Here is an 89,268-nt window from a genome sequence, read left to right on the forward strand (position 1 = left end):
GAGCATTCGATTAAATTGGTCGGCCAAATGCTCAAACTCGTCGTTTGTCCGAATCTCTAGCCGCTGTCTGGAATTGCCCATCGCGATAGCTGTCGAAGCCTTGGCGACCTTTTCGATATTTTGCAGCACGATCCTCCGGAGCAGCAGCACCATCAATATAACGCTTGCCGCCAGCGCAAGCAGCGAAATGACAATGGAACGCAAGACGCTTTCGCGGAAGTCGACCAACATATTTTCTTTCGGAATAATCATCTCAAAATACCATTTGTAATCGTTAATCGGTATCGAATAGAAGAGCTGCATAACCGTTTCCGAATTGCTCGGGTCATCGGTATACAGCATCAACTCTTCCTTATCCCTTAAGTCGCCCGGGGCTGCTCCGTTCGGCCATTGCTCGTACGGCTTTGCGGCCAGCTCCGGCTTCAGGCTGTTTACTATATAATTGTTGCTCTCCGTAATAATATTCGCATAGCCGCCCAGCGGCTTTAAGCGCTCTACCCCCCGCTGTACGGTTGCAAGGGAAATATCAGCTCCAATAATGCCTAAAAACTCGCCGTTGTCGTCTAGAATCGGATAAACAAGCGAAGTCATCATAATGGACTGGCCATCAATCTCGTAAGTGTACGGCTCTAGTAAAGTAAACCGCTTCGTTTGCTTAGGAATTTGGTAGTAGTCGCCTATGCCCGCTTCCTCATAATGCTTTAAAGGTTCAATCTGAATCATGCCGCTATTCGTGCGTACAACATAAGGAAGAAAGCGGCCCGTTTCGTCGTCATAACTGCCGTCGCTGCGATGGCTCGTGTCTTCTCCGTCGAAAGCATCCGGTTCCCAAAGGGTAAATGCGCCTAACAAATATGTATTTTTGTGAACGATATCCTCCAGCAACTTTACCGTACGTTCCCGGGTTTGAACGCCGTCGGCTCGCATTTGGAGCGTCGTCGACCGCATCGTTTCGAGCATTGACAGCGTTTGATTCATCGATTGCGTAAAATGCCCAATATAACTTATGGACTGCTTCTGTGCAAGAAGTTCGCCTTGCTTAATGCTTGCGTCGTACAGCTTCATGAAATGAACCGTCATCAGGGAAGCGAAAGAGAGAAGCATAAGCGCTCCCAATGCTGTTATTACCTTTTGTGCGATACTAAGCTTAATCGACCTCAATTGTAACTCTTCCTCCCTTGCCACTTGCGCAATCGAAATCGACGAATTTTGCCAAAAAATGATATGGTCCTAGTATACTTGACAAATTAAGTAGAACACAATCCAAAAATGTCCTTTAAATTGGGAACTATATGGATATTAATCGACATTTTCCGCGTAAAAATGAATAGATTGTCCTTCTATTTCCCTCCATTATCACTATTCCTTCCGTTCGGCTTGCTTTGTTTTTCCCACTCTTTTCCTCGGAAAATTTTCGTGTGAATGCCGTTCATCATACTTCCGAACTAGTTACCATACTTTTTTTTAGCCAAACAAATTTTTTGTTTGTTTTTTAATGTTGTTCGGTGTACCATGTAGGTAGGAATTGAATTTTTTTGAGGGGGCTACTTTTTTTGGAGTCGATTGAACAAGAGCTTCCTTTTCTGAAGGAAATGGCAAAAGGCATTACGGCGCAATTCGGCGATAACTGCGAGGTTGTCGTCCACGACTGGTCTCGCCCCTACGACAGCACTATTGTTTGGATCGAGAATGGGCATGTAACCGGACGAAAAGTCGGGGATCCGGGAACCAATCTCGGCCTCGAAATTATGCGGGGCACAACCGAAGGAGACAATCGCCATAATTACGTGACGCAAACGAAGGAAGGGCGGCTGCTGCGCTCGACCTCGATGTACGTCAAGAACAAAGAAGGCAAAATCATCGGAGCCGTCTGCATCAATTTTGATATTACGGAGCTAACAATCGCCGAGAAGACGCTGCAATCCTTAACGGCCAGCGGCTTGCAGCCGGTACGCGAATCATTCGTAACAAACGTCGGCGATTTGCTCGATACACTTATTCAGGAAGCGCAAGAGCTTATCGGCCTCCCTCCTTCCCATATGTTGAAGGAAGACAAAGTGAGAATGATTCAACTGCTGGACCAGAAGGGCGCTTTTCTTATTAAAAAAGCGGGAGAGAAGATTTGCCAGTACCTCGGCATTTCGAAGTATACGCTCTACAGCTATTTGGACGAGTCCAAATCGACAGCCGGGGAAGCGGCGGGAGAGGCAGGAGCCAACGAATGAGCAATCACGAGAATAACGGAAACGGCGGCATTTCCGCAGCATCAAGCGGGTTGCCAGAGACGCCTTGCATCATCATTAATGGCGCAAAGGTCGCTGGCAACATTGCGGGCATGGCGGAAGCGGCGGCACGCAGCGGCGTTAAGCTTCGCCCTCACGCGAAGACGCATAAGCTTCCCGAGGTTGCGGCCAAGCAAATCGCCGCAGGAGCCGACGGGATCACCGTCGCGAAGCTCTCCGAGGCTGAAGTGATGGCGGACAGCGGTATCGATAATATTTTTATCGCTTATCCGATCGTCAGTCCGGCCAAGCTGGAGCGTGCCGTTCGGTTGGCAAGCCGCGGCGTTCGTCTGATTTTAGCCGTCGACAGCCTCGAGGGGGCGATGCTTCTATCGCAAGCGGCAGCAGCGGGCGGCATGGAGCTGGAAGCGCGCCTGGAGATCGATACCGGCCTGCACCGCACCGGGGTTTTGCCGCAGGATGCGGCCGAGCTCGCATTGAAGATCGACGCGATGGACGGCATACGCTTAAGTGGTATTTTCACCTATCGGGGAGCCATGCTGGACGGTAAATCGACGCTGGATATCCGGGCAGCCGGGCACGAAGAAGGACGTATGATGGCGGAAGCCGCCCGCGCTTTGCGTGATGCCGGACTGGACATCGCCGATGTCAGCGTCGGCTCGACGCCGACCGCCGCCTACGCGGCCGAGATCGACGGCGTTACGGAAATTCGACCCGGCACCTACATCTATCAGGACCGGATGCAGGTCGGATTCGGCGTTTGCGCGTTTGACGACTGCGCCGGAGCCGTATGGGTGACGGTCGTCAGCCGACCGTCGGCCGAGCTGATCGTCGTGGACGGCGGCAGCAAAACGTTCGCAACCGACGTACAGCCGAACAATCCGCCGCTCCACTTGCGCGGATTCGGACATATTATCGGCGATGAGCACGCTGTGCTGGAACGGATGAACGAAGAGCACGGCATGATTCGCATCGCAGCTGATTCCGCTTACCGGGTCGGCGATCGAATCGCGATCATCCCGAACCATATTTGCAGCACGGTCAATCTTCATAATTTCGTCTACTGGGAAGAGTCCGACGGACTACTCCGGAAGACGCCAATCGCCGCCCGCGGCATGCTGGAATAGCCGCAAGCTTTTCCTGTTAGACAACTAAGCGGAATCATTCGGGTTATTAGGAGAAGGAGGATTTACATCATGCTCGATCTACTACTGAAAAACGGCAAAATCGTTGACGGAAGCGGCAACCCTTGGTTCGGCGGCGACGTGGGCGTGAAGGACGGCGTTATCGTGGCCGTCGGCTCTGTCGATCTCGAAGCGCGTCAAGTGATCGATGTCGGACGACAAATTATTTCTCCCGGCTTCATCGACGGCCACTGCCACTCCGACCTGATGATCATCGACCATCCGCACAGCGAGATCAAGCTTCAGCAAGGGGTAACGACCGAGGTTGTCGGCAACTGCGGGCTTGCACCCGCTCCTCTCGTGCGCAGCCGTGCCGACATGCTGGCGACCTACGTCCAGCCGGTTCTCGGCGATACGACTTGGGAATGGCCTTGGGAAACGGTTGGCCAGTATATGGATTATGTCGGCCGCTCCAATCCGTCCGAGCATATCGCCACCTATGTCGCTCACGGCGCCCTGCGCATTGCCGTTATGGGCTTCGAGAATCGCCCGGCCACAAAGCCGGAAATCGAGAAAATGAAGTCTTTGCTTGAAGAAGGGCTGCGGGCCGGCGCAATTGGACTGTCGATCGGACTGCTGTACGCTCCAGGCAGCTATACGTCCAGGGAAGAGCTGGCCGAGCTGTGCAGCGTGCTGCCGAAATATAACGGCCTGCTGGCTACCCATATTCGCGGCGAAGGCAATAACCTGCTCCCTTCCGTCGCGGAAGTGATCTGGATTGCCGAGAAGACCGGCATTTCGCTGCATATCAGCCACTTGAAAGCGGCCGGGCGTGCGAACTGGGGCAAAGCGCTCGACGCGCTGGAGCTGGTTGAAGACGCCAGAGCGCGCGGCATGGACGTCACCGTCGACGTCTACCCATATTCCGCCGGTTCGACGACGCTGACGACAGTGCTGCCGCCTTGGGTGCTTGAGGGCGGTATCGAGAGGACGCTTGAGGCTTTCCGCGACAAGTCGTTGCGGGAACGGATCAAAGAAGAGCTCAGCCACGAGCAGGACAGCTGGGATAATCTCGTCTGCTCGACAGGCTGGCAAAGCGTTATTATTTCATCCGTGCAGACGGAAACGAATCGCGGGCTGGAAGGAATGTCGATTGCCGAAGCCGCCGAGCTTCGCGGACAGCATCCGGTCGATTGCATGATGGATCTGCTGCTCGAGGAGGACGGACAAATCGCCATCGTCTACTTCCATATGTCGGACGATGACGTGAAGCAGGTCATTGCGTACGAGAAATCGCTAATTGCCTCCGACAGCTTGAACTGTGAGACGGGCAAGCCCCATCCTCGCACGTACGGCACGTTCCCGCGCGTTTTCGCCAAATATGTTCGCCAAGACAAAGTGCTGTCGCTGGAGCAGGCGGTGCGCAAGCTGACCTCCTTCCCCGTGCAGCGGTTCAAGCTTGGCAAACGCGGCTTGATCGTGCCGGGCTACATTGCGGATCTGACCGTATTTAACATGGATACGATTCAAGATACCGCAACGTTCGAAAGTCCGCGCCAATATCCGACGGGCATCTCGCATGTCGTTGTCGGCGGGCAGCTAACGCTGGACCAAGGGACGCATACGCATAAGCGCGAAGGCCAGTTAATTCGCGCTCAGCATTGCTGTCATATGTAATTGGCATTGCGGCTGCTTCAACAACATCAAATCGCTTTAATTTGCCAAAACGGCACAAAACTAACGAAATTATTGGAGGAATTTAACGATGTCTCAAATCGAAAAACGTCTCGCTGAGCTTGGCATTACGCTTCCAGAAACAACCGCACCGAAATTTTCTTACATTCCGGTTAACCAAACTGGCAATCTGATCTACACGTCCGGCTTCGACTGCCGCATTAACGGCATATTGATGTACGAAGGCAAGGTCGGTTCGGACCTGACGATCGAGCAAGGCCAAGAAGCAGCTCGCCAAGTTGTCATTAACTTGCTGGCAGCTATGAAAGCTTATCTCGGCGACCTCGACCGCGTTGTCAAAATCGTTAAAATTCTCGGATTCGTCAACAGCGCGCCAGGCTTCGGCGATCAGCCATACGTAATGAACGGCGCTTCCGATCTGCTGATCTCCGTATTCGGCGAGAACGGCCGTCACGCCCGCTCCGCGATCGGCACGAGCGACCTGCCTTTCCACACGCCAGTCGAAATCGAGCTGATTGCGGAAATCCGCGACTAGTTAGGGCTGAAGCTGCCTCATAGGGCTGAAGCTGCCTCATAGGGCGAAGTCTCTCACGAACTTGTTGTCGCTCTTTTAGGGAAGTAAAGTAGTGGAGCTTCGAGCTTGTCACTGTTCCCTGAGCGAAATTGTGAGGCTATCATAGCTTGTCACTGCTCCCTTAGTGATATAGTAAAGGCTCTTATAGCTTGTCACTGCTCCCTTAGGAAATAGTGAATATTCTCATAGCTTATCGCTCACTTAGGAAATAACTGCTAAAACGCAGTTATTTCTCCCGATATCGGTCATGAATAAGGAAATAACGTCCAAAAGGACGTTATTTCCTTGAGGTCAAGCGCTAGAGCAGGCTCAAAGCGAGTAATAAATGCAAAAACGCAGTTATTACTCGCTGGTCGGCCTTTAACTGGACAAATAACTGCAATATTGCAGTTATTCTTCAACGGCAGCTTTGAAATGAAAAATCCCGACAGCTCGCTCTGCCGGGATTTTTTCTATGGAATGCTTTCAGCCAGCTGCATTGCCTGCGGCTGCTGAATTACGCCTTGCTTCCTTTTTGTTTTGGCGCTTGCTGCTGCTGCGGTTCCGTTGGCTGTTTTTGCTGCTGCTGCGGATTTTCCGGCGCTCCTTCCCGGCTTTCCTTTTCTTTACGAAGCTTGCGCAGCTCGTCCAGCAGTTGATCCGCCGACTTGCCTTCCGTCTGAATGCCATGCTCCTTCGCCACTCTCCGTAAATGCTCCAGACGTTTTGCTTGGTGCTCTTTCTTGAAAGCTTCCCATTTTGCCGCGTCTTTCGCTTTAGCTGCTTGCAGCTCCGTCTTTAACTGCTCGGCCGTTTTGCCTTCTGTGCTAATACCAAAGTACTTTGCCATGTAACGGAGCTTCGCCAAACGATGCTCTTCAATTTGGCTCGCCGATGGCGGCTGGCCTTTATGATGATCGTGCCCATGCTGCCATCCTTCTTCTGCATGGGAGTGAGCGCTGCCGTCATTTTCCTCCGGGGAAAGCTGCTCTGGCGTCTGCGCGTAGACTGGCAATGCCATTAACCAAACCGCTGCGGCAAGCGCCGCGACGAATCCTTTTACTTTCATCCTTTTTGCCACAACCCTTCTATTCGTTCTGGATACCGGAGCTTGGCCCGGATCCTTCTGGATTATTTTTCCCATCCATGCGAGCGAATAGACATGTGTTTCGAAATCAAGCAAACGGCTTCGTCTACTCTAGACGCTTTAGCCGCTCTAACAGCTCCTCCTTCGAGAAATGTTCCCCGATGAAAACAGCTACGTCATTCACATCTCCTTGCGGTGTAATGCGCATAAAGTCGCTTTCCCGGTAAGCGTACTGAAACAAGAAGCGGCTCGCCGTATCCGTGAACGTGACGATCCCTTTTGCCCGGTATATGTTTTCCGGAAGGTCCCGCAGCAGCGCCTCGAACGCCTCGCTATCAACTGGTCCGTTCAAATAGTGAGTCAAAACCATCACATGCTCATGCGAGTGGTGGTGATGAGAATGCTGATGACCAGCGTCATGACTACGATGCGAGTCCTGATCGCGATGATTCTCTTGATCGTGGTCATGGTCATGGTCATGGTCATGGTCATGGTCATGATCGTGGTCGTGGTCATGACTGGAATGATGCTCGTGACTGGCATTATGCTTTTGGTGCTGATTGTGCAACTGACCGACATCTTGTTCGTTTGCTGCTTCAAGCCCCAGCCCGTTCAAATCGTCGACTTCACAGCGAACGGTCGCTTTTATCGGCGCATGGCTGTTCAGCTCTCGCAATAGCTGCTGAGCCTCGACCAGTTCCTCCGCTTCCAGCTTATCCGACTTATTCAGAAGCAAGCGGGTCGCGCAACGAATCTGCTCCTGCATTAATTTAAATGTGCGGCCTTTGCCGTTGCGGCTTCGGCTAAGCAGCTCCGGCCCGTCGACTACCGTAATGATTGAGCGCAGTTCGATCCGAGCGTACATGGACGTTTCCGTAACCCCATCAATGATCTCAAGAGGATTGGCGGCTCCCGTTGACTCGATAATGATGACGTCCGGCTGATGCTCGTCGATTAGCGCTACGAGCTCCATGCTCAGGTCGGCGCGAATCGTACAGCAAATGCAGCCGCTCAGCATTTCCGACATCGGCACCTCTCCGTCCACAAGCTGGCCGTCCAGATTGATATCTCCCAGCTCGTTCATAATGACGGCGGCCTTCAGTCCTTGCGCTTTATAATGATCGAGCATTTTCGTCAGCAGCGTCGTTTTCCCGCTTCCGAGAAAGCCCGATAGTAAATGAATCGGAATCAGATGATCTTTTTTCGGCATGACCGTTATCCCCTTTCTAGAAAAGCTATGCGTCATGCTTCATTATATCGCAATCTTGCAAGGAAAAAAGAGCCGACGAACGGAGAGAGGTTAGTTTGTGTTAATAGGGAACTTTTACCTATCTATTTACGTCTGAAAGAAAATTGGAAGCTTAATAAAGGGGGCAATCGGTCATCTCATGATCATTTGGATAAATGGCGCTTTCGGATCAGGAAAAACGACAACGGCCTACGAGCTGCAGCGAAGAATCTCGGGCTCCACTGTGTACGATCCCGAGAAAATAGGCTTTTTTCTAATGAAAAACATACCGCCTTCCATTGCAAAGGACGATTTTCAGCATTATTCAATTTGGCGTGAAATGAACTATACTGCTTTAAAATATTGGTATGAGGAATTCAACGGGACGATCATCGTACCAATGACGATTGTAGACCCTATATATTTCGATGAAATCATAGGCAAGCTGCGTCGCGATGGAGTTGCGATCCACCATTTTGCGTTGTGCGCTTCGAAAGAGGTGTTGCTCAAACGATTACGGAGTCGCGGTCAAGGCCGGACAAGCTGGGCTGCTCTACAAATCGAACGCTGTGTGGAATCATTATCGAGCGAGATTTTCACAAGCCACCTCGATACGGACAAGCTGACGACGCAAGAAGTCGTTGAACTGATCGGCGCTCAACTGGATATCCCTCTCTTACCTGACAATAGAAGCAATCTGCGCAGGAGATGGGACCGGTTGATCACGAAGATCAAGCATATTCGTTAATCTTTTGCCGGCTTTTGCATGCGATGAAGGATAGTCAGTATTCGGTAAAGTACTAATTAATAGGGCCGTCAACCTCGCTTGATCAGCGAAATTGACGGCCCTTCTCTTATTCTGAAACAAGCTTATAGTAGCGTTTCGGCTCATCGAACGATTCGAATAGCCCGTTCTTCCCGTTGAATTTGATCCCGTTCCCGCTCCATGCCTCTGCTGCCTCGTTTACTGAATCGCTCTCCACTACTTGACCATCGATTTTATTGTAAATCATCAAGTCAACCGACGGCGATCCGTTGTAAGCCAGAATTTCACGGCGGCCGTCGCCGTCCAAGTCAGCAATCTCCAGCAGTCGATCGCTGAATAGAATGACTTCCCAGCTGCCATCTATGTCTTTTAGAAAGTAATTCACCGAGCAGGCTGCGCCGCAATAACCGATCGCCCAATAAAGCTGCTCATCGAACACTTCCGTTTCGTTCAAATCAATCACATTCAAATATGTATCGCTGCCGAATGTGCCAAATTCCTTTACCGTATTCCCGTCTCGCTGACCGAGATACATCTCGTCCGTTTCTTCGTCTTTTTTGGCAAACACGATCAGTCCATTCGGCCATTCTTTCTTCTTCGTCAACGCAGAGTAGGCTATGGAAGACGATGGATTCGGCTGGGCCACTTCATGATAGGTTAACGAAAACATCTTCGCGATTTCAGTCCGAGGTTGCGGCCTCTCCCTTTCGAGCGGCTCTTGTCTATATTGCTCTTTCTTCTGCTCAATTGGCTCTTGTCTGTACTGCTCTTTCTCCTGCCTTCCCTGTTCAATAAGTGCAATTGCTTCCTCAGCCCTCTCTATAATTGAGCAGCCGGTAAGAAGCAGACTGAACGATAATGCACAAATAATGATCTTATGCGTATGTCTCAAGCTTATGCCCCCTTCTCTCTGTAAAGGTAAGTACTCCCTTGATAGAAAAAGGTTGCGGAGGGAAAAACAGCAAGCTAATGAAACAAATCCCCCAGCGCGGCGGGCGCTGGAGGATTCGTTTCATCTATATCAGATTGTTACGGCTTCGCCTCGTGCTGACTAGCTGGCTAGGCAAGTAATCACCAGCACAAAGAGCGGCTAATGATAACTAGCAGGATAAAGAGGACGAGAATGACGCCGACGCTTGTGAAAGCGCCGCCCACGTGTCCGCCGCCGCATCCCGGACCGTATCCGGCGTTACCTACTCCATAGCTCATTTATTCATCTCCTTCGCAAAGAAAGATAAGAAGGGGATTTCACCCTGTACCTAACCGACTGTTCGCCGCTGCGACCGTTCCGCTGCCATCGGAACGCCTTGCAGGACTGCTGTCGTTACGGTACATTTGCATCTTATGTGAATCCACCTAATACCGTATAGGCCATGAACAAAAATGTGCTCATGCGTAGGTCGCCGTTCCAGTTGTACAGCATGTTACGCCCGACTATGCTCTAGCGGAAACCCGTTGACCCAATATTTCCGCAAATGCAGTCAGTCCAATCAAGTCTGTCTCGTCGAACCGCGCAAAGGAAGGACTATCAATATCGAGCACTCCTAGAATGCCGCCATCCTTCAGAAAAATCGGAATGACAAGCTCCGAGTTCGAAGCGCTGTCGCAAGCGATATGTCCCGGAAATTGATGGACGTCATCGACTAGCACGGCTTCCCGTCTGCTTACAGCGGTTCCGCATACTCCTTTATCAACGGTGATTCTTGTGCAAGCCGGTTTTCCTTGGAACGGACCGAGCACAAGCTCCTCGCCCTCCAGCAAATAAAAGCCGACCCAGTTGATGTCTTCCAAAAACTGTCCCAACAGTGCGGAAGCGTTCGCCAGATTGGCTAACAGGCTCGGCTCGTCAGCGATTAAACTATCCAGCTGTTTGAGCAGCAGCTCATAGCTTTGCTCTCTCGTACCCGTATATAGCGATTGCTCGAACATGTTACAAGCACCTCTTTTCTTTTTCTTTTACTTCTATTTCAATAGGATGGTATCCAAGCCTGTTCACTATTTCCGAATATGATATAGCGTGTCGTTCTCATAGAAAGGGGAATATCATGCCTAAAAACAAAACGGCCGCTTCCTCCGCAAGAAAAGTCCGACGCCGCTCTATATCGCCGTCTCGTCGGCCGGCAGTTCAGCAGCGCAAGCGTTTCAAGCCTACCGTACGTATTTTGGCGTTTGCGGATGATGTGTTCGACTTGACCAATCAAGCAAGAATTGCGGCCGGACTGCGACCTCTTCAAAAGCTGCTGGTAACAACGCAGCTTCCGAACGGCAGCAGTGTTACGGTTGACCAATTAAGCGAAATCGCAACGCTTAAAGCTCGGGATATGCGGGATCAGGGATATTTTGCGCACACTTCCCCGACCTACGGCAGCCCTGGCGAAATGCTGGATACCTTCGGCGTTGCTTGGACGGCTTATGGCGAAAATATCGCTGCGGGCCAATTGACGCCGGAGGCAGTTATGAACGCTTGGTTGAACAGCCCTGGACACCGGGCCAATATTTTAAACCCGAACTTTACGTATTTGGGCGTCGGCTACGTGCCCGGCAACAGCGACAGCGAGTATCGGACCTACTGGACACAGCTCTTCGTTCGGCTATAATCGCTTCAATTGCTCCGTGCGATTCCCGAATGCTGGCCGACGTATGACGTGTGGGAACAATCGATCGAGCAGGTAAGCCGCCGCAATGCCAGCCGCGTATCGTACAAGATCGACGCTAACAAACCCTTTCCCCAAAATCAAACCGCCGATGAGCGTAGACCGCAAATGATTGATCCAATCCGCTTGATACAGCTGGCTGAACTCAATTGCGAAGGAGAATGCGACTGCTGATAAAGCCGCAGCTCCAAGTCTCCCGCGTGGCTGAAGAAATCGGAAGCCGAAGTATATCATCGCCGCCCATAAAGCGTCTCCAAAGTGATGAACGACAAACGCTGGCAACCGATCGGAGAAAATGCGGCTGCTCAGCCCCAGAATAATCGCAGCAAGCAAGGCCGCCAAGTAACCGATTCGTTCTATTATCGGTCTAGCAGGCATATGGACCATCGCCCCTTCGGTTTTCTAATGAAAAAGGAAGCTTCCCTGCGCATCGGATGCACGGGGAAGCTTCTTTGCTTGTGTTGGACGTGCTAAGTCAATTTCACCAGGCTGTAATTTTTTTTGCCCTTGCGGATGATGATGAAGCGTCCGCCGATAGCATGGCCAGACGTTACTTCCAGCTCCAAATCGGTTACTTTTTCACCGTTCATCGACAGAGCGCCCTTCGTAATATCCTCTCGCGCTTGGCGTTTGGACGGCTCAATGCCGAGATCGACGAGCCAGTCGACGATGTTTTTCGATTCCTTGGTCGCTTCGAACGTTGGCATTTCTTTGAAGCCTTGCTCGATTTCGTCAGCCGTCAGCGATTTAATATCGCCGCTGAATAGCGCCGCCGTAATCCGTTTCGCCTGCTCCAGCATTTCATCGCCGTGCACGAACCGCGTCATTTCCTCAGCCAGCGTTTTTTGCGCTTCGCGCTTATGCGGCTCGGTTTTCACCTTTTCATCCAGCTCTGCGATTTGCTCTTGATTCAGGAACGTAAAGTACTTCAAATATTTAACGACATCGCGGTCGTCCGTATTCGCCCAGAATTGATAGAATTCGAACGGTGTCGTTTTGTTTGGATCGAGCCATACGGCTCCGCCCGCCGTTTTGCCGAACTTCGTCCCGTCCGCCTTCAGCATAAGCGGAATGGTTAGGGCGAAAGCTTTCGCTTCCGTTCCTTCTTTTTTACGAATCAGATCGAGACCGCTCGTAATATTGCCCCATTGGTCGGAACCGCCGACTTGAAGCTGTACGTCTTCGTGACGGTAGAGGTGCAGGTAATCGAGCGATTGAAGAATTTGGTACGAAAACTCCGTGAAGGAAATGCCCGTTTCCAGTCTGCTCGCCACAACATCTTTCGCCAGCATGGTGTTAATGCTGAAGTTTTTGCCGTAGTCGCGCAGAAACTCAATCACGTTGATTTTATGCGTCCAATCGTAGTTGTTCACCATCCGGACTTGATTGTCGCCCTCAGTCATGAAGAGCTTCTTCATTTGCGCGCTGAGTGCATCAACGTTTGCCTGTATTTGCTCCATCGTTTGCAGTGAACGTTCCGTTTGGCGTCCGCTCGGATCGCCGATCGTTCCGGTCGCGCCGCCGATCAGAATAACCGGACGATGGCCGGCAAGCTGGAATCTTTTCAATACGATAAATGGAATCAAATGCCCAATATGCATGCTATCGCCCGTCGGGTCGACGCCGCAGTAGAGCGATATCGATTTTTGTTCGGTCAATTCACGCAAGCCTTCCGAGTCAGACTGCTGATTAATGGCGTCGCGCCATTCGAGTTCGTCAATGATGTTCATTTTCGTTGGACAGCTCCTTGTATAAGGGGTTTTTAGTACGTTTCGACAATTGATATGGCGTGTCGTTGAAAACAAAAAATCGCCCCTTGTCTAACTTGTAGACATAGGGACGATTATATAACCGTGTTACCACCCAGATTGCACCAATGACATCTCACGCCGCATAAAGCACGCGCTGTCATTGTTGCCGCTCATTGGCGAGATATCGTTCGCCTTGCCGCCCGGCATTACCCGGGATACTCGAGAGATGTAATTCGCAGCGGTCATATGTGCCGGGTCTCATCGACCCCCGGCTTTCTGAGACAGGGATGAGGCTGCTACTGGGCTCTTTCAACGTATGCCATGTATAAGATTACAGTCATTATAGGGGTGTAAAATCGGAAAGTCAATGGAACGATGAAAAATACACCATAAATACTTGTGCTGAATTTGTAAAACCTAAGTCCCGGGGAAATAACTTAAAGGAGTGACAATGACCATGAAAAAATTAGCCATTATTGCTATGTCGGCATGCTTGTCCCTTACGGTATTCGCAGCATCTGCTTCTGCGGCAACCGCTACTACAACTACTGCTGTAACTAAAAAAGCCGAGCACCATCACAAAGTGCATGCCAAACATCACAAAGCAAAAGCGCACAAGCTGCATGCGAAATCGACTTCAAAAGTACACAAACTTAGCACGAAGGAGCATAAGCTTCGCGCCAAAGCATTGCCTAAATCGGGATACGGCGGCGTAAGCGAGTAACTTGGAAGGAGGAATAGGCTTCTTTTGCCTATTCCTCCTCTCAGTAAAGGATGGAATAACATGACCAAATATTTCAAGACGCTTTCCTTGCTGCTGCTTATACTATTGACCGCTTGCACATCCGGACAAGCAAGCAAACCGAACGTGCTTCATACTCCAGAAGCGCAAATCAGCCCTCTCCCAAATATACCTACACAAATCCCGGCTCAATCACAATCAACAAACAAGACAGCCGTTCCTTTTGCGCCTAAGAATCATTATATATTGCCCGGCAAAATTATTCCCAATACGCTCTGGATTCCTTCCGTTTCGATTAAAGCGCCTATCGAACCGGTAAAACTGCTGGAAAACGGACAAATGGGCGTACCGGAGTCCAGCGAGGTGGCTGGGTTATTCATCGAAGGCGTACTGCCTGGCGAGGAAGGAAACGCGCTTATTGCAGGACATGTCGATAATTATACAGGCCCTGCTATTTTTTATCCGCTTAAAAGACTTAAGCCCGGCCATCCCATTATTCTATCTGATGAAAATGGAAAATATCTCGTTTATATGGTCGATGCAGTCGAATCCTACTTAACCGCTGAAGCTCCGCTCGATCGCATTTTTGGAGATACAGACAAGGAGCGACTAAATATAATCACTTGCGCCGGAAAATACGATCGCAAAAAGAAAGAGCATGAAAAAAGGCTTGTGGTGTATGCCCACATGCTGAAATAAAAATGGGGTCCCTAATGAAGCCCTCAACCTTTAGTTGTCTTCTGAAAAGTACTTCTTCACCAGAAACTTTTCATACGTTATAGCAAAGATCACGAAAGCAGTTAAGGGTATGAACACATATATTCCCCAATGCTTATGCTCATGTAATATAGGCTGTGTTATCACGATATACAAAGTAGAAAATAGAATACCCGCAACCGTATAATAGATCCCTTTGTGAACTTTTGATACCCGTTTTTTCCTTATCCAAATCACTAAAAAGTTAATCAGATATAATCCTACAAATAAAAAATGTGAGTACAGCATTAAAAATGTAAAGTATTCAGAAGTTCTAATACCCATTGGAGGCTCGCTAATAGGTTTAGAAACACTAAACATGATGGTTTCCAAAGTAATGAGATACAACGTCAAGAAGACGTGCAAGCCTGTGAAGGGGAGAAAACCCGTTCCTTTTTCTTCAGAATTGCGCATAAACAACCTCCCTCCTTTAAACGCGCCCTCTATCGCTTTGGCATTGTTTGTAGCATGCGCTAACTCTAAAACGAACAACGCATCAAGAAAGTTACTAAATTGACTGTAAGTTGTAATGCAATTGTGGCCCTATTTCAGTTTCAACCGCCATTGTCTGCAGCATTCCATTTTAATAATAAAAGCCGGGGATGTATGTGCCCACGGCTTGTTTTGATGATGGTAGTCGAAACTATCGAAATTGCACTGACGCTTATTACCTCATTTGAAACGTGTTTTGAAGGTTTTTTGTCAGTACTATTCACTTATTAACTCAAGCTATAAACCTCATTCTTCTCAAACAGCCTCCGCACCTGATCTGCCATATATTGTGGAGGGTGTGGCATCTTATTGCGAATCCACCATTCCAAAATTCCGACGAAAGCCGAAGACATGAATTGGGCATTGAGCTCTTTATCGATGCCTGAGTTTACATCCTGTTTATCCTGCTTTACCTTCAAGCCAGCCGAAATAAACTCCAGCATGCGATCCCGGAACAAAGTGCTTCTATGGTTGGAGAACATGGCTGAGAAGAATAGGTAGTTATCTCCCACATACTCAATTACAGTCATCAAATCCTGTTCTACCACCATTACTTCCGGAGGCAGGTCATGCGAACTGCAAAAGGAAATCAACTTCCCCAAATGATCCTCAATACACTTATCCAACAAATCGTATTTATCAATATAATGCAAATAAATTGTCCCACGATTAACATTGGCCCGCTCTGCGATATCATTTATGGTAATTTGTTCAAGTTCTTTTTCAGTAAAAAGCTCCAGGAACGCCCGATTTATAGCTTCCTTCGTTCTGAGAATCCGTCTATCAATCTTTTTTTCCATCTCCATTTGCAATCCGTCCCCCGTTAATCAACACTTTCACCCCATCTGTTGCATATCGGACGAAAGCGCAAGTATTAGCGATTGAATTGATGAACCATCCCTATATAATATTAATCAACGGCCGTTAAATAATCAACAATTGTTCAATATCATGCACTAATTCAATTTAATCATTCATTTCTAGGGAGAGATGACAGATGGACCATACAAAAGGCAAAGTTGTGGTTATTACAGGAGCATCAAGCGGGATTGGAGAGGCTGCGGCCAGATTGCTTGCTGAAAAGGGAGCCAAGCTCGTGCTGGCAGCAAGAAGGGAAGAGCGGCTGCAAGCTGTTGTAAGTGAGATCAAGCAGGCAGGCGGAGAGGCGTCTTATATCAAGGCTGACGTCGTTTCTGCTGAAGATTTGCAGCAGGTAGCGCAGTTTGCTTTAAGGCAATACGGCCGGATTGATGTACTTGTGAACAATGCAGGTATTATGCCGGTTTCAAAACTGAGTGAGCTGCGAGTCAAAGATTGGGATCAAATGATGGAGGTTAATGTTAAAGGTGTGCTGAATGGAATCGCAGCGGTACTTCCGGTTATGCGTGAACAATTAAGCGGTCATATCATTAACGTTTCGTCAGTAATGGGTTATGAAGTGAGTCCAACATCAGCTGTATACAGTGCTACGAAGTTTGCGGTGCGTGCAATTCTGGAGGGGCTCCGCAAGGAAGAATCTGCAGCCTCCCGTATTCGAACAACAGTTATCGCACCTGGAATGACAGAAACGGAGCTATTCAACACTGTAACAAGCCCTGAGGTCAAAGAAATGGCGAAACACTTTGACGCTATGGCCATTTCCCCATACAGTATTGCAAGAGCTATCGCCTATGCGATTAATGAGCCTGAGGACACTTCAGTCAATGAAATCATCATTAGACCAACGCTTCAGCCATAATATAGTGAAAAAAAGCTCGCCTTCCTCGTGATAGCATGAGGAAGGCGAGCTTCATTTATGCAATACTCATTCCGTCTTTTATACCTTTTGAGACAGACAGCCCCATTGCTTTTTATGAAGGATTGAAGTTCTGCAACCCGAATCCGTACGGGAATAGCGGATTGCCGAAGTTCGTCGGCACAGGCTGATTGTTTTTAATATAATTACGGATTTGGGTCCGCTCCGCCTCAGTCGCACCAAGGTCGTAAGGCAGATCCCACTTCTCCAGTTGGTTCGATACGGCATCCGTTCCGACTTGATCAACAGAACGCGGCAATTGGAATGGCAGCTTGCCCGTTGGCAAATAATCTCCGAACAGCAATTGCGCTGTTGCTAATCCACCGCCGTTGCCAGGCCGATACAGCAGGACGATCGCCGAGCATTTGTCCACAATATTGGTCAACACGTACGGCCTCGGTGTAACGATGGCACAGATGACCGGTATGTTACGGTTGTAAAATTTGTCGATCACTGCGACTTGATCGGCAGGCAGCGTTGGATTTTTATCCGGCCACTCCGTGCCGTGAGTATAGCTCTTCTCACCTATGACCACAACTGCGGCCTTTGCTTGCGGCGCATCGTTCAACGCAACATTAACGTTCGCTCCCGCCCGATCCTTGATGCCCTGGAAGTAGGACTTGGCGGCAGGATTGTCGTGATAAATCGACTGCCAGACGACGTTGGAGATATTGTCCGTCGCCATGTCATCACTTAATGCACGCGGACCGGCAACAATAATCGTTTCACCATTGTTTGGCTTGAGCGGCAGGACGCCGTTGTTCTTGAGCAATGTGAGCGATTGGCGTGCCGCTTCATTCACAATGTTGTTGCTCTCTGCACTATGCCAGATTGTCGTTGGATAATCTGGATCCCCATACGGGTTCTCAAACATTCCGAGACGGAATTTAAGATCAAGCACTCTCCTCGCAGCTTCGTTGAGTCGCGGCAAACCGACGGCGGCAATCAAGGTATTGAAGTCAGTGCCAGAGGCGACTGCTCCGCCCATAACGTCGCTTCCCGCCCCGATGCTCTTAATCGAAATATCGGTAGCCGCTGCCAGCCAGTCTGTCATGACGACGCCCTTGAATCCAATCACATTGCGCAAATAATCAAGCGTTGGCTTGCTCGTTCCCGCTCCATTGCCATCCGGATCAAGGAATGGCGCCCCGCCGTAACCTGGCATGACCGTAGCCATATTAGCGTCCATCGCAGCATACCATGGCTTCATATGCCACTTAATCGTCGTTTCATCGTACACGATCGACTGCTCCCCGCCAGCGCCTTGACTCGGCCAGTGCTTGACGGTAATCAGCATCGATTTAGGATTCACTTCCGGTCCGCCCTGCATCCCTGCGATCAATGCGCGTAGCATCGCTGCAGAATAATCGGCGTTCTCGCCCGTTCCTTCTTGGAAACGAGGATAAAGGACCTTCGTATTCACTTCTGCCAGCGGAGACAGCGTACCGGTAAAGCCCCATGCCTTCTGTTCCCGGCGCTGAAGATCGCCAACCTGCCATGTTAAAGCCAAATTACGGGTAGCTGCCATTCCAAGCTCGGTCGGGAATACCGTCTTCCAACCGTGAATCTTATCACCGGTGAACGCAATTGGAATCCCGAGGCGAGAGGTGGCAGCCACTTTCTTCTGCGCGTCTGTAATGAAATTGGTCGTCCCGTAAGAGAACACGAAACCAGCCATCTCATTTATTCCATCAATCGACTCTGGCGAGAAGAAGAGCTGATTAATCTTCTCTTCGTTTGTCATACGCGACATCAAATCTTCGACCCGCGTTGCGATCGGATTATGCCAATCTTCATAGGGCTCGATTGTTCCATTCTTGTTCAAATCCCGGCTGCCGTTTACAATTTGAATGCCATCGCTAACTTGCTCGATATAAGGTAAATAAACGCTGAACTGTCCAATGTTGGACTGGCTCCGCTTGCCTGTACCGTCCACGGCGATGACATACCACTTATACGTCCAGCGATCGACGAGGGATGGCGAAACGTATGCCGTACTAGTCGTTTCGCCAACCTTCGTATAACGATCCAATAAATTGCCTGAGGCGTTCCAATCATAATCATTACGCGTCACATTCACCCAGACTTCGTACTTGACGGTACCTGCTTTTGCTTCCCAAGTCAGCTGAGGCGTCCGGGTCGTCGTCACCATCTGTTCGTTCGTCGGCGAAAGCACGCGGAAATCGGAAATGGTATACGTTGCAGTAGACACGATTGAATCGGTCATATCTGCCTTGATGGCAATCGCTTTGAGCGTTGTTGTTGCCGCAATATTGATAGCGCCATTATACGTTGCCGATTGGGCGGTTGGCGTCGAGCCGTCCGTCGTATACTTGATTGTCGCGCCCGCCGTCGCGCTCGTCAACGTCACGTTCTGAGCTGTCGTGTATGCTCCGCCCGCAGGTGTGAACGTCGGTGCAGCAACCTGCGGAGGCAATGGCGTCGGTTGTCCGTACACTTCGAATTCCAATAAAGAATAGCCAAAGCCTGTGTTGCGGACTGTACCGTAAACCCTTACGTATCTGCCTCTAGTTGGTGTAATATTAATGCTTTCAATGCCGCCTGTTCCGTTATTCTGCGTGTATACGTCACTCCAGTCCCTCTCGTTGTTTGACAGTTGAATTTTGTAGGACTTGGCGCTCGCAGCCTCCCAGTTCAACTTTACGCCGTCGATAGCGTAAACGGCACCCAGATCGACGTAAATCCATTGCGGATCTTCAAATTTCGATTCCCACCGCGTACCAACGTTGCCGTCTGTCGCTTGCTCCGCCTTATTCCCATTAATAAAACTCGATGCGAAGGTCGGTTTGAAGTACGCCAAATTCACAGCCGTTTGACCTATCGTATACGAAGCGGAAGCAACGGCTGAATTCGCAAGCCCGGCTTTGATCGCGATCGCTTTGACCGTCGTTGTGACAGCAACGTTGATCGGACCCGTGTATGTGGCAGACGCGGCGGTCGGCGTTGAACCGTCCGTTGTATACTTGATAACGGCTCCTTCCGTCGAGCTCGTGATCGTTACGCTCTGCGCCGATGTGTAGGTACCTGCCGCAGGTGCGAATACAGGCGTTGCCGCGGCGACCGGATCGGTAATATCAACGGTGATCGCCATGTTCGGCTGTACAGTAAACGTCAGTGGATTGCCTTGGATCGGGTTGCCATTTGGCGTGGTTGCCTTGAACAGCACCTGCTTCTGCTCAACCATGTAGTTAACGCCAATCGTCACCGTCGTGCCGACATTATATCGAAGCGAGTGGTTGACCGTAGTATTCTGCGTCTTCAGCGTCGTTTTCTGATCCAGATCAGCCTGCGCTAATCCCATCTCCAAATACTGCGCGTAAGGGCCTGTTACCGGAATTGTCACCGCTACAGGCGATGCATTAATGGTATAGACGGCTGTCGATATCGACGAATCGGCCATGCCTGCCTTCGTCGATATCGCCTTGACTGTCGTGCTCGTCGCAACAGTAATCGGACCAACGTACACGGCAGATGCCGCTGTAGGTGTCGAGCCATCCGTCGTATACTTGATCGCCGCTCCTGGTGTCGCGCTCGCGATCGTCACCTCTTGCGCCGTCAAATAAGTCCCTGTCCCCGGGGTGAACGTTGGTGCGGCTGCTTGTTGCTGCGAGGTACCCGTTCCGTAAACCTCAAAGTCCCATAACGAATAGCCGTATGCCGTTGCCCTCTGCGTGCCGTATATGCGAACATAACGGGCATTCGTCTCATTGAAAGATACATCGTCCACGCCGCCGTCGCCTGTCGTCGTCGAATAAACATCTGTCCAGCTTGATTCGTTGGACGATACTTGAATTTGATATGATTTCGCATAAGCCGTCTCCCAGTTGAGCTTCACCCGGTTGACGGCTTGGACTGCGCCAAGATCGACGGCAATCCATTGTGGATCTGAGAATTCCGACGACCACCGCGTTTCGCTATTGCCGTCGACGGCTCCTGCCCCGACAAATGGCCCTTCAGACGACAATACCGTTACCGGTTTGTTCAGGGCTAAGTTCGTCGCAACGGGCGCGCTCGCTCGCGTGATATTCAGCCAACTGAAGTTCCAGCCATTCGTCACCGCATACACCCGAAGCGTCTGACTGCCCGCCGTCAGATTGACGCTAGCGGCGACTGTCTGCCAGTTCTGAAAACCTCCCGTATTCGGCACATTAACGGTAGCGAGCACCGTGCCGCTTGTCTGAAGTTGTAATTGTGTATTTTCATAAGGGCTCGCTACCCGTAGCTCTACGTTATACGTTCCGGTAGTTGGAACATTAATCACATAGTCCATCCAATCGTTCCCGTCGATATATGCGATATTCATACCGCCTTCGCTGCAAACTTCCGTCGTAACACCGCTCATAGCGGAATAGCTATCCGCATTGATCTTGCCTGGATCGCCTGGCGCCGCGATCACCGGCGGCAAGGAGACAAACAGACTTGCGAGCAATGAAAGAATGAGCAGGCGGGTTACACCCTTTTTAAACATATGCCATCCTCCTATTCGATTTTTTCCGAGAGGCCGCTTCAGCCATGCCCTGCCTACATGCTTGCCTCAGCACAGCGAAGTCGGCCTCCGGTTTAATTACCAGCCTACCGTAATGATCAGTGCTGCCGGATTGTTATGCTCCAGATAAGCCGCTTGGTTATTCACATCGTCGTAGCAGAATCCGTAAGATAAGCCGTCGATGCTGTGGTCATGCCAAAATTTCGCATAGAAGTTGCTCACAGCAGATTTATAATAATAGCTTGGGTCGTTCCAGTGAGCCGGGTCCTCGAATACGCCCCTGTTGAGCGCCGCACAATCTTGCGGATCGGATGCTGCGCCGATACCTAACAGCACTTCCTGCGTTGTCGGCTTAGGCCCCGGCTTATTCCAGACACTTTCAATGTAACTGTCGAAGTAGTTCGCATAAGGTCCTCCCTCTTTAAAACCGCCCTTAGCCGGCGCTAAAATGCGATATAGCGCTTGAACAAGCGTCTTAAATTCCGCAGGAACTTCATTTAAATATGCAGCGAATAGCGCGGCGCGTGTCTCTGTCTCCCCAACGGTCCGGTCAAAACCGTCATGGGTGATAAGTCTATGTGTGATTGGGAATCCAAAGGCGTCGACGCGGGTTGTATTGCCATGATAGCCGCCGGCATCTAACGTGAATTCAACAAAGTCCCAATAGATGTCGTTGTTCGGATCCGTAGCATTGTTCACATCCGGACCTGCATAGCCGTCACTGTACAATTTGATGTACATTGGCGAACCGATGCTCAGGAACATCCGCCCGGACGAAATCGCAGGTGTCGATACGATCGGCACGTCACTTAACTTGTGGTAGATGTTCGCATAGTTCTGGCCATTCTTCGTCAGATGACCAGGCGCATCGTTCAGTGCGGTTGACGTCGGAACCAGATCGCCTTCTGCATTTAGGTAGCTCATCTTGTTATTGGAATCAAGACCCAGCACAGCCCAATAGATTTGATCATCCCCGAAGTTGCCCCTCGTGCCGTTTTGAATCTGGAAGTCCATGACACCTTTACCGGCTGAAATTTTATAGGTCGCGCTGGCTATCTCGGAATCGGCCACTCCAGCTTTTATCGCGATCGCTTTCACTGTTGTTGTAGAAGCGACGTGAATCGCCCCCGTATAAGTCGGCGAAGCCGCTATTGGCGTCGAACCATTCGTTGTATACTTGATCGTTGCGCCTGCGGTTGTCGTTTCCAATGTGACATTCTGCGCTGTTGAGTAAGTCCCGCCTACAGGCGTGAATGTTGGTGTCGCCGCTTGTGGCGCCGGCGTACCTGCGGTGAACTGGAGCCAATTGAGATTAAAGCCGCCTGACGCGGCGAACAAGGTCAACGTTTGGTTGCCTGCACTCAAATTCAATGTACCTGTGACCGTCTTCCAGCTTTGCCAGCCTCCCGTCGCAGGTACCGTTGTCGTCGTCAAAACCGCTGCCCCGTTCTTCAGTTGAATTTGCCCTCCGCCGTTCGGGCTGGCCACGCGGTATTGTACGGTGTAGGCTCCCGCTGTCGCTACGTTTACGTTATAGCTAAGCGAATCTCCGTTATCGATCCAGCCGACGTTCAATCCGCCTTCAGAAGAATTCTCCGTTTGAATGCCCGACATAGCATCATAATTCTCCGCTTCGATCTTTCCAGGGATCGCCTTGCCCGTCGGAAGGTTGATCACATACGACGCGGTTGTCACTGCTGAATCGGCCATACCGGATTTTATCGCGATCGCCTTGAGTGTAACGCTCGCTGCAACGTTAATCGGCGCCGTGTACGTAGGTGATGAAGCTGCCGGTGTCGAGCCGTCCGTCGTATACTTGATCGTCGCACCCGCCGTCGCGCTCGCAATCGCCACATTCTGCGGCGTTGCGTATGTCCCCTCCGCCAATGTAAATGTCGGGGCAGCAACTTGCTGCTGCGGCGCGATTGACGTGATGCTCAGCCAGTCAAAATTCCAGCCGTTCGTCAATCCGTATACCCGCAACGTCTGATTTCCCGCTGTCAAAGGGACAGAAGCGGCAACCGTCTGCCAATTCTGCCATCCGCCCGTATTCGGAATCTCGACGGTCGCGAGAGCGTCCGTTCCTTTGCGAAGCTGCAGCATTGTACCCGCATACGGGCTGGATACCCGAAACTCCACCTTGTAAGTATCTGTCCTCGGAATGTTAACTGTATAATCCATCCAATCACCATTGTCGATATAGCCTACATTTAGTCCGCCCTCCGAGCTTACTTCCGTTTGTATACCGCTCATCGCGGAAAAATTCTCCGCCTCGATCCTGCCCGGATCGCCGGGTGCGGCTGAAACGGAGGCGGTCGCCAGCAAGCTGACGAACAAAGTAAAAATAAGAAGGAGCGAATTCCCTTTTTTAAAGCCCATTAATGATCCATCCTCTCATTTTTTTTGATAGCGCTTTCATAACAATGCTTATCATCTTCCTCTCAAATTCATCATCTCCTTTCAAAGATGCCGCCTTGCGCCACGTGTAGCACGACCTCATGCCCTTCTGTCTTCATCACCTCCTAGCTCCTTTCAGATTTAATGTCATTTTATGGATTCTTTTATCACATTTAATATAGCACGATCTGAAAAGATAACTATGTAGCATTTTTTAGATTCTATTCGTCATTTTTATTCATTTTTAGGCTCAAAACTGAAATCAGTGCTTGACTGTAAGTGAGGGGGAAGCGCTGCGGGCCAGAGGGTTCTTCCGATCGCCATTAAAGCCAGATTCCTTCATTTTATTGATGTTTCGGTAGGAATCTTGCTTTAAAAGCGACCACTATCGTTTCTCCAGAATCCCTCTGCCCCTTCGCTGCTCTCTCTTATTCCGTCATGTACTGATTTTAAGGTTGATCCCATTTTTAATATTTTGGGATAAATGAATTCACAACAAAAAAAAAGACTACCTCCTTAAAATTAAGGAAGTAGTCTGTATTTTAGAAATTAGTTTTTTATGTCACTATTTCTCAAATGTAAGGTTTCAAACCTTACATCATGCCGCCCATACCGCCCATGCCGCCCATATCAGGCATGCCAGCGCCAGCGCCCTTAGGCTCTGGTTTGTCGGCAACAACCGCTTCGGTTGTCAGGAACATAGCCGCTACGGAAGCCGCATTTTGCAGTGCGGAACGCGTAACTTTAGCTGGGTCGACGATGCCCGCTTCGAACATGTTTACCCATTCGCCGGAAGCAGCGTTGTAGCCGATGCCGACTTTTTCGTTTTTCAGGCGCTCAACGATAACGGAACCCTCTTGGCCAGCATTCGCAGCGATTGTGCGAATCGGCTCTTCCAGGGAGCGCAATACGATGTTGATGCCCGTTTGCTCGTCGCCGTCTGCTGTAACAGACGCAACTGCATTGTATACGTTGATCAGAGCCGTGCCGCCGCCGGATACGATGCCTTCTTCCACTGCTGCGCGAGTGGAGTTCAAAGCGTCTTCGATGCGGAGCTTGCGCTCTTTCAGTTCAGTTTCAGTAGCCGCGCCGACTTTGATTACCGCTACGCCGCCAGCCAGTTTAGCCAGGCGCTCTTGCAGTTTTTCTTTGTCGAAGTCGGAAGTTGTTTCTTCCAGTTGAGCGCGGATTTGGTTCACGCGAGCCACGATGTCGGAAGCTTCGCCGCTGCCGTCAACGATGATCGTGTTTTCTTTCGTTACGCGCACTTGGCGAGCGGAGCCCAGTTGGTCAACGGTTGCCGATTTCAGCTCAAGGCCGAGCTCTTCCGTGATCACTTGGCCGCCTGTCAGAGCAGCGATATCTTGCAGCATTGCTTTACGGCGGTCGCCGAAGCCAGGAGCTTTAACGCCTACGCAAGTGAATGTGCCGCGCAGTTTGTTCACAACGAGCGTAGCTTGCGCTTCGCCTTCGATATCTTCGGCGATGATCAGAAGCTGTTTGCCCGATTGAACGACTTTCTCGAGAACCGGCAGGATCTCTTGAATGTTCGATACTTTTTTATCCGTGATCAGGATGTATGGATTGTCGAGGACAGCTTCCATTTTATCCGTGTCGGTAATCATGTAAGGAGAAACGTAGCCGCGGTCGAACTGCATGCCTTCAACCACTTCCAGCTCCGTAACGAAGCCTTTCGATTCTTCAACTGTAATAACGCCGTCGTTGCCGACTTTCTCCATCGCTTCTGCGATCAGTTGGCCTACTTCCTCGTCAGCAGCGGAGATCGAAGCGACTTGCGCGATCGATTGCTTGCCTTCGATTGGCTTCGCGATTGTTTTCAGCTCTTCTACAGCCGCTTTAACCGCTTTTTCGATACCTTTGCGGATACCCATCGGGTTAGCGCCAGCCGTTACGTTTTTCAGACCTTCGCGAATCATCGCTTGAGCCAGAACGGTAGCCGTCGTTGTGCCGTCGCCCGCAACGTCGTTCGTTTTGGTCGCTACTTCTTTAACAAGCTGCGCGCCCATGTTTTCGAATGCATCTTCGAGTTCGATTTCTTTCGCGATCGACACGCCGTCGTTCGTGATCAGCGGGCTGCCGAATTTTTTCTCCAATACAACGTTGCGGCCTTTAGGGCCGAGCGTTACTTTAACCGCATTTGCAAGCGCGTCAACCCCGCGAAGCATCGAGCGGCGAGCGTCTTCACTAAATTTAATGTCCTTTGCCATTACCGGTTACCTCCCAGAAATATAATAATGTATGTTTGGTCTGTCCATATATCCCGCAAAAGGGCTTATCCAAAGATCGCGTGAATGTCGCTTTCCTTCATAATCAAATACTCTTTACCATCATATTTGATTTCCGTTCCCGCATATTTGGAGAAAAGAACGCGGTCGCCTTCCTTTACTTCCAAAGCGACGCGAACGCCGTCTTTCAGCGTACCGCTGCCAACGGCAACGACTTTGCCTTCTTGCGGTTTTTCTTTAGCCGAATCCGGCAGCACGATGCCGCTGGCAGTTGTTTCTTCTTTTGCGATCGGTTCGATCAATACGCGTTCACCCAAAGGTTTGATCATTGAAAATAGCCTCCTTAAAAAAATTGTCGCTTATTGTTTTTTATTAGCACTCGTAAGCATGAAGTGCTAACAACCATTTTTATCATACTTTTTTTCGGACATAATTTCAAGTGCCTCGGCTCAATTTACAGCAACTTAAACGCCCGCTGCGCCTTAGAGCAAGCTTCGGATAAAATCGCCGCCGATACAGGCCGTTTAGGCCGGCCTCGAACACTTTAACCAGTATAGCCCTGAGAAAATAATCCTATAAGGAGGCTGCTTTAAATTTTCCTGCTAGTCTTGAACCGTAACAATGAACTCGGTCGTAAAGTGATACTTCTGCTGCTCGTCCCCCTCTTCCGTGTAAAAATCGGTCCATCCCTGCACCCGATACTTCCCTTTCGGAAAGCCGTCCCCTGCCAGGAACGTTTTTATAAAATCTTTATGCGGGTCGTTCTCGCTGTACCCTCCTGACTTCTTGAACGGAAAAACGTTCCATTCATTCTGCTTCAGAATCGAGCTTTTAAGCGGCACGGGCATAACTGCTTCTGTCTCGATCCCTCTTGTCAGCTCCTCCACAACAGGCATCGCAACTGGCTCCATGCCGTGATAAATTTTAATTGTTTTTTCCGGACCATCGTATTTGAGCAGCGCTCTCATCTTGATCTTCTCGCCCGGCTTATAGACGTTCTTCTCGGACTCGATCCGCAAAATGAAATCGCCTTCCCTCTTCTCTTCAGATAAGGCCTTCTCTTGCTCATCCGACATGTCCGGCGCCGGAGTAACCGACGCTACAAAATCGTTATCCGAGCTGCTGCAGCCTCCAAGCATAATCGCCGCTGCGATCAATAGCTTCGCCCCAGCCATTCGTCTTCTCATTGTTTTTCCCCGCTTCCTGCCCCTTTTCGGTTATTGACGTTTATTACCCTCATCTAGTTACATATTCAGGAAATATAAAACGGCGCCCCGTACGAGTACGAGACGCCGTTAAGCTTCTTCTATTCTACGCTTCCGAAGCGCCAAGGCCACCTAAAATAAACGAGGTTAGATCTTCGGCCAATTGTTCAGCAGTCCCTTCCCCTTCATCCGTAATGGCACGCCAGTATTCCGATTGACGGTGGAAAAGCAGCGCTCCGACAACCGACATAAACGCTGTATCCAGCGATCGATAATGGAATAGACCTTGATTCCTTCCTTCTTCGACCCAACGTCGCAATAAGAACCACATCGGCATGACATACTCGCGAATCTTCTGAATGCGAGCCGAATTCGTAATGATCTCCTGCTGGATTATCCGAATCAGTTCTGGATCGTTATGACGGAAAAGCGTGATTTCACGAATAGCAAGCTTCACGCCTTCCAAAGGCTCCATATTCTGATCAATTGAAGCAATCAAGTCATTCGGGAAAAAAACTTGAAACAGCTCGCCGAACATATTTTCTTTGCCGCCAAAGTAATAAGAGACGAGAGCGACGTTCGCGCCGGCCGCTTCGCAAATTTGGCGAACGCTGGTACCGTCGAATCCCTGCTCCGCAAAAAGCTTTTTCGCGGCCAGCAATATACGCATCTTAATGTCATTATCGGGTGTTTGCATGACCGTCGATTGAGCCTCCAATAATAAGATGAATTATTGTTGTTTGGCAAGCGCGCCGACAGGCTGTGCCGTTCTTTGGCGTTTAACCGCGACGGCAATAGCGCTGACGACTAGGCCAACAACTGTAAACAGAAGCAAGACAGCGATATCTTTTCCCATTCCCGGACCGCCGAATAACAGGTTCATACCGCCTTCAACCGCGTAGGTCGCAGGCAGCAGATCGCCCAGACGAACGAAGAAGCCGGATAAAAGCTCGCGAGGAACGATTGCTCCAGAAGTCACAAGCTGCGAGGACAGCAAAATAATATTGAAGAGCATTCCCGCCATTCCGAACCAATATAAAAACATTTGCGAAATAAACATAAACGTAACTAACGTCACGAAGAGGAATAGCCACAAGTTCAGGAAGCCTTGCTCCATTTGTCCCCCGAAGGCCGCAATGAGTGATACGCCGACCAGCGACACGAAAACGGCAGAAACAATATTTATTACGCTTCTGGCGGCAAAACGGTTCCATCTTGTTGTGCTGCCCGAGACACCCATTGCCGACTGCTCCAGGTTCATGCCCATAATCATCGCGCCGACGTAGGATGCGAGTACCATCATCATCGGCACCATCTGATTATTCATGCCGCTGACGACGTTCGACGATTGAATATCAGCCTTTACTCGTTCGGAAAGCCCTTGAGCCACAGCAGATGCCTGTTCGGCCGGCAATTGCGCCGCCACCTGGCCAAGCGTCTGTTGGATGCCCGCAGCTACAGCCTGTTTGTTGACCTCTGCGGTTACTTGGTTTGCCACGCTGCTCATCATGCTTTTTATTAGGGCCGGATTCGACTCGTTTAAGAAGTATTGCACAGAGGCATGCCCCTCAGGCGAAGAAGCCTTCTGCGTAAAATCGGCCGGCAAATAAATGACCATCTGCAGCTCGCGTTCATTTAATTGCACCTTAGCTTCCTCTAACGAATTCATTTGCGACATTGAAAATGGCAGTTCCTTCTCCAACTTGGGCGCGATTTGCTGACCAAACTGCTGATCCTCGTTCACAATCGCAATCTTTAAATGATCGATTCGGTCTGTCACGCCGTTATATCCCGTCATCCATACGACAGAGAAAATAATCTGAAACATAAGGGCCGTTACAATACCGACAATCGTTGTCGGCCGTTTAAAGAAGGCTTTCAAAGTAGATTTCATTCAAGCTCCCACTCCTTGTTTATATACGTTAAACAAATGTTTAAAACGATTGTTTAAATCATACGAGATGAACTTCTATTTTGTCAACCATATGCTTTAAAGCAAAAAGAAAGATCGCCTCTTTTACTCGAATGATACTCGAGTAAGGAGACGATCTTATTGTTCGTTTGATTCGCGGCAGCTGTCGCTTGTCGGTTCCGAACCGATCCAGCGAGCGGACCATTCATAAATGTTATCGAATAACGGAGACAGCGCTTGTCCTTTCTCCGTCAGCGAATATTCGATTCGAACCGGTATTTCCGGGTAAACGCTGCGTAAGACCAGCCCTTCCGCTTCCAGCTCCTTCAAGCGCTCGGATAACACCTTGCCGCTTAAATTCGGAATCGCATTCTCAATATGGGCGAATCGGAGAGGACCCGGCAGCAGCGTGAACACGATTAACGCCGTCCAGCGCTTGCTCAGTAATTCTAACGCCTTCTCGAAATGCGAGCATAGCTCCATATCATGTTCCGGCATTGGCATCACCTCTTAGTTGTACATTATACCCGCTGCCGAATGTGTTCTCAAGTTACAAAAGGAAAACAAAACACTTGACGATATTAGGTGATATGAATAAACTAAATTACATAAAGTAAGTAGATGAGTTGAAGTAACAAAAAAAGGAGAGGTAATCATGAATCTTACGTTATGGATTTTGCAAGCTCTGTTGGCCGCTATGTTCTTAATGGGAGGTGTAACGAAACTCACTGCTAAGCCGAAAGCCGATCAGCCTTATTCCAGCGGGTTGCAGCGCTTTATCGGCATCGCGGAGGTGCTGGGCGCCGTAGGTTTGATTTTACCAGGCGCGTTAGACATCGCGCCTGTCTTGACTGGCATCGCCGCGATTGGCATCGCCGTTATCATGGTGCTTGCAGCCATTTTCCATGCGAAGCGCAATGAGAATAAGGCTATCATCATGAACGTTGTTCTGCTGTTGATTGCTTTGTTCGTCGCTGTCGGCCGTTTCGTTATCGCACCCTTCTAAATGAAAAAGAAGCAGGTCCCCTGTATTTTTAATCCTACAGGGGGCCTGCTTTTGTTTTAAGCATCTATTTCTTCATCCAAATCTTGATTTCGCTCGGCTGCTGCAAGCTGCTTGCGATACACAGCGCCGGATAGAAACACGCTAAACTCGTACAGCAAAATAAGCGGTATCGCGACCGTTATATCGGAGATGAAATCAGGCGGCGTGACGATGACGCCGATAAAGATCATGATGAAATACGCCAACCTTCTCATTTTCCGCAAACGAATCGGGTTCAACACCTTGATCGCCGTCAAAAACATAATGACGAGCGGAAGCTCGAAGAGCAGCGAGATCGGGATCAAAATATTGAACATAAACGTGAAGTATTGGGTTATGCCGATCGTTTCCTCCAAATTCAAACTCGCCGATACGCTTCTCGTAAAATGAAAAGCAAGCGGGAACACAACGAAATAGGAGAAAGCAAGGCCTACCAAAAACATTAGCAGTGCAAAAGGAACATATTTCAAAGCGGCGCGCTGCTCATTTTTCTTCAACGCCGGTTTCACGAACGCCCACAGCTGGTATGCGGTGAACGGAATCGCCAGTATCAACGCAATAATAAACGCAAACTTCATGTACATCCCGATGCCGTCCCAAAGTGAGAACGCGTGCAGCGGCATCGTTTTGGCGGGCTCTTGCGCCATTAAATAATCGTAAGCCGGTCCGGCGGCGATTAGACCCAACACTAAGCCGATCACAATGACGATTAATATGTATATGATCCGCTTCCGTAGCTCGCCCAAATGCTCCAGTATAGGCATCAGGCCTTCTTCGCGGATGCGTTCTCTGTCGAAGGAAGTTCCGCTTCGCGACGACGATTCCATCTGCCTAGCCTCCTTTTCAACAAAAAAGCGGGCCCGGTGATTAGTCCGGAAGCCGCTTATTATTGGACTCGTTATTTGACGGGCTTACGTCGACCCGTTGGTTGTTGTCTTTCGCTTTCTGATCGTTGTCGTCCATTAAATCTTTCGCACCGGCTTTAAATTCTCTAAGCGTCCGTCCAAAAGCTCGTCCCAATTCAGGCAGCTTATTCGGTCCAAACAGCAGCAAGGCAACCAATACGAGCAAAATAATTCCCGTAGCACCAATGCCTCCCATATTTCATCCACCTTTCAAAAAATAGTGTATATCAAAATACTCAGCTACGTGAGAAGCCCTCCGTAACCCATGCTGACGATATCGTCCTTCACAATCGTCTGACCTGCTAATATACGGGGCAGCAACGCGTCGAATGATGTATACGGATCATGCATAACACAGCCCGGCAGTCCTAGTATCGGCACATTGTGCAAGTACCCCATCAGCAGCATTGACCCCGGCAGCATCGGCGTACCGTAGCTGACAATAGCGGCTCCCGCTTCTTTGATCGCACCTGGTGTGCGGTCGTCGGGATCTACCGACATACCGCCAGTTACCAATATCATATCATATTGCCGCTCTAGCAAATAGTGGATTTCCTTGACAATTATTTGACGGTCGTCGGGTACGAACCGTTGTTCCGCGATTTCCGAACCGAACGCCTCCACTTTTGCGCGAACGGCCGGACCGAACCGGTCTTGAATACGTCCAGAAAATACTTCTCCGCCGGTCGTCAGCAAACCAATGCGATGCTTGCGGAATGGCAGCACCCGTATCGGCGCTTCTCCACCGTGGCTCTCGCGGTACGTCTCCGCCGCCAGCTCGACCGCTTTGATTGCCTTCTTCGATACGACAAGCGGTATGACCCGCGTAGCCGCTACGGCTTTGCCGGGCTGCATCACTTTATGCGCAGGAACTGTCGCCAGCGCAATTTCTCCCATGCTGTTGATCGCATCGACAACCTCCCTGGCTACTGATGCAATTCCGAGACCGGTCGATTTCATCGCGACCTTTCCTTCATGCGGCTCAGTCAGTTCGATACCGCTGCCGTACAAAGCTTTCGCCATCCGCATTGCTGCGTCATCCTCGTGCAAATCCTCTTCTCCGAGCCGTAGAACGTAAATATGCTCTTTGCCAATGTCGAGCAACCGCGGAATATCTGCCTCGGTAACGACATGTCCTTTTTTAAAAAGACGGCCTTTGAACTGTCCCGGCAAAATTTGCGTCAAGTCGTGGGCAAGCCGCAGACCGATCGCCTGACGGACCGGCACCTCTTTCAACTCGGTAATGCCACTCATTCCTCATGCTCTCCATAACTGCCCGATACGATCTCAAGCGCATGCGGAAGCTGATCCATGATCGCCATCAAGCCTTCGTGCACGCCCTTTGGGCTGCCCGGCAAATTAATGATCAGCGATTGTCCGCGGATACCGCAGACGCCTCGCGACAGCATCGCTCTTCTTGTTTTCAACAATGCGCCCATCCGCATCGCCTCAGCAATGCCCGGTACGATGCGATCGACCACCTTCAGCGTCGCTTCCGGCGTAACATCTCGCGGCGCTAATCCCGTTCCGCCGGTCGTCAGCACCAGATTAGCTTGGTAATACTCCGTCATTTCAATAAGGGCAGCCATAATTTCATCCTGTTCATCGGGTACGATCCGGTAATCGACGATTTCCCCGCCAAGCTCTTCTTCCACCAATTCGCGAATTACTTGCGCGCTCGTATCCTCTCTTTCACCGCGGGAGCCCTTATCGCTTGCCGTCAATATCGCAACTTTCCACTGAGTCATCGTCATCCTCCTATCCCAGCTTTCCTATGATCGTATGAGGGCTGTCTATTTGTCTATTTATTCTTTACTTATCGATCCGGTAGTCGCCGCTTTTACCCCCGTTTTTGGCGAGGAGCTGCGTTGGACCGATCGACATATCCTTTTGCAGCGCCTTGCACATGTCGTACACCGTTAAGGCTGCGGCCGAGACAGCCGTTAAGGCTTCCATCTCCACCCCGGTTTTACCAGTCGTTTTCACTGTTGCTTCTATATAAAGCTCGTCCGTACCATTGTCCTCGAACCGAACGTCGATTCCAGTCAACGGAAGCGGGTGGCACATTGGAATCCAATCTGATGTTTTCTTCGCCGCCATTACAGCAGCGACCTGCGCGACAGAGAGCACATCGCCCTTACCGATCTTTCCTTCTTTTATACGGGACAAAGTGTCTGCTTCCATTCGAACTGTCGTAGCAGCCGTTGCGCTCCTGGCCGTAACCGCCTTATCACTAATATCGACCATTCGCGCTCTTCCTTGCTCGTTGAAATGCGTCAGATCCATTAGCAGTCGCCTCCCTTCCCCGCAACGTTCGGAGTGCCGTCGAACATCAGCATCCCGTTTTCTGTCACGAGACCGTCCATCCGCTGATCATGCGGCTGCATTGGAATAAGCTCTTCAAGCTGTATCCCATACGCTGCTCCAATCCATAACGTCTCCTTGCCGTTTCCCTGCTGCATGCGGTTTAGCCTCTCAGCGAAGCGATCATAATAACCGCCGCCATAGCCCATTCGTCCGCCGTATTGGTCAAAGGAAAGTCCGGGTGCAACTACAACGCTAGGAGCAAAAGCGATCGACAACGGCGGACATTTCTGCAGATCGGGCTCTAAAATACCGTATGCTCCCTCGGTTAAATCCGACCAGTTCCCAATTTGGTGCAAGGACATCGAATGATCCCTCATATCGCTTCTCGGCATAATAACGGCGATGCCCGATTGCCAAGCCCAATCAGCGACAGACTTAATATCAAGCTCACCTCGGAAAGGCGCATAGCACATCAGCGATTCGACTTCTCGATTTGAAAGCCAATTGATCAAATGGCGGCATGCGGCCTCCGAATACGCCTTCCTATCCTCCGCTGACAGCGAATCCCGCTTTTCTTTCATCCGTCGGCGAAACGCATGCTTATCCGCGAATGCCTGAATCTGTTCTTCCTTCATAACCGCAACCCGCTCTGCCTTCCCGTTTGTTCCTCTATGTTACTTGTAGTTTACCATTGTTATGCAACTTTCGCCAATGCCGGCGTCGGTTTGTGGTAATATAGAATGAAACGGCAACCGACATCGTTTGCTTGCCATTATTTGTTGGAGGTATCGTATGCTGCTTCAAGTTTCAAACCTGAATAAAAGCTATGGCATTGACGTCATCTTGTCCAATATAACGCTGCAAGTGCTCGAACGCGACCGGATCGGCCTCGTCGGCGTAAACGGCGCAGGCAAATCGACGCTGCTGAAAATGATCGCCGGCGAACTCAGCTATGACTCCGGCGTTATTCATAAAGCAAAAGAAACGAAAATCGGCTATCTCGCCCAAAACAGCGGCCTGCAATCGGATCGCACCATTATGGAAGAAATGCGCGCCGTGTTCTCTCATTTAATTGAAGCCGAGACCGAACTGCGGGATCTCGAAATGCAAATTGCCGATCCGGCTCTTCACGACAATCCGAAACGATACGAAGAAGTGCTCGATCGCTATTCGAAACGTTCCGATTGGTTCCGCGAGCAAGGCGGCTTTGAAATCAATACTCGAATCAATAGTGTGCTTCATGGCATGGGCTTCGGCTCCTTTTCGCCGGACACGGTCATTTCGACGCTCAGCGGAGGGCAGAAAACGCGTTTGGCGCTGGCCCGCATTTTGCTGCAATCGCCCGATTTGCTTATGCTGGACGAGCCGACCAACTACTTGGACATCCCTACCCTGACCTGGCTCGAGAACTATTTACGCAGCTATTCCGGGGCCATTCTCGTCGTATCTCATGACCGCTATTTTCTGGACGCGCTCGCAACTACGATTATCGAGGTCGAACGGCATGCGGCCAGAAGGTACACCGGCAACTACAGCCGTTATATCGAGCTGAAAGCAGCCGAATACGAAGCGAATCTGAAGCTGTATGAAAAGCAACAGGATGAAATCGCAAAGATGGAACAATTTATTCAACGCAACATCGTTCGCGCTTCGACAACGAAACGGGCACAAAGCCGCCGTAAAGCGCTAGATCGAATGGAGATGGTCGACAGGCCGCAGGGCGATTTGAAAAAAGCGAGCTTTATGTTCGAGATTGAGCGCCAAACCGGCAAAGACGTGCTTGATGCGAATGAGCTTGCCATGCGCTTCGACGAGCCATCCGGCAAACTGCTATTCGAGCACGTATCCTTCAAGCTCCAACGCGGAGAAACGATCGCCTTAATCGGCCCGAACGGTATCGGCAAGTCAACGCTCCTGAAAGTACTTGTCGGCGAACGCCATCCTTCCGGCGGCACGGTCAAATGGGGGGCGAACGTCAAGCTTGGCTACTACGATCAGGAACAAACGGGACTTAATCCGAGCAATACGGTACTGGAGGAAGTTTGGAAGTCCTATTCGCATATGGAGGAAGCCCGCATCCGTACCGTTCTCGGCAACTTTTTGTTTAGCGGCGAGGATGTGTTGAAAAAGATTTCGTCCTTAAGCGGCGGCGAGAAAGCCCGCGTATCGTTGGCCAAGTTGATGCTGCTTCAAGCCAATGTGCTCATTCTCGACGAACCGACCAACCATTTGGACCTCTTTAGTAAAGAAGTGCTCGAAAGCGCGCTGCTCGACTACGAAGGCACCTTGCTCTTCATTTCCCATGACCGTTATTTCCTAAATAAAATGGCCGAGCGAATCGTCGAGTTGACGCCTAACGGCACCGAACATTTCCTAGGAAATTATGACGATATGATCGAGAAAAAGAATGAGCTCGAAGAAGCCCGTTTGGAAGCTGCCGCGAAGCTTGTCTCCGCTGGTAAGACGCAATCCGCAGAAGCGCCTACTACTTACGAGAAGGATAAGCAAGCGAAGCGTGACGAAAGATCTCGTCAACGAAAGCTTGAGCAAACGGAACAGCTCATTTCAACGCTGGAGGAAGAAATAGCCGCTTTCGAAGTGCAATTGACTGACCCTGCCGTTTTCAACGATTATATGCGAATCCAAGAGATACAAGCAGAAATAGAGAAAAGACGTGCTTCCCTCGCAAGCGCCTATGAAGAATGGGAGCAGTTGAGTGAATAGCCGAATAGCGTGATAAGAAGACCGGGCATCGTCGCATGCCTGGTCTTTTTTTTGGCTCAAAACCGCAGGAGCTGCGGGTCAGAGGGTTCTTCCGATCGCCATTAGAAATCAACCCTATCCTTGCTTAAAATCAGGCTCCCCTTACATGATCACTTTTCATAAATAAAAAAAAAAGATGCTTACGCCGATGAAAACGTAAGCATTGAGAGGGAAACCATCGTTTGGGACTTGCTTGCGCAAGCCGTTTCCGGCTGCGTTGGGATACGAATCGCAGGCGCCGATATTGGATTAGTCCATCCATTGCCTACGCTATCCTATATTAGTAAAAATCAATAATCAAAATAGATATTGATTCTATACTCAAGGGGTAAATTGCTCAAGCCGGATTAATCCGAGCCTCTTCGCCTCCACGATCGCTTCGGAGCGGGAACGCACGCTAAGCTTCTCGAAGATGCGGGTTAAGTTATATTCGACCGTTCTTTGACTCATATGAAGCTTGGCCGCGATATCTTTATTGCTGTTGCCATTTGCTACTTCCTGCAAAATATCCTGATCCCTTTCATTGATCGATACCTCTTCAATCGCCTTTTCCGCACGTGTAATTTTCACCTCGTTGCGTCGAAGCTGCTTCAGCAATGAAATCGGAATAACTGCCTCTCCGCGCAAAGCGCAGCGAATCGTATTATGAAGTTGCTCGCGGGATACCGTTTTGGAGATAAACCCCGATACGCCGCATTCAATAAGCAAATTGTAATGACTGCTAATCTCATACCCCGTATAGATCAGAACTCGCCGATCGGGATCTTGTAGAATAAGCCGTTTCGTTAATTCCAAGCCGCTAATGCCAGGCATGTTCAGGTCGCATAAAATGATGTCAAACGGTTCATTATTTACCGTCTCCAGAGCCTCCATTGCAGAGAGCACGACCGTAACCTTCATTTCGGCGTCCTGCTCGATCATCGTCTTCGTTCCTTCGCCGACTGAAGGATGGTCATCAACTAATAAGATACGAATCACGCAATAGGCCCCTTTCCCTGCCGGCTGTCATCGTCTCCGGCAAACGAATGACGACTTCTAGGCCGTTTCCGCGCTTAGAACTAAAGATGACATCACCTTCAAGGCTAGCTACTCGTTCCTTGATGCCTGACAGTCCCATATGCTCAAACGACGCTTTCATATAGTCGACATCCATGCCTATACCGTCATCCTGATAACGGAAGTAGATTTCAACCTTGCGCTGCTCAAGCTCCAGCGTAACCTGTTTCGCTTGCGAGTGCTTGGCCGCGTTGCGAAGCAGCTCTTGTACGATCCGATAGATCGCCGTAATCTGCTCCTCGTTTAATTCTCTTTCAAATACCTTCGGACGGAAATCGATCGCGAAATTATCTCTCATTTGCGAGTGCTCCACAATGGATTCGACCGCTTCGACGACGCCCATTTCCTTTAACAAAGGAGGACGCAGCTCATTGCAGGTTTCGCGAATTTGATGAATAACGTCGAGCAAACCTTCCTTGATCTCTTCCAGTTCCTGATCCAGCTTATCCGAAAGCGGGTGGTCCATCATAATTGATTCCAGCTTGCGGTACCAAAGCAATTGATCCTGCAGAGCGGAATCATGCAAATCAGCAGCCAGCTTGCGGCGTTCGTTCTCCGATAAGCAGAACAGCAGCCTTAACACCCAAGGGGATGTCGTTTGCTCTTTGCGAACCTCCGATTCCAAATCCTCGATCAATCCTTCGATCAAGTACAAGTTCTCGAACACAATACTGGCGTAATTGGCCATTGTCTTCAGCCACCGCAGCTCGTCCGAATTGAAGCGGGTATGATTGCTCTTCGAACCGATCCAAACGACGTGATAGCGGGAACGCTGTCTTCCAATGACAAGTCCGAGGCCGTGAGGAAGCTCGACCATCTCGCCAACCTTAAACGTGTCGACCACTTGCAGGAGGAAAATCGCCGTGCCTTGTTCCTCCAACGTAGTACCGATCGGTGTAACAACCGCGTCCGTCGGATCAATTAATAAAAAGTCGATTCGATTGACCGGAAGCAGCTCGTTTAATTCTTGTCGCAACACGGCTTCCAGATCAGCTCTCTTCATCACGCGAGCGATTTTACGAGAAAACCGGTCCAGACTATCTTGGTAGCTATACATCGCCTTGAACAGCCTTGGCCTAAACTTATGGTCAATCTGTTCCTTCAAATACAAGAGCAGCGTAATCGACGCATAGACGAGCACGAACACTTGCAGGAACATAATCCAGTTGATGCTGGATTGACTCTTCATAATAGCGGCCACGCCCAGCGCGACGATAATCGACGGGATTAGGGCCAGCGACGTATAGTACTTGAATCTCGTTAAAATAAAATCGATGTCGAACAATTGGTTAGACATCAGCAAGTAGAAATAAACAACCGGCAATACAAATAAGAACGGCGCGGTAAAAGCGGCCGGCAATACTTGCGAGCTGCCGAAAAACAACGGAAGCACGTTCATCAGCGTGAAAGGTGTGAACGCAACGATATGAGACGTTAGCGTAATCTTGAACAACGAGTTCAGTTTCGTACGCCTATGATACAAATACCGTTTGACCAACAATACGATGCAAAGGAAGTTGCCCGCCAGCAAAGTACCGTAGTACACCATCCGAATATAGATGAATACTTCGCTTGGAATGAGATCTGTCCACACATAGATGAGACAGCCCAACTGAACAATGCCCGAAATAACAAATAGAGCGTTCAGCCAAAATTTACGTATAAATTCGACATCATACCGTCTAAGATAATTGTTCATAAACAACAAAAATAAGGACGGAATGAACGGAATAGCGACATAGATCATCGTATAGCCTACCAAATCGCTTCGATAGGAGGCAGCCGATGAATAGTAGCTAAGTCCGATAATGACGAAAAATAGCATTAAGATAAAAGCGGCGCGATCATCCTTGCGCTTCCGATACAAAAAAAAGGACAATCCCGAAAATAGCAGCAGCGAACTTAACGGTAAATAAAGCTGAATTAGCAATTCCGATCCGGAATGCTCTCCGTTCCACCCTTTGCTGAATGTTACGAGATCGTAATTCGTTGCATCATGCCTGACGAGGATCGACTCGGCCTTTTCCACGGAGAAAAATTTGTTCAAATTGTGATAGTCGGCGGCGGGAGCGCCGTTAACTTCGACAATTTCGTCGCCAGCCTTAATACCTTTCACAATGGCTTGTCCAGCAGGCTCAATCGCCTCAACAAAATATTTCCCATCCTGCGCTCTGACCTCGAGACCGATGAAAGGCTCTCGAACAACGGTCAGGGTCATGTATAACAAAAGGGCGACCAAGATGAGCAGGAAGAGAGAGGTTAGGATGTTCTTTGTATGTATGTTTCGCATAATTCTCCTCCTGCCCGGCTGGTCCTACATGGCGGGATTGATTAGCCCCAGAATGCCATTTGGTAACCGTCTTTTTTCTCTTGTTGATTCTTCAACGCATCTTGGAGTGCGCTGTGCTCAGCAGCGGATGCGCCAGCGAGTTGAGGCTGAGCCCCGAGTACAAAACCATTGCTTGCCAAAGAACGGATTGTTTCTTTCAACATAGATAATCTCCTCCTGCTATATTAGAATCAACTTCTGATTCTAATATAGCAGGATTTTCTTCGACAGCAAACGCTAATCTAGTTCGTATTTACCGCAATGGTCATTGCGGTATCCCTGAATTTTCCAAGTTACCCGACACGATGCGCATGATTTCGTCTGCGCTTGCCGCAGCTTCCGGGACTTCCCGAAGCAGTTCCTGAAACCGATTGAAGTGCAGGTTGAACAGCGCCGATCCGTATAGCAGCGCTCCGCTTTCCTCGCAGATACGGGCAAACTCCTCGAACCTGTCGTCCAGCTCCTGTATGCTCAGGCGGCCTGCGAAATAATCGCCGATCCACCCATGATGTTCGCTCAAATCTTCAAGCAAGTAGAGCGTCAACGCCGTTTTCTTTCTTTGAGCAAAGTCGTTCTTGTCGTCCCGCCGAACTAGATCTCTTCGATCATTTTCAATTTGAGCCGCCATACCCAATTCCAGCGCATAGTCAGCCACCCCAGGGTGCCAGTCCCTACCGGTAAGCATGACGCCGGTCATACAAGCCATAACGAGCAACGCGGCCGATTTTTGCCGAACAACATCCAAGTAGTCGCTCTCTTCATTTACGAGGTTCATAATATCGGTCATTTGCCCGTTTGCCGACTGCAGCCACTGTCGGTTCATCATATCGGCTGTCCGCAGCACGGCAAGCGAGTCAGTGCCGCAGTCCAACAGCGCTTGCTGAGACAAGGACATCAACGCGGCAGCCAGCTGAAGCGAGACCGGAAGCGGCGCGCGGCTCCATGGCTGATGCGGGGAATCCTGATCCTGAAGATCGTCGATAATGTCGGAAGCTAAAATAAACAGCTCTACGGAGGCGGCCGCTTTGTAGATAAGCTCGTCCTTTCCGCCAAACATACGGTAATGAAGCACAGAAAGCATGCCGAACCGCAAAGGTTCGGCATGCTTATGTTCGATAAAAGCGGATGCGTATTCCGCAAGCGGCTTCGCCGTGAAATAGGTTTCCGACAATCGCTGCATTTCCTGCTTCAGCTGGAGCAAATCGTTGTTCACCGCAAAAACCTCCATCGCATTAGTTGTTTCTATTTTACACGATGGAAGAAAATGCCGGCAACCCGGCTTGTCATCGTTTCGCTCTTCTTATTTCCCCTCTTTCTGTCATTGGTCTCCTCTTGTTCCTGTTGTTGTTCGGCATCCGCCCCCCCGTTGAATTTATCAAGAAGCGCCGCCAGCATTTGCATGCGCTTCTCCAAGACTTTGCTGCGTTGCATTGACGGACTTTTGATGTCGTTGCCATAATTCATATTCAAAGCCCTCCTCCAGGATAGGAAGCCGTCCGTCATACCTCCGCATAAGCAAAATGCATGTACACGGCTTCCATTGTTAAACCGCCTGCAGGGATTTGCGATATCAATTCCAAGGGGGTATCGCATTTCACGACGCCTCCCTTGCGCAAAACCGCAACTCGATCGCAATTACGCTGCATTTCCCCCATGTCGTGAGAGGAAATAACCACCGTTTTACCCTGCCTCTTCAAGTCCAATATCAACGACCAATAATCGGCTCTTGCCTGTGTGTCCAAGCCTGTCGTAGGCTCGTCCAGAAAAATAATTTGCGGGTCGTTGACGAGCGCGATAGCGAGCGCGACGCGCTGCTGCCACCCTCCGGACAGCCGTTTTACCGTTTTATTCTCGTACGGCCCAAGTCCGAACCGCTCGATCAACTCATTCAAATCGCATTTTCGCGCATAAAACGATTGGAACAGCTCCAACGCCTCGCGCACCGTCATTTTATCGAACAGAGAGGTGCTGTGCAGGTGAATGCCGATGAACTCCTTCAACCTCTCCGCTTCCATTATCGCATCGATTCCAAGCACTTCAATCCGCCCATTGTCCGGCTTTCGAAGCCCCATCAGCATTTCGAGCAACGTCGTTTTTCCTGCCCCGTTAGACCCAATGACGCCAAACAGCTCGCCTTCCTTCACATAAAAGGACACTTCTTCGACAGCTACTTTGTTTCCATAGTTTTTGCTCACCGAGTTGACTTGAATGACCGTTTGCTTCCTCATCGGCAGATATCCTCCATTCAATGTGGAATACGCACCATTGCTGTCGTAATTCCCACTTGAAAACTGATTACTTCAACCATAAACCATTATGCTGCCGGCCGCACCGAAAACTATACTGCATAATCGCGCAAAGTTTTTGCGGCACCGCAACGATAAATTGCAGGAAAAATACTCGCAATTACATCAAATAAAAAATGAGGAACAGCACCCACAAAGTGCCATTTCCTCGTTAAAGGATTTAATTCCTAATAATAGAAAAAAGCTTCTGCCTCCATATTAAGCGGAGGCAGAAGCTTTTTTCACTCTGTCCACGATATCCACAGCTTTATCCACAGCATCGGTAGAATTGTTAGTTAATTCCGAAGAAAGGCTCCCCCGTATTAAAAGGATTTGTAAAGATTAATGTCGCTAATAATTGGAAATCACGACTAACCCCACTCACTTTTCCCCATAATCCACATTTTTGCTGTGGAAGATTGAAAAAACGATCCACTTTCCGCCAACAGTTTTATAGACAATCCGAATGCCTTAAAATACGACATTTTTAACCTGTTCTACACATCCGTCAGGCGTTTTGAGGGCAATTAAACGCCCTCGCTCCGAGACTGCACTTTTTTTCCTGCAGCGGACATCATCGCTTGATTGCATGCAGCAACATAGGCTCTGGCGGCGGCAAAAATAATATCCTCATGAACGGACGTCCCCCGGTAGCGTTCCCCGTCGCTCACTACGGTAACGACAGCTTCTCCATGCGCGTCTTCCCCTGTCGATAGCGAGTGAATCTCCAGGTCCTCAAAATCGGCGGCGATCGGAATTGCTTCCCGAATGCAATGAATAACGGCTTCCAACGGCCCTTTGCCGGCGCCGGAGTATGAGCGCTCCTCGCCGTCTGCGCTCGACCTGATCGTGACCGTTGCGGTACGCGTTTGACGACTGCCTGCCAGCACCTGCAGATCGACCAGCAAGTAAGGGTCCGGCTGCGTATCGGTCGTTTCGCCGGCGATGCGGATCAGCTCGCCGTCGGTTACGATTTTTTTCGTGTCGGCCAGCTCCTTGAACCGATCGTACACCTCCGTCAAATGCCGGTCCGCCACGTCGATGCCGTATTCAGACAGTCGGTGCTTGATCGCGTGACGCCCGGAATGCCGACCGAGTACAATCATGCTGCGCGAAATCCCCATCGCTTCCGGGTCCATTATCTCGTAGGTGCTGCGGTTTTTCAGCAGCCCGTCCTGATGGATGCCCGATTCGTGCTGAAAGGCGTTTCGTCCAATAATCGGTTTATTATAGCCGATCGGATAATGCATCGCTCTACTCACCTTATGAGAGGTTTCGTATATTTCACGGCTATCAATGTCCGTTTCCAGTCCAAGCGCCGCTTTCCGGGTCTCGATAATCATCGCCAGTTCCTCCAAGGCGCAGTTCCCGGCTCGTTCGCCAACGCCGTTCACCGTTACCTCTACCTGCGTCGCACCGCCTCGGATAGCCGCCAAGCTGTTGGCGGCGGCGAGCCCCAAATCGTTATGATTATGTGTGCTGTAGCGAACCGTTTCGCCGTCGCGTGCGCCTATACGGACCGAACGGAACATCTCCTCGATTTCATCCGGCAGCGCGTAGCCGAGCGTGTCCGGCAGATTGACGATCGTCGCTCCTTCCGCAATGGCCGCTTCAACCAATTCAATCACAAAGCCGCGGTCGGAACGGCTCGCATCCATTGCTGAAAATTCGATCTCCTTCACGTACTGCTTGCCGTAAGCGATCATTTCGCGCACGATCTGCACAACCTCCTCCCGCGTTTTGCGCAGCTGGTACTGAAGATGTATGTCTGACGACGAGATGAACAGATGCAGCCTGCGTCTTGCTGCGTCCTGAGTCGCCTTGACAGCTGCGTCGATATCGACTTTCGTCATACGGGCGAATCCTGCTATCTCAATGCCTTGCAGCTCGCGGGAAATTTGCTGCACAGCCGCGAATTCGCCCGGACTCGAGACTGGAAATCCCGGTTCAATGACGTCTACACCCAGCTTCGCCAGCTGTCGGGCAATAATAATCTTCCGTTCTGGATCTATCGAAGCCCCCGGAGACTGTTCGCCGTCCCTTAACGTCGTATCGAAAATTTCAATTTTTTTCGTTCCGTTTTGCATAGGCCATACCTCCAATAAAAGGTTTTATTTGCCGCAAGTTAAGAAAAAGCAAAAAGCCTGCCGTCTCTATTCAAGAGACGACAGGCTTTTTCATAAAAAACCGCCGCGGTACCACTCTAATTGACCGTTCCCGCTCCGCTCGCCTTTACGTTCCTATATCAAACGAAAAGAGCGAAGGAAGAGTCCCGGCCCGCTCGGGCGCCGATAACGGCGGCATGCCGTGGCGAAGTACTCGCAGCGCGAATCGCGCCCTTTCCTTCGTCCTGCTCCCGGGCGAGTTCAGACGAAAGGCTCGGCTGCGTCGCACCGACCCGCAGCTCTCTGCCGTTCCGCTTTTCGTCCTACTGCTCCCGATCAACGCATTCCTGCTATGGAAATAAGAAAGACCTGCCGCCTCTTTATTCAAGAGACGACAGGCCGTTAACGTCCTGCGCGGTACCACCCTTGTTAACCTGCACTGCTCGCCCGTCGGCTGCTTGCGCGCGGTTCACCTTAAGTCATCGCCAATCCCGGAAACTGGACGATGCGCACCCGATTACGGGGGTTAGCCGTTATGACGTACGCGCTCTAGGCCAGCAACAAGCCAATCGGACAGCCTCCGTCATTCCGCTCCCAGGCGAGCTTCAGGCATCCATCGGCTGCGTCGCACCATCCCGCAGCTCTCTTGACCCGGATTTGAGCCTTACTGTTCCTGTTCATCGCGTTTGATCCTGATTCTAATTAGAAAAGCATTGGATAGCTGTTATTATATTCCACTGTAAATTGACTGTCAATTCAAAATACTCTCACTTTCAAAATTTTCTCGCGTTCGCCCTCGTTACCGCGCCGTTCCGCTTTCCGCCCAGCCCTCAAGCGAGAAATTCGGCTCCGCCTTCATATCAAGCGGCGTAAATTCTCCCTTGCGCCATTTCAAGTATGCGGCAGCTCCAATCATAGCTGCATTGTCGGTGCACAGCCGATGCGGCGGCACGAGCAACGGCACTTCTTCCTTCTCGCAGCGTTCAGATAGTGCAGTCCGCAAACCACGGTTGGCCGCTACGCCGCCGCATAGCAGCAGCTGCTTAGCGCCATGTTCCTTAACGGCACGCAAAGCCTTCTCGACCAGAACGTCGATAACTGATTCTTGAAATCCTCTCGCCAGCGCAGCCTTATCCAATTCCTCGCCTTTCATGCTTTTCTGATTAATAACGGCGAGAACGGCCGATTTCAAGCCGCTAAAGCTGAAATCGTATGAATCGGCTTCCAGCCAAGCCCGGGGCAGCTCGATCGTTTGCTCCGCCTCCGACGCCAGCCGATCGATATGCGGACCGCCCGGATAAGGAAATTTCAGCGCCCGAGCGACTTTGTCGTAAGCTTCGCCCACCGCATCGTCTCTCGTTCTTCCGATCATTCGGAACGAGCCCTCATCCTCTAGCAGCACCAGCTCCGTATGACCGCCCGAAACGACTAGCGCAAGGCAAGGATATTCAAGCTCATGCACAAGCTGATTGGCATAAATATGACCTGCGATATGATGCGTCCCGATAAGCGGAACGTCAAGCGCCATGGCCAAGCTTTTCGCAGCAACGATGCCGACCAGAAGTGCGCCGACGAGACCCGGTCCTTGCGTCACTGCTACCGCCGACACATCGCCTAGCGAATAGCCTGATTCCGCCACCGCTTGCTCGATCATGAGCGTGATCACTTCGACATGTTTGCGAGAGGCGATTTCCGGAACGACGCCTCCGAACCTTTCATGCACATCGATCTGGCTAGAAATAACATTGGACGCTATATGCTTGCCGCCGCGGACGATCGCGACCGACGTTTCATCGCAGCTCGTCTCAATGGCGAGAATGATGCCTTCTTCCCTGTTCACCATGCCTGCTCCTCTTCTTCCTCGCGGGGGCCGCCGCGAGACAGCTCCGCCCACATAATAAGCGCATCCTCTTGATTGTCGGAATAATAAGCCGGCCTAATGCCTGACTCCTCAAAACCAAACTTCCGATACAACCGCTGCGCAATCTCGTTCGACACACGAACCTCGAGCGTCATTTTATTGGCGCCGTAATAAACGGCTCGCCGCTGCAGCTCCCGCAGCAGCTTCTCGCCGAGCCCCAATCCTCGCCGATCTTCCGAAACCGCGATATTCGTCACATGCGCTTCGTCGATAATGATCCACATGCCGCCGTAGCCGATAATCCGGTCATCCTGTTCCATCACGATATAACGGGCAAACATATTGTTCAGCAGCTCATTGCGAAACGCCTCTTCTGTCCACGGCGTTGCGAACGCCTCCCGCTCCAGCTCGACGATCCGGTCGATATCATCGAGTGTCATAATCCGGAAATGGACGGAGGGCGACGTAGCTTGTCCGCTGCTCATCGTTCCGCTTCTCCCGCAAGCTTTGCTTTCAGCTTGACTTCCGCTTCCGTCAGCTGCGTATAATTCGGCGTGAACGTGTGCGTTTCGTCCGTTTCTCCGTTGAGCATCCGGCGTCTGCCAAGCTGAGCGACCCACCGGCCTTCCAACTCATATGGAAGCGGCGTTGTTTCAATGCCGCGAGACTCGCACAATTGTTTCAAACGCGCAGCCTCTTCCTCATGCAATGACAGCTCGCCCGCCAGCCATATCCGCTTCGGCACCGCGCCGGCCGTATTCGAAAGCTCCACAATTCGGTCAACCCAATCGCGCATGAGTCTGACGCCGTCCGGCTCGAATCGGCTCCAGCCGCCTGCCGACAACGCGAATCCGCCTGTATAGACTTGACCTCGCCTAGCATCCATAATAGGCAGCACCCATTCCTCGCCGCCTTCTAATTCGGCATCTGCATTCCCGGCACTGGCTGGATGCTTATGCTGTATCGCGCCGAAGGCGATCGCCTCCAGGCTGGACACGCCAATCAGCGGCTTGTTCCACGCCCATGCGAGCGTCTTTGCCGCCGCAACGGCGATTCTCATTCCGGTATAGGAACCTGGCCCTCTGCCAACTGCTATGGCGCCTAGCTCCTCGCCCTTCAGTCCTGCCTGTTCCAGCAGCGCCTTTAAATGAACGATTATATGAACCGAGTGATTGCGCTCGGCCATTGATTGAATTTCGGCGATCGTATTCTCTCCGATCGTTATGGCAGCGGCAAGCGCCGCCGTCGACGTGTCGAGAGCCAGAATCGGCCGTTCTTTTGCTTCAGTCATCGTTGTCTCCTGCTCCTATCTCCTTTAAAGCCTCGCACCAGCGTTCGTACGTCTCCCCGCGGCCTGTGATCCGAAACCGGCGGATATCGCCGCCACCATGCTCGATATAAATGTCCAGACGGTCCGGCGGCAGCAGCTCCTCGATCAAGCTCGCCCATTCCACAATGGTCACTCCGCTGCCGTAAAAATAGTCATCGAGCCCGAGCTCGTCCGCTTCCTCCAGCGAAAGCCGGTACACATCCATATGATAAAAGGGCATGCTCTCCCCTTCATATTCCTTAATAATCGTAAAAGTCGGGCTGTTCACGATACCTTTTACGCCGATCGCTTTGGCAAACGACTGCGAAAACGTTGTTTTGCCCGCTCCCAAATCGCCGTCCAGCGCAAGCAAAGCGCCAGGCTGCGCAAGTGCTGCCAGACGCTCCGCCAACGCGGATGTCTCGCTCAAGTCATGGACGACAATCTCGGTTTGACCCGATTTGTTCATGCCGCTTTCACCCTTTACCCTTCCATACACTTTATGATTCGTCAAAATGATTATAGCCCTTTTTCGCCAGAAGCACACCTTCCGGCGCCGAGTCGGCGTCGTCCGCACCGATAAGTCTTGCCTCCGGCGATCCGGCTTGTACCTCGCCGATGATATAGAATGGCAGCCCCTCCGCCTGAAAAGCGGCTTTCGCCGCAGCCGCATCGGAAGGCTTCATTGTGCCAAGCAGCGCGTAGTCTTCACCGCCGTACAGCATCCATTCCAGAGGCTTAACGCCCGAGGCCGCAGCGAAAGCCGTCATGCTGCCGCTCCGGGGCAAGTCTCGCTCGCGCATTATGAGGCGTACGCCTGATGCCTCCGCAATTTCCCAAGCTTCACTGGCCAGCCCGTCACTGACGTCGTTCAGCGACCGGCAGCCGTGAGCGAGAAGCAGGCGACCTGCGCGGACGGAAGGCTCCGGTCTCTGATGCGCGCGCGCCAGCGCCGCCGCCTCGCGCGGCTGCTCGACCGAAAAGGCCGCGGACACAGGCGAATCCGGCGCGTCCAGCAGATGCAGACCGCCCGCCGACATGCCAAGAGGCTGACCGGCCAGCACGACAACGTCGCCAGGCTGTGCGCCCGAACGGCGCAGCGCCCTTCCTGCTTCGACGGCGCCCGTCACCGTTACGGCGACGACCAGATGCTGCGGCGAAGACGTCGTATCGCCTCCAATTACCGCCACCCCGTAGCGCTCGGCGCAAGCATACAGTCCGTCGTACACCTGACGCATCCGCTCCGGGCTGAACGAACGGGGCACACTTGCCGATACGAGCGCATGAAGCGGGATGCCGCCCATCGCGGCGATATCGCTTATGTTAGCGGCAAGCGCCTTATAGCCGATATCTTCGTCGGCCATCGTCCGCTCGTTGAAATGCAGCGTCTCGACCATTGTATCCATTGCCATGACCAACTCGTACGGGCCGTCCAGCCCGTCTATGCTAACAAGCGGATCGATCACAGCAGCATCATCTCCAATTCCGAGCACAACGCCGCGCCGCCGCTGCCATTCTTCCGTCTGCCGCTCCGCCGTCCAATGGCGGATGCTTGCAAATTCGTCCATGCCTTCTTCTCCCGCCTCTAGTGAATGTCGCGTTTCTTAAAGCGGCCGCCCTTTACGTCGTGAATATTGCCCACCGCCAGGAAGGCGACCGGATCGAGCTCATGCACGATCGATTTCATTTTCGCTTCTTCCAAGCGCGTGATAACGCAAAAGATAACCCGCTTCTTGCCTCCTGTAAAACCGCCTTCTCCGTGCAAATAGGTGACGCCCCGACCGAGACGGCTCATAATAGCCGAACCGATTTCCTGCGATTCCTCGCTTATAATCCAAACCGCTTTCGACTCCTCGAAGCCCTCAATCGTAATGTCGATCACCTTGAAGGCGATATAATAGGCGACTAAAGAATACATGGCCCGATCCCAACCGAAAACGAAACCCGCGCTGCACAATATAAATAAGTTGAAAAACATAACGATTTCGCCTACTGAGAACGGAAGCTTCTTATTAAACAAAATGGCGACAATCTCCGTGCCGTCCAGTGATCCGCCAAACCGGATAACCAGACCGACTCCGGCTCCTAGCAAAACGCCGCCGAAAATAGTTGCAAGAAAATACTCCTCCGTTAATGGAGGAACCGTATGCAGCAGAAAAGTACCGAGCGACATAACGCTTACGCCGTATAAAGTGGACAGCGCGAACGTCTTGCCGATTTGCTTGTAGCCAAGTATGAGGAACGGAAGGTTGAGTATAAATAGAAAAATGCCGAGGGGCATGCCCACAAGATGCGATACGATAATGGAAATGCCAACGATCCCGCCGTCGATAATGTGGTTCGGCACAAGAAAAATCTCGAGACCGACCGAGACGAGCGATGCCCCAAGCGTTATGAGCATCACTCTGCGAAGCACTTCCAGCTTCGGCAATTTCAGATGCTGATGGTGGCCTTCCATATAAGGCTCGTTCCTCCCCTAAACAACCGTTTAATCCTATTTTACCTGATGGAATTGGATATTCCTACTAAAAACAAGCGAGGACGGCCTCATCTTCCAATGCACTTCAAATAAGCCTCCTCTTAAAAGAATCCTCCTGCACAGGCGCTTGCGAAGCGTGCGTACAGGAGGATGACAGAGGAAGCCGAAGCCCTACAATTCTTTCACAATCATCAGGTGAAGCTCGTCTTTCAATTCCAATTCGTAAGGGGAGGCAGGCTCTTTCCCATCGGCCTCACGAATAATGCGCACACGGGGACGATGCAGCGCCAGCTCGCTGTTCGCCGACACAACGCCGACCTGTCCCGAGCTCAGAAGCAGCGTAGTCGATACCGGATAAATAGAAATATGGCGGCAGAACAGCTTCACGAGCTCAAAGTCGAAATACGTGTTGCCGGACGCAAACAGAAACTCGATTGCTTCCGTCGGCGTGTACCGTTTTCGATAAGGCCTTGGGGATGTCAGCGCGTCATAAGCGTCGGCAATACCTACGATCTGAGCGTACATATGAATCTCATCAGCTTTCAGCCCTCTCGGGTAACCCGAACCATTGTACCTCTCATGGTGCTGCAGCGCGCAGTGCGCGGATACGACCGAAATATCGTGGTACTTCCGTAAAATGTCGAAGCCGTCCTTCGTATGCTTTTCCAGTACCAGCTTCTCTTCCTTCGACAATGCTCCATCCTTTGCCAGCAGCGATTGAGGCACTCTCGTCATTCCTATATCAAACAACAACGCGCCGATGCCCAGCTCTTCGAGCTGAATGCGGTTGTAGCCCTTGGCAATACCCATAATGCCGGCTAAAACGGCGACATTGACCGAGTGCTGAAAAATATAGGCGTCTGTCGTATGTATATTAGTTAGGTTGACAAGAACATCCTGTCTGGTCGAAAGGTCGGTCATAATTTGACCAAAAACAGAACGGAACGTACGGCCCATATCCGGAGCGATAGCTCTGCCTTTAGGCGACAGTTCCTTAAACGAATTCATTGCGCTATACACGGCATCGACTGCGTTCTTGCGGGTTTCTTCACGGATGGTCTCTTCTGGTTCAAGATCCTCCGTTTTCCCGTCCTCAATAAACAATACGTCTATGCCGAGCGCCTTGAGCCGGGTGATAAAGCGATCGTTCAGTTCGACGCCCTCGCCGAGCAAAATACTGCCGTTATCTTGAAAGATAGGTTTTGCAAGCTTATCGCCGGGCTTAACCAGTTCGATGTGTACTTTTCTCATCTAGATTGTTCCCGCCTTAATCATGATTGCACTAGTTGCATTAACGTTACTATTTTAACAGATTCATGGGAGGCTGACTACATGACGATTCTCTCCGTTTGTTTCTGTTTTGAGTGGAATTCGGCAATAAAAAAAGCCCGTCTGATGTTTAGACGAGCTTCTCTTAAGCCAGCTTCCGTTTCACAATCCGGTTGCGGCCGTTATATTTCGCTTCGTAAAGCGCCGCATCCGCCTGAGACAGCAGCTCGCGTAAAAATGCCTTCGGATTGTCCAGCACGCTCTGATCGAATTGTTCGACCGAAACGACGCCCATACTGATTGTTACTGATACCGTCTCAGTACCGTTGCCAGTATAAATGTGATTATGCTCGACCGCCTCTTTGACCCGGTCAGCGATCAAATCGGCTTGCTCTCGGTTCGTATGAGGCAAATAAACAGTGAACTCCTCGCCGCCGTAGCGGGCGAGAATATCGGTAAGCCGCAGCGTCCCTTTGACCGCATCCGCCGTTCCGCATATGACCTCGTCGCCGACCAAATGACCGTGCTTATCGTTGATCGACTTAAACAAATCGATATCGAACAAAAAGATCGAGAACGGAATACCATATCGAACATTGACGGCAACCTCATGCTCCAACTGCTGCATCAAGTAACGGCGGTTAAAGCAGCCGGTCAGGCTGTCCGTTATCGTCATATGCTGAAGCTTCTTGTTCGCCTGCGACAGCTCGTCCTGCATTTCCATCAATTCGCGATTGCGGTCCTGAAGCAGCTCGTTCTGCACATTCGTTTCCTCAACAAGCATACGCAGCTCCGTCACATCATGGACGGTCAGAAGCCGGCCGATCGGCGTCTTCTTGCGGTGGGCCAATATTGGCGCAGACTGCAGGATGACATATTGAACGCGTTCGAAATCCAGCGCCAGTTCGACTTCCACCCGTTCGAGAGGCCGATCATTCTGCGCTTGGAAGAAGTCCGCGAGCTCGTCGGACACGCGCGGCAGCATCTCGCTTACCGTCTCCCGGTCGAAGCGCTCGCCTATACGCAGCTTGAGAAACGGCTTAATCGACTTATTCGTCTCGATAATGACGTCGTTCTCATCCAGGACGATAATACCCGTCGAGATCGTATTCATCACATCGCGTTGAACGACCTGAATGATGTCGAGCACTCGGTTGCGTGTAATCGCATTCACCAAATAAACGGCCGATACCGTCAATCCTACAGAATTAAACGGTATATAGTAAGGGAACTTTTCCACAAATACAATATTGTAAGCCGTGTCTATAAGCGCAAATAGGACAAGCATGAACATGCCGGTCATCGCCGTCTTGACGAGCGTTCTTTGCCGGACGGACATTTCTTTGCTTAACGTATGGAGCATGATAAAAACCGACAGCGTCAAATACAGCGTTAGCTGTATGACCATGTACCAAAAGAGCGGTCCGCTTTGCAGCTGCTTCTCGGCAATCAGCTCCGAATTGACGGAAACGAACCAGCCGTTTGGATTAACGGAGGCCAGAACGCTTGACATCAGCCCCGGAATCATGAGCAAAATAAGCCTTCCCTTGCGAATGAGGTTCGCTTGTCCCGTTAAAACAACGACAAACACAAACCATCCTACGCCTATTAAAGAAAGCGAGATGTAAGAGATCTGAAGGAACATAACCCTATACGTATCTTGAACGGTCTGTGCAATAAATTGAAACAGCGGCCAAAACATAAACACGATGTGAAGGGCCATGTAGATTTTATGCAGTACCGTAATCGTGTTCGCCGCAAAAACGAATAAAAACAAACCTAGCATCACAATGAACATTCCGAAGTCCAACCACATCATTGCTTCCAATACGGTTCACCCATCCGTTCAACAGCCATCTATTTCCATTGTATCAAATGTTTTTTGGCCTATCAATCTGCAATCTAGTTCTTTCCGATTATTTTTTGAATTCGCTAGGCCAAAAGTCGGAAAGCATCTTTTCAAGCGAGAGCGTCAGCCCCAAAGCGTCGCGGAACTGTACATATTGCTCCCATTTTTGCAACGACGGCTTCTGCTCGCTGCGAACCGCTCGAATCATTAAATTTTTCGGCGTATGCTCCGGATCGACGAACTCCAGCATTTGCACCTTGTAGCCCAGCGCCTCAAGCATATTGCCTCTGGCGGCGTCAGTCGCAAGCGCTGCGAAACGCTCCTTGAGCAGCCCTTGCGATAGAATCGGAGCGAGCGTGTCGTTGCGCACCTGCTTGAACGCTTCATGCTGACAGCAAGGCACAGACATAATGACCGATGCGCCCCAGCCGACCGCTTTGGCAAGCGCCGCATCCGTCGCCGTATCGCAGGCGTGCAGCGTCACGACCATATCGGCCGCCGTCACCGCGTTGTAATCAGCGATATCTCCGACTTGAAATGTAAGCCGATCGTATCCGAGCCTGTCAGCTAGCCGCGAGCAAAAGTCGATCACGTCGGCCTTCAGATCGAGCCCTATGACATTGATGTCGCGTTTTTGTTCAATAGCCAGCAAATGATACAACGCAAAAGTCAAATACGACTTGCCGCAGCCAAAATCGACGATGGTAAGCGGCTTGTCCTTGGGCAGATAAGGCAAAACATCGTTTACCGTTTCCAGAAAGCGATTGATTTGACGATACTTGTCCTGCTTCTTGGCATGTACGGCTCCGTCGGCTGTCATAATGCCCAGCTCGATAAGGAACGGAGCAGCCTGGCCGGCTCCAATCACTCGCTGCTTCTGCCGATCATGCGTCGCCGCCGCTGCTTTATCGGCCTTAGCCGTCGGCGGCTTTCTCAAGACGGCCGCTTTGCCCTTCTTATTGAACAGCAGCTGCAGATCGGCATCCGGCATCTTGACGAGCGCTTGCTTGTAATGCTCTGACAGCAAGTCGACAAGCTTCTCGCCCGCTTGTTCCGGCGGCAAATTCTCATGCGTTACTTTTGTGGCGTAATGATATTCAAATTGATAATGCAACCCTTGCTTAAGCTGAACGGGTCTTACGACCGTCTTCGGCGAAAGCTCCCCGTCCTTGCGGCGAAGCTGGCTAAGCGTTCCTTGCAGCAGCTCGCCGCTTCCGATCGCGCGAATCAGCTCTTCCTGCCATTGTATGTCTGTCATTGTTCGTTCACTCCTGATCGGTTTAAGCGCTAATCTCGTTTAAGCCTTGCTCCAGCTCTTCGCGCGGCAGACCGCCCGCTTCCAGCCTTTCGTCGTCCAACAGCAGCAGACGCCGGTAAAAATCGGCGATTTCCTCATTCGAAATGACGCCGTCCTCGTACAGCTCGTGCAGCACGTTCTCCGCCTGATCGAAGCTCCCTTCTCCTTCATGCCATTCGGCGCGCAGCAGCTTCGTCTCCGAAGGCAGCTCGAACGCATCGAGCTTGAGCAGCAGCTCCTCGGCCTCCTCGCTCGGCTTAACCAGCGTCGGCTTCGCGTCCAGCAACGAAAGTCTCATAAACAGGCTGAGCGCCTTCAAATAGCCGGAATAGCTTGCTTCGTCCTTGCCGAGCTCCACATACAAATCGGCCTCCTGTTTAAGTAACACCGCAATCGCTTGCAGGTTGTCGGTCTCGACGATGCCGTTCGTGGTCATCACTCCGATCAGATCCTTGTCCGACAGGGATCTGATCAGCTTGCCGCTCATACCAAATCCTTTATCAAGCAGCTCATCGATGACAAGAAGCGCTTCCTGATGTTTCAGTTCCCGCTTCAGCCCCATAATTTGGCCGACAGCTTCGGTCATCTGCTCGATAAGCCGCATGAAATAGTCGCGTTGAAACATGTTTCGCCTCCCTGTGCTCCGCTATTCGCCAGCTTTATCTATAAAATTGGAAACCGCCTGAGCGAATTCATTTGGCTGCTCCGCCATCGCCATATGTCCAGAGCCGCTCAACAGTACTTGCGCAACGTTTTCTCCGTCCGCAATAAGCGTTCTTTCCGTCGGCATAATCTGATCATGCTCACCTGCAAGCAGCAGCAACGGTTTATTCCAGCGCTTCAGCACTTCCGTTCGATCAGGTCTCTCCTTCATGCCAAGCGAAGCTCCTACAGCTCCGGCCGGACTTGTGCCGTATCCGATCCGTTTCCAGCGCTCCACCGTCTCCTCCATCGTCTCCAAGTGTCCAGCAGCAAACAGCTTCGGAACCAATCCGTCGATAAATGCTTCTATGCCATCTTTACGGATTGCCGCCGCCGACGCGTCGCGGTTCGCTTTCGCCGCCTCGCTGTCGGGCAGCGATGTAGAATGAACGAGTCCAAAGCTGCGCAAACGATCGCCGTAACGCTCCGCGAAGGCCAGCGTGATGTATCCGCCGAGCGAATGACCCAGCAGATGAGCTTCCGCGATTTCGAGCCGGCTCAGCATATCGGCCAAATCCGATGCATACATTTCCATCGTATACGCTTCCTCGGAGGAGCTGCTTGAACGACCGTGCCCTCTAAGGTCCGGAATGAGCAGCCTTGCCCGCCCAGCCAAGAGAGGAACGACTTTCTCCCAATACGAGGAGCTGCCGCAGAAACCATGCAGCAGAACAACGACCGGAGCTTCCGGTCCGGCCTCCTGGGAATCGTAATAGGCTAGCTCCAGACCGTTATCTATTATCATTTTTCTATCGGCAATCGACACAATGCTCATCGTTTCCACTCCTTTATTCTGCTGATGCGACGCCATTTGCCGCATGAAGCCTGTTGTCCTGTTCGCTTTGCAGCCGACCTGCGCTCCAAGCCTCTTCGATGGCCAGCGATAGTTTGGACGCCATGCTGATGACCCGATGAAGCGAGGTGGTCTGCAGCGTAAAATACGGTTTCTTGCTCATGGTGTTGACGACCCCTGCAATACCGTATCGGCCTGCGGCCGGCAAATTAGCACCGGTCGCTGCTCCAGGCCGGAGCGGGCCGTCCGAGCATACATAACCGCCGGCCGATTGCGGCTTACCCAAGCATGCATCGATCGCGATCACTGTCTCGAATGGGGTCAGCTCGCGCATGGCCTGCTCCACCCTGTTAGCGTCGCATGGATGTTCCAGCGTACCGACCACATTCGGCCAGCCTTGCTTCTTCAGCATCGAGCCGACCATCGGCCCGAAGCAGTCGCCGGTCGAGCGGTCGGTTCCAATGCATAGAAACACGATTTCTGCTCGTTCGGGATGCCGCTCGGCAAGGTTTGCGAGAAACGGCTCCAAACGCTGTTGTAAAGGGACTGCGGGCTGTTTGTCCCGGTTACCCGCCGTTAATTGTTTGTCCATTGCTTCATTGTATCCAATTTGCACGAACCGTTCAATTTCCGGCATTCGTATGGCGAAGTATGCTACAATGGCGAGAGTGAATCGCGCTGGCAGGCAACAGTAGAATGTGCGAAATCAAGGAGGGCAGCAAGCATGATCAATCTAGAAGAGAAAAACGAGCAAAATGTCGAGTTTATGATTGAAACAATCAAAACCAAACTTCGTATGGCGACGGCAGCCGCCATGCAGGCATCGCATTTCGACGTCGCCCAGTACGAGGATATAAAGGACCTGTACGAAGTTGTTGCATCCAAAGATAAATTCAGCATTAGTGAAGTGGAAGCGCTCGTGTCCGAGCTCGGCAAGCTTCGAAAATAAACAACTCCATTATTAATAGCCAATATCTGTCATTAACAGCCATTTAATTTCAGTATTCGACAAAAATTATTGTTTGCAGTAAAAGAGGGAGCCGATTGTTATCAAATCGGTTCCCTCTTTGCTTGTTACTCAGTTTCCTCGGATTCCTGCTTGCTGGCCGCCGACTCGATCGATAAGGTGATCGTCACCTGTTTTTGTTCGCCTTTCAGGAAGAAAGCGAGTCTTTCCAGCTTTTCGGCCAGCTCCGAGCCGCTTAGCGTCGTATTCAATTGATAATTGAACGCGTCCGCAGGCTGCGCTTCGTTCTGGAAATAAGCCGTACGGCCTCTCCATCCGCGATCCTGAGCGGCTCCGGACTGTGCCAGCATCTGTTCCGATACCGGGTAAAACTTGTCCGACTTATTGACAACACGCTCATAAATGCGAAGCTTCTTCAACAGCATGTAATACTGTGCGGAATGCTTGAAGTTCCAAGCTTCCCGAATATCTTTCAACGTGTAGTCCATTTTCCAACGTTTCAGTTTTTCGACCTGCTCATCCGATTCCAGCTTCAAAAAATCGTCCAAAGGTATAATTTGCTCCGGCATAGCTACCCCTCCGCTGCTTCCTATTTATTCGCAAAAACAAAAACATGTGTAGTAAAAATAATTTGCTATCCGTTTTTATTTTCATATAAAAAATACCATAATTTTAGGTTCGTTACAAATTAATTATTTTACAGATTGTGTCGATGGGCACAAAGAACCGCCGCAAGATCGTTAAACGACCCTGCGGCGGTTCTTTTCCAAGTCAACGGAATCTTTTTACTCGGCGCTTACCGCCGTCAAACCTGCGGAAATCATAAATTTACGGAACGCTTCCGCTCCTTCGCCGGTTCTCTTATAGACGCCGCAATCTTCAAGTACATGAAGAAATTTATTACCGGTCTCGGCTTCCGTAATCGCCCTTGCCTCCGTTATAGACAGCTCGGTGCCGTACTCAGCGATTAGCGCTTCCAGCCATTCGGCATGCTTGTTAAGCGGATGCGAAGCTTCTTGCAGCTCTGGACCGATCACGCGCTCGCCTGCCAGGTACCCCGCGATTTGCTCCAGTTCGTCTTTCAGCCGGCCCGGCAGTACCGCAAGGCCCATAACTTCGATCAAGCCGATATTTTCTTTCTTGATATGGTGCAAATGCGCATGCGGATGGAAGATTCCGCCGGGATGCTCTTCACTCGTGCGGTTATTGCGCAGCACCAGATCCATCTCGTACCATCCTTCTTTGATTCGAGCAATCGGCGTAATCGTATTGTGAGGCGTATGACTGCCGTCGGCGTTGTCCGTGTACGAGAAAATGTCTGCTTCGGCGTCCCTGTACTCGCGCCAAAGATCCAACAGTCGGCAAGCCGCGGCGTGCACCGACTGCTTCGATTCGCCCGTCACGCGCACGACCGACAACGGCCAAGCAACGGTTCCGAACGTAACGCCCGGCTGCGACGAATCGGTATAAGTCGTTTCAACAGCCGCTTTTTCCATCGCAAACGTGTGGCGTCCCGCTTGAAAATGGTCATGGCTTAGAATCGAACCGCCCACAATCGGCAGATCGGCGTTGGAGCCGATAAAATAATGCGGAAATTGTTCTACGAAATCGAGCAAGCGAGCAAAGGAGCTGTGAGTGATAGCCATCGGCTCATGAGCCCCTTTAAAGACGATGCTGTGCTCGTTGTAATACACGTATGGCGAGTATTGGAAAAACCACTGTTCGCCTTGCAGTTGCAGCGGCAATACCCGCAGATTTTGGCGCGCAGGATGATCTGCGCGGCCGGCATAGCCGACGTTCTCCCGGCAAAGCAAGCATTTCGGGTAGTGTGCTTGCGGCAGCGTCTTGAGTCTCGCGATTTCTTTCGGATCCTTCTCCGGTTTGGACAAGTTGATCGTGATTTCAAGACCGCCGTAAGGCGTAGGCTGTTCCCAATACGCGTTGCGCTGAATCCGATCCATTTGAATGTAATGCGAATCGATATTCAGCTTATAAAATTCATCGGTCGCTTTCACCAAGCCATCCTGATCAGCCGTCCTACGAAATTTGGCAGCCGTCTCTGAAGGCCTTGGCATAAGCAGCCCCATAATCCGGGCGTCGAGCAGATCGCGGTAAGTCGTCGTATCCTCTTCAATCAATCCGATTGAATACCCATAATCGATCAATGGCTCCAACAGAGGCACAGCGCTGTCAGACACGGAAGAATCGTCGGCCGACAGCACGCCTTCATACGGAGCGTCGAAGCGGAACAATTCTAGCAGCGCGTTGCGAGCCGCATCAACGTCGAGCTCCTCCAGCATGTCGCTGCGCCGCGCGAAGGCAACCAGCTTTTCAATCAGCAGCAGAACTTCCTCTGCCTTTGCGGCAGGTTGTCGATTGTGTTCAGTCATGATGCATTAATCCCCTTTCCTTGCAGCGCACGAACCGGCTTAGTCGTTATAGCCGTTCGGATTCGCTTCATGCCAGCTCCAAGCGCTGCGGATAATATCGTCCAAGCTTTCACGTTTCGGCTGCCATCCGAGCTCATTGCGGGCACGTTGCGAAGAAGCGACCAGAACAGCCGGATCACCGGCGCGACGCGGTTCGACAACAGCCTTAATCTCTCTTCCAGTCACACTGCGGGCGATGTCGATAACCTGTTTAACGGAATAGCCGTTGCCGCTGCCCAGATTGTACACGGCGCTGTCCTTGCCTTCGCGCAGTCGCAGTACGGCCAGCACGTGAGCGTCCGCCAAATCGCTGACATGAACATAATCCCGGATGCAGCTGCCGTCCGGCGTCTCGTAATCGTCGCCAAATACCGAAATATGCGTCCGTTGGCCAAGCGCTGTCTGCAGTACGATCGGCACCAGATGCGTCTCGGGCTGGTGGTCTTCGCCGATTTTTCCGCTCTCATGAGCGCCGGCCGCATTGAAGTAACGCAGCGATACGAACTTCAAATCGTGCGCGACATCGAACCATTTCATCATTTTCTCCATCGCCAGCTTCGTCTCGCCGTAAGCGTTCGTCGGAGAGGTGCGGTCGAATTCGTCGATTGGCACGTTGTCCGGTTCCCCGTAAGTCGCCGCGGTCGAAGAGAACACGATGCGGCGCACTCCGTGCTGAATCATTTTTTCAAGCAAGCAAAGCGTACCGTACACATTATTGTGATAATATTTGCCCGGGTCCTTCATGCTTTCTCCAACTAGCGAGTTAGCTGCGAAATGGATAACCGAGTCGATCTCGTTCTCGCTGAATACGCGTTCCATAAATTCGGCGTCCCGAAGGTCGCCTTCGTACAATTTGCCGCCCAGAAGCGCCCCGCGATGACCTTGCTGCAGATTGTCGACGATGACGATCTCTTCTCCGCGCTCCGCGAGCGCCGCTACTGTATGAGAGCCAATATATCCCGCTCCGCCCGTTACAAGTACTGCCATTGTTCCTTCACTCTCCCTATCAAAATTTGAAATGATATGAATATTGGACATGCCGCCGCTGTATTAGCCGAGCTGCTCAACACCGTTGCCGATTGTGCATACATAAAAATCAGCTTTCAAGCCAGTAGCTTCCGTATAGTCGCGTCCTACTTGCTCAGTAAAGGTATCGATGCTGTCTTCATGTACAAGCGAAACGGTGCAGCCGCCGAAGCCTGCGCCCGTCATACGGGAGCCTAGCACGCCCGGCACTTTGCGCGCCGCATCAACCATTGCGTCCAACTCGGCGCCCGTTACTTCATATAAATCGCGCAGAGAATCGTGCGAACCGTTCATAAGCTGGCCGAAAGCGGCAAGATCGTTCGCTTGCAGAGCCTTCATCGACTGCAGCACGCGGTCGATTTCTTCCACAACGTGTTGAGCCCGTTTGCGCACCGTCTCATCTTTAATAAGCTGCTTGTTCGCTTCGAACTGCTCCAGTGTCAGCTGGCCAAGCAGCGTCACTTCAGGGAAAGCCGCCTGAAGATCCGTTACAGCTTGTTCGCATTGGCTGCGGCGTTCGTTATAAGCGGAGTCGACAAGTCCGCGACGCTTATTCGTATTGCCGATGACTAGCTTGTAGCTGCCGGATTGGAAAGGCACAAGCTCATATTCAAGCGTATCGCACATAAGCAGAATCGCATGGTCTTTTTTGCCGTTCGCAACAGCGAACTGATCCATGATGCCGCATTGAACGCCGTTGAACTCGTTCTCCGATTTTTGCGAAAGCAAAGCGATTTGCACCGTGTCCGTCGGTTGTCCTTCCATCGTCAGCAGCGCATAAGCGGTAACGACTTCAATCGAAGCGGAGGAGGACAAGCCGGCGCCATTCGGAATTTCGCCGTGATAAAGCAAATCGTAGCCGTTGCCAAAGCGAAGCCCGGTTTGCTGCAATTCGTGAACGATACCTTTCGGATAGTTCATCCAGTCGTCCTTCTCGTCATACTGAATGGAATGGATATCGAATGCTTCCGAAGCCGAAAAATTAGTGGAAGCCAGTCCCAGTTTATGATCATCGCGTTTGCGAATAAGAAGCGTAGTCCCGAAGGTAAGCGCGGCTGGAAAAACATAACCGCCGTTGTAATCGGTATGCTCGCCGATCAGGTTGACACGGCCAGGGGCATGAAATGCTTGAACAGATTCGGCGCTTTCGCCGTAATGACGGATAAATTGCTCGGTCAGCGCTTGAAGGTTTGCCATATACGATCACGTTCCTTTTTTTGTAGAGTAGTCAGACAATTGACTGCTATTTCCACTTCAGTATAACCGATGAGTAATAGCAAACCAATGGCGGAATATGCCCTTTACATGGATTTATGTGACTTTAGCCAACAAATCCGACATAATGGAATAAGTACGGCTACAACAGCCATCCTAGCAAAATCGGAAAGCTAGCTTAGAAAGGAGGGACGTTTGTTGTCCGCTCAGGATTACTATAAAGTCGCTTCCAATCCCGTAATTGAAAGATCGGAATACTTAGACGTGTTGTTTTCGGGCGAAAGCCAGACAAAGCCGCTTCATAAGCTGGGGCCGAAATTTTATGACTTTTACCTGATGCACCATGTCTTGGATGGCAAAGGCGTCTTCGAGTGCGGCGGGCAATCCTATGGGCTTGAGGCCGGCCATACTTTCCTAATCGAGCCGGAGAGGCTTGTCAGTTATTCTTCCGACGAAGAAAACCCATGGCGGTATCGCTGGGTAGCCTTCAGCGGCAGTCAAGCGCCCCTGCTTGCTGCCGCAGCTGGATTTACAAGCTCCGACCCCGTCATCGCAGGTTCCGGCAGCAAGCGAATTCCGGCGCTCTTTCATCGCATATACAATGAATTTCGCCATGGCGATCCTTCCTCCGAATGGAGCGCCCGCGGCTATTTGCAGCTTCTGGCCGCTGAGTACGGCAAAGCTCGTTACCGGCAAAACGGCGGTCCGCTGCCGAACGGGCGAGGGGGAAGCGATTTGCTGCTACAGCAAATGATCCATTATTTGTCGACACAGTACGTTCAGCCCGTATCGATCGAGCAAATGGCCGAATCGCTCGGCTACAACAGGGCCTATTTATCCCGTATCTTCAAACGGCATACAGGCGTATCGCCGGTTACTTTCCTGCTGAAGCTGCGCATCGACAAAGCGAGACAGCTGCTTCGCGAACGGGAAGAATTGACGATCGAGCAGATCGCCGCTTCCGTCGGGCTGCAGGATTCGCTTTATTTCTCTAAGCAGTTTCGCCGCTTTTACGGCATGTCACCGTCGGCTTACCGCGAACAAATGCACCGGCTGTAGTCCGCAAATCGCACTGCACAGCATCTTCTTTCGCTGCTTGTTTTCAAGGCAAATGGACATAGTATAGGGGTATCCCTCATATAGCCGTTTGCATGATGATGCGAGACGAAAGGACGAACACAAGATGAAACTGCTGCATGCCGGAAATTTATATTGGCCGTCCACGATTGCCGGATTGGATAAATCCTACCCTTCGCTGAACCGCGATTTGAAAGTAAACGTCTTAATTGTAGGCGGCGGCATGTCCGGTACGATTTGCGGCTATGCGCTCGCTGAAAGCGGCGTATCCGCCGCCGTTGTGGAGCGGGGGCGAATCGCAGGAGGAAGCACATCCGCCAATACCGGATTGCTTCAGTTCTGCAACGATATTATGCTAACCGACCTAATCGATCAAATCGGAGAACGCGATGCCGTCACCTTTTATGAAGCATGCCGCGGCGCGGTATTGAAGCTCGGCGGCATTGCGGGGGCGCTTAACGAGGACGTCGGCTTTATTCCGCGAAGCAGTCTTTTTTACGCAAGCTCCGAAAGCGATCTCCCCAAGCTCCGACGCGAATACGAGTCGCTGCAATCGCACGGCTTCGACGTCTCCTTTCTCGATTCGAAGCAGCTCTCGTCCCAATTTCCGTTCAGCAAAGCAGGCGCAATCGTCACGAGAGGAGATGCGGAAGTCAATCCGCTGCAATTCGTGAAGGCAACCGCGCTTAAAGCGGCTTCCATGGGCTTGCAAATCTACGAGAATAGCGATGTCGTGTCGCATGAGCGGGATGAGAAAAGCGGCATTCATCGTCTGCGCACATCTGCAGGGTGCAGCATTGAAGCCGAACACGTCATTTTTGCCGTAGGCTATGAGCCTGAGGAGCTTCGCACCCGGCTCGTTAAAGCCAAGCTGAATCGATCCTTCGCTGCGGTCACCGAAAGGCAAGATCCGGATAGCCTTAGCCGGAATTGGCCGGACCGCTGCCTCATCTGGGAAACCGCCCATCCTTACTTATATATGCGAACAACAGTTGACAACCGTATCGTCATCGGCGGCTTGGACGAAGATCCTCAGCATCCCGTCGAAGACGAGCAGGCCTTGGATAAAAGAATTGATCAGCTGCGAGAAAAGCTGCTGGACCATTTCCCGGCCCTTTCAGGCCGTATGGAGTATAAATGGAGCGCCACCTTCGGCGAATCGCAGGACAATTTGCCGTTTATCGGTGAAGATCCGGCCATGTCGGGCGCTTATTACTGTCTGGGCTACGGCGGCAACGGCACGGTCTACAGCGCAATCGCCGGTTTTTTGCTGCGCGATAGGATTCAAGGAGTGAACAACCGGCAAGAGGATTTGACCCGCATCGTCGGCTTGAATCGAAACAATCTGCAAAAGGTATGAACCTATTATGCAAGCAGGGCGGCAAGGTTATTTCAAACCATGCCGCCCTGCTTGTTCCTCCCTGCTTAAGAGCCCGGAAAAATCCGTGAGGCGCCGCATTCGCGAAATATCCCTTCCGCAACGCCAAGCCGCGACAAGTCGGGACCTCCGTCTTTATCCAGCAGCGATTTGCTTTCATCGGTCTCCACGACGACAACGGTCTGGCCCGCCCGAATAACTTCCCCGCACAAATGTGACTCTTGCGTATCGAGACCGAGCGCATCCAGTGCTCCGAGCACACCGTCGTCAACGGAGCTTGATACGATGCCGAACGGAACCGCATTCCAGCCGGCGGTACTCATTAAGCCTCCGGCGAACACTACCGGAGGAACCCATGTATCGCCATCGCTATCGATATGCTCGAGCGTCTCCGACAGTTCTCTCGTTTCGTCGACATGCATGCCGCTTTCGCGCTCAATTCGCCTGGAATGCTCGGCATCCTTCGCAATAATCTTTAGCTCTCCTGTCTCGAAACCAGCTTGTTGAAGCGCGGCAACAGCGTCAATTACCTGCTGCTCAGTCGCGAAAGAGCCGATTTTTTTAGCCATATCCGTATCCTCCCTCTTCGGCCTCCTGCCGTCGTCCTATGTAGTTATACCCTTTCTTCGGTTTCTCCACTCCTTCTCATTGCAGACAGGTTGTGTAAGCTGTTCGTTACAGGTATGATGGAGGGAAGCAATAAAGGAAAACGGACAAGCAGGAGGCAAATCGATGATTCATCGGGTGCTTCGCTATCCCGCCGAATGGGAATGGCATGTGCTTCAGCAAGAGAGACTGCAGAGCGAATGGGCAGGCAATTTGCCCAGCCGCAAAGGGAATTCCTCTCTTCTTTCTTCTCCGCAAACGGTCGAGGCGCTGGAAAAAGCGATAGAAGAAGCGGCGGAAGAACAAATTAGGCAAGAACAGCAATGGGACGCCCTCAAAAGGAGCATGCCGGAATGCGCGTCCTGGCTAGACGCCTGTTTAAATCGTTCCACCAGCCAGATTGTGGTCGCCAGCTCATTGGAGAACGGGCCGCTTGTATTTGGCACGCTTATGTACCAGGTGTCGGAGGATCAGAAAGATATCCATCCGTTCCACTTCTGGCTGTCCTCTCGCAAGCTGGTTACGCTGCACGACGACTTGCGGATTACGGTCCGCTTGCAGGAGGAAACAGTTCTCTCCCGCATTGAAGCAAGCGGCTCCGCCCCGGAAGCGTTGTTCGTTATGCTGGCCGTTATGCTTGAGCCGTTTCACCAAGGATTGGATGGCTTCGAGAATCGGCTAGGCGATTTGGAGCGGGCGATGCGCCATTCCAACCGGACGGACCTGATGGATACGATATTTGAACGGCGGTACGAGTTGCTGCACTGGAGCCACTTGTTTTTACCGGTGCGCGAGCTTCATGGCGCGGCTAAGGAAGCATTCATGGAAAGTCTGATCGAAACCGACGGCTTCAAACGAATCTCGCATCGCCTGGACCGGATCGAGACGCTGCTCAAGCATTACGCGCTTGAAATCGATACGCTCATTTCGATGGACGGCGCCATCGCCAGCTTTCGCGGCAACGATATTATGAAGACGCTGACGATTTTTACAGTCATGTTTACACCGGCGTCGGTACTCGCGGCTTTGTGGGGCACCAATCTGTACCCGCTCCCTTGGGATGGAAAAAGATGGGGGTTTACGATACTCTGCTCCATCGTTCTGGCTGCAACGATCGTCATCTACATTTGGCTGTGGAGGAAAGGCTGGACAGGCGATCTATTGACGGGGAGAAAGACGAAGCGCAAGCGAGAGGAATCCAGTTCCGCAACACCGGCTCCAGACGAAGAGCTTGCGGTATGGAAAGGAGAATCTTCGCTTGTTCCGGCGAACGAGCCGATTCCGCAAAGAAGAGCGAAGCGGAGAAAGACGGCCGGAAGAAAGCGTGAGTCGAAGCATTAAAGGGACATGTGATAAGGATAAGGCAGCGCTGCATTTTGTCTTGGCCAATGATTTGGCCGATTCATGCAGCGCTGCCTTTTTGTTTGTTGTAGCTGTTAGAAGCGAACCGGCAACCCAGTTGCCGCGGAACGGTTGGCAGCCATCGTAACTTGATGGGTTCGCCACGCATCGGCATAGGACGACCGAATGAGGCTGGCGTCGCCCGTTCTTACTGCATGGATAAAGGCTTCATTCTCTCGCAGATAGGGATTGGTACGATTGCTGTATTCTGTCCTACGATGAGCTTCAAAATCGTTCAAGCCTTTATCATTTAACTCCAGTACGCCTTTATCTGTATAAATATGAAGCCCCGACCGGTCTCCGCCGTCGATTGCGCAAGTGTTATGGATCGTCGCAATCGCGCCGCTCTCTAGCTTCAGCGTTACCGAGCCGATATCCGGGACGGTTACGCCTTCTTCCTTGCCCGCCATAATCCGGCTGCCGTATACCGCATACACCTCGGTAACCTCTCCCAGCAAGTAACGCAGCAAGTCAACAATGTGCGTCGTTTGTTCCACAAATTGACCGCCCGAGCCCTCAATCTTCCGCCACCATGAAACGCCCGGCATAGAGCCCATCCAATAGCCAAGCGCCATTGCGATTTGGCGTTCCCGCAAAACTTCTTTCGCTCTATCCGTTCCGTCCATATAACGGAAATGATATCCGACCGACGTCAGCAGTCCGCTTTGTGCAATCTTCTGTGCCAAAGCGGCAGGCGTTTCCTCATCCAAGCCGATAGGCTTCTCGACCAGAAACGGAATGTTACGTTCTACAAGCTGTTCTTCGATTGCACCGTGCGCGAACGGGGGTACGCATATGTAAACGGCATCCAATTTACGGTCGTCAAGCATGTCGGCGACGGAGGCGTAGCCCTTGGCATCTGAGAACGGCCGAGCGGCCAGTTCCGCCTTCTCTTTTGCGGTCGCGCAAAAGGCGGCTACATTTACGCCTTCCATTTCCGCCAGCATGTTGGCGTGCATATTCGCGAACCATCCGGTGCCGACAATGCCGATCTGAGTCTGCTGCTTTGTCATTTTCTGTCTCTCCTTTTTCTGGTGATGTCATTTTTATTATAGCGATTGGTAGCCGATTCGCCCATCCTTTCATACAATACATCAGACTGGAGGGGATCGGCATGGCAACGCGGACTAAACCGAATAAGCAGATGCAGAGGCAGCAGCGCCAGCATAAGCAGTCGCAATCGCTGGATATGCGAACGGCCTTGTTTTTGGCTTCCGTTTGCGGACAAACCTATTCGCAATTCGAGAATAAAGACGGGTTGTTTCTCGTTCCCCGCGATTACAGCGTCGTCGGCTCCTTCTCCGCCAATTTGTACGATTACCCCGATCAGCGGTTCGGCTTTTTGCTGCAATCCGACCTTTGCGCCATTCTCGCATTCCGCGGCTCAGGCTCGGCCGTCGATTGGGTTGCCGATTTTATCGCTCAGCAAACGCCGTATCGGCATGTGAAGAACAGCGGGTTGGCGCATAAAGGATTTTCCGACATTTACGCTTCGCTTCGGCAGCAAGTACTCGAATTGATCGCAAAGCTCCCGCCAGATAAGCCGCTGTTTATTACAGGACATAGTCTGGGCGGAGCGCTCTCTACGCTTGCCGCTTTCGATATAGCCAGCAACACATCCGTGTCCGATCCGATCGTCTATACGTTCGGCGCTCCTCGCGTCGGCGATCCCAAGTTCATCCGCGCTTATAATCAACAAGTCGCCACGCACTGGCGCTTTCAGAACGAATACGATATCGTGCCGCATTTGCCGCCGCTCGTTTACCAGTCCCCTCAAACGAAAAAAACATACTACTACATGCATGTAAAAGGCGAAGTAAAGCGCTCATTCCGCATGGGCTCCGTTTCCGGCAACCATATTCTCAGCAGTTACTTCGCCGATCTGACCCGTGAGGAGCCGCTGTTCGCAGGGGCCGTTTGCGCGGAGCCTCCGGGCTGGTGTCCGATTGCTGATTAAGGCACAAAAAAATCCCCGGCTTCGTTCAAGAAGCGAGGATCGTCAACATTCCATCGTTAGGCAAGCTTATTTTCTTTCATAAGTTCAACGCGGTAAAATATAGAGCAAAATGGCAAAGAAGTGTACAATGGAGCCCCCAAGCACAAACAGATGCCATACCGCATGATGATAAGGAAATGCGCGCCACACATAAAAAATCGTTCCGATCGTATAGAGCAGACCGCCCGTTATAAGAAGATGCAAGCCACCTGGCGCCAAATGAGCAGTCAGCGGCTTCCAGGCAAAGAGGATCAGCCATCCCATCGCAATATAGACCAGTGTGGACGTAAACAAAAATTTAGAAGCAAAAAACGACTTGAACACAACGCCTACCAGCGCGCATCCCCAAACAATGCCAAACAGCACCCAGCCGAGCGCTCCTTGCACGATATGAAGGACGATCGGCGTATAGGTTCCCGCAATAAAAATATATATGCAGGAATGATCGAGCGATTCGAATACTTTCTTCGCTTTTCCTTCTGGAAAACTGTGGACAAGCGTCGATGCTGCATACAACAGAAGCATAGCGCTGCCGTATATCGTAAAGCTGACGACGTGAAAAGCTGTGCCTTTGACGGCGGCGAACACGATAAGCAGCACCAGTGCCGCCACGCTAAGCCCCGTGCCAATGCCATGTGTGATCGCATTAGCGAGTTCTTCTCTTTTCGTAAATGTATGCGTACTCGCCATTGTTCAACCTCCTGCACTTTTCCTTCGCGGCCAGAAACTTGGCAAGGTACAGCCAGCGCTTCCGTGCACCAGAGCTCTCTCGCCAAGACGAGCGCTTTCCGGTAATTGCCGCTAAGACCAGTGTAACGGATCAGGTCCAGCCTTTCAACCAGACGCGCACGCGGTCGATCGTTTTGTCCAGATTGCAGACGGAGTCTTGATCGATGTAGGGCTGCTGATGGCGAAAATAGTGGGCATGCCCTCCAATCAGCGGAATGCCCTCCACAACCGAAGGAGCATACTTCATTCGATTCCATCTGGGAACCGACTGTTCGACTAATTTGGACCAGCCTCCCCAACTGCCAAGACGGCTAATGGGATCGTTCAGATTGCCTTTCCCGTCGACGGAATGGAAATAGCTCACTTTGTCGCGAAGCTCCGGCTGCACAGCTATCCGCGGCGCTCCTACCTGAACAATGCGGAAATTGCGGGAAAGCTTTTGCGCATGCACCATTCGAGCCGCTTGGTATGCGGCCGCTCCCCCGCCGCTATGTCCGATCAGCAGCAACGGATCGTCCGGTCCAAGGAGCGTCTCTTTTATTTTGCGAAAAGCAAATCGTCCTCCGATTCTACCCATGCCGACCCGGTTGCCCAAATCGCTGCTGACTTCCGCAATTTGCCTGTACAAATTCCGGCTGGCGTCCCCATACGGATACAAAATATGAATAAATGGCTCCAGGCCGTCAGCCCGAAACAGCCGGTCCAATTTACTTTTGCATTCGTTGAAAGCGGTTTGCGTTGTAGCCACGCCGGCAAGCAAATAAACGTTTATAGCCGAATGTTTGATCGCCGTCATCATTATCCCTCCATCATGTTCAATAAAATTGGCGTATGTACATTATGCGAGGGGATCGCCGTATTCATTCCTGAATGGTTATGTCAGTTCCGTTTGTTTTTACCTTATAACCGAGTCTTCTTGCCGTTTCCTCGAGCGGAAAAGCGTTCAGCTCGCGCATAATGGGCACTCCAATGTCCTTGTAGCCGCTCCAGATACGACGCTGAGTCGACGGCTCCTTTGTCGCAGCGGTACGAAGTAGACGGGTAAACAACGTTTCATCGCTGTAAAGGATGCCGTCTTTTTTGAACAGGTAGGTGCGATAAGTAAACGTTTCGTTGACCGGCATAAGGCTTCCGTCTCCAGCCGCAGGGGGAACATCGCTCAAGTAATACTCGCCAGCCGTCCCAAGGCGGTAGGCGTCCAGCAATTCCGGTTCCTTCGTAATGGAATAGTCATTGACGCGTCTTGTCTCGTTATATTCCGTTAAGTTATTGACGTTAAAATAATAAATCGCCTTCACTCGCGGATAATGCTTCGGCAGCATCGTATACAGCCGGGCGATCTTCTCCGAAGCGAAAGCGACGTCTTTTATGCCATCCGTAGCCGTATAGTGCGTTGCACCGAACTCTGATAGCTGAATCGGCTTCGCACGGCTGTAACGATTATAGACATAGTCGAGCAGCAGCAGCGGATCTTCAAAATCGGCTTTCTGCTGCGCGTTTCCATTGTGATACTTTACATTATACACGTTCACGCCGACCCAATCGACATAACGGTCTCCGGGATAATACGATTCGATCGTTTTTTCCGGCAGGGAGAGCACGGTCCATACCATCGCCGCTTTCGGCGCTTCTTCCTCGAGCACGTCGTGCACCATTCGGAACGCTTCGATGTATCGCGCCGGATCGCCGCTGTAGCGAGTCCAGCTTCCGTTCATTTCCGACGCGAAGCGGATAAACAGCGGCACATCGGCTTCGCCTGCGGAGCGGGCAAACATTCGCAAATAAACGTCATCCCTTACCTCGTCGAGCCCGCGATTTGGTTCCCAGGCGATATGGGGAAATGCTCCTTCCTTTTTCACCTGCTCCACCCATTCGGCAGGGAAAGGCTCGCCGTATCCCACGTATTTGAAAAAGCTGGCATGCTTTTTGCCGGTAAGCCGATTGAATTCAGACATGCTGAACCCGATCATCCGGTCTTGAAGCACGTAAGCGCCTAAATAAGCGCCGGATGGAGGCTCCAGCTTGGCAAGAACATAATTCAGGCCGCCGGATTGAACAGTAACCGACCAAGGCGCAATTTGCATCTCCGTTACTTCTGAGTTTGCAGCACCTCGAGCGGCTTCTTCAGTTTGCAGGCCTAAGCTGACTGTTGCCACTTCCGTACGTTTCATTTCGGGCAGCAGTAAAAAGAAACAGCAAACCGCAATAAGCCCATGCGTTTTTCTCCTCCAGCCTAAAGGCCTTTTCCGTTTTTGTTTACGCGTATTCGGCAGCGGCAATGCCAGTCCCTCCCTATTTTCCGGCTCGGTCGCCTGCCTGAGCTGACAAGCGTGAACAGTAACCATCTTAAGGCAATTGCCGCTTTTTTATACGCTTAGCTGTTATACGTCTAAACGAAACAAAGCCTCCTTATCCGCTTGTACAACAGCGAACTAGGAGGCTTATGGTCATTTTGTATGGCCGGGCGGCATGTTAACGTTACACGCCCATTTTTTTGCGTTGATTATTCACTTTCTTCGTGTTCTGGCTTCTCATTTCCTGCGTGTTGGTTGATTGATGCTTCTGACCCGGAATTCCGTTCTTCCCTTGCTTCTTCTGAGCAAGCAATTGCTTTGCCCTCTCTGCTTGAGACAGCTGCTTCGGCTGCTCTTCAGTACCATCTTGATTTTGCTCATTGGCGGACATACGATCACCTCGCTTTTATTCCACAACAGTAATAGATCGGTTAAAAGACCTTTGGCGCAAGCGGCGTCGATGCCGAACGTTACGGCGCAGAACAGCGCAAGCCCGGCAGGCCAGTCTTCTTACACTCCCAGCATAACAAGTCGGCCGGAAATCGGCAATACCGAACGTTGCGAATTCCGTCTGATTGGCTGGAGCGGTTTCACCGCTCTGCTGTATGCTGCTCCGCCGATGCAGAACCTGGCGCAGCTTCTTCGTAAAACGCTTCGGCAGCGGGGGGCGAAGAGAGCTCCGCAATTTTCTTTTCCAGCGTCTTCACCGTACGCTGCAAACGAAATTGCCGAATAAAACCGAACAGAAACGCTGTCACTCCCCCGAACAGCGTCGATGCCAGAATAACTAAAATAAGCGGTATTTGCGTCTTTGTGAACATGAAGTTCACCTGCACCTTGTCGACGTTAATGACGGCGAACCAGGCGATAACGAAAGCGAACACCAGCCCCGATATCAATAAGCTTTGGCCTTTCATCGCATTGCCCCCACCTTTATATCCGATTCACCTCATTTTACCATAAAAAAAGGAATGCCGCGCATTCTGCCGAATGCAGGCATTCCTTCGATTTATTCAGCCGCAGCCGTTCCTGCAGGAGCATGGCTTTTTCGCACTTGAATCCATAGCAGACGTCCCAAAATAATAACCAGCACAGCAAGCTGCGGCAATGCCGTCTCCCATGTCGGGTAGAAGCCCAGTGCAGCAATCGTCGGCAAGTTTGGCGAAGAATGGGACGGTATCCAAGCGGCGACCTGAAGGGAATGAATGCTCTCTCCCAGGAAACGGAATACCAGGTAGTAGATCAGCGCGGACGCTGTCAGGAAAAACGGCCGAATCGGAAGCTTGGCGCTGAATCGAATCAGGATAAAGCCGAGCACGACCAGCAAAACGAAAGTAACCCCAATGCCGGCGACAAGACTAACCGTATCGATCGACGAGGCCATGCCGATATAAAAGATCGTCGTCTCCGCGCCTTCCCTTAAAATGGCGAGAGCGGCGACGGCGAAGAGCGACCACAGGCTGCCGCGTGCAAGCGCGCTGCCCATTTTGCCATCAATGTAGCGATTCCACGACTGCAGGTTTGCCTTATTGTGCAGCCAGTTGCCAACCGTCAACATAAGCACTACCGAGACAAGACCTGTTATACCCTCCATCGCTTCTCTAGCACTGCCAGCCGTTGCCTGTGCAATGAGGTTGGACAATACAATCGCCGCGGCGGCGCTAAGCGCAAGACCGGTCCAAACGCCCGACCAAATCCATACGCTTTTCCGCTCGTTGCCCGTCCGCTTCAAATACGCGAGCAGCGCAGCAAGCACGAGAATCGCTTCCAGTCCTTCGCGGAACAAGATCATACCGGCATCAAAGGCGGTGTACCTCGTCTCGGCGGCAAGCGGCTCCAGCCTGCTCCTAATCGAAGCGACAACAGCTTCCGCTTTATCAGGAGCAGGCGGATTGGCGAGCAAATACTTAGATACATCAGTCATCCGTATTTCAACCTTGCTGTACGTTTCAGGAGAGCGCAGCTGCACCTCTCCTTCTACCGCGGGCCACAACGAGATAAAGTCTTGCATCCGGGCCTCCGCCTCTTCGTAGCGCCCCGCTTCGATTTCTTTCGAAACATTATTCAGCATAGCGATCGCGTCTGCGACGGCAAGCTTATCGGAAGCCGCTTGTTCGCCAGCTTCTGCTTGCAGTGTTCCATCCTTGTAATCGGTCAGCAGCGATACGAACGCAATCGTCTGCTGCTCCGCTTGTTCCGCACGAGGGGGCTCCGCCTGCAAAGCGATGCGAATCATGCTCATCGCCGTTTCCAGCTTGCCGTAAACGGAAAAGTTTTCGGCGCGAATCGATTTTTCGATCGGCGGCCAGCTTTCGCTAATGCGCTTATAAACCTGGTTTGCGCTTTTCCAATCGCTAGAGCGGATATGACCCAGCAGCAATTCGGCGTTTGGCAGCAGACTTGCTGCTGCTTCCCGCCCGTTATGCACCTTTGCTTCTTCGCCATTCTTCACATAAGCATTAAGCGCTTTTGCCAGTCTAGATAGAGAGCTCTTTACCTCTTTCGGCTCCTTCTCGGCATTCGTAAGCGATGCCGCGGCGAGCGCCAATGCGGCATCGACCTCTTCGGACAGCCGATCAGCCGGAACGGCCAGCTCCGTCCAAAGCTTCTGTGCTTCCTCGACATGGGATTGCGCAGAAGCCCAGTCGTTTTGCCCTGCGGATGCGAGCGCGCCGCCAACAAGCGGCAGCAGCTTATCGAGCTTCGCTTTTGCGGCAGCGTCGGAAACGGTAGCTCCTTCTTCCGCATAAGCGGTTGAATTGACGCCCGGAGTGCCTGTTATTGCAACCAGCACTATTAGCAACAAGCAAAAGAGCCGCTTCATTCGAAGCGATCGATCGCTTGCATCGCCTCTCATCGTCCACTTTTCGGTCATCAGGTTCGAGTTCTCCTCTCTTAAAGCAGCGTGTCGCCGATGTACCCGCCGGGACGAACGCCGGGAAAGCACGCAAACAGCGCGCTCCCGTTATGCACGATGTATTCGTTCAGCAGATCGCTCTTGCCGAGCTTCTGCTGCATCGGGATAAATTGCTTGCGCGGATCGCGATTGTAACAAATAAACAATAGTCCGGCGTCCAGCTGTCCGGTGCGATGATCCATTCCGCTCGAATACGAATATGACCGTCTTAGTATCTGGACGGATCCGTCGCCTTTCGCAAGAGCGATATGCGAATCTGCCGGTATTACCGGCTTGCCATCCTCGCCCTTCCGTTCAAGTTCAACGGCATCGAATTCTTTATCCTTGCCAAGAGGAGCTCCACTGTGGCGATGTCTCCCGAATGTGTTCTCCTGATCGGCCAATGTAGAGCGATCCCACACTTCAACGCGAATGCGAATTCTCCGAACGACCATATAACTGCCGCCCGCCATCCACGGAGCACCGTCTTCCGGCTGCGCCCATACAACCTTCTCCATGACGCCGGCATCGTTCACGTCGGGATTTCCTGTTCCGTCTTTGAAGCCCATTAGATTGCGGGGCGTTCCGCCTGAAGGATCGGTTTTTCCCGTACGCTGAAAGCCTTCCTGCGTCCAGCGCAGCACCGCTTTGCCCCGGGCAATGCGGGCCAAGTTGCGAATGGCGTGAAAGGCGATTTGCATATCGTTCGCATTCACTTGTACGCCGATATCGCCGCCCGACCATTCCTCACGAAGCTCGTCGCCGCCGAACGGCGGTAAATCGGCCAGCGCGGCGGGGCGCTTATCATTAATGCCGAGCTTATCAAAGAACAAAGCTCCGACGCCGAACGTAATCGTCGTCCGTGACGGAGTCAGTCCCGCCGCTTCTCCGGTATCCGAAGGAGGAAGGTTCAAGTTGTCGTTGTTCTCTCCGATCATACGGCCTTCGGCCATATCGGCGGAAGCCTTCGTCCAAGATTGAAACAGCTTGCGTACCTGATCTTGCGAAGTTACGGTCAGATCAAATGAGGCAAACAGCAAAAAATCTTGTGCCGGGGTTGTGATCCCCGCCTGGTGATCGCCGTAAAAATCAACGATGTCGCTTGTTGGATCGTCTGCAGCCGTCTGCTTGGCAGACGATTTACCAAGCGCGTTTACGACTCCATAAGCACCGGAAGCGCCCAGCAATAGCCCGGCGCCTCCCGCTCCAGCAAGCTTCAAAATGTCTCTGCGGCTTAACGGTTTCTTCAATATATTGTCCGGCTCTTCTTCTCTATTCCGTTGATGAAGCCCGGTATCCTTACGATCGTTTGACATCGATGTTCTACGCTCCCAATATGGTGCCCATCTGAGATAGTGGCTCAGCTAAGGCATCCAGCAACCGGCTCAGCTTCTTCGTATCCTCTTCCTTCAGCTCCGTATAAGAAACGTATCCTTCACCGTTCTTATAAGTAGCGAGCGCCTCTTCGAGGCTGGCGAAGCTCTCGCCGATTTGACCTTCCAGCTCAGCATCCTGTTTGTTCAGTTCAGCTTTGAGCAGCTCATATATTTTTTTCGCGCCTTCGACGTTCGCGGCGAAATCATACAAATCGGTGTGGGAGTAACGCTCTTCCTCTCCCGTTACTTTCGAGGAGGAAACTTCATTAAGCAATTCAACCGCTCCGGTTACGAGCAGGCTAGGTTCCACTTCGACCGTCTCCATTAGTGCGCGAAGCAGCTTGACGTCCTCAAGCAGCGTATCCGCATAACCTTCCATGCCTGTCGTGGAATTTTGTTCCCAAAGCGATTTCTCGATGCGATGAAATCCCCGCCATTCTTTTTCCTCGACATCGTTTTCACGTGCATCGATATGCGGGTCGAAATCTCCAAGCGCTTCCGCAATCGGCTCGATTCGCTCGAAGTACATCCGGGTTGGCGCGTACAATTGCTTTGCCTGCTCCACATCGCCTGCCTTAACGGCTTCTGCAAACTTGCCGGTTTCGATTACGAAAGCGTCGGCCTGCTCAATCGCAAATTGCCGGTACTGCTCGGTAATCTCATCCCAATTCTCCACTTTCACGGAAGCTCCCGCAGGCTCATTCCCCTTGTTCTTATCTTTGTCTGACGGGCTGCCCGCGTCGTTCGAGCCGCAGCCCGCAAGCGCTACTGACAAAGCAATAAGTACGGCTGACCATTTCCATTTCATTTCGCTATCCCCTTGGTTCGAAATCGTATATATTTTAGTGCTAAACGGAGTTTACTCTGAATGATAATCATTGTCAATTAGTTTTTTTTACACGAAATGTCTCTTTTTCAATAGATGGTAAAAAGGGCGAAGCATAGTATGAAGACGGCTGCGTTATCCCACACTGAAACTAAACCATCTTATCGATTGGAGGGCATTTCGCATGACTCAACCGAGTGAGAAAACAAAGCAATTTCCGCCGCAGCGTCAACAACAACAGCCAGGCATTGAGTCCAAAATGGAGCCTCTGCCCGTTTTTCGCAGCGACAGCTATCGGGCCTCGTCGAAGCTGCAAGGAAAATCGGCAATCATAACCGGAGGAGACAGCGGCATCGGCCGTGCCGCCGCCATCGCTTTTGCTTTGGAAGGCTGCGATGTCAGCGTGGTCTATTACAATGAGCACGAAGACGCCAACTTTGTGAGAAAAGAAATTGAGCATGCCGGCAGAAGATGTCTGCTGCTGCCCGGCGATATCGGAGACGAGTCGTTTTGCCGCAGCGCGGTCGAGCGCACGGTGCTTGAATTCGGCAAGCTGGACATCGTAGTAAACAACGCCGCTGAACAGCATGTGCAGCAGCGCTTGGAGGATATTACGGAGAAACAGTTGGAAGCGACTTTCCGAACCAATGTGTTCGGCATGTTTTTTCTCACGAAAGCCGCGCTCCCGTATTTGAAAAAAGGAGCTTCGATTATCAATACGGCGTCTATTACCGCCTACCGGGGCAATCCAACCTTGATCGATTACTCCTCAACCAAGGGGGCAGTCGTCTCCTTAACAAGAGCGCTCTCCGCCAATTTGGCCGGCCAAGGCATACGGGTCAACGGCGTCGCTCCCGGGCCGATCTGGACGCCGCTCATCCCAGCAAGCTTTGACGAGCAATCCGTTTCCACCTTCGGTTCGGATACGCCGATGAAACGGGCGGGGCAGCCTTATGAGTTGGCCGCCGCTTACGTTTACTTGGCTTCGGAGGATTCCAGCTATATGTCAGGCCAAATGCTGCACTTAAATGGCGGCGAAGTCGTCGGCAGCTAGACGGGGGCGCGCATAACGAGAATAAGCTGCATTTCGCGCTATCGTTCCGAATTGAATCGGTCGACCATGCGTGAAACGCAGCTTTTTAGTACTCGGTATTCAAGGCAATAGCATTGCGCCCCTTAACGCAATTTAGCCCGTCAGCGCAGCGGTGCGTGAGGCATCCAAGGCGGCAACAGACAAATTCATATAAGCTTGCACCGTTCCAGAATATACCAGTTCAAGCAAAGACGTATTTTCCAGATCGCTTGGCTTTACAAGGAAAGGCGATTTATTAACAAGATCGACGCCGCTTTCGGCAAAGACAGAAGCAACGAACTGAGAACAGAAATAAGCATGCTGGCGCTTCATCTGGATATTAAATAATACCCCGACGACGCCGAGCAGATTATAGCGGTATCTGTCCCGATTTTGCTCCATCGTTTCAATTAAGTTTCGCATTTTCGAATAGGCCGCCTCATCGACTCTCACGCGATACAGCGCGCATGAAGCGTGGCGGAAGAGCTGGCCTCTTAAGTTTTCTTTCACGAAGCCGCCGAAAAAAGGGTTATGTGGATTTTTACGTCCAAAGCTATATACCTCGTTCAGTTCGCTGTCAAATGCGATAGAGGCGTGATTAAGAGGGTCCCTTGTGAACAGTTTGATTGTTCTTGTAAACAAAGTCCCTGTATCAGTTAATAGTACATATACATCGATTGTGCTTGTCATGCCTAAACTACCTCCACATTAAAGAGCTAATCTTCATGGTATTACTTTAATGCAGGAGCACGGCCTCGCATAACCTGCTCAGGTATTAACAGCTTCCTCGACTCTAGTCCAGTATCAAGCCCGACTCTCAACCCTCAATAAGCAGATTCCAGCTTTACATACTCTTCATTCTAATGGAATTTGCATGCGTTCTCAACCAAAACTTAGTAATTCCAACCTTTACTAGCTAGCCGGCTCCTGCTGTTATTCTATTTCTAGAATAGGTCTATTGTGCTATATTAGATTTGGAATTATTTGAAGAAATTAGAAGAGGTGAGAGCGCTATATCTCGTAAAACGGAATTATTCGATAAAATGTTGCATGCGACCTCCGCTTTATTTTTCGAAACGGAGCGCAAATTGTTTTTCGAATTTGCCGAAACACTCGGGGAGCGCGACGGTACGGTCGTCGATGTCGGCTGCGGCAACGGCGCTTATCTCGCCAAGCTGCATGGAGCCTTTCCCAAGCTTCGCATGACGGGACTGGAAATCGATCCTGCCATCTATGACATAGCAGCCGCCCGAGAAGCGCCTGGCCTCTCTTTCCAACTGACCAGCTACGAAGTCAGCGACGTAGAAGTCGGCAGCACCGGCGCGGTGCTCGCTAGACTCGTTCTTCAACATATTCACGACAAACGGCATTTTGGGATATGGGCTTGCGAGCGGCTTACTGCTAATGGACGGCTCATCGTGGTGGATATAGACGAGGATGCGCTGCAGCTTAACGAACGGCTTCCTCTATTCTCCCAGCTGTATGCGAGGTCGCGAAGCGTTCTCCCGTCGACCGGCTGGCTCACCTTCCGCGACGCGGTCCGGCTTGAGCTCATGGCATGCGGCTTTGCTGTGGAGCATACCAAGCGGTACAGCATTGCAGCAACAACTGAGGAAACCAAACAACAGCTCTATCACTATATGCGCTGCGTAAGCGAGCTTTACTTAGGAGCCCCTCCACCTGAGGAGATGGAAGCGGAATGGTCCGCTTGGTTAGACGACCCGCAAGCATCTCATGAAATCTATATGTTCGGACATGTTTTTATAAAAAAATAAGGCTCAAGCTTTAAATCAGTCTTTGATGGAAAAGGTGAGTAAAGCGAAGGGCAGAGGGATTCTGGAGAAACGATAGTGGTCGCTTTTAAAGCCAGATTCCTACCGTAAATATTTATAAGATAAAGGAATCAGGCTTTAACGGCGATCGGAAGAACCCTCTGACCCGCAGCGCTTCCCCTCACTTATAGTCATGATTTCCGTTTTGAGCCAAAAGTAAAGGAGAGCTTCCAACACAATGGAGTACTTCAAGCCATACGAAGAAGACGTCCGTACCGTATTTGAAGAGGTTCGAGCAAAAATCGGACGTTTCCCGGAGCCGTTCTCCACACTTGGACAGCAGCAGTTGGAGCATTACGATCCGTTCAAGGCGGACAGCGCCAAAAACTATATCTGCTACCTGCTGCCGTATTGGATGACGGACGCGGTCCCTTTGAGCCGCAAACAAGCCGGTCAGCTTACAACAGCTGGTCTTTTCTATATGCTCTATTATTTTATCGTCGACGATGCGATGGATGCGGACAGGGAACATACAGGCGACTTGCTGGCGCTAGGCCATTTGTTTCATATAGAATCACAGCTGCTGTTTCAGGAACTCTTTCCGGGCGATTCCCCCTTTTGGTCCTATATGCGCAAATATGTTCAAGAATGGGCGGTTGCCGTCGTTTCTGAAAAGAAGGACGACTACTTTCAAATCGACCCGCTTCTGCTTGCGAGAAAGGCGGCTCCCGTCAAGCTATACAGCACCGGCGCTATGCTGCTGACGGGCCAGCCCGCTTTTATCGATATTGCCGAACAATGGGTAGATCGCGCGCTGACCGTTCTCCAGATGGCGGACGATTGGCAGGACTGGCGGGAGGACTTAGAGAATGGCAGCTACAACAGTTTGTTGTCGATGTTAGGACACTATGAGCACGCGCAGGATTCTGATGCCATCATGAAGGAAATTCATTTACATATGGCGCTTGACCGCTTTCTGGAGCGTCTGGCTCTATGGCCGCCACTTCCGTCTTCGGCTTTAAAGCTCCCATATCTGAGTACATTTTCTGAAACTATCGTTAACCAGCTTGTAAATACAGCTGCTCGTATACGGGAAAGAAAAGCGGATCTGCTGGCCGGCGGATTGCACCACTATTTAAAGCACAATTAACTTTAGATATACCCTTTATTTGTTTATTGATATAAAATTTACTAGTTTCCTAATGGGTAGTAAGGTATACTAATAAAGTATAAATATACTTTAAAGGAGTTGCTACCTATGACAAACGCATCATTAAAAGAACAGTTAATTGAAAAAGCTTGGAACGATGAAGAGTTTAAACAATTGCTTTTAACCGATCCCAAACTGGCGATTAAAGATGCGCTAGGTATCGATGTCCCTGAACACATTGTTCTTAAAACGTTGGAAGAATCCTCCTACGAGATGTTCATTGTTCTTCCGCAAAGTCCTGCAAAACCTACTTCAGACGACATCACAATTAAGCAAGAAATGTGGTAATCTAAGCCTCAATTAAACGTGTTATTATTTATAGATTGATTAAAAAGAGAGGCTCTAAACAGAGTCTCTCTTTTTTTGAAAAATATTGTAGAAATATGTAATTAATTATGTTAAAGTTAGTTATAAAGTCTTAGGTAACTATTCTCATAAAAAGGGTGATCGGGTATGTCCGCTGAACAAATTTTACGCAATCAAATTATTCAGAAAGCATGGGAAGACGCTGAATTCAAGAAGCAGCTTCTTGCCGACCCTAAAAAAGCGCTTGCAGATTCTTTTGGAATTGTTGTACCTGACGATATTGAAGTTGAAGCTTTGGAAGAGAAGAGCAATAAGTTCTACCTAGTCATCCCGCCAAATCCTGCTGAAGTCATCAATGATCCGAGCGTTAGAGCTCCAATGTGGTAGAAACGAAAATAACGCCTATGCAGGCGTTATTTTTGCGTTAAGGGCAGTCGAAGGATGACTTCCGTACCCTGACCCTTGCTGCTTTCAAAATGGATGAATCCTTGCATCGCCTCAACGATTCGGTAGGTCACCATCAGCCCGAGTCCAGTTCCTTTCGACTTCTTCGAGTAATAAGGCTCACCTAACCTCGCGATTGTTTCCTCGTCCATCCCTTCGCCATTATCCTTAATATGAATAACGGCATATTCGTCATGACTGTACGCCCATACTTGAATAACCATCTGATCGGAGCAGGCTTCCACGCCGTTTTTAATCAAGTTAATCAATGCTTGCTTAAATTTCGAGGAGCTCCCGCGAATAAACAGATTATCTTCTGTTTTAATCTTCAGCTCTCCCCCGTGCTGCGTAACCATTGGAATGAGGATTACTTTCAGCTGCATGAGCTCTTTCGTCAGATCCAGCAGTTGAGGGTGTTCAACCTGAGGCTTCGCAAACGTAAGAAAATCGGTTATGATTTCGGATGCCCGATCAAGCTCGGTTATCGCAAGATGAATATAACCTTTCTCCGCGCTGCTATCCTCCGTTTTATTGCCGAGCAGCTGCAGAAAACCTCGAGTGACTTGAAGCGGATTGCGAACCTCGTGGGCAACGGATGCAGCCAGTTGGCTAATAATCTCCATTTTCTCCGCCCGCTGCAGCTCATTATTGAAGACATCGAGCTCCCTGGAGTATTTGATCATCTGCTCATAGTTCATAATGGTTCTTCTTAAAAGAATCGTAATGAGCGAGACGATGAATGCAAGAAATCCCCACTTCCAATAAAACAAATCATAATTTTGATGATTGTAGTAATACCATAAAATTTCGCAAATCGCGATAACCCCAAACATTCCAAATCCACAGGCGACGATAATCGACTCCTGGTTATTTTTCGAACAATAATAAATCAATATAAATAAAAGAATTAGAATGCCGACCAAGAGCGAAAGTCCAAAGGCCAATGAAATGACCAATTTGTAAGCTTGCTCTACCGCTCCGCCCAGCGTAATTCCGAGAATCAGCCAAACAATGCTGATGACGGAGATGGTAATTTGAATTTTTTTGTACCTTGAGATAATAGAACGCGGTCCTTTTCCAAACAGATGCTCAAAGAATGTAAAAATAAACGGCAATACAACAGTAGAAGCGACATCGAACATATAGTAAGTAAAAAATTCAAAGTCCTCAAAGAACATGTAGCTGTACGGAGAATATGCTACGACCATTACTCCGAAGCTCATGACGACAAAGCATAACGAACTCCATCCGCGCAAATAAGTCTTTCTGACGATAAGCAAACAAATCAACAAGCTCACCGAAATAAAAATTAATGCGGCGCCTAGGATCACATCAAGCATATCGTTTTGCATATAGCTTTTAATTAATTCCTGATACTCGCCTTCAACAAGCGTTTCTATCCCCATCCGGGTCGTCTGGCTATACAGTAAAATATAAATGTCTTTATAGGAATCGTCCGGCGAAAACTTTAAAACGAATTTATTTTGATCGTTTCCGTAATCCCGATAAGACTCGTAAACGATTTGATTGTCCATATAAACCCGGATATCTTGCGCATACACTTTTTTAAACAAGATCCCATAATTGACTTGGGAAATTTCCGGCAGCTTAAGCTTGAACCAAGCGGTCCGGTTGTCATCTAGCATCAATAGCTTCTGGGTAGCAAACCAATCTCTGTGGGCGAGATGCTCAGCAGCATGGCGAACATCGAATCCTTCCAATTGCTCCGTGTCCGTTTCCCAGCTTACTTGCCATTCTTCGATAGGGATATTCCTATAAGAATTGTGATCACCCGCGTACGCCGGTATTATTTGTGAAGAAAGAAAGGATAGGGACAACAAAATAACAGCAAAGAAGATAACTCTCCCTAACTTAGTTAGCAATTACAGCACCTCAAAAGCTAAATTTTTCATAGTTCTTTACGCTTATTAGTTCGACAATCTTCGTCACCTCCCTGCTCATAAATGACTTTATTTAGAAATTTTTTTAATTATTTCGGAAATCGTTCTCTTCCGCTGTGCAAAGCCACAAAAACAGAGAAGATTCTTGTCGAATTTGGTCGATATACACTCATGCTCTCACGGAATGAACGCGAATTTGGTTCTTGCCAGAGAGCTCCAGCGCATTGAGCTGATAGCCGCTGGAGCAGCCGCCGTCGATGCCGATTTTTCCATTGCCGAACCAGACGTCGGGCTTGCCATGCAAATCGACTGTTTTCGTATGTCCGAATACAACGGTTTTCGAAACGGATAGCTGCGCCGAATGAAAGGGCTGCTTGATGTACAAAAAATCTCGCTTCGGCTGCTTCTTCCAGTCATCATAATGAGGGTTAATTCCCGCATGCACAAAAATATAATCCTCATCCTCAAAGTAATAAGGAAGTCCTTTAAGGAAATCGATATGATGGGCAAATCGCTCATTTACTGTCTCCGCCAAAGACCGCAGCAGTTCTTCATCAGAATCTCGGCCGGTTGTTGCTGATGGCCCTATGTAGCTGCGGAGCGTCTCCAATCCCCCATGCTTCAAAAACTTTGCCTTTGCGGCTGCGCTTCCTCTCACCACGTCAACAAACCGTTCATCATGATTGCCTTGAATAACAATTGCTCCGCAATCGCGGACAAGAGCGATCGCCTGCTCCACGACAAGCCTGCTGTCTGGCCCCTTATCAACCAGATCGCCGAGCAGCAGCAATTGGTCTTGCGCCGGATCGTAGGCAGCTCGCTCTAACAGTCTATTGAACGCCTCGTAGCAGCCGTGAATATCGCTGACAACTAGTTTTCTTTTCATCACAGCTCCGCCTTCTTTCCTTCGTTCATTAGTCCCATTCTGTACTTATCTATGTAAGGTTCAACACATGGCATGAAATTCCTCTCTAGGCATCGCAATCCGCTGATTCACTCTCACCAAACGGACAGTCCTTCAATAGGATACTAGAAACAATATTCCTTTACAGAAAGGAGTCCTGCCACTATGGCTGTCTTTAAGGAAACTCCGCTGCCGCGGTTGCGTACCTTCATCAATCAAGCCGAGCGGCTTTGGTTTCAAGTATACGACTCGGCCAATACAAGCCAAATCAGAACGGTAAACGGCGACAACTATATGCGCCTTCCGCTTCGGTTCAGCACTCGATCCAAAGTAATCGACTATTTCGAACGCTATTGGAACGCAAGAATCAGCGGCAATATGTTTTGCAACCTGCATATCATCACGAATAACGGACGGCTCTATGTTCCCGAAGGCGATCCCGGACCCGTTCCGCTTGCCGTCGTTTCCCTGCTTGTCAAAAACGAATCCAGTCAGTCGCTGCTCATCAGAGCCTCTCTGTCCGGAGATCCCGACGGCAATTACATCGTTTACTACCGGATAAGCAAGCTGCCCGGCGGAAATCTGGTCATTACCAATCGCGCCGCTCTTTACACAGATTACCGTTATATGCCTTGCAAATGATGCGGCTTCCCCTCATCGGCGGATTCAATTATAATGAAGCTGTACTTGACGTTAAAGGAGGCTCTATGCCGATGGCAACAAGCAAAGCGAAAAAAACGAGAAAAAAACTCGAACAGCAAGGTCTGCTTAATCCGGAACGGCTTCGGGGAAGCTGGAACGGTACGAATCCGAAAATGAGAACGACCCCGCTCCTGCACCAAACAGCGGAAAAATGGCATAATAAACATAAAAGGAATCACGCCTACGAGAGCGATGATTCCTTTTATGTTATACCGATTTATTTAAACTCGCGCCAATTTTGCTTGCTGTTGTCCAGCAAATAAGACATGTCGTTCTCCAGACGCTTCTGCTCTCGTTTCCGCTCGTCCTCGGCTTTAGCCAGTTTCGCCTGTCTCTCCTGCTCGGCAGCCGTTTTCAGCTCGTCCGCCTGCTGCCGCAATTTGCTCAATACGTCGGCGCCAAGCAGGTCTTTTAAGGTAGGCGCTTTGTCCTCCTGCACTTTAACGCCATGTCTTGCTGGGCCGTTAGAGACCCCCTTCTTATTTTTCGCCATCTGCTATCACCCCGCCTCGTCATGCTTCGATGCCCTTCATTATTCTTTTCGATCCGTTGGATCGCTTGAATCTGCACTAGAGCTAGCTTGCTGTTCCAGCAAAGGCTTCAACACCGCATCGGTCTCATCGGACTCGATTGTCATGCCTTCCGATATAAACTTGATTTCCTTCAAGTTATGTTCAATCTCGTCTTGAAGGCACTTGATCCGGTCGAAATACGGTTTCATCTCAGGGGAATCCACCGCTTCTTCAGACTGAGCAAGTCCCGCGCTGTAGACGATTTTACCGATTTCTCGGTATTGAGCCTCGATCTCATTCAACTTGGAATGATTGGCCAGCTTCAACCGGTTGACCTCCACTAGCGTCTTCGCCTTGCTTCCCGCCTCGGCAACGCCAGCCTTTACTTTGTCGCTCGCTTCGGCAACACCGGCCTTCACCTTGTCGCTCGCTTCAGCGACGCTTGCCTTTACTTTATTAAGAAAGCTCATCGGTTTCTCCTCCTCTGATCTAGGGTCTGGCTCGCAGCGTACCGCCGGCTGCAGCAGCTATGAGCCTTCTTTATTTAGATCGCCCAATTTCCCCCGCGGAAGATCGGTACTGCCGTTCCGTCCGCCAGAATACCGTCGATATCCATCTCCTCGGAGCCGATCATGAAATCGACATGCGTAATACTGTCGTTAACTCCGTTTGCCGCCAGTTCTTCCGCCGTCATCGTCTTGCCGCCTTCTACGTTAAAAGCATAGCCGCTGCCGATAGCCAGATGGTTGGAAGCATTCTCGTCGAACAGTGTATTGTAGAACAAAATGTTGGACTGTGAAATCGGCGAGAAGTGAGGTACCAGCGCCACCTCGCCCAAATAATGCGAGCCTTCGTCGGTATCGACAAGCTGCTGCAAAATCGCTTCGCCTTCCTCGGCTTCAACCTTCACGATCCGTCCATTCTCGAACGTCAGTTTGAACCGGTCGATAATGTTGCCTCCATAGCTTAGCGGCTTCGTGCTCGATACATACCCGTTAACGCCCGTCTTGAGAGGTACGGTGAACACCTCTTCCGTTGGCATATTCGCCATAAACGGAACGTTTTGCTCATTGATGCTGCCGGCTGCTACCCACAGATGCTTATCGGCCAGCTCGATCGTCAGGTCAGTGCCCGGAGCCGTGTAATGCAGCTTTTTAAACCGCTTCTGGTTCAAAACATCGCCTTTCTCATGCAGCACTTCATTATGCTTCTTCCATGCTTCTACGGGGTTCTCCGCATCAAGGCGAACAGCTGCGAAGATGGCGTCCCATAACTGCTCGACAGATTCCTCTTGAGAGACTCCAGGGAACACCTTCGCGGCCCATTCCTTGCCTGCCGCCGCAACGACCGTCCAGCTCACTTTATCCGCCTGCATCGCTTTTCTGAAGTTTTGCAGCGCTTGGCCGGATGCTTTCTGGAAGCTTGAAATCCGTTTCGAATCGATGCCTTTCAGCAAATCCGGACTCGAGGACACAATCGAGATGAAGACGGCTCTTCGAGCGACGAAATCGTCGCGCTTTGCCTTTTCCCATTCCGGATACTTGCTGAACAGCTCCTCAGCGCCTTTCTCGTATTTCAGCCTGGTCAGCGTCTCATCCGACCAATCCACATGTACGTTGCTTGCTCCGGCTTCGTACGATTTTGCCGCGACTAACCGTACCAATCCGGCAATTTCGACAGATCCGTTAATAAAAACCTCTTGGCCTTCCTGCACATTCGCGCCTACTCGAACGATGAGCTCGGCATATTTATTCAATTTGGCATCCTGTTGTGTTGTCATGTTTGTTACCTCCCAATGCATCTCATTTCTAATTGTTTCTAGACGTAATTATAACAATAAAGACTTTGCGAATAAAGCTAGGCCCACAGGATCACCCAATTGTATCCAAACATTCCGAATAATGCTTATCCGATGTTATGGAAGCGGATTTATGGTATGATAGTATTTTACTGCAAAAATTTATGTCAGAAGGAGCACGAAAGAAGTTATGTCTAAGTTGGGTAGAAACGAGCTTTGCCATTGCGGCAGCGGAAGCAAGTACAAAAAATGCTGTATCGCCAAAGACGAGCAGGCAGCACGCGAAGAACGGGAAGCAGCAGCCGCAATCGGCAAAGGAGCCCGTGTCATCGGGATGGAGGACCTGCCTCTGCTGATCGACAAGCAGATGGAATGGAGCGTTCCTCTCTATGCAGAAACGGCGCATCAACTCATCGAAGCTTTAAAGCACGATTACAAAGCGGATCAAATTGCGATGGCGATTATGGTATGGCATGATTTTTCAACCACGACCAAGCCTTCCTACCGCAAACCAGGCGTCATTTGCGCCGCTCTGGAATATATGTTATGCGAAGTACACGACCTTCAGACGACTCAAAACGAGCTGGCTGAAAAATACGAGGTTTCTGCAGCTACGCTCTCCAAACGTTTCCAGGAAATTTCCGCTTTTTTAATGAAAGAAGCCACTCCCGAGTCCGCAGAAGCAGTTCTTGTAGGCTAAAAAACAAAAAAAGGGCAAACGTGCCTTTTGCGGTATGCATCGAATGCTTCCGCAGGCACGTTTGCTCTTTTGCCTATTCGCGATCAGCCGGGTAGGTTAGACCAATCTGCCTCCGCGCCTCATCTATAATTTCCATAACGGCAAGCGAATTGGCATAAGAATTGACTGTCGACTCCAGTTGACCCGCTTTCACCAAATCGGCGAACGCTTGTATTTCATACACCATCGTGTTGTTCGCTTGCGGCCGGCTCACATCCTCTACACGTCCATCGCGGTAGTGAATGCGAACGCCCGATGGCTGACTGATTTGATCGATCAGCATGCTGCCTTCTTCGCCTTGAATTTCAGAAGGCAAGCTGGAATTCGAAATTTTCGAATGATGCACGATCGCTTCCATATCGGGATAGCTAAGAATCAGCGTGCCTTTTCCGTCGACGCCGGAATCCAGCATCACCGCATTCGCCTGTACGCGCTCCGGCTTTCCGAACAGCGCTACCAGCGGATGAATGCAATAGGTGCCGATATCCATCAGCGATCCGTTCGATAACTCCGGCAAGAAGGCGTTCAACACTTCACCTTGTTTATACTTATCGTAGCGGGAGGAGTATTGGCAGTAGGTAGCGGAATAGCTTCTCACTTTGCCAAGCTTCGGCAAATGCTCTCTAATTGCTTCGAAGTTCGGAACGAATGTCGATTTCATCGCTTCCATCAGCAGCACGCCGTTACGTTTGGCAGCTTCGATCATGATGTTCAATTCCTTCGCATTCGAAGTGATCGGTTTCTCACAAAGCACATGCTTGCCTGCGTTCATAAATAAAACGGCATACGTGGCGTGCAGCGAGTTCGGGCTCGCTATATAAACGGCATCGATAAGCGGGCTGGCCGCCATCTCCTCAAGGCTTGTGAACGCATTCGGAATCCCGTTTTTTTCGGCATACGCCTCCGCTTTCTCCTTCGTTCTAGAGAAAATAGCCGTTACGGAAATGTCATTTGCCTGATTCACTGCATCTACGAACGACTCCGTAATAAAATTCGAACCGATAATGCCAAATCGCAACATAGCAGTACCTCGCATTTCTTATGTAGTGTTCTTCTATTGTAGCATAGCGTTCCTGCGGCAAAAACAAAAAAAGCCTGTACATCCGTTGGAAACGTTGTACAAGCTTCGATTTCATTCATGGTCGGGATGACACGATTTGAACATGCGACCCCCTGGTCCCAAACCAGGTGCTCTACCAAGCTGAGCTACATCCCGTTCTGAAGTAAAGATGGCGCGGCCTAAGAGATTCGAACTCCTGACCTTTTGATTCGTAGTCAAACGCTCTATCCAGCTGAGCTAAGGCCGCAAAACTATGGAGCGGAAGACGGGAATCGAACCCGCGACCCTCGCCTTGGCAAGGCGATGCTCTACCGCTGAGCCACTTCCGCATATGGTGCGGTCGAGAGGACTCGAACCTCCACGGCTGTTACACCACTAGAACCTGAATCTAGCGCGTCTGCCAATTCCGCCACGACCGCATGCATATTTTCTAAAAGTAAAGATGGTGCCGGCGATAGGAGTCGAACCCACGACCTACTGATTACAAGTCAGTTGCTCTACCAACTGAGCTACACCGGCGTATTTGGTTAAAAATGGCGGAGCTGACGGGATTCGAACCCGCGGTCTCCTGCGTGACAGGCAGGCATGTTAGGCCTCTACACCACAGCTCCGCATTAGAAGCAATTGCTTCCTATTTTCACTCGACCAAGCAAGTGATTGTAAAGATGGTGGAGGCTGAGGGGATCGAACCCCCGACCCTCTGCTTGTAAGGCAGATGCTCTCCCAGCTGAGCTAAGCCTCCATAATATTTAATTTGAACCCGGGTCCCCGAAAAGTATTCGGAATAACCTTCGAAGTACAACTTCACTTTTGGGGTAAAATTGGTGACCCGTAGGGGATTCGAACCCCTGTTACCTCCGTGAAAGGGAGGTGTCTTAACCCCTTGACCAACGGGCCATATGTATTCAGCTTTGTACGCTGAAAACTGGATGCGAAAGTTTGAAACTCTTTTAGCGTTCCCGGTCTTACCGGGGTCCCCGAAAAGTAATCGGAATGAGCTTCGTAGCCATTCTTCACTTTTTGGGGTGATTTTTGGATAAGCCCTCGACCGATTAGTACTGGTCAGCTCCACACATTGCTGTGCTTCCACCCCCAGCCTATCAACCTCGTCGTCTTCAAGGGGTC

The 89,268-nt window shown here is 50.8% G+C and carries 89 protein-coding genes, 8 tRNA genes, 1 rRNA gene and 2 other annotated features (1 of these 100 cut by a window edge); of the genes, 24 read left to right on the forward strand and 74 right to left on the reverse strand.

The window, feature by feature from the left end; genetic code table 11:
- Window positions 1-1,161: the 5' end (the start) of a bifunctional diguanylate cyclase/phosphodiesterase gene (locus ACFVTB_RS20040; RefSeq protein ID WP_387753050.1), read on the reverse strand. The gene continues 1,338 nt to the left of window position 1, outside the view; only the first 1,161 of its 2,499 coding nucleotides appear in the window; the start codon lies at window positions 1,159-1,161; the stop codon falls past the left edge of the window.
- Between the two features lie 392 nt (window positions 1,162-1,553).
- Here ACFVTB_RS20040 and ACFVTB_RS20045 point away from each other — a divergent pair, with 392 nt between their 5' ends.
- The 4 genes from ACFVTB_RS20045 (at window position 1,554) to ACFVTB_RS20060 (ending at window position 5,597) form a co-directional block, all read left to right on the forward strand.
- Window positions 1,554-2,225, forward strand: a complete 672-nt coding sequence (locus ACFVTB_RS20045) for a helix-turn-helix transcriptional regulator (protein WP_387753052.1) — start codon at window positions 1,554-1,556, stop codon at window positions 2,223-2,225.
- Window positions 2,222-3,370: an alanine racemase gene (locus tag ACFVTB_RS20050; RefSeq protein ID WP_387753055.1), complete on the forward strand. Its 1,149-nt coding sequence runs from the start codon at window positions 2,222-2,224 to the stop codon at window positions 3,368-3,370. Before ACFVTB_RS20045 ends, ACFVTB_RS20050 begins: the two co-directional genes overlap by 4 nt.
- 69 nt (window positions 3,371-3,439) lie before the next feature.
- Entirely contained in the window at window positions 3,440-5,044 is a 1,605-nt protein-coding gene (locus tag ACFVTB_RS20055; protein WP_387753058.1) for an N-acyl-D-amino-acid deacylase family protein, read from the forward strand.
- Window positions 5,045-5,132: 88 nt separating this feature from the next.
- The gene (locus ACFVTB_RS20060) at window positions 5,133-5,597 is read left to right on the forward strand and encodes a RidA family protein (protein WP_387753060.1); all 465 of its coding nucleotides are present in this window, start codon (window positions 5,133-5,135) and stop codon (window positions 5,595-5,597) included.
- 535 nt (window positions 5,598-6,132) lie between these two features.
- Here ACFVTB_RS20060 and ACFVTB_RS20065 read toward each other — a convergent pair.
- Together ACFVTB_RS20065 and ACFVTB_RS20070 are read right to left on the reverse strand one after the other, a co-directional pair.
- Complete coding sequence (locus tag ACFVTB_RS20065; protein WP_387753063.1) at window positions 6,133-6,684, reverse strand: hypothetical protein; 552 nt, start codon at window positions 6,682-6,684, stop codon at window positions 6,133-6,135.
- A 124-nt stretch (window positions 6,685-6,808) separates the two neighbouring features.
- Entirely contained in the window at window positions 6,809-7,912 is a 1,104-nt protein-coding gene (locus ACFVTB_RS20070; protein ID WP_387753066.1) for a CobW family GTP-binding protein, read from the reverse strand.
- Window positions 7,913-8,090: 178 nt separating this feature from the next.
- Here ACFVTB_RS20070 and ACFVTB_RS20075 point away from each other — a divergent pair, with 178 nt between their 5' ends.
- Window positions 8,091-8,678, forward strand: a complete 588-nt coding sequence (locus tag ACFVTB_RS20075) for an AAA family ATPase (protein ID WP_387753069.1) — start codon at window positions 8,091-8,093, stop codon at window positions 8,676-8,678.
- Window positions 8,679-8,784: 106 nt separating this feature from the next.
- Here the strand turns inward: ACFVTB_RS20075 and ACFVTB_RS20080 are convergent, their stop codons facing one another.
- The 3 genes from ACFVTB_RS20080 to ACFVTB_RS20090 form a co-directional block, all read right to left on the reverse strand.
- On the reverse strand, window positions 8,785-9,588 hold the full coding sequence (locus ACFVTB_RS20080) for a hypothetical protein (RefSeq protein WP_387753072.1): 804 nt from the start codon (window positions 9,586-9,588) through the stop codon (window positions 8,785-8,787).
- Between the two features lie 179 nt (window positions 9,589-9,767).
- On the reverse strand, window positions 9,768-9,905 hold the full coding sequence (locus ACFVTB_RS20085) for a hypothetical protein (RefSeq protein WP_387753074.1): 138 nt from the start codon (window positions 9,903-9,905) through the stop codon (window positions 9,768-9,770).
- 225 nt (window positions 9,906-10,130) lie between these two features.
- Complete coding sequence (locus ACFVTB_RS20090) at window positions 10,131-10,625, reverse strand: GAF domain-containing protein (protein ID WP_387753077.1); 495 nt, start codon at window positions 10,623-10,625, stop codon at window positions 10,131-10,133.
- Between the two features lie 116 nt (window positions 10,626-10,741).
- On the opposite strand from ACFVTB_RS20090, the gene ACFVTB_RS20095 reads away from it, so the two are divergent.
- Entirely contained in the window at window positions 10,742-11,293 is a 552-nt protein-coding gene (locus ACFVTB_RS20095) for a CAP domain-containing protein (RefSeq protein WP_387753080.1), read from the forward strand.
- Here the strand turns inward: ACFVTB_RS20095 and ACFVTB_RS20100 are convergent.
- Both ACFVTB_RS20100 and tyrS read right to left on the reverse strand, forming a co-directional pair.
- Window positions 11,288-11,728 carry a ribosomal maturation YjgA family protein gene (locus ACFVTB_RS20100; protein WP_387753083.1) on the reverse strand — a complete coding sequence of 147 codons (441 nt, stop codon included), beginning with the start codon at window positions 11,726-11,728 and terminating at the stop codon, window positions 11,288-11,290. The genes ACFVTB_RS20095 and ACFVTB_RS20100 overlap by 6 nt on opposite strands.
- 92 nt (window positions 11,729-11,820) lie before the next feature.
- Window positions 11,821-13,080, reverse strand: coding sequence for a tyrosine--tRNA ligase (tyrS, locus tag ACFVTB_RS20105; RefSeq protein ID WP_387753085.1), 1,260 nt, complete (start codon window positions 13,078-13,080; stop codon window positions 11,821-11,823).
- Between the two features lie 102 nt (window positions 13,081-13,182).
- Window positions 13,183-13,423: a binding site (T-box leader), on the reverse strand.
- A gap of 135 nt (window positions 13,424-13,558) precedes the next feature.
- On the opposite strand from tyrS, the gene ACFVTB_RS20110 reads away from it, so the two are divergent.
- A complete protein-coding gene (locus ACFVTB_RS20110) occupies window positions 13,559-13,825 on the forward strand; it encodes a hypothetical protein (RefSeq protein ID WP_387753088.1) in 267 nt (88 codons plus the stop codon).
- A gap of 60 nt (window positions 13,826-13,885) precedes the next feature.
- Window positions 13,886-14,542, forward strand: coding sequence for a class F sortase (locus ACFVTB_RS20115; RefSeq protein ID WP_387753091.1), 657 nt, complete (start codon window positions 13,886-13,888; stop codon window positions 14,540-14,542).
- Between the two features lie 30 nt (window positions 14,543-14,572).
- Here ACFVTB_RS20115 and ACFVTB_RS20120 read toward each other — a convergent pair whose 3' ends face one another.
- Both ACFVTB_RS20120 and ACFVTB_RS20125 read right to left on the reverse strand, forming a co-directional pair.
- A complete protein-coding gene (locus ACFVTB_RS20120; protein ID WP_387753094.1) occupies window positions 14,573-15,013 on the reverse strand; it encodes a hypothetical protein in 441 nt (146 codons plus the stop codon).
- A 305-nt stretch (window positions 15,014-15,318) separates the two neighbouring features.
- Window positions 15,319-15,897 carry a TetR/AcrR family transcriptional regulator gene (locus ACFVTB_RS20125; RefSeq protein WP_387753097.1) on the reverse strand — a complete coding sequence of 193 codons (579 nt, stop codon included), beginning with the start codon at window positions 15,895-15,897 and terminating at the stop codon, window positions 15,319-15,321.
- Between the two features lie 191 nt (window positions 15,898-16,088).
- Between ACFVTB_RS20125 and ACFVTB_RS20130 the strand changes: the two genes are divergently transcribed.
- A complete protein-coding gene (locus ACFVTB_RS20130; protein WP_387753099.1) occupies window positions 16,089-16,829 on the forward strand; it encodes an SDR family oxidoreductase in 741 nt (246 codons plus the stop codon).
- Between the two features lie 112 nt (window positions 16,830-16,941).
- On the opposite strand, the gene ACFVTB_RS20135 is transcribed toward ACFVTB_RS20130, so the two are convergent.
- The 8 genes from ACFVTB_RS20135 to ACFVTB_RS20170 all read right to left on the reverse strand — a co-directional run bounded on the left by ACFVTB_RS20135 (window position 16,942) and on the right by ACFVTB_RS20170 (window position 29,651).
- On the reverse strand, window positions 16,942-21,375 hold the full coding sequence (locus ACFVTB_RS20135; protein WP_387753102.1) for a chitobiase/beta-hexosaminidase C-terminal domain-containing protein: 4,434 nt from the start codon (window positions 21,373-21,375) through the stop codon (window positions 16,942-16,944).
- Between the two features lie 96 nt (window positions 21,376-21,471).
- A complete protein-coding gene (locus tag ACFVTB_RS20140; RefSeq protein ID WP_387753105.1) occupies window positions 21,472-23,772 on the reverse strand; it encodes a carbohydrate-binding protein in 2,301 nt (766 codons plus the stop codon).
- Window positions 23,773-24,383: 611 nt separating this feature from the next.
- Window positions 24,384-26,018: a chaperonin GroEL gene (gene groL, locus ACFVTB_RS20145; protein ID WP_387753108.1), complete on the reverse strand. Its 1,635-nt coding sequence runs from the start codon at window positions 26,016-26,018 to the stop codon at window positions 24,384-24,386.
- A 65-nt stretch (window positions 26,019-26,083) separates the two neighbouring features.
- Entirely contained in the window at window positions 26,084-26,365 is a 282-nt protein-coding gene (groES, locus tag ACFVTB_RS20150; RefSeq protein WP_387753110.1) for a co-chaperone GroES, read from the reverse strand.
- Between the two features lie 273 nt (window positions 26,366-26,638).
- Window positions 26,639-27,223 (reverse strand): hypothetical protein, encoded by a 585-nt coding sequence (locus ACFVTB_RS20155; protein ID WP_387753114.1) that lies wholly within the window; start codon window positions 27,221-27,223, stop codon window positions 26,639-26,641.
- Between the two features lie 124 nt (window positions 27,224-27,347).
- A complete protein-coding gene (locus ACFVTB_RS20160; protein WP_387753117.1) occupies window positions 27,348-27,938 on the reverse strand; it encodes a TetR family transcriptional regulator in 591 nt (196 codons plus the stop codon).
- A gap of 33 nt (window positions 27,939-27,971) precedes the next feature.
- Entirely contained in the window at window positions 27,972-29,135 is a 1,164-nt protein-coding gene (locus tag ACFVTB_RS20165; protein WP_387753120.1) for a YhgE/Pip domain-containing protein, read from the reverse strand.
- Between the two features lie 156 nt (window positions 29,136-29,291).
- Window positions 29,292-29,651, reverse strand: coding sequence for a winged helix-turn-helix transcriptional regulator (locus tag ACFVTB_RS20170; RefSeq protein WP_387753123.1), 360 nt, complete (start codon window positions 29,649-29,651; stop codon window positions 29,292-29,294).
- A 157-nt stretch (window positions 29,652-29,808) separates the two neighbouring features.
- Between ACFVTB_RS20170 and ACFVTB_RS20175 the strand changes: the two genes are divergently transcribed.
- Window positions 29,809-30,159 carry a DoxX family protein gene (locus ACFVTB_RS20175; protein WP_387753126.1) on the forward strand — a complete coding sequence of 117 codons (351 nt, stop codon included), beginning with the start codon at window positions 29,809-29,811 and terminating at the stop codon, window positions 30,157-30,159.
- 56 nt (window positions 30,160-30,215) lie between these two features.
- On the opposite strand, the gene tatC is transcribed toward ACFVTB_RS20175, so the two are convergent.
- The 6 genes from tatC to ACFVTB_RS20205 all read right to left on the reverse strand — a co-directional run bounded on the left by tatC (window position 30,216) and on the right by ACFVTB_RS20205 (window position 34,045).
- Window positions 30,216-31,025, reverse strand: a complete 810-nt coding sequence (gene tatC / locus ACFVTB_RS20180) for a twin-arginine translocase subunit TatC (RefSeq protein WP_387753129.1) — start codon at window positions 31,023-31,025, stop codon at window positions 30,216-30,218.
- Window positions 31,026-31,065: 40 nt separating this feature from the next.
- Entirely contained in the window at window positions 31,066-31,299 is a 234-nt protein-coding gene (locus tag ACFVTB_RS20185) for a twin-arginine translocase TatA/TatE family subunit (RefSeq protein ID WP_387753132.1), read from the reverse strand.
- Window positions 31,300-31,343: 44 nt separating this feature from the next.
- Entirely contained in the window at window positions 31,344-32,357 is a 1,014-nt protein-coding gene (locus ACFVTB_RS20190; protein ID WP_387753135.1) for a molybdopterin-binding protein, read from the reverse strand.
- The gene (locus ACFVTB_RS20195; RefSeq protein ID WP_387753138.1) at window positions 32,354-32,851 is read right to left on the reverse strand and encodes a MogA/MoaB family molybdenum cofactor biosynthesis protein; all 498 of its coding nucleotides are present in this window, start codon (window positions 32,849-32,851) and stop codon (window positions 32,354-32,356) included. The genes ACFVTB_RS20190 and ACFVTB_RS20195 overlap by 4 nt, the downstream gene beginning before the upstream one ends.
- 64 nt (window positions 32,852-32,915) lie before the next feature.
- Complete coding sequence (gene moaC, locus ACFVTB_RS20200) at window positions 32,916-33,389, reverse strand: cyclic pyranopterin monophosphate synthase MoaC (RefSeq protein WP_387753141.1); 474 nt, start codon at window positions 33,387-33,389, stop codon at window positions 32,916-32,918.
- Window positions 33,389-34,045 carry a 5-formyltetrahydrofolate cyclo-ligase gene (locus ACFVTB_RS20205; RefSeq protein WP_387753144.1) on the reverse strand — a complete coding sequence of 219 codons (657 nt, stop codon included), beginning with the start codon at window positions 34,043-34,045 and terminating at the stop codon, window positions 33,389-33,391. Before ACFVTB_RS20205 ends, moaC begins: the two co-directional genes overlap by 1 nt.
- Before the next feature lie 157 nt (window positions 34,046-34,202).
- On the opposite strand from ACFVTB_RS20205, the gene ACFVTB_RS20210 reads away from it, so the two are divergent.
- Window positions 34,203-36,134 carry an ABC-F family ATP-binding cassette domain-containing protein gene (locus tag ACFVTB_RS20210; protein WP_387753146.1) on the forward strand — a complete coding sequence of 644 codons (1,932 nt, stop codon included), beginning with the start codon at window positions 34,203-34,205 and terminating at the stop codon, window positions 36,132-36,134.
- A gap of 360 nt (window positions 36,135-36,494) precedes the next feature.
- Here the strand turns inward: ACFVTB_RS20210 and ACFVTB_RS20215 are convergent, their stop codons facing one another.
- From ACFVTB_RS20215 to yyaC, 20 genes are all read right to left on the reverse strand, one after another.
- On the reverse strand, window positions 36,495-37,151 hold the full coding sequence (locus ACFVTB_RS20215) for a response regulator (protein WP_387753149.1): 657 nt from the start codon (window positions 37,149-37,151) through the stop codon (window positions 36,495-36,497).
- On the reverse strand, window positions 37,129-39,519 hold the full coding sequence (locus ACFVTB_RS20220) for an ATP-binding protein (protein ID WP_387753152.1): 2,391 nt from the start codon (window positions 39,517-39,519) through the stop codon (window positions 37,129-37,131). Before ACFVTB_RS20220 ends, ACFVTB_RS20215 begins: the two co-directional genes overlap by 23 nt.
- A 41-nt stretch (window positions 39,520-39,560) precedes the next feature.
- Entirely contained in the window at window positions 39,561-39,722 is a 162-nt protein-coding gene (locus tag ACFVTB_RS20225) for a hypothetical protein (RefSeq protein ID WP_387753154.1), read from the reverse strand.
- Window positions 39,723-39,823: 101 nt separating this feature from the next.
- On the reverse strand, window positions 39,824-40,771 hold the full coding sequence (locus ACFVTB_RS20230) for a polyprenyl synthetase family protein (protein WP_387753157.1): 948 nt from the start codon (window positions 40,769-40,771) through the stop codon (window positions 39,824-39,826).
- Between the two features lie 29 nt (window positions 40,772-40,800).
- Window positions 40,801-41,022, reverse strand: a complete 222-nt coding sequence (locus tag ACFVTB_RS20235; protein ID WP_387753160.1) for a hypothetical protein — start codon at window positions 41,020-41,022, stop codon at window positions 40,801-40,803.
- Window positions 41,023-41,057: 35 nt separating this feature from the next.
- Window positions 41,058-41,786 (reverse strand): ABC transporter ATP-binding protein, encoded by a 729-nt coding sequence (locus ACFVTB_RS20240; RefSeq protein ID WP_387753163.1) that lies wholly within the window; start codon window positions 41,784-41,786, stop codon window positions 41,058-41,060.
- Between the two features lie 584 nt (window positions 41,787-42,370).
- A complete protein-coding gene (locus ACFVTB_RS20245; protein ID WP_387753166.1) occupies window positions 42,371-43,930 on the reverse strand; it encodes a 2-isopropylmalate synthase in 1,560 nt (519 codons plus the stop codon).
- A gap of 70 nt (window positions 43,931-44,000) precedes the next feature.
- Window positions 44,001-44,297 (reverse strand) — a binding site (T-box leader).
- 200 nt (window positions 44,298-44,497) lie between these two features.
- Window positions 44,498-44,629, reverse strand: a complete 132-nt coding sequence (locus tag ACFVTB_RS20250; protein ID WP_387753168.1) for a hypothetical protein — start codon at window positions 44,627-44,629, stop codon at window positions 44,498-44,500.
- A gap of 118 nt (window positions 44,630-44,747) precedes the next feature.
- The gene (gene tsaD / locus ACFVTB_RS20255; protein WP_387753171.1) at window positions 44,748-45,791 is read right to left on the reverse strand and encodes a tRNA (adenosine(37)-N6)-threonylcarbamoyltransferase complex transferase subunit TsaD; all 1,044 of its coding nucleotides are present in this window, start codon (window positions 45,789-45,791) and stop codon (window positions 44,748-44,750) included.
- Window positions 45,785-46,294, reverse strand: a complete 510-nt coding sequence (gene rimI, locus ACFVTB_RS20260) for a ribosomal protein S18-alanine N-acetyltransferase (protein ID WP_387753173.1) — start codon at window positions 46,292-46,294, stop codon at window positions 45,785-45,787. The genes tsaD and rimI overlap by 7 nt, the downstream gene beginning before the upstream one ends.
- Window positions 46,291-47,100 carry a tRNA (adenosine(37)-N6)-threonylcarbamoyltransferase complex dimerization subunit type 1 TsaB gene (gene tsaB / locus ACFVTB_RS20265; RefSeq protein WP_387753175.1) on the reverse strand — a complete coding sequence of 270 codons (810 nt, stop codon included), beginning with the start codon at window positions 47,098-47,100 and terminating at the stop codon, window positions 46,291-46,293. Before tsaB ends, rimI begins: the two co-directional genes overlap by 4 nt.
- A complete protein-coding gene (tsaE, locus tag ACFVTB_RS20270) occupies window positions 47,093-47,587 on the reverse strand; it encodes a tRNA (adenosine(37)-N6)-threonylcarbamoyltransferase complex ATPase subunit type 1 TsaE (RefSeq protein ID WP_387753178.1) in 495 nt (164 codons plus the stop codon). Before tsaE ends, tsaB begins: the two co-directional genes overlap by 8 nt.
- A 31-nt stretch (window positions 47,588-47,618) precedes the next feature.
- Window positions 47,619-48,686 (reverse strand): thiamine-phosphate kinase, encoded by a 1,068-nt coding sequence (thiL, locus tag ACFVTB_RS20275; RefSeq protein WP_387753181.1) that lies wholly within the window; start codon window positions 48,684-48,686, stop codon window positions 47,619-47,621.
- 17 nt (window positions 48,687-48,703) lie between these two features.
- The gene (locus ACFVTB_RS20280) at window positions 48,704-49,576 is read right to left on the reverse strand and encodes a YitT family protein (protein WP_387753183.1); all 873 of its coding nucleotides are present in this window, start codon (window positions 49,574-49,576) and stop codon (window positions 48,704-48,706) included.
- A gap of 192 nt (window positions 49,577-49,768) precedes the next feature.
- Window positions 49,769-50,848, reverse strand: a complete 1,080-nt coding sequence (locus ACFVTB_RS20285; protein WP_387753185.1) for an HD-GYP domain-containing protein — start codon at window positions 50,846-50,848, stop codon at window positions 49,769-49,771.
- Between the two features lie 163 nt (window positions 50,849-51,011).
- On the reverse strand, window positions 51,012-52,685 hold the full coding sequence (locus ACFVTB_RS20290; RefSeq protein WP_387753301.1) for a histidine kinase N-terminal 7TM domain-containing diguanylate cyclase: 1,674 nt from the start codon (window positions 52,683-52,685) through the stop codon (window positions 51,012-51,014).
- Window positions 52,686-52,782: 97 nt separating this feature from the next.
- Window positions 52,783-53,973 (reverse strand): class I SAM-dependent methyltransferase, encoded by a 1,191-nt coding sequence (locus tag ACFVTB_RS20295; RefSeq protein WP_387753187.1) that lies wholly within the window; start codon window positions 53,971-53,973, stop codon window positions 52,783-52,785.
- Window positions 53,974-53,995: 22 nt separating this feature from the next.
- Complete coding sequence (locus tag ACFVTB_RS20300; protein WP_387753190.1) at window positions 53,996-54,637, reverse strand: DUF6483 family protein; 642 nt, start codon at window positions 54,635-54,637, stop codon at window positions 53,996-53,998.
- Between the two features lie 21 nt (window positions 54,638-54,658).
- Window positions 54,659-55,489 carry an alpha/beta fold hydrolase gene (locus ACFVTB_RS20305; protein ID WP_387753193.1) on the reverse strand — a complete coding sequence of 277 codons (831 nt, stop codon included), beginning with the start codon at window positions 55,487-55,489 and terminating at the stop codon, window positions 54,659-54,661.
- A gap of 13 nt (window positions 55,490-55,502) precedes the next feature.
- A complete protein-coding gene (gene yyaC, locus ACFVTB_RS20310) occupies window positions 55,503-56,099 on the reverse strand; it encodes a spore protease YyaC (protein ID WP_387753196.1) in 597 nt (198 codons plus the stop codon).
- 132 nt (window positions 56,100-56,231) lie between these two features.
- Between yyaC and ACFVTB_RS20315 the strand changes: the two genes are divergently transcribed.
- A complete protein-coding gene (locus ACFVTB_RS20315) occupies window positions 56,232-56,456 on the forward strand; it encodes a DUF1128 domain-containing protein (RefSeq protein ID WP_387753199.1) in 225 nt (74 codons plus the stop codon).
- A 125-nt stretch (window positions 56,457-56,581) separates the two neighbouring features.
- On the opposite strand, the gene ACFVTB_RS20320 is transcribed toward ACFVTB_RS20315, so the two are convergent.
- From ACFVTB_RS20320 to ACFVTB_RS20335, 4 genes are all read right to left on the reverse strand, one after another.
- Window positions 56,582-57,043: a hypothetical protein gene (locus ACFVTB_RS20320; RefSeq protein WP_387753202.1), complete on the reverse strand. Its 462-nt coding sequence runs from the start codon at window positions 57,041-57,043 to the stop codon at window positions 56,582-56,584.
- A 216-nt stretch (window positions 57,044-57,259) separates the two neighbouring features.
- Window positions 57,260-58,864 carry a UDP-glucose--hexose-1-phosphate uridylyltransferase gene (locus ACFVTB_RS20325; RefSeq protein WP_387753205.1) on the reverse strand — a complete coding sequence of 535 codons (1,605 nt, stop codon included), beginning with the start codon at window positions 58,862-58,864 and terminating at the stop codon, window positions 57,260-57,262.
- A gap of 39 nt (window positions 58,865-58,903) precedes the next feature.
- A complete protein-coding gene (gene galE / locus ACFVTB_RS20330; protein ID WP_387753208.1) occupies window positions 58,904-59,890 on the reverse strand; it encodes a UDP-glucose 4-epimerase GalE in 987 nt (328 codons plus the stop codon).
- 63 nt (window positions 59,891-59,953) lie between these two features.
- Window positions 59,954-61,126, reverse strand: coding sequence for a galactokinase (locus tag ACFVTB_RS20335; RefSeq protein WP_387753211.1), 1,173 nt, complete (start codon window positions 61,124-61,126; stop codon window positions 59,954-59,956).
- Between the two features lie 216 nt (window positions 61,127-61,342).
- On the opposite strand from ACFVTB_RS20335, the gene ACFVTB_RS20340 reads away from it, so the two are divergent.
- Together ACFVTB_RS20340 and ACFVTB_RS20345 are read left to right on the forward strand one after the other, a co-directional pair.
- Window positions 61,343-62,203 (forward strand): AraC family transcriptional regulator, encoded by an 861-nt coding sequence (locus ACFVTB_RS20340; RefSeq protein WP_387753214.1) that lies wholly within the window; start codon window positions 61,343-61,345, stop codon window positions 62,201-62,203.
- Between the two features lie 124 nt (window positions 62,204-62,327).
- Window positions 62,328-63,581 carry an NAD(P)/FAD-dependent oxidoreductase gene (locus tag ACFVTB_RS20345; RefSeq protein WP_387753217.1) on the forward strand — a complete coding sequence of 418 codons (1,254 nt, stop codon included), beginning with the start codon at window positions 62,328-62,330 and terminating at the stop codon, window positions 63,579-63,581.
- A 65-nt stretch (window positions 63,582-63,646) separates the two neighbouring features.
- Here ACFVTB_RS20345 and ACFVTB_RS20350 read toward each other — a convergent pair whose 3' ends face one another.
- Entirely contained in the window at window positions 63,647-64,168 is a 522-nt protein-coding gene (locus tag ACFVTB_RS20350; protein ID WP_387753220.1) for a hypothetical protein, read from the reverse strand.
- 163 nt (window positions 64,169-64,331) lie between these two features.
- Here ACFVTB_RS20350 and ACFVTB_RS20355 point away from each other — a divergent pair, with 163 nt between their 5' ends.
- Window positions 64,332-65,546 carry a magnesium transporter CorA family protein gene (locus ACFVTB_RS20355; protein ID WP_387753223.1) on the forward strand — a complete coding sequence of 405 codons (1,215 nt, stop codon included), beginning with the start codon at window positions 64,332-64,334 and terminating at the stop codon, window positions 65,544-65,546.
- A gap of 95 nt (window positions 65,547-65,641) precedes the next feature.
- Here the strand turns inward: ACFVTB_RS20355 and ACFVTB_RS20360 are convergent, their stop codons facing one another.
- Complete coding sequence (locus ACFVTB_RS20360; RefSeq protein ID WP_387753226.1) at window positions 65,642-66,619, reverse strand: Gfo/Idh/MocA family protein; 978 nt, start codon at window positions 66,617-66,619, stop codon at window positions 65,642-65,644.
- A gap of 101 nt (window positions 66,620-66,720) precedes the next feature.
- On the opposite strand from ACFVTB_RS20360, the gene ACFVTB_RS20365 reads away from it, so the two are divergent.
- A complete protein-coding gene (locus ACFVTB_RS20365; RefSeq protein WP_387753229.1) occupies window positions 66,721-67,563 on the forward strand; it encodes a lipase family protein in 843 nt (280 codons plus the stop codon).
- Between the two features lie 84 nt (window positions 67,564-67,647).
- On the opposite strand, the gene trhA is transcribed toward ACFVTB_RS20365, so the two are convergent.
- From trhA to efeO, 8 genes are all read right to left on the reverse strand, one after another.
- Window positions 67,648-68,292, reverse strand: a complete 645-nt coding sequence (gene trhA / locus ACFVTB_RS20370; protein ID WP_387753231.1) for a PAQR family membrane homeostasis protein TrhA — start codon at window positions 68,290-68,292, stop codon at window positions 67,648-67,650.
- A 130-nt stretch (window positions 68,293-68,422) separates the two neighbouring features.
- On the reverse strand, window positions 68,423-69,127 hold the full coding sequence (locus ACFVTB_RS20375) for a hypothetical protein (RefSeq protein ID WP_387753233.1): 705 nt from the start codon (window positions 69,125-69,127) through the stop codon (window positions 68,423-68,425).
- 64 nt (window positions 69,128-69,191) lie between these two features.
- A complete protein-coding gene (locus ACFVTB_RS20380) occupies window positions 69,192-70,610 on the reverse strand; it encodes a glycoside hydrolase family 26 protein (RefSeq protein WP_387753235.1) in 1,419 nt (472 codons plus the stop codon).
- Between the two features lie 199 nt (window positions 70,611-70,809).
- A complete protein-coding gene (locus ACFVTB_RS20385; RefSeq protein WP_387753237.1) occupies window positions 70,810-71,016 on the reverse strand; it encodes a hypothetical protein in 207 nt (68 codons plus the stop codon).
- 199 nt (window positions 71,017-71,215) lie between these two features.
- Window positions 71,216-71,542: a LapA family protein gene (locus tag ACFVTB_RS20390; protein WP_387753240.1), complete on the reverse strand. Its 327-nt coding sequence runs from the start codon at window positions 71,540-71,542 to the stop codon at window positions 71,216-71,218.
- Between the two features lie 92 nt (window positions 71,543-71,634).
- On the reverse strand, window positions 71,635-73,500 hold the full coding sequence (locus tag ACFVTB_RS20395) for an FTR1 family iron permease (RefSeq protein ID WP_387753243.1): 1,866 nt from the start codon (window positions 73,498-73,500) through the stop codon (window positions 71,635-71,637).
- 20 nt (window positions 73,501-73,520) lie between these two features.
- Window positions 73,521-74,837 (reverse strand): iron uptake transporter deferrochelatase/peroxidase subunit, encoded by a 1,317-nt coding sequence (gene efeB / locus ACFVTB_RS20400; RefSeq protein WP_387753246.1) that lies wholly within the window; start codon window positions 74,835-74,837, stop codon window positions 73,521-73,523.
- Window positions 74,838-74,844: 7 nt separating this feature from the next.
- The gene (gene efeO, locus ACFVTB_RS20405; RefSeq protein ID WP_387753249.1) at window positions 74,845-75,705 is read right to left on the reverse strand and encodes an iron uptake system protein EfeO; all 861 of its coding nucleotides are present in this window, start codon (window positions 75,703-75,705) and stop codon (window positions 74,845-74,847) included.
- A gap of 202 nt (window positions 75,706-75,907) precedes the next feature.
- Between efeO and ACFVTB_RS20410 the strand changes: the two genes are divergently transcribed.
- Window positions 75,908-76,777: an SDR family oxidoreductase gene (locus tag ACFVTB_RS20410; protein ID WP_387753252.1), complete on the forward strand. Its 870-nt coding sequence runs from the start codon at window positions 75,908-75,910 to the stop codon at window positions 76,775-76,777.
- Window positions 76,778-76,909: 132 nt separating this feature from the next.
- On the opposite strand, the gene ACFVTB_RS20415 is transcribed toward ACFVTB_RS20410, so the two are convergent.
- Window positions 76,910-77,485, reverse strand: coding sequence for a hypothetical protein (locus ACFVTB_RS20415; RefSeq protein ID WP_387753255.1), 576 nt, complete (start codon window positions 77,483-77,485; stop codon window positions 76,910-76,912).
- Window positions 77,486-77,838: 353 nt separating this feature from the next.
- On the opposite strand from ACFVTB_RS20415, the gene ACFVTB_RS20420 reads away from it, so the two are divergent.
- From ACFVTB_RS20420 to ACFVTB_RS20435, 4 genes are all read left to right on the forward strand, one after another.
- Window positions 77,839-78,570 carry a class I SAM-dependent methyltransferase gene (locus ACFVTB_RS20420; protein ID WP_387753258.1) on the forward strand — a complete coding sequence of 244 codons (732 nt, stop codon included), beginning with the start codon at window positions 77,839-77,841 and terminating at the stop codon, window positions 78,568-78,570.
- 235 nt (window positions 78,571-78,805) lie between these two features.
- The gene (locus ACFVTB_RS20425; RefSeq protein ID WP_387753261.1) at window positions 78,806-79,717 is read left to right on the forward strand and encodes a hypothetical protein; all 912 of its coding nucleotides are present in this window, start codon (window positions 78,806-78,808) and stop codon (window positions 79,715-79,717) included.
- Window positions 79,718-79,825: 108 nt separating this feature from the next.
- Window positions 79,826-80,065 carry an NHLP leader peptide family RiPP precursor gene (locus tag ACFVTB_RS20430; RefSeq protein ID WP_387753263.1) on the forward strand — a complete coding sequence of 80 codons (240 nt, stop codon included), beginning with the start codon at window positions 79,826-79,828 and terminating at the stop codon, window positions 80,063-80,065.
- Between the two features lie 165 nt (window positions 80,066-80,230).
- Window positions 80,231-80,470, forward strand: coding sequence for an NHLP leader peptide family RiPP precursor (locus ACFVTB_RS20435; RefSeq protein WP_387753266.1), 240 nt, complete (start codon window positions 80,231-80,233; stop codon window positions 80,468-80,470).
- A 26-nt stretch (window positions 80,471-80,496) separates the two neighbouring features.
- Here the strand turns inward: ACFVTB_RS20435 and ACFVTB_RS20440 are convergent, their stop codons facing one another.
- Both ACFVTB_RS20440 and ACFVTB_RS20445 read right to left on the reverse strand, forming a co-directional pair.
- Window positions 80,497-82,248: an ATP-binding protein gene (locus ACFVTB_RS20440; protein ID WP_387753269.1), complete on the reverse strand. Its 1,752-nt coding sequence runs from the start codon at window positions 82,246-82,248 to the stop codon at window positions 80,497-80,499.
- Window positions 82,249-82,597: 349 nt separating this feature from the next.
- Entirely contained in the window at window positions 82,598-83,314 is a 717-nt protein-coding gene (locus ACFVTB_RS20445; RefSeq protein ID WP_387753272.1) for a metallophosphoesterase, read from the reverse strand.
- Window positions 83,315-83,497: 183 nt separating this feature from the next.
- Between ACFVTB_RS20445 and ACFVTB_RS20450 the strand changes: the two genes are divergently transcribed.
- Both ACFVTB_RS20450 and ACFVTB_RS20455 read left to right on the forward strand, forming a co-directional pair.
- Window positions 83,498-83,974, forward strand: a complete 477-nt coding sequence (locus ACFVTB_RS20450; protein WP_387753275.1) for a DL-endopeptidase inhibitor IseA family protein — start codon at window positions 83,498-83,500, stop codon at window positions 83,972-83,974.
- A gap of 71 nt (window positions 83,975-84,045) precedes the next feature.
- A complete protein-coding gene (locus ACFVTB_RS20455; protein WP_387753278.1) occupies window positions 84,046-84,297 on the forward strand; it encodes a hypothetical protein in 252 nt (83 codons plus the stop codon).
- Here ACFVTB_RS20455 and ACFVTB_RS20460 read toward each other — a convergent pair.
- The 3 genes from ACFVTB_RS20460 to ACFVTB_RS20470 all read right to left on the reverse strand — a co-directional run bounded on the left by ACFVTB_RS20460 (window position 84,252) and on the right by ACFVTB_RS20470 (window position 86,326).
- The gene (locus ACFVTB_RS20460) at window positions 84,252-84,527 is read right to left on the reverse strand and encodes a YqkE family protein (protein ID WP_387753281.1); all 276 of its coding nucleotides are present in this window, start codon (window positions 84,525-84,527) and stop codon (window positions 84,252-84,254) included. The two genes, ACFVTB_RS20455 and ACFVTB_RS20460, sit on opposite strands and share 46 nt — an antisense overlap.
- A 39-nt stretch (window positions 84,528-84,566) precedes the next feature.
- Window positions 84,567-85,016, reverse strand: coding sequence for a hypothetical protein (locus ACFVTB_RS20465; RefSeq protein WP_387753284.1), 450 nt, complete (start codon window positions 85,014-85,016; stop codon window positions 84,567-84,569).
- Window positions 85,017-85,090: 74 nt separating this feature from the next.
- Complete coding sequence (locus ACFVTB_RS20470; RefSeq protein ID WP_387753287.1) at window positions 85,091-86,326, reverse strand: aminopeptidase; 1,236 nt, start codon at window positions 86,324-86,326, stop codon at window positions 85,091-85,093.
- A 208-nt stretch (window positions 86,327-86,534) separates the two neighbouring features.
- Between ACFVTB_RS20470 and ACFVTB_RS20475 the strand changes: the two genes are divergently transcribed.
- Window positions 86,535-87,044, forward strand: a complete 510-nt coding sequence (locus ACFVTB_RS20475; RefSeq protein ID WP_387753290.1) for an SEC-C metal-binding domain-containing protein — start codon at window positions 86,535-86,537, stop codon at window positions 87,042-87,044.
- A 73-nt stretch (window positions 87,045-87,117) separates the two neighbouring features.
- Here ACFVTB_RS20475 and ACFVTB_RS20480 read toward each other — a convergent pair whose 3' ends face one another.
- The 10 genes from ACFVTB_RS20480 to ACFVTB_RS20525 all read right to left on the reverse strand — a co-directional run.
- Complete coding sequence (locus ACFVTB_RS20480; RefSeq protein WP_387753293.1) at window positions 87,118-88,104, reverse strand: Gfo/Idh/MocA family protein; 987 nt, start codon at window positions 88,102-88,104, stop codon at window positions 87,118-87,120.
- A 118-nt stretch (window positions 88,105-88,222) separates the two neighbouring features.
- A tRNA-Pro gene (locus ACFVTB_RS20485) sits at window positions 88,223-88,299 on the reverse strand.
- A gap of 14 nt (window positions 88,300-88,313) precedes the next feature.
- Window positions 88,314-88,390: transfer RNA gene (locus tag ACFVTB_RS20490), tRNA-Arg, on the reverse strand.
- Window positions 88,391-88,397: 7 nt separating this feature from the next.
- A tRNA-Gly gene (locus ACFVTB_RS20495) sits at window positions 88,398-88,472 on the reverse strand.
- Between the two features lie 3 nt (window positions 88,473-88,475).
- A tRNA-Leu gene (locus ACFVTB_RS20500) sits at window positions 88,476-88,562 on the reverse strand.
- 24 nt (window positions 88,563-88,586) lie between these two features.
- Window positions 88,587-88,662, reverse strand: a tRNA-Thr gene (locus ACFVTB_RS20505).
- Window positions 88,663-88,677: 15 nt separating this feature from the next.
- Window positions 88,678-88,754 (reverse strand) — tRNA-Asp (locus ACFVTB_RS20510).
- Window positions 88,755-88,809: 55 nt separating this feature from the next.
- A tRNA-Val gene (locus tag ACFVTB_RS20515) sits at window positions 88,810-88,885 on the reverse strand.
- A gap of 80 nt (window positions 88,886-88,965) precedes the next feature.
- Window positions 88,966-89,040, reverse strand: a tRNA-Glu gene (locus ACFVTB_RS20520).
- Between the two features lie 135 nt (window positions 89,041-89,175).
- Window positions 89,176-89,268: ribosomal RNA gene (locus tag ACFVTB_RS20525) — 23S ribosomal RNA — on the reverse strand; the annotation flags it as partial.

The sequence above is a fragment of the Paenibacillus sp. NPDC058071 genome (assembly GCF_042885235.1).
Classification (GTDB): Bacteria; Bacillota; Bacilli; order Paenibacillales; family Paenibacillaceae; genus Pristimantibacillus.

Excerpts from the sequence above, each read along its gene's own strand:
- ACFVTB_RS20050 (WP_387753055.1), top strand. The coding sequence starts at position 2,222 with ATGAGCAATCACGAGAATAACGGAAACGGCGGCATTTCCGCAGCATCA.
- ACFVTB_RS20195 (WP_387753138.1), bottom strand. The coding sequence starts at position 32,851 with ATGACTCAGTGGAAAGTTGCGATATTGACGGCAAGCGATAAGGGCTCC.
- trhA (WP_387753231.1), bottom strand. The coding sequence starts at position 68,292 with ATGGCGAGTACGCATACATTTACGAAAAGAGAAGAACTCGCTAATGCG.
- thiL (WP_387753181.1), bottom strand. The coding sequence starts at position 48,686 with ATGGACGAATTTGCAAGCATCCGCCATTGGACGGCGGAGCGGCAGACG.
- ACFVTB_RS20415 (WP_387753255.1), bottom strand. The coding sequence starts at position 77,485 with ATGACAAGCACAATCGATGTATATGTACTATTAACTGATACAGGGACT.
- efeO (WP_387753249.1), bottom strand. The coding sequence starts at position 75,705 with ATGAAATGGAAATGGTCAGCCGTACTTATTGCTTTGTCAGTAGCGCTT.
- efeB (WP_387753246.1), bottom strand. The coding sequence starts at position 74,837 with ATGTCAAACGATCGTAAGGATACCGGGCTTCATCAACGGAATAGAGAA.
- ACFVTB_RS20420 (WP_387753258.1), top strand. The coding sequence starts at position 77,839 with ATGTTGCATGCGACCTCCGCTTTATTTTTCGAAACGGAGCGCAAATTG.
- ACFVTB_RS20350 (WP_387753220.1), bottom strand. The coding sequence starts at position 64,168 with ATGGCTAAAAAAATCGGCTCTTTCGCGACTGAGCAGCAGGTAATTGAC.
- ACFVTB_RS20300 (WP_387753190.1), bottom strand. The coding sequence starts at position 54,637 with ATGTTTCAACGCGACTATTTCATGCGGCTTATCGAGCAGATGACCGAA.
- groL (WP_387753108.1), bottom strand. The coding sequence starts at position 26,018 with ATGGCAAAGGACATTAAATTTAGTGAAGACGCTCGCCGCTCGATGCTT.
- ACFVTB_RS20110 (WP_387753088.1), top strand. The coding sequence starts at position 13,559 with ATGAAAAAATTAGCCATTATTGCTATGTCGGCATGCTTGTCCCTTACG.
- ACFVTB_RS20480 (WP_387753293.1), bottom strand. The coding sequence starts at position 88,104 with ATGTTGCGATTTGGCATTATCGGTTCGAATTTTATTACGGAGTCGTTC.
- ACFVTB_RS20115 (WP_387753091.1), top strand. The coding sequence starts at position 13,886 with ATGACCAAATATTTCAAGACGCTTTCCTTGCTGCTGCTTATACTATTG.
- tsaE (WP_387753178.1), bottom strand. The coding sequence starts at position 47,587 with ATGAACAAATCGGGTCAAACCGAGATTGTCGTCCATGACTTGAGCGAG.
- ACFVTB_RS20250 (WP_387753168.1), bottom strand. The coding sequence starts at position 44,629 with ATGAACAGGAACAGTAAGGCTCAAATCCGGGTCAAGAGAGCTGCGGGA.
- ACFVTB_RS20070 (WP_387753066.1), bottom strand. The coding sequence starts at position 7,912 with ATGCCGAAAAAAGATCATCTGATTCCGATTCATTTACTATCGGGCTTT.
- ACFVTB_RS20055 (WP_387753058.1), top strand. The coding sequence starts at position 3,440 with ATGCTCGATCTACTACTGAAAAACGGCAAAATCGTTGACGGAAGCGGC.
- ACFVTB_RS20410 (WP_387753252.1), top strand. The coding sequence starts at position 75,908 with ATGACTCAACCGAGTGAGAAAACAAAGCAATTTCCGCCGCAGCGTCAA.
- ACFVTB_RS20345 (WP_387753217.1), top strand. The coding sequence starts at position 62,328 with ATGAAACTGCTGCATGCCGGAAATTTATATTGGCCGTCCACGATTGCC.
- ACFVTB_RS20385 (WP_387753237.1), bottom strand. The coding sequence starts at position 71,016 with ATGTCCGCCAATGAGCAAAATCAAGATGGTACTGAAGAGCAGCCGAAG.
- tsaB (WP_387753175.1), bottom strand. The coding sequence starts at position 47,100 with ATGACTGAAGCAAAAGAACGGCCGATTCTGGCTCTCGACACGTCGACG.
- ACFVTB_RS20120 (WP_387753094.1), bottom strand. The coding sequence starts at position 15,013 with ATGCGCAATTCTGAAGAAAAAGGAACGGGTTTTCTCCCCTTCACAGGC.
- rimI (WP_387753173.1), bottom strand. The coding sequence starts at position 46,294 with ATGAGCAGCGGACAAGCTACGTCGCCCTCCGTCCATTTCCGGATTATG.
- ACFVTB_RS20315 (WP_387753199.1), top strand. The coding sequence starts at position 56,232 with ATGATCAATCTAGAAGAGAAAAACGAGCAAAATGTCGAGTTTATGATT.
- ACFVTB_RS20125 (WP_387753097.1), bottom strand. The coding sequence starts at position 15,897 with ATGGAGATGGAAAAAAAGATTGATAGACGGATTCTCAGAACGAAGGAA.
- ACFVTB_RS20435 (WP_387753266.1), top strand. The coding sequence starts at position 80,231 with ATGTCCGCTGAACAAATTTTACGCAATCAAATTATTCAGAAAGCATGG.
- ACFVTB_RS20190 (WP_387753135.1), bottom strand. The coding sequence starts at position 32,357 with ATGAGTGGCATTACCGAGTTGAAAGAGGTGCCGGTCCGTCAGGCGATC.
- ACFVTB_RS20395 (WP_387753243.1), bottom strand. The coding sequence starts at position 73,500 with ATGACCGAAAAGTGGACGATGAGAGGCGATGCAAGCGATCGATCGCTT.
- ACFVTB_RS20295 (WP_387753187.1), bottom strand. The coding sequence starts at position 53,973 with ATGACAGACATACAATGGCAGGAAGAGCTGATTCGCGCGATCGGAAGC.
- ACFVTB_RS20060 (WP_387753060.1), top strand. The coding sequence starts at position 5,133 with ATGTCTCAAATCGAAAAACGTCTCGCTGAGCTTGGCATTACGCTTCCA.
- ACFVTB_RS20095 (WP_387753080.1), top strand. The coding sequence starts at position 10,742 with ATGCCTAAAAACAAAACGGCCGCTTCCTCCGCAAGAAAAGTCCGACGC.
- ACFVTB_RS20155 (WP_387753114.1), bottom strand. The coding sequence starts at position 27,223 with ATGAGAAGACGAATGGCTGGGGCGAAGCTATTGATCGCAGCGGCGATT.
- ACFVTB_RS20390 (WP_387753240.1), bottom strand. The coding sequence starts at position 71,542 with ATGAAAGGCCAAAGCTTATTGATATCGGGGCTGGTGTTCGCTTTCGTT.
- ACFVTB_RS20320 (WP_387753202.1), bottom strand. The coding sequence starts at position 57,043 with ATGCCGGAGCAAATTATACCTTTGGACGATTTTTTGAAGCTGGAATCG.
- ACFVTB_RS20445 (WP_387753272.1), bottom strand. The coding sequence starts at position 83,314 with ATGAAAAGAAAACTAGTTGTCAGCGATATTCACGGCTGCTACGAGGCG.
- moaC (WP_387753141.1), bottom strand. The coding sequence starts at position 33,389 with ATGGATCTGACGCATTTCAACGAGCAAGGAAGAGCGCGAATGGTCGAT.
- ACFVTB_RS20075 (WP_387753069.1), top strand. The coding sequence starts at position 8,091 with ATGATCATTTGGATAAATGGCGCTTTCGGATCAGGAAAAACGACAACG.
- ACFVTB_RS20475 (WP_387753290.1), top strand. The coding sequence starts at position 86,535 with ATGTCTAAGTTGGGTAGAAACGAGCTTTGCCATTGCGGCAGCGGAAGC.
- ACFVTB_RS20185 (WP_387753132.1), bottom strand. The coding sequence starts at position 31,299 with ATGGGAGGCATTGGTGCTACGGGAATTATTTTGCTCGTATTGGTTGCC.
- ACFVTB_RS20355 (WP_387753223.1), top strand. The coding sequence starts at position 64,332 with ATGATTCATCGGGTGCTTCGCTATCCCGCCGAATGGGAATGGCATGTG.
- ACFVTB_RS20360 (WP_387753226.1), bottom strand. The coding sequence starts at position 66,619 with ATGACAAAGCAGCAGACTCAGATCGGCATTGTCGGCACCGGATGGTTC.
- ACFVTB_RS20245 (WP_387753166.1), bottom strand. The coding sequence starts at position 43,930 with ATGCAAAACGGAACGAAAAAAATTGAAATTTTCGATACGACGTTAAGG.
- ACFVTB_RS20240 (WP_387753163.1), bottom strand. The coding sequence starts at position 41,786 with ATGAGGAAGCAAACGGTCATTCAAGTCAACTCGGTGAGCAAAAACTAT.
- ACFVTB_RS20210 (WP_387753146.1), top strand. The coding sequence starts at position 34,203 with ATGCTGCTTCAAGTTTCAAACCTGAATAAAAGCTATGGCATTGACGTC.
- tyrS (WP_387753085.1), bottom strand. The coding sequence starts at position 13,080 with ATGAACATCATTGACGAACTCGAATGGCGCGACGCCATTAATCAGCAG.
- ACFVTB_RS20280 (WP_387753183.1), bottom strand. The coding sequence starts at position 49,576 with ATGGAAGGCCACCATCAGCATCTGAAATTGCCGAAGCTGGAAGTGCTT.
- ACFVTB_RS20450 (WP_387753275.1), top strand. The coding sequence starts at position 83,498 with ATGGCTGTCTTTAAGGAAACTCCGCTGCCGCGGTTGCGTACCTTCATC.
- ACFVTB_RS20365 (WP_387753229.1), top strand. The coding sequence starts at position 66,721 with ATGGCAACGCGGACTAAACCGAATAAGCAGATGCAGAGGCAGCAGCGC.
- galE (WP_387753208.1), bottom strand. The coding sequence starts at position 59,890 with ATGGCAGTACTTGTAACGGGCGGAGCGGGATATATTGGCTCTCATACA.
- groES (WP_387753110.1), bottom strand. The coding sequence starts at position 26,365 with ATGATCAAACCTTTGGGTGAACGCGTATTGATCGAACCGATCGCAAAA.
- yyaC (WP_387753196.1), bottom strand. The coding sequence starts at position 56,099 with ATGGACAAACAATTAACGGCGGGTAACCGGGACAAACAGCCCGCAGTC.
- ACFVTB_RS20220 (WP_387753152.1), bottom strand. The coding sequence starts at position 39,519 with ATGCGAAACATACATACAAAGAACATCCTAACCTCTCTCTTCCTGCTC.
- ACFVTB_RS20455 (WP_387753278.1), top strand. The coding sequence starts at position 84,046 with ATGGCAACAAGCAAAGCGAAAAAAACGAGAAAAAAACTCGAACAGCAA.
- ACFVTB_RS20305 (WP_387753193.1), bottom strand. The coding sequence starts at position 55,489 with ATGAGCATTGTGTCGATTGCCGATAGAAAAATGATAATAGATAACGGT.
- ACFVTB_RS20430 (WP_387753263.1), top strand. The coding sequence starts at position 79,826 with ATGACAAACGCATCATTAAAAGAACAGTTAATTGAAAAAGCTTGGAAC.
- tatC (WP_387753129.1), bottom strand. The coding sequence starts at position 31,025 with ATGGAATCGTCGTCGCGAAGCGGAACTTCCTTCGACAGAGAACGCATC.
- ACFVTB_RS20325 (WP_387753205.1), bottom strand. The coding sequence starts at position 58,864 with ATGACTGAACACAATCGACAACCTGCCGCAAAGGCAGAGGAAGTTCTG.
- ACFVTB_RS20160 (WP_387753117.1), bottom strand. The coding sequence starts at position 27,938 with ATGCAAACACCCGATAATGACATTAAGATGCGTATATTGCTGGCCGCG.
- ACFVTB_RS20465 (WP_387753284.1), bottom strand. The coding sequence starts at position 85,016 with ATGAGCTTTCTTAATAAAGTAAAGGCAAGCGTCGCTGAAGCGAGCGAC.
- ACFVTB_RS20425 (WP_387753261.1), top strand. The coding sequence starts at position 78,806 with ATGGAGTACTTCAAGCCATACGAAGAAGACGTCCGTACCGTATTTGAA.
- ACFVTB_RS20375 (WP_387753233.1), bottom strand. The coding sequence starts at position 69,127 with ATGACGGCGATCAAACATTCGGCTATAAACGTTTATTTGCTTGCCGGC.
- ACFVTB_RS20335 (WP_387753211.1), bottom strand. The coding sequence starts at position 61,126 with ATGGCAAACCTTCAAGCGCTGACCGAGCAATTTATCCGTCATTACGGC.
- ACFVTB_RS20290 (WP_387753301.1), bottom strand. The coding sequence starts at position 52,685 with ATGATGTGGTTGGACTTCGGAATGTTCATTGTGATGCTAGGTTTGTTT.
- ACFVTB_RS20100 (WP_387753083.1), bottom strand. The coding sequence starts at position 11,728 with ATGCCTGCTAGACCGATAATAGAACGAATCGGTTACTTGGCGGCCTTG.
- ACFVTB_RS20165 (WP_387753120.1), bottom strand. The coding sequence starts at position 29,135 with ATGAAATCTACTTTGAAAGCCTTCTTTAAACGGCCGACAACGATTGTC.
- ACFVTB_RS20470 (WP_387753287.1), bottom strand. The coding sequence starts at position 86,326 with ATGACAACACAACAGGATGCCAAATTGAATAAATATGCCGAGCTCATC.
- ACFVTB_RS20085 (WP_387753074.1), bottom strand. The coding sequence starts at position 9,905 with ATGAGCTATGGAGTAGGTAACGCCGGATACGGTCCGGGATGCGGCGGC.
- tsaD (WP_387753171.1), bottom strand. The coding sequence starts at position 45,791 with ATGGTGAACAGGGAAGAAGGCATCATTCTCGCCATTGAGACGAGCTGC.
- ACFVTB_RS20175 (WP_387753126.1), top strand. The coding sequence starts at position 29,809 with ATGAATCTTACGTTATGGATTTTGCAAGCTCTGTTGGCCGCTATGTTC.
- ACFVTB_RS20285 (WP_387753185.1), bottom strand. The coding sequence starts at position 50,848 with ATGAGAAAAGTACACATCGAACTGGTTAAGCCCGGCGATAAGCTTGCA.
- ACFVTB_RS20225 (WP_387753154.1), bottom strand. The coding sequence starts at position 39,722 with ATGTTGAAAGAAACAATCCGTTCTTTGGCAAGCAATGGTTTTGTACTC.
- ACFVTB_RS20140 (WP_387753105.1), bottom strand. The coding sequence starts at position 23,772 with ATGGGCTTTAAAAAAGGGAATTCGCTCCTTCTTATTTTTACTTTGTTC.
- ACFVTB_RS20135 (WP_387753102.1), bottom strand. The coding sequence starts at position 21,375 with ATGTTTAAAAAGGGTGTAACCCGCCTGCTCATTCTTTCATTGCTCGCA.
- ACFVTB_RS20130 (WP_387753099.1), top strand. The coding sequence starts at position 16,089 with ATGGACCATACAAAAGGCAAAGTTGTGGTTATTACAGGAGCATCAAGC.
- ACFVTB_RS20205 (WP_387753144.1), bottom strand. The coding sequence starts at position 34,045 with ATGAAGGAAGAACAGATTCAGGCATTCGCGGATAAGCATGCGTTTCGC.
- ACFVTB_RS20460 (WP_387753281.1), bottom strand. The coding sequence starts at position 84,527 with ATGGCGAAAAATAAGAAGGGGGTCTCTAACGGCCCAGCAAGACATGGC.
- ACFVTB_RS20235 (WP_387753160.1), bottom strand. The coding sequence starts at position 41,022 with ATGAATTATGGCAACGACATCAAAAGTCCGTCAATGCAACGCAGCAAA.
- ACFVTB_RS20065 (WP_387753063.1), bottom strand. The coding sequence starts at position 6,684 with ATGAAAGTAAAAGGATTCGTCGCGGCGCTTGCCGCAGCGGTTTGGTTA.
- ACFVTB_RS20090 (WP_387753077.1), bottom strand. The coding sequence starts at position 10,625 with ATGTTCGAGCAATCGCTATATACGGGTACGAGAGAGCAAAGCTATGAG.
- ACFVTB_RS20170 (WP_387753123.1), bottom strand. The coding sequence starts at position 29,651 with ATGCCGGAACATGATATGGAGCTATGCTCGCATTTCGAGAAGGCGTTA.